Annotated in this window: 99 protein-coding genes and 6 pseudogenes (2 of these 105 cut by a window edge); 59 read left to right on the top strand and 46 right to left on the bottom strand. The window is 41.1% G+C overall.

Annotated elements, in window-relative coordinates:
- The 3 genes from AACU32_RS19695 to AACU32_RS19685 all read right to left on the bottom strand — a co-directional run.
- Nucleotides 1-822 carry the 5' portion of a hypothetical protein gene (locus AACU32_RS19695; RefSeq protein ID WP_096602509.1) on the bottom strand. 117 nt of this gene lie to the left of the window's left edge, so only the first 822 of its 939 coding nucleotides appear in the window; its start codon is at nt 820-822; the stop codon falls past the left edge of the window.
- Nucleotides 823-1,032: 210 nt separating this feature from the next.
- On the bottom strand, nt 1,033-1,167 hold the full coding sequence (locus tag AACU32_RS19690) for a helix-turn-helix transcriptional regulator (protein ID WP_339378694.1): 135 nt from the start codon (nt 1,165-1,167) through the stop codon (nt 1,033-1,035).
- A gap of 430 nt (nt 1,168-1,597) precedes the next feature.
- A complete protein-coding gene (locus tag AACU32_RS19685; protein ID WP_339378693.1) occupies nt 1,598-2,884 on the bottom strand; it encodes a CCA tRNA nucleotidyltransferase in 1,287 nt (428 codons plus the stop codon).
- A gap of 86 nt (nt 2,885-2,970) precedes the next feature.
- Here AACU32_RS19685 and AACU32_RS19680 point away from each other — a divergent pair, with 86 nt between their 5' ends.
- Entirely contained in the window at nt 2,971-3,219 is a 249-nt protein-coding gene (locus tag AACU32_RS19680) for a Ycf34 family protein (RefSeq protein ID WP_096602505.1), read from the top strand.
- A gap of 260 nt (nt 3,220-3,479) precedes the next feature.
- Entirely contained in the window at nt 3,480-4,136 is a 657-nt protein-coding gene (gene tsaB / locus AACU32_RS19675; protein WP_096602503.1) for a tRNA (adenosine(37)-N6)-threonylcarbamoyltransferase complex dimerization subunit type 1 TsaB, read from the top strand.
- A gap of 125 nt (nt 4,137-4,261) precedes the next feature.
- Here the strand turns inward: tsaB and AACU32_RS19670 are convergent, their stop codons facing one another.
- From AACU32_RS19670 to petB, 3 genes are all read right to left on the bottom strand, one after another.
- Nucleotides 4,262-4,699 (bottom strand): ATP-binding protein, encoded by a 438-nt coding sequence (locus AACU32_RS19670; RefSeq protein ID WP_096602501.1) that lies wholly within the window; start codon nt 4,697-4,699, stop codon nt 4,262-4,264.
- 280 nt (nt 4,700-4,979) lie between these two features.
- Nucleotides 4,980-5,462: a cytochrome b6-f complex subunit IV gene (gene petD / locus AACU32_RS19665; RefSeq protein WP_045867443.1), complete on the bottom strand. Its 483-nt coding sequence runs from the start codon at nt 5,460-5,462 to the stop codon at nt 4,980-4,982.
- Nucleotides 5,463-5,685: 223 nt separating this feature from the next.
- On the bottom strand, nt 5,686-6,333 hold the full coding sequence (petB, locus tag AACU32_RS19660; protein ID WP_096602499.1) for a cytochrome b6: 648 nt from the start codon (nt 6,331-6,333) through the stop codon (nt 5,686-5,688).
- A gap of 407 nt (nt 6,334-6,740) precedes the next feature.
- Here petB and ctpA point away from each other — a divergent pair, with 407 nt between their 5' ends.
- Both ctpA and AACU32_RS19650 read left to right on the top strand, forming a co-directional pair.
- A complete protein-coding gene (ctpA, locus tag AACU32_RS19655) occupies nt 6,741-7,997 on the top strand; it encodes a carboxyl-terminal processing protease CtpA (protein ID WP_096602497.1) in 1,257 nt (418 codons plus the stop codon).
- A gap of 466 nt (nt 7,998-8,463) precedes the next feature.
- On the top strand, nt 8,464-8,715 hold the full coding sequence (locus tag AACU32_RS19650) for a hypothetical protein (protein ID WP_096602495.1): 252 nt from the start codon (nt 8,464-8,466) through the stop codon (nt 8,713-8,715).
- Between the two features lie 47 nt (nt 8,716-8,762).
- Here AACU32_RS19650 and AACU32_RS19645 read toward each other — a convergent pair whose 3' ends face one another.
- Nucleotides 8,763-9,473 (bottom strand): MBL fold metallo-hydrolase, encoded by a 711-nt coding sequence (locus AACU32_RS19645; RefSeq protein WP_096602493.1) that lies wholly within the window; start codon nt 9,471-9,473, stop codon nt 8,763-8,765.
- 194 nt (nt 9,474-9,667) lie between these two features.
- Here AACU32_RS19645 and AACU32_RS19640 point away from each other — a divergent pair, with 194 nt between their 5' ends.
- Nucleotides 9,668-11,149: a site-2 protease family protein gene (locus AACU32_RS19640; protein WP_096608081.1), complete on the top strand. Its 1,482-nt coding sequence runs from the start codon at nt 9,668-9,670 to the stop codon at nt 11,147-11,149.
- A 430-nt stretch (nt 11,150-11,579) separates the two neighbouring features.
- Here AACU32_RS19640 and crtO read toward each other — a convergent pair whose 3' ends face one another.
- Together crtO and AACU32_RS19630 are read right to left on the bottom strand one after the other, a co-directional pair.
- A complete protein-coding gene (gene crtO / locus AACU32_RS19635) occupies nt 11,580-13,274 on the bottom strand; it encodes a beta-carotene ketolase CrtO (protein ID WP_096602491.1) in 1,695 nt (564 codons plus the stop codon).
- Between the two features lie 97 nt (nt 13,275-13,371).
- On the bottom strand, nt 13,372-14,133 hold the full coding sequence (locus tag AACU32_RS19630) for an LmeA family phospholipid-binding protein (protein ID WP_096602489.1): 762 nt from the start codon (nt 14,131-14,133) through the stop codon (nt 13,372-13,374).
- 1,177 nt (nt 14,134-15,310) lie between these two features.
- Here AACU32_RS19630 and AACU32_RS19625 point away from each other — a divergent pair.
- The 3 genes from AACU32_RS19625 (at nt 15,311) to AACU32_RS19615 (ending at nt 17,394) form a co-directional block, all read left to right on the top strand.
- The gene (locus AACU32_RS19625; protein WP_096602485.1) at nt 15,311-16,516 is read left to right on the top strand and encodes a hypothetical protein; all 1,206 of its coding nucleotides are present in this window, start codon (nt 15,311-15,313) and stop codon (nt 16,514-16,516) included.
- A 293-nt stretch (nt 16,517-16,809) separates the two neighbouring features.
- Entirely contained in the window at nt 16,810-17,043 is a 234-nt protein-coding gene (locus tag AACU32_RS19620; RefSeq protein WP_096602483.1) for an Arc family DNA-binding protein, read from the top strand.
- Entirely contained in the window at nt 17,044-17,394 is a 351-nt protein-coding gene (locus AACU32_RS19615; RefSeq protein WP_096602481.1) for a type II toxin-antitoxin system PemK/MazF family toxin, read from the top strand.
- 237 nt (nt 17,395-17,631) lie between these two features.
- Here AACU32_RS19615 and AACU32_RS19610 read toward each other — a convergent pair whose 3' ends face one another.
- Nucleotides 17,632-19,005 (bottom strand): cytochrome P450, encoded by a 1,374-nt coding sequence (locus AACU32_RS19610; protein ID WP_096608080.1) that lies wholly within the window; start codon nt 19,003-19,005, stop codon nt 17,632-17,634.
- A 197-nt stretch (nt 19,006-19,202) separates the two neighbouring features.
- On the opposite strand from AACU32_RS19610, the gene AACU32_RS19605 reads away from it, so the two are divergent.
- From AACU32_RS19605 to AACU32_RS19550, 12 genes are all read left to right on the top strand, one after another.
- Nucleotides 19,203-21,416: a hypothetical protein gene (locus AACU32_RS19605; RefSeq protein ID WP_096602479.1), complete on the top strand. Its 2,214-nt coding sequence runs from the start codon at nt 19,203-19,205 to the stop codon at nt 21,414-21,416.
- Between the two features lie 144 nt (nt 21,417-21,560).
- Nucleotides 21,561-22,556, top strand: coding sequence for a GTPase (locus AACU32_RS19600; RefSeq protein ID WP_339378098.1), 996 nt, complete (start codon nt 21,561-21,563; stop codon nt 22,554-22,556).
- Nucleotides 22,557-22,835: 279 nt separating this feature from the next.
- Entirely contained in the window at nt 22,836-23,117 is a 282-nt protein-coding gene (locus AACU32_RS19595) for a type II toxin-antitoxin system ParD family antitoxin (protein ID WP_096602475.1), read from the top strand.
- A gap of 201 nt (nt 23,118-23,318) precedes the next feature.
- On the top strand, nt 23,319-23,537 hold the full coding sequence (locus tag AACU32_RS19590; protein WP_096602473.1) for a hypothetical protein: 219 nt from the start codon (nt 23,319-23,321) through the stop codon (nt 23,535-23,537).
- Nucleotides 23,534-23,794, top strand: coding sequence for a type II toxin-antitoxin system RelE family toxin (locus AACU32_RS19585; RefSeq protein WP_096602471.1), 261 nt, complete (start codon nt 23,534-23,536; stop codon nt 23,792-23,794). The genes AACU32_RS19590 and AACU32_RS19585 overlap by 4 nt, the downstream gene beginning before the upstream one ends.
- Before the next feature lie 60 nt (nt 23,795-23,854).
- The gene (locus AACU32_RS19580) at nt 23,855-24,130 is read left to right on the top strand and encodes a hypothetical protein (RefSeq protein ID WP_096602470.1); all 276 of its coding nucleotides are present in this window, start codon (nt 23,855-23,857) and stop codon (nt 24,128-24,130) included.
- Between the two features lie 58 nt (nt 24,131-24,188).
- The gene (locus AACU32_RS19575) at nt 24,189-24,545 is read left to right on the top strand and encodes a hypothetical protein (RefSeq protein WP_096602468.1); all 357 of its coding nucleotides are present in this window, start codon (nt 24,189-24,191) and stop codon (nt 24,543-24,545) included.
- Nucleotides 24,542-24,943 (top strand): type II toxin-antitoxin system VapC family toxin, encoded by a 402-nt coding sequence (locus tag AACU32_RS19570; protein WP_096602466.1) that lies wholly within the window; start codon nt 24,542-24,544, stop codon nt 24,941-24,943. The genes AACU32_RS19575 and AACU32_RS19570 overlap by 4 nt, the downstream gene beginning before the upstream one ends.
- 296 nt (nt 24,944-25,239) lie before the next feature.
- Nucleotides 25,240-25,632: a hypothetical protein gene (locus tag AACU32_RS19565; RefSeq protein WP_339378097.1), complete on the top strand. Its 393-nt coding sequence runs from the start codon at nt 25,240-25,242 to the stop codon at nt 25,630-25,632.
- Nucleotides 25,633-26,017: 385 nt separating this feature from the next.
- The gene (locus AACU32_RS19560) at nt 26,018-26,611 is read left to right on the top strand and encodes a Uma2 family endonuclease (RefSeq protein ID WP_096602464.1); all 594 of its coding nucleotides are present in this window, start codon (nt 26,018-26,020) and stop codon (nt 26,609-26,611) included.
- Between the two features lie 343 nt (nt 26,612-26,954).
- Nucleotides 26,955-27,545, top strand: coding sequence for a LemA family protein (locus tag AACU32_RS19555; RefSeq protein WP_096602462.1), 591 nt, complete (start codon nt 26,955-26,957; stop codon nt 27,543-27,545).
- A gap of 6 nt (nt 27,546-27,551) precedes the next feature.
- Nucleotides 27,552-29,462 carry a M48 family metallopeptidase gene (locus tag AACU32_RS19550; RefSeq protein ID WP_096602460.1) on the top strand — a complete coding sequence of 637 codons (1,911 nt, stop codon included), beginning with the start codon at nt 27,552-27,554 and terminating at the stop codon, nt 29,460-29,462.
- Nucleotides 29,463-29,673: 211 nt separating this feature from the next.
- Here the strand turns inward: AACU32_RS19550 and AACU32_RS19545 are convergent, their stop codons facing one another.
- Entirely contained in the window at nt 29,674-29,844 is a 171-nt protein-coding gene (locus AACU32_RS19545; protein WP_339378096.1) for a hypothetical protein, read from the bottom strand.
- Nucleotides 29,845-30,763: 919 nt separating this feature from the next.
- On the opposite strand from AACU32_RS19545, the gene AACU32_RS19540 reads away from it, so the two are divergent.
- On the top strand, nt 30,764-31,018 hold the full coding sequence (locus tag AACU32_RS19540) for a hypothetical protein (RefSeq protein ID WP_096602458.1): 255 nt from the start codon (nt 30,764-30,766) through the stop codon (nt 31,016-31,018).
- 3 nt (nt 31,019-31,021) lie between these two features.
- Nucleotides 31,022-32,281: a murein transglycosylase A gene (gene mltA / locus AACU32_RS19535; protein ID WP_096608078.1), complete on the top strand. Its 1,260-nt coding sequence runs from the start codon at nt 31,022-31,024 to the stop codon at nt 32,279-32,281.
- A 66-nt stretch (nt 32,282-32,347) separates the two neighbouring features.
- On the opposite strand, the gene AACU32_RS19530 is transcribed toward mltA, so the two are convergent.
- From AACU32_RS19530 to AACU32_RS19520, 3 genes are all read right to left on the bottom strand, one after another.
- A complete protein-coding gene (locus AACU32_RS19530) occupies nt 32,348-33,217 on the bottom strand; it encodes a DUF5895 domain-containing protein (protein ID WP_096602456.1) in 870 nt (289 codons plus the stop codon).
- A 283-nt stretch (nt 33,218-33,500) separates the two neighbouring features.
- Nucleotides 33,501-33,914 carry an alternative ribosome rescue aminoacyl-tRNA hydrolase ArfB gene (gene arfB, locus AACU32_RS19525; RefSeq protein ID WP_096602454.1) on the bottom strand — a complete coding sequence of 138 codons (414 nt, stop codon included), beginning with the start codon at nt 33,912-33,914 and terminating at the stop codon, nt 33,501-33,503.
- Between the two features lie 93 nt (nt 33,915-34,007).
- A complete protein-coding gene (locus AACU32_RS19520) occupies nt 34,008-34,352 on the bottom strand; it encodes a hypothetical protein (RefSeq protein WP_096602452.1) in 345 nt (114 codons plus the stop codon).
- Between the two features lie 374 nt (nt 34,353-34,726).
- On the opposite strand from AACU32_RS19520, the gene AACU32_RS19515 reads away from it, so the two are divergent.
- Both AACU32_RS19515 and AACU32_RS19510 read left to right on the top strand, forming a co-directional pair.
- On the top strand, nt 34,727-35,158 hold the full coding sequence (locus tag AACU32_RS19515) for a hypothetical protein (RefSeq protein ID WP_096602451.1): 432 nt from the start codon (nt 34,727-34,729) through the stop codon (nt 35,156-35,158).
- Nucleotides 35,159-35,450: 292 nt separating this feature from the next.
- Nucleotides 35,451-36,383, top strand: a complete 933-nt coding sequence (locus AACU32_RS19510; RefSeq protein ID WP_096602449.1) for a hypothetical protein — start codon at nt 35,451-35,453, stop codon at nt 36,381-36,383.
- A 103-nt stretch (nt 36,384-36,486) separates the two neighbouring features.
- On the opposite strand, the gene AACU32_RS19505 is transcribed toward AACU32_RS19510, so the two are convergent.
- From AACU32_RS19505 to AACU32_RS19490, 4 genes are all read right to left on the bottom strand, one after another.
- Nucleotides 36,487-37,986 carry a GUN4 domain-containing protein gene (locus tag AACU32_RS19505; protein WP_339378095.1) on the bottom strand — a complete coding sequence of 500 codons (1,500 nt, stop codon included), beginning with the start codon at nt 37,984-37,986 and terminating at the stop codon, nt 36,487-36,489.
- A gap of 388 nt (nt 37,987-38,374) precedes the next feature.
- Nucleotides 38,375-39,466: a redox-regulated ATPase YchF gene (gene ychF / locus AACU32_RS19500; protein ID WP_096602447.1), complete on the bottom strand. Its 1,092-nt coding sequence runs from the start codon at nt 39,464-39,466 to the stop codon at nt 38,375-38,377.
- A 39-nt stretch (nt 39,467-39,505) separates the two neighbouring features.
- Nucleotides 39,506-39,715, bottom strand: coding sequence for a hypothetical protein (locus tag AACU32_RS19495; RefSeq protein WP_096602446.1), 210 nt, complete (start codon nt 39,713-39,715; stop codon nt 39,506-39,508).
- 311 nt (nt 39,716-40,026) lie between these two features.
- Complete coding sequence (locus AACU32_RS19490) at nt 40,027-41,598, bottom strand: alkaline phosphatase D family protein (protein ID WP_096602444.1); 1,572 nt, start codon at nt 41,596-41,598, stop codon at nt 40,027-40,029.
- Between the two features lie 311 nt (nt 41,599-41,909).
- Between AACU32_RS19490 and AACU32_RS19485 the strand changes: the two genes are divergently transcribed.
- Both AACU32_RS19485 and AACU32_RS19480 read left to right on the top strand, forming a co-directional pair.
- Nucleotides 41,910-43,460: an aminotransferase class I/II-fold pyridoxal phosphate-dependent enzyme gene (locus tag AACU32_RS19485; RefSeq protein ID WP_096608077.1), complete on the top strand. Its 1,551-nt coding sequence runs from the start codon at nt 41,910-41,912 to the stop codon at nt 43,458-43,460.
- Between the two features lie 547 nt (nt 43,461-44,007).
- Nucleotides 44,008-44,883: a sulfurtransferase gene (locus AACU32_RS19480; RefSeq protein WP_096602442.1), complete on the top strand. Its 876-nt coding sequence runs from the start codon at nt 44,008-44,010 to the stop codon at nt 44,881-44,883.
- A 455-nt stretch (nt 44,884-45,338) separates the two neighbouring features.
- Here the strand turns inward: AACU32_RS19480 and AACU32_RS19475 are convergent, their stop codons facing one another.
- The 3 genes from AACU32_RS19475 to AACU32_RS19465 form a co-directional block, all read right to left on the bottom strand.
- Nucleotides 45,339-47,474, bottom strand: coding sequence for a S8 family peptidase (locus AACU32_RS19475; RefSeq protein WP_096602440.1), 2,136 nt, complete (start codon nt 47,472-47,474; stop codon nt 45,339-45,341).
- Nucleotides 47,475-47,897: 423 nt separating this feature from the next.
- Complete coding sequence (locus tag AACU32_RS19470; RefSeq protein WP_339378094.1) at nt 47,898-48,131, bottom strand: hypothetical protein; 234 nt, start codon at nt 48,129-48,131, stop codon at nt 47,898-47,900.
- A gap of 370 nt (nt 48,132-48,501) precedes the next feature.
- Entirely contained in the window at nt 48,502-51,060 is a 2,559-nt protein-coding gene (locus AACU32_RS19465; protein WP_096602436.1) for a CHAT domain-containing protein, read from the bottom strand.
- Between the two features lie 676 nt (nt 51,061-51,736).
- Here AACU32_RS19465 and AACU32_RS19460 point away from each other — a divergent pair.
- The 5 genes from AACU32_RS19460 (at nt 51,737) to AACU32_RS19440 (ending at nt 59,596) form a co-directional block, all read left to right on the top strand.
- A complete protein-coding gene (locus AACU32_RS19460) occupies nt 51,737-53,140 on the top strand; it encodes a hypothetical protein (RefSeq protein ID WP_096602434.1) in 1,404 nt (467 codons plus the stop codon).
- 36 nt (nt 53,141-53,176) lie between these two features.
- On the top strand, nt 53,177-54,532 hold the full coding sequence (locus tag AACU32_RS19455) for a DUF1822 family protein (protein ID WP_096602432.1): 1,356 nt from the start codon (nt 53,177-53,179) through the stop codon (nt 54,530-54,532).
- A gap of 813 nt (nt 54,533-55,345) precedes the next feature.
- Nucleotides 55,346-57,805, top strand: a complete 2,460-nt coding sequence (locus AACU32_RS19450; RefSeq protein WP_096602430.1) for a CHASE2 domain-containing protein — start codon at nt 55,346-55,348, stop codon at nt 57,803-57,805.
- The gene (locus tag AACU32_RS19445) at nt 57,798-58,520 is read left to right on the top strand and encodes a hypothetical protein (protein WP_339378093.1); all 723 of its coding nucleotides are present in this window, start codon (nt 57,798-57,800) and stop codon (nt 58,518-58,520) included. The genes AACU32_RS19450 and AACU32_RS19445 overlap by 8 nt, the downstream gene beginning before the upstream one ends.
- Nucleotides 58,521-59,065: 545 nt before the next feature.
- Nucleotides 59,066-59,596 (top strand): tetratricopeptide repeat protein, encoded by a 531-nt coding sequence (locus tag AACU32_RS19440; protein WP_339378092.1) that lies wholly within the window; start codon nt 59,066-59,068, stop codon nt 59,594-59,596.
- A gap of 92 nt (nt 59,597-59,688) precedes the next feature.
- Here the strand turns inward: AACU32_RS19440 and AACU32_RS19435 are convergent, their stop codons facing one another.
- Nucleotides 59,689-59,985: a hypothetical protein gene (locus AACU32_RS19435; RefSeq protein ID WP_339378091.1), complete on the bottom strand. Its 297-nt coding sequence runs from the start codon at nt 59,983-59,985 to the stop codon at nt 59,689-59,691.
- Nucleotides 59,986-60,337: 352 nt separating this feature from the next.
- Nucleotides 60,338-63,739, bottom strand: coding sequence for a CHAT domain-containing protein (locus tag AACU32_RS19430; RefSeq protein ID WP_096602424.1), 3,402 nt, complete (start codon nt 63,737-63,739; stop codon nt 60,338-60,340).
- A gap of 385 nt (nt 63,740-64,124) precedes the next feature.
- Between AACU32_RS19430 and AACU32_RS19425 the strand changes: the two genes are divergently transcribed.
- Nucleotides 64,125-66,377, top strand: a complete 2,253-nt coding sequence (locus AACU32_RS19425; RefSeq protein ID WP_096602422.1) for a caspase family protein — start codon at nt 64,125-64,127, stop codon at nt 66,375-66,377.
- Nucleotides 66,378-66,462: 85 nt separating this feature from the next.
- On the opposite strand, the gene modA is transcribed toward AACU32_RS19425, so the two are convergent.
- The gene (modA, locus tag AACU32_RS19420; protein ID WP_096602420.1) at nt 66,463-67,257 is read right to left on the bottom strand and encodes a molybdate ABC transporter substrate-binding protein; all 795 of its coding nucleotides are present in this window, start codon (nt 67,255-67,257) and stop codon (nt 66,463-66,465) included.
- Between the two features lie 309 nt (nt 67,258-67,566).
- Between modA and AACU32_RS19415 the strand changes: the two genes are divergently transcribed.
- Nucleotides 67,567-69,372, top strand: coding sequence for an iron uptake porin (locus AACU32_RS19415; RefSeq protein WP_096602418.1), 1,806 nt, complete (start codon nt 67,567-67,569; stop codon nt 69,370-69,372).
- Between the two features lie 501 nt (nt 69,373-69,873).
- Nucleotides 69,874-70,653, top strand: a complete 780-nt coding sequence (locus AACU32_RS19410) for an MGMT family protein (protein ID WP_096602416.1) — start codon at nt 69,874-69,876, stop codon at nt 70,651-70,653.
- Nucleotides 70,654-70,817: 164 nt separating this feature from the next.
- Here AACU32_RS19410 and AACU32_RS19405 read toward each other — a convergent pair whose 3' ends face one another.
- Nucleotides 70,818-71,819 (bottom strand): RpoD/SigA family RNA polymerase sigma factor, encoded by a 1,002-nt coding sequence (locus AACU32_RS19405; RefSeq protein ID WP_096602414.1) that lies wholly within the window; start codon nt 71,817-71,819, stop codon nt 70,818-70,820.
- A gap of 47 nt (nt 71,820-71,866) precedes the next feature.
- Nucleotides 71,867-72,043: pseudogene (locus tag AACU32_RS19400) on the bottom strand (serine protease); the annotation flags it as partial.
- Between the two features lie 122 nt (nt 72,044-72,165).
- On the opposite strand from AACU32_RS19400, the gene AACU32_RS40765 reads away from it, so the two are divergent.
- A complete protein-coding gene (locus AACU32_RS40765) occupies nt 72,166-72,678 on the top strand; it encodes a coiled-coil domain-containing protein (protein ID WP_445223184.1) in 513 nt (170 codons plus the stop codon).
- Between the two features lie 245 nt (nt 72,679-72,923).
- On the opposite strand, the gene AACU32_RS19390 is transcribed toward AACU32_RS40765, so the two are convergent.
- From AACU32_RS19390 to AACU32_RS19380, 3 genes are all read right to left on the bottom strand, one after another.
- Nucleotides 72,924-73,907 (bottom strand): SRPBCC family protein, encoded by a 984-nt coding sequence (locus AACU32_RS19390; RefSeq protein WP_096602410.1) that lies wholly within the window; start codon nt 73,905-73,907, stop codon nt 72,924-72,926.
- Nucleotides 73,908-73,940: 33 nt separating this feature from the next.
- Nucleotides 73,941-74,291 (bottom strand): ArsR/SmtB family transcription factor, encoded by a 351-nt coding sequence (locus AACU32_RS19385; RefSeq protein WP_096602408.1) that lies wholly within the window; start codon nt 74,289-74,291, stop codon nt 73,941-73,943.
- A 258-nt stretch (nt 74,292-74,549) separates the two neighbouring features.
- Nucleotides 74,550-75,050, bottom strand: a complete 501-nt coding sequence (locus tag AACU32_RS19380) for an anthrone oxygenase family protein (RefSeq protein ID WP_096608076.1) — start codon at nt 75,048-75,050, stop codon at nt 74,550-74,552.
- A 403-nt stretch (nt 75,051-75,453) separates the two neighbouring features.
- Between AACU32_RS19380 and AACU32_RS19375 the strand changes: the two genes are divergently transcribed.
- The 6 genes and pseudogenes from AACU32_RS19375 to AACU32_RS19350 all read left to right on the top strand — a co-directional run bounded on the left by AACU32_RS19375 (nt 75,454) and on the right by AACU32_RS19350 (nt 81,715).
- Entirely contained in the window at nt 75,454-76,854 is a 1,401-nt protein-coding gene (locus AACU32_RS19375) for a DEAD/DEAH box helicase (RefSeq protein ID WP_096602406.1), read from the top strand.
- 369 nt (nt 76,855-77,223) lie between these two features.
- Complete coding sequence (locus AACU32_RS19370) at nt 77,224-78,702, top strand: glycoside hydrolase family 2 protein (RefSeq protein ID WP_339378090.1); 1,479 nt, start codon at nt 77,224-77,226, stop codon at nt 78,700-78,702.
- Nucleotides 78,681-79,781, top strand: coding sequence for a galactose-1-phosphate uridylyltransferase (gene galT / locus AACU32_RS19365; protein WP_096602405.1), 1,101 nt, complete (start codon nt 78,681-78,683; stop codon nt 79,779-79,781). The genes AACU32_RS19370 and galT overlap by 22 nt, the downstream gene beginning before the upstream one ends.
- Before the next feature lie 503 nt (nt 79,782-80,284).
- On the top strand, nt 80,285-80,527 hold the full coding sequence (locus tag AACU32_RS19360; protein WP_096602403.1) for a hypothetical protein: 243 nt from the start codon (nt 80,285-80,287) through the stop codon (nt 80,525-80,527).
- Nucleotides 80,528-80,542: 15 nt separating this feature from the next.
- A pseudogene (locus AACU32_RS19355) lies at nt 80,543-80,695 on the top strand (hypothetical protein); the annotation flags it as partial.
- A gap of 72 nt (nt 80,696-80,767) precedes the next feature.
- A pseudogene (locus AACU32_RS19350) lies at nt 80,768-81,715 on the top strand (IS5 family transposase).
- 1 nt (nt 81,716) lies between these two features.
- Here the strand turns inward: AACU32_RS19350 and AACU32_RS19345 are convergent.
- The 3 genes from AACU32_RS19345 to AACU32_RS19335 are packed head-to-tail and all read right to left on the bottom strand — an operon-like array spanning nt 81,717 to nt 84,071.
- A complete protein-coding gene (locus AACU32_RS19345) occupies nt 81,717-81,881 on the bottom strand; it encodes a hypothetical protein (RefSeq protein ID WP_339378089.1) in 165 nt (54 codons plus the stop codon).
- Entirely contained in the window at nt 81,871-82,953 is a 1,083-nt protein-coding gene (gene galK, locus AACU32_RS19340; protein WP_096602401.1) for a galactokinase, read from the bottom strand. The genes AACU32_RS19345 and galK overlap by 11 nt, the downstream gene beginning before the upstream one ends.
- 5 nt (nt 82,954-82,958) lie before the next feature.
- Complete coding sequence (locus tag AACU32_RS19335) at nt 82,959-84,071, bottom strand: M24 family metallopeptidase (RefSeq protein ID WP_096602399.1); 1,113 nt, start codon at nt 84,069-84,071, stop codon at nt 82,959-82,961.
- 351 nt (nt 84,072-84,422) lie between these two features.
- Between AACU32_RS19335 and AACU32_RS19330 the strand changes: the two genes are divergently transcribed.
- Complete coding sequence (locus AACU32_RS19330; RefSeq protein ID WP_339378088.1) at nt 84,423-84,560, top strand: hypothetical protein; 138 nt, start codon at nt 84,423-84,425, stop codon at nt 84,558-84,560.
- Between the two features lie 615 nt (nt 84,561-85,175).
- On the opposite strand, the gene AACU32_RS19325 is transcribed toward AACU32_RS19330, so the two are convergent.
- On the bottom strand, nt 85,176-85,406 hold the full coding sequence (locus tag AACU32_RS19325; protein WP_045870719.1) for an EF-hand domain-containing protein: 231 nt from the start codon (nt 85,404-85,406) through the stop codon (nt 85,176-85,178).
- Nucleotides 85,407-85,478: 72 nt separating this feature from the next.
- Between AACU32_RS19325 and AACU32_RS19320 the strand changes: the two genes are divergently transcribed.
- Nucleotides 85,479-85,772 carry a hypothetical protein gene (locus AACU32_RS19320; RefSeq protein ID WP_339378087.1) on the top strand — a complete coding sequence of 98 codons (294 nt, stop codon included), beginning with the start codon at nt 85,479-85,481 and terminating at the stop codon, nt 85,770-85,772.
- A gap of 183 nt (nt 85,773-85,955) precedes the next feature.
- On the opposite strand, the gene AACU32_RS19315 is transcribed toward AACU32_RS19320, so the two are convergent.
- The gene (locus tag AACU32_RS19315) at nt 85,956-86,087 is read right to left on the bottom strand and encodes a hypothetical protein (protein ID WP_339378740.1); all 132 of its coding nucleotides are present in this window, start codon (nt 86,085-86,087) and stop codon (nt 85,956-85,958) included.
- A 295-nt stretch (nt 86,088-86,382) separates the two neighbouring features.
- Here AACU32_RS19315 and AACU32_RS19310 point away from each other — a divergent pair, with 295 nt between their 5' ends.
- Nucleotides 86,383-89,433: a poly(A) polymerase gene (locus AACU32_RS19310; protein WP_339378086.1), complete on the top strand. Its 3,051-nt coding sequence runs from the start codon at nt 86,383-86,385 to the stop codon at nt 89,431-89,433.
- Between the two features lie 308 nt (nt 89,434-89,741).
- Here AACU32_RS19310 and AACU32_RS19305 read toward each other — a convergent pair whose 3' ends face one another.
- Nucleotides 89,742-89,897 carry a hypothetical protein gene (locus tag AACU32_RS19305; protein ID WP_339378085.1) on the bottom strand — a complete coding sequence of 52 codons (156 nt, stop codon included), beginning with the start codon at nt 89,895-89,897 and terminating at the stop codon, nt 89,742-89,744.
- 623 nt (nt 89,898-90,520) lie between these two features.
- Nucleotides 90,521-90,859 carry a peptidoglycan-binding domain-containing protein gene (locus AACU32_RS19300; protein ID WP_339378084.1) on the bottom strand — a complete coding sequence of 113 codons (339 nt, stop codon included), beginning with the start codon at nt 90,857-90,859 and terminating at the stop codon, nt 90,521-90,523.
- A 205-nt stretch (nt 90,860-91,064) separates the two neighbouring features.
- Between AACU32_RS19300 and AACU32_RS19295 the strand changes: the two are divergent.
- Together AACU32_RS19295 and AACU32_RS19290 are read left to right on the top strand one after the other, a co-directional pair.
- Nucleotides 91,065-92,095, top strand: a pseudogene (locus AACU32_RS19295) (mechanosensitive ion channel family protein).
- Nucleotides 92,095-92,373, top strand: a pseudogene (locus AACU32_RS19290) (DUF2254 family protein); the annotation flags it as partial. The pseudogenes AACU32_RS19295 and AACU32_RS19290, both read left to right, overlap by 1 nt.
- A 482-nt stretch (nt 92,374-92,855) precedes the next feature.
- On the opposite strand, the gene AACU32_RS19285 reads toward AACU32_RS19290, so the two are convergent.
- The 3 genes from AACU32_RS19285 to AACU32_RS19275 form a co-directional block, all read right to left on the bottom strand.
- Nucleotides 92,856-93,947, bottom strand: a complete 1,092-nt coding sequence (locus tag AACU32_RS19285) for an AI-2E family transporter (protein ID WP_096602391.1) — start codon at nt 93,945-93,947, stop codon at nt 92,856-92,858.
- A gap of 89 nt (nt 93,948-94,036) precedes the next feature.
- Nucleotides 94,037-95,839: a response regulator gene (locus AACU32_RS19280; RefSeq protein WP_096602389.1), complete on the bottom strand. Its 1,803-nt coding sequence runs from the start codon at nt 95,837-95,839 to the stop codon at nt 94,037-94,039.
- A 156-nt stretch (nt 95,840-95,995) separates the two neighbouring features.
- The gene (locus tag AACU32_RS19275; protein ID WP_339378083.1) at nt 95,996-96,682 is read right to left on the bottom strand and encodes a DUF4118 domain-containing protein; all 687 of its coding nucleotides are present in this window, start codon (nt 96,680-96,682) and stop codon (nt 95,996-95,998) included.
- Between the two features lie 174 nt (nt 96,683-96,856).
- On the opposite strand from AACU32_RS19275, the gene AACU32_RS19270 reads away from it, so the two are divergent.
- The 11 genes and pseudogenes from AACU32_RS19270 to AACU32_RS19220 all read left to right on the top strand — a co-directional run bounded on the left by AACU32_RS19270 (nt 96,857) and on the right by AACU32_RS19220 (nt 105,148).
- Nucleotides 96,857-97,228, top strand: a complete 372-nt coding sequence (locus tag AACU32_RS19270) for a response regulator (protein ID WP_096602387.1) — start codon at nt 96,857-96,859, stop codon at nt 97,226-97,228.
- A gap of 349 nt (nt 97,229-97,577) precedes the next feature.
- The gene (locus AACU32_RS19265; protein WP_096602386.1) at nt 97,578-98,147 is read left to right on the top strand and encodes a DUF3611 family protein; all 570 of its coding nucleotides are present in this window, start codon (nt 97,578-97,580) and stop codon (nt 98,145-98,147) included.
- Nucleotides 98,148-98,444: 297 nt separating this feature from the next.
- Complete coding sequence (locus AACU32_RS19260) at nt 98,445-99,107, top strand: hypothetical protein (protein ID WP_096602384.1); 663 nt, start codon at nt 98,445-98,447, stop codon at nt 99,105-99,107.
- A gap of 151 nt (nt 99,108-99,258) precedes the next feature.
- A complete protein-coding gene (locus AACU32_RS19255; protein WP_096602382.1) occupies nt 99,259-100,062 on the top strand; it encodes a hypothetical protein in 804 nt (267 codons plus the stop codon).
- Nucleotides 100,063-100,170: 108 nt separating this feature from the next.
- A complete protein-coding gene (locus AACU32_RS19250; protein WP_096602380.1) occupies nt 100,171-101,004 on the top strand; it encodes a hypothetical protein in 834 nt (277 codons plus the stop codon).
- 36 nt (nt 101,005-101,040) lie between these two features.
- Nucleotides 101,041-101,889, top strand: coding sequence for a M48 family metallopeptidase (locus AACU32_RS19245; RefSeq protein WP_096602378.1), 849 nt, complete (start codon nt 101,041-101,043; stop codon nt 101,887-101,889).
- A gap of 40 nt (nt 101,890-101,929) precedes the next feature.
- Nucleotides 101,930-102,445, top strand: a complete 516-nt coding sequence (locus tag AACU32_RS19240; protein WP_096602376.1) for a PRC-barrel domain-containing protein — start codon at nt 101,930-101,932, stop codon at nt 102,443-102,445.
- A 43-nt stretch (nt 102,446-102,488) separates the two neighbouring features.
- On the top strand, nt 102,489-102,881 hold the full coding sequence (locus AACU32_RS19235) for a peptidoglycan-binding domain-containing protein (RefSeq protein ID WP_096602374.1): 393 nt from the start codon (nt 102,489-102,491) through the stop codon (nt 102,879-102,881).
- 132 nt (nt 102,882-103,013) lie between these two features.
- Nucleotides 103,014-103,877, top strand: a complete 864-nt coding sequence (locus tag AACU32_RS19230) for a DUF1206 domain-containing protein (RefSeq protein ID WP_096602372.1) — start codon at nt 103,014-103,016, stop codon at nt 103,875-103,877.
- Between the two features lie 52 nt (nt 103,878-103,929).
- Nucleotides 103,930-104,414: pseudogene (locus AACU32_RS19225) on the top strand (LLM class flavin-dependent oxidoreductase); the annotation flags it as partial.
- An 8-nt stretch (nt 104,415-104,422) separates the two neighbouring features.
- Nucleotides 104,423-105,148, top strand: coding sequence for a hypothetical protein (locus AACU32_RS19220; protein ID WP_096602370.1), 726 nt, complete (start codon nt 104,423-104,425; stop codon nt 105,146-105,148).
- Here the strand turns inward: AACU32_RS19220 and AACU32_RS19215 are convergent.
- Nucleotides 105,145-106,056: an S-layer homology domain-containing protein gene (locus AACU32_RS19215; protein WP_096602368.1), complete on the bottom strand. Its 912-nt coding sequence runs from the start codon at nt 106,054-106,056 to the stop codon at nt 105,145-105,147. The genes AACU32_RS19220 and AACU32_RS19215 overlap by 4 nt on opposite strands.
- Nucleotides 106,057-106,501: 445 nt before the next feature.
- Between AACU32_RS19215 and AACU32_RS19210 the strand changes: the two genes are divergently transcribed.
- A complete protein-coding gene (locus tag AACU32_RS19210; RefSeq protein WP_096602366.1) occupies nt 106,502-107,347 on the top strand; it encodes a DUF2382 domain-containing protein in 846 nt (281 codons plus the stop codon).
- Nucleotides 107,348-107,421: 74 nt separating this feature from the next.
- Here the strand turns inward: AACU32_RS19210 and AACU32_RS19205 are convergent, their stop codons facing one another.
- The 6 genes from AACU32_RS19205 to AACU32_RS19180 all read right to left on the bottom strand — a co-directional run bounded on the left by AACU32_RS19205 (nt 107,422) and on the right by AACU32_RS19180 (nt 114,828).
- Nucleotides 107,422-108,021, bottom strand: coding sequence for an SH3 domain-containing protein (locus AACU32_RS19205; RefSeq protein ID WP_096602364.1), 600 nt, complete (start codon nt 108,019-108,021; stop codon nt 107,422-107,424).
- A 104-nt stretch (nt 108,022-108,125) separates the two neighbouring features.
- Nucleotides 108,126-109,025, bottom strand: coding sequence for a DUF3267 domain-containing protein (locus tag AACU32_RS19200; protein ID WP_096602362.1), 900 nt, complete (start codon nt 109,023-109,025; stop codon nt 108,126-108,128).
- Nucleotides 109,026-109,423: 398 nt separating this feature from the next.
- Nucleotides 109,424-111,184 (bottom strand): alpha/beta hydrolase, encoded by a 1,761-nt coding sequence (locus AACU32_RS19195; RefSeq protein WP_096602360.1) that lies wholly within the window; start codon nt 111,182-111,184, stop codon nt 109,424-109,426.
- A gap of 15 nt (nt 111,185-111,199) precedes the next feature.
- Nucleotides 111,200-111,988, bottom strand: coding sequence for an alpha/beta fold hydrolase (locus AACU32_RS19190; RefSeq protein ID WP_096602359.1), 789 nt, complete (start codon nt 111,986-111,988; stop codon nt 111,200-111,202).
- A gap of 39 nt (nt 111,989-112,027) precedes the next feature.
- On the bottom strand, nt 112,028-113,323 hold the full coding sequence (locus AACU32_RS19185) for a cation:proton antiporter (protein ID WP_096602357.1): 1,296 nt from the start codon (nt 113,321-113,323) through the stop codon (nt 112,028-112,030).
- Between the two features lie 275 nt (nt 113,324-113,598).
- Complete coding sequence (locus AACU32_RS19180; protein ID WP_096602355.1) at nt 113,599-114,828, bottom strand: zinc-dependent alcohol dehydrogenase; 1,230 nt, start codon at nt 114,826-114,828, stop codon at nt 113,599-113,601.
- 408 nt (nt 114,829-115,236) lie between these two features.
- On the opposite strand from AACU32_RS19180, the gene AACU32_RS19175 reads away from it, so the two are divergent.
- Nucleotides 115,237-115,343, top strand: partial view of a DUF2231 domain-containing protein gene (locus AACU32_RS19175; protein ID WP_339378692.1) — the beginning only. Its footprint extends 202 nt past the window's final position; 107 of the gene's 309 nt are visible here — the first part of the coding sequence; its start codon is at nt 115,237-115,239; its stop codon lies off the right edge, out of view.

Raw genomic sequence — 115,343 nt, 5'->3', positions numbered from 1 at the left:
TGGATTAAACTCAATATTTAAATATTTATCAGTGTATTGTATTTTTTCTCCAGGGCGCAATGTATGTATATCACCATTCATTACATACACTATATCTCCAAATGTCTGATTAGCGATGAGTGTGGAAGTTTCCGAGTTATCTGGCTCAAGAATGGAGCGAAGAATTTTGTTGTTTGGACAAGTGTATTCAGTTTTTCTGCGGATATCAGCACACACATTGAGAGGAACCGCTGAGTTAGAACAGACAGTATTTTTAGTTACTGTAGAATCTCTACGTCTAACATCAATTTCTTTAGCAATCACAGATGTGAAGGAGCCGGAATCAATCACTTTGTTATTTTCTTTAATCTCGTATTCAAATTTATTTTCACCAGCTAGAACACTTAAGTAACTACCACGATGGTTTGTTCCAAAAGCCATTTGGGTGCTTTCAGAAGACCTTCCTTTATCGTATTCTCTATCTGTGTATGGATAGGGATTGCTTTCTAAACCTCTAGTGACATTTTTAACAACTACACGTCTTTTAGGAGCCGGAGGAGTTTTACTAGAAGTAAACCAAGCTTTCTTAGAACCTGAGTCTGTACCTGGACATTCACCCTCATACTCAATTTCTTTAATAGAAGCTTTGTTTAGTTCTGGAATTTCTGCAAATTCCCACCCCACTACTACAGGAGATTCTGTTTGTCCGGATAATTGTGCTTGTGAAGATGTTAAAAAAATTGTGACAACTAAAGTGCAGCTAAAAGCTATCAGCAATAAAAATCTAGTCATTTGTGGGATATGATGGCGTAGTTTGTTCCAGAATCGATTGATTTTCAACATAGGAGAATGTGACTTTAATTTAATAATTTAGGTTCTAGTATTGATGCACCTGTAAAAGTTTGTAATTTTTGGATTAGTATGCCACTAAATAGATATTACGCAGTATGTAGTGAAAATTTGAGAAGTCTCGTCTGTATACCTCATCAGACGAAAAACTAAAAAAAGTATTTCTAGTTCCTAAGTAGTTTCTCTAAATTATTAATACACCAGCTACTCTGCACTTTCCAGAAATAATTGGCGCTTGAAATAAATATTTTTCATGTGCTGTTTCACTGTATTGACGCTCATGTAAAGCTTGGAGGCTATTTGTTTGTAGCTATAATTAGTTTGGCGAAGATACCAAATCTCGGTTTCTCTGCATCTGCGTTTACAGTATTTTTCATAGTACTCATACCGAGATTTTCATGAGCTATTTTTTATTTAAAAAAATAAAATTTCTCAAGTCAAAAATGTTTAAATCATTGGCGTTAGATTGAAAATAATATAATATACTACAATATTTTATAAATAAGTATTTCTGCTTATCAACTATAGAAATCTCAGTATTATAGTGTCATGAAATTTGAATTTTCTGGTGTGACAAAACTTCTGAGAACTGTAGATTTGCCAAGAGCGATCGCACAATCTAATAACAGAGAAGATCGCTAACCATCTGACTCAGCCTCGATCGGTAGTACGAGCGCAGACATTCACAACCTTACTCAGTGCGAGTCATAACCACACAGCTAGTTTTACGAAGTCTTTTGAGTCTTCACAATAGCTGGGAAATTCACAACTATTGATTCTCCGATGGGGAATCAAGTAAGCTAGCTGCAAATGCGATCGCCTCTTTTGGTGTGGAGATTTTTCCTTCGGCCTGCGCTATAGCAATTTCTGTGAGAATTTTGCCAATTAATGGCGATGGAGAGAGATTTAATGCTATAATAATCTCCTTCCCACTCACAATTTGAGCGGGATGAGCGACCAGATCATCAGGGTTCAGGTAGCGGCCGATTAAAGGTGCGTAGACGCAGAGCGACTTGTCGCCAGACATCGCCTCTACCAGATTATCACAAGCTAAGGCCAACGCTACAGCAGTACTAAATACAGTGCCTGCTTCCTGAAAGAAAAAATACTGTTCTTTCAAAGTCATATTTGCTAATTTTAGCCTGGGCAACAGTCTTATGGCTGTGGTGACAGCTTGAATTTCAGCACGGCTGTAGGTTAGTTGGATTAGCTCTATTTCCGCAGCTTCGGGATCGGGGTGGACAAGACAAGCAAGTTTGGCGATACCTAAGCGAGTGGTTTTGATGGTATCGCGGATGTAATCTTGCAGTTCCACTCCTAGAGGCTGCCAATTTTTAGCGATGAAAGCAGCTGCTGTATCAACAGCTGCGATTTTTAGAAAGCTTTCACCTGTGGCGTTTTTAAAGAAAGGTGCAAGTACACCATCATCCCAAGCAGTGGCGATCGCCGCAGTACCTTGAGGTATAGCCAATAAATAGCCGATTTCTACCCTAACTCGTTCTGCTGCTACTGTAGTAATATATGCGGACAAAGAACGAATTGTTTGCTGGGTAGTGGGTTCGATAGTAAAACCCAGTTGGGCTGATTGACGATAGCCGCGCAGTAACCGTAAAGGATCGTCTTCTAAGTTAGCTGGTGAGATCATGCGTAAAACGCACTTTTCTAAATCAGCCAAGCCTTGAAGAGGATCGATAATTTCTTGGGTATGAGGATTGTAAGCGATCGCATTAACTGTAAAATCCCGCCTGTGTAAATCAGTTTCTAAACTCTCTCCCTCCTGTTGGGCAATATCAACTGTAGCGTTGGGGAAGACTACACGCGCAATTTGGCGTTGCGGATCGAGTAAAACAAAACCCGCTTGATAATGTTGAGCGATCGCTCGTGCTACCTTAACTGCATCTGTGGGAATAACAAAATCTAAATCTAAATACTCGCGACTTCTACCCAATAGGGCATCCCTGACCGCACCACCTACCATGTATGCTGGTTGCGGCAATAATGCTAGGTCAAAAGGCCAATTTTCCGGAGCTAAGGTAGAAGAAAATATATTTTGCATTGTCACAAAAATCAACCCAGCAACTAGTGAATATCAGTTTGGCTTAAGCTAGATTAACAATAAAGGTTCCTGGAGTTGGTTCTATTATGTGTATTTGCGTGAATTGCCACTATGTAGACCGCTGTTTAACCTATCATGCTGTAGAAACGCAGCACCAACAGCCCCACTTGACTGAAACACCCACTTTTGACCCTAATGAACCTTCCATCAATGTTAACATCCGCACCAAAGGGGAGATCATTGAAATGGAATGGGATGTAGTCGGTTGTCTCAGCTTTAAACAAGAAACTGGTAAGTGGGCGAAGTTGCGTCCCGGCGAATTAGTCCCAACCTGACGAACAAAGGATGAAGGATGAAGGATAAAAGATGTCAACATGGAGCATCTTGCCACAAGCGAGGATGAATTGATAATTGTTACAATCCAGATTGACCCATCCTTTTATAGGTAAGGTAATTTCAGTACGGGCGGGTTCACAAATATCCTCATTGAGCAACGACGATCTGGGTAAACCCGCCCCTACTACTTCATACTTGAGTTGACTTTTAAATACGCTTTTTTCTAAAGTTAGAAAACTTATATATATGTAAATTAATTTTGACTACTGAACTAGAACATCTCGCAGTCACAAAATACGGTTTGGCACTGCACACTACAACTCCTGAATTAGGGTTGGTAATTAATAATTTTGCAGGTGACTCTCGCTCTCAAGTATGGAATTTAGGGCGTGATTTATCCAGCCTGATACATCAATACTTAATTGAATTTATCCAACCACAAACTTGGTCAGATTTGGCATTTTTAGCAGTAGCCAAAGGGCCTGGTGGCTTTACAGGAACGCGGATTGGGGTTGTTCTGGCGCGGACTTTAGGACAACAGTTAGAGATTCCTGTATTCCCGGTTTCTACTTTAGCCGCAGTCGCTTGGACAGAAATCAGCAAAAATCAAACAGCCGATGCGATCGCAATCCAAATGGCGGCTCAAAGAGGTCAAGTTTTTGGTGCGATTTATCAACTTCAGCCTGATGCTTTAGGACTAACAGCTTTATTACCAGACACAGTATTTACACCAGAACTATGGCAGGAAACTTTAGCAAATTGGCAGACAACTTATCAATTAATTGAAGCCAAATCCGGATTAGCTGCGACGGTAACCAGTATTTTGTCACTAGCTCATCTAGATTGGCAACAAGGTAAGCGTCCTCATTGGGCTGAGGCTTTACCGTACTATGGTCAGCATCCGGTAGAGGTGTAAGGGAGTGTGGGAAGTGTGGGGAGTGTGGGGAGTGTGGGGAACAACTGACAACTGACTATTGACTATTGACTATTGACCAATGCCCCATGCCCAATGCCCAATGCCCCATGCCCAATGCCTAATCCCTATTTTTCTGTAGCATATTTAACAATTACCAAACAATTTCTCCCATCTGAACCACGTTCGTAGACAACACGATCGGTCAAGCGTCTGAGTAAAAACCAGCCATACCCTCCTACTTGGAGAGTACCTGGTTTTGGTTCGGCGATCGCATCAGGATTAAAAGGTTGTCCATAATCCCAAATTCTCATTTCCAGTTTGTCAATCCACAGACAAACCTCAATCTCGATCATTGTTTCCGGCGGTAAAGCAGAGTGAGCATGACGAACTGCGTTTGTAAAGCCTTCTGCTAATGCTAAGTTGAGTTTATAGAGTTGGTTTTCTAACCAACCTATTTGAGACAAATTTTGCCGACAAAATTTCTCAAACCATTGTTGCACCTGGTTTAGGAGCTTTAATTCGCTCTTCACCGTCAGATGGTCTCGCTGCACGATGCTAAGCATTGACCTTGACTTGAATATTAGTAAGTGATGAGTAGCTGACAATATATATTTTTGGTATTTGTGGGTGTTTAGATTTTGAAAGAGCTGTGAAATCCAAAACTAAATATCCAAGATGCAACCTATATTATAAAAATTGACGCCTGTAGATTTTTTTCACAAGCACATATTACCAGAATTATGAGCGATCGCTGCTATCTAAGTCAGGCTGATCGTCATCGAAAATCAATTCGGTACATGCTTTTGAAAATTACAGGCGTCAAAGTGCTTTTTGAAGACTAATTTAGAATAGTCCCAAAGTCAAAGATTTATCTAATGGTAAGGCAGCACCAATACCTAACCACAGAGTTACCAGCGTCCCAAACAGGAATACTGTAGTTGCAACGGGACGGCGGAAGGGGTTTTGGAACTTGTTGACACTCTCGATAAAGGGAACGAGGATCAGTCCCAGTGGTACTGAAGCCATCGCTAAAACTCCTAGGAGTTTGTTAGGAAGCGATCGCAAAATTTGGAATACAGGGTACAAGTACCACTCTGGTAAAATTTCCAATGGTGTGGCAAAAGGATTCGCTGGTTCACCGTTCATGGCTGGATCTAGCACTGCTAGCGCCACAATACAAGCGAACGATCCCATGATCACGATGGGAAATACGTACAGTAGGTCATTAGGCCAAGCTGGTTCACCATAGTAGTTATGGCCCATACCTTTAGCCAGTTTGGCTCTGAGAATAGGATCGCTGAGATCGGGTTTTTTCTGTGTTGACATTTTTAAATATGCTCTCCTGCTTAAGTTGAATTAAAGCATTTGTGACAGCCATCAGCCATCAGGCAAAACCTACCTGCGGACAGAAATGCTGTACACGCAGGCGGGTTTCTTCAGCTTTCAGGTTAAGATATCAAGTTTTCGTTGTTCTCATTGTTCATCAGTTTAAAACAAACAACTCGATCTTGAAACTGATTGCTGTTGCCTTTTATAGCTCAGGCGGAAATTACAAAGGACCAGAAATGCCTTGTTTGCGGATCATCAGGAAGTGGAACAGCATGAAAACCGCAATCAACCAGGGCAGAACAAAGGTGTGGGCGCTGTAGTAGCGGGTTAGGGTTGCTTGACCAACACTAGAACCACCACGCAGCAAGTCAGAAATTAGAACCCCAACCACGGGAATTGCTTCTGGAACACCGCTAACGATTTTCACAGCCCAGTAGCCTACTTGATCCCAAGGTAGTGAGTAACCTGTCACGCCAAAAGAAACAGTGATTACAGCTAGGATGACACCACTTACCCAAGTCAATTCGCGGGGCTTTTTGAAACCACCTGTGAGGTATACGCGAAAGACGTGCAAAATCATCATCAACACCATCATGCTGGCAGACCAGCGGTGAATGGAGCGAATCAACCAGCCGAAGTTTACTTCTGTCATGATGTACTGCACTGAGGAGAAAGCTTCAGTAACAGTCGGCTTGTAGTAGAACGTCATGGCAAATCCAGTCGCAAACTGGATGAGAAAGCAAACCAGGGTAATGCCACCCAAGCAGTAGAAAATATTGACGTGGGGAGGAACGTACTTGCTAGTAACATCTTCAGCGAGTGCTTGAATCTCCAAGCGCTCCTCAAACCAGTCGTAAACGTTCGCCATACAATCTCAAGTTCCTAAAAATCAGTTGCGGTTGATAAATCTCCCAATTAGCAATTTTGGGATTTTAGTAAAGAGGAGTTTGGTCTTTCCCCACCCTGCGATGCTGAGGGTGGATGAGGTTGCCGGAATACGTTAAGGATTCAGAGTGATCAGACTTTTAATAAACTTAACACTCTGTAAACATGTTATGTATTGCGTTTTTTGGACAACCCAACAATCCGAATAGTCGTCACATAGTAGATCTTATCGTGTGTTGGGTGGGATGCAAGCTAATCAGCTGACCTAACAACTTGATTAAGAGCTATGCACCACTTCTATAAAAAAAGTAACATAATCGAGAGATAGATTTCATCAAAAACAAAGCAACTGGGCAGTTCTAGGCAATTTGGGTGAAGGTGGAATTCAACATGGGCTTGTTCATCAACAAAAAAGTTTTTCGGCTGGGATTTTCATTGCTAATAGCAGTTGGCTTGGCACTGGGTATACTCATCCAGCCAGCAGCAGCTTTGACCGAGGATCAAAAATTATTATCAGAAGTATGGCGAATTGTCAATCGAACTTATCTAGATGACACATTTAATCATCAAAACTGGGCGACGGTGCGGCAAAAGGCTCTGGAGAAGCCATTGAAAAACCACCAAGCGGCTTATGCCGCAATTCAGGATATGCTCAAAAGCTTGGATGACCCTTTTACCCGCTTTTTAGATCCAGAACAATACCGCAGTTTACAGGTAAATACATCTGGAGAATTGACAGGGGTGGGTTTGCAAATTGCTTTAGACCCCCAGACTGGTAAGTTAGAAGTGGTAGCACCGATCGCAGGTTCACCAGCAGACAAAGCCGGAATTAGACCACGCGATCGCATTATTAAAATTGAAGGTGTCTCCACCGAAAATCTCACCCTAGATGAAGCGGCGGCGAAAATGCGGGGGCCTATTGGCAGTTTGGTGACGCTGTTAATCGAACGGGATGGCGAGGGAGAAACAGAAAAAAGAGTGATGCGCGATCGCATTGCTTTAAACCCCGTAGTTTCCGAATTGCGCATGACTCCCCAAAGTACACCTGTTGGCTACCTCCGCCTGAATCAGTTTAATGCCAATGCCTCAATGGAGGTAGCACACGCCATTAATGATTTAGAAAACAAAGGTGCTGCCGCCTACATTCTGGATTTGCGTAATAATCCTGGTGGGCTATTGCAAGCCGGTATCGAAATTGCCCGCCTGTGGTTAGACTCGGGAACCATAGTTTACACCGTCAATCGCCAGGGAATTCAAGGCAGTTTTGAGGCATTTGGCCCCGCACTCACAAAAGATCCGTTAGTTATTTTAGTCAATCAAGGAACTGCCAGTGCCAGTGAAATTCTCGCCGGCGCACTCCAAGATAACGGTCGTGCCCAACTAGTAGGCGAAACCACCTTTGGCAAAGGCTTAATTCAGTCCTTGTTTGAATTATCAGATGGTTCCGGCTTGGCAGTCACAATTGCTAAGTATGAAACCCCACAACACCGAGATATCAACAAACTAGGTATCAAACCAGACAAAGTTATTCCCCAAGAGGCAATTACCCGTGACCAGATTGGTACCCAAGCAGATCAACAATATCAAGCAGCTGTGGAATTGTTGACGAAAAACTCGGTATTGGTAGGGCTAGGGGCTAGGGGTTAGGGGTAGCCCTGTCAAGGTGACTTGAAAAATCTGTTTTTTCTCTGCGCCCTCTGTCTTGAAAAGTTTCCTACGCCGGGGAACCCGGCTTCGAGGAACTTTTCGCTGCGTCCTCTGCGGTTCAAAAGTATTTTATTGAACCACAGAGGCACAGAGTAAACAGCGAAAAGTCTGATCGCCGGAAGCCGGCGCTCAGAACTTTTCAAGACAGAGATAAGAGGTTACAGAGGAATTGATTGCGAGAGAATTTTTATCCACAGCAGAGTAATGACTGAACTGAAGATAACGAGCCTGAGAGACTATCGGGGGAGGATTGGGACTGGCGAACGGAAACTAGGGATTGGTCAGCCGCAGCGTCAGAGCTTGCTTGCTTTTCTCTCGCTAGAATCAAGGACAAGGATTTAATCGAAATTATCGACACTAAGCGGGGCTTACTTAGATATATTTGTATATTTAGGGACAAAAAACAATGACAGAAGCACAATTAACAGCTACTCAGATCCCCGTAAATGACATCGTAGGTATGCTTACAGCTATCGGTAACAAAGATTATGCTCAGTTTCAAGAGCTAGAGCAAGCTTTTGTTTCCCAACATGGGGAGGAGGTTTGGGACCAAGTTTTTAACTTTCGCGTCCTACCCGCGCTAGACAAGCCTGCTAATCAATGGCTATTAATGCAGTGGATGAGTCACGGTATCAACAGCATCAAAACAGTGGCTTAGGTCAACAGTCAACAGTCAACCGTCAACCGTCAACGGTCAACAGCCCCTCATCCCGATTCTTCAAATTGAGACAGAAGTTGGTAAGCTTGAGCGATCGCACCTTTGCCTCTCAAGAAACCTGTATTTGCACCAGGACAAAGGTATTGCAGAGTTTCTGGTGTAAAGCGTTCTAAGAGGTACTGAAGACTTTTGATTTGTCGCGGCCAGTGAAAGGTTTTGGCTGTGCGTAATGGTACTGGTTCGCCCTGGAGATTGGGTACTAAGTGGCGACCAGAAAACAACACTCCCCCCAAGTGATTATAATATAGGCAAGATGAGCCAGGAGAATGTCCTGGTGTCCAAATTATTTGGGTTGCTGAATCTAAGGTGAGTTCAGAGCCGAAGGTAGTAACAGTTAATCCGGGTAATAAATAAGCTTCTTGCTCTTGAATGACAACCTCGCAACCCAAGGCTGGCTGAATTTCGGCTGTTTTACCAATAGCACCGCGATGAGTGATAAATAGCCAGCGCACACCGCCATGCGATCGCAAAAAATCTAAATTTGTCTCTTCTAAAGCAGGGCAATCAATCAGGATATTGCTTTCATTTCTTACAATAAAATAAGAGGTTCCGCCTAATGTGTCCCGATTTGGTGGAAAAGCATAAATGCTATTAAGCGCGAAGTCCGAGCGCCGGCTTCCGGCGATCGGAACTTCGTAAGAGAGCACAGCCCGTGGTGGCTTAACTGTATGACTTGGCTGTTGGGGTAAGGGGCACATAAGCAAAAACCGAAACTGAGGAGTTGTAATCAATCTGGTTACAGAGTTAAACTTCTTCAGCACCGAAGCTGGAGAGTTAACAACTGCTGTTAACCTTAGTGGAAAAAATTGGGGTTTTTATAGTCTGGCTAGTAGTGAAAGCTGTGGTGCTAACCCTACTAGTAGGACATCGTTTCCAAATTACCGAAGAGCAAATGACATTTTGGTTTCTCCTGTTACTGGGACTGGCTACTTATCTAATGGTGCAGCGTGTCGTCGCTCATAGCACCCAGACACCTGTCTGGTTGTTGTGGCTGGTTTTAATGACACCAGCATTTTTGTTGAGCGCATGGACACTGAGGTATGGCACAAAAGTACAACCGCCACCAGGGCTGATCCTGTGGCCATCAATCATCTGTATTTTGTTATACTGGCTGTTATTTCAATGGGGAAGGCGATCGCCCAAAGATAAACAGACAGAACCATCCGCTATTGTAGAATCACAATCGGCTATCCATCCTACCGCAGAACCAGTGACAGTGCGTCCCATTGAACCAACGGAAGAAACCCAGCTGCGAAATTGCTTTCCCTGGTCTACATACTACATCCAAAATATTGAGTATCGACCCCAGGCGGTGATTTGTCGCGGTCAATTGCGAACTTCACCCACTCAGGCTTACCAGCAAATTAAGTCTAATATCGAAGCACAATTTGGCGATCGCTTTTTACTGATATTTCAAGAAGGAATCAATAGCAAACCGTTCTTTGTGCTTGTTCCCAATACTCAAGGCGGTAAAGCGATTAATTCTAAACCACAAGAACAGTTAACGCGACCAGCTTTAGCACTCTTGCTGTTAGTCGCTACTTTGTTAACTACTACCTGGGTGGGAACATTAATTGCTGATATCGATCCCAAAGCAATACAATCTAACCCTCAACTTTTGCTCCAAGGATTGCCTTATGCTTTAGGATTAATGACTATTTTGGGCATCCATGAACTAGGTCACTATTTGACAGCTAGATACTACAAAATTCGCTCCACTTTGCCCTATTTTATCCCCATACCTTTTTTCTTAGGAACCTTTGGGGCATTTATTCAGATGCGGAGTCCGATTCCTAACCGCAAAGCTTTATTTGATGTGAGTATCGCTGGCCCACTTGCGGGCTTTATTGTGACTTTACCTTTATTAATTTGGGGTTTAGCTCATTCTGAGATAGTTCCTCTGACCGCAAAAACTGGAATGTTAAACCCGGATGCTGTTAATCCTAAATATTCCATCTTGCTAGCAGTGCTTTCAAAATTAGCACTGGGGAATTTATTAACCGCAAAATCAGCTATTGACTTACATCCAGTCGCCATAGCCGGGTTTTTAGGATTAATTGTGACGGCATTAAATTTGATGCCGGTGGGACAATTAGACGGGGGTCATATTGTCCACGCCATCTTTGGACAAAGAACCGCGATCGCCATTGGTCAAATGGCGCGTTTGTTGCTGTTATTACTGTCTTTTATCCAGTCTGAATATTTCGTCTGGGCAATCATCTTATTACTTGTACCATTGGTTGATGAACCTGCGCTCAACGATGTCACAGAACTGGATAATAAACGCGATATTTTGGGTTTATTATCAATGGCTTTATTAGTGATCATTGTACTGCCATTACCCCAGGCGATCGCTAACCTCTTGCAGATTTAAATAGTTTAGTCCATCGCCGGATACCAACCGCTGATTACCCAACTTCTACGAGCAAAAACTATAACTAGATGATTCATTCGTAGACGCACGACTGTAGCACAAACAATTTTAGTCATACCCTCAACTTTTGTGCCATCATGATTCCCCACAAAATGCTCAGACCATTTATCTAAGCGAGGATGAAAAAGGGGTAGGGTTTATCCTCTCCTTATTTTCTTTCTTCGTGTCCTTTGCGCCTTTGCGGTACCCTACCCTGCGGGAACGACTGCGTCGAACGGGAAGCCGCTAGCCTGCGGCAACGCTCCGCGAACGCGTCTACGTTAAAAAAATATTTTTCACAACTCACATAAGATTACTATATTTAACAATTCCCTGTAGAAACGCAAAGATACAAAATATTCCTTCATATCTTTGCGCCTTTCGCTAAAAACTACATAATTCCAAATACCGACTCTACAGTAGACTTAATTGAATCTCTAGCATCCTTCAATGTTTGGGCGATGGGATGTTTTGTTTGTAAAAACACCCTAGCACAATTGCGTCCCGGCATCCCCGAAATTGAACCACCGGGATGTGTTCCCGCACCCGTTAAAAATAGATTATCAATTGGTGTTTTGTAGTTTGCTATTTCTGGTAATGGGCGGAAAAATACCATCTGATCTAGGGACATATCAACGTGGTAATAATTTCCTTTGTAAGCGCCTAATCTTTCTCCCAATTCTGCTGGACTTTCTACACGACGGGCAATTGTTGCATTTTTCACATTAGGTGAATAGGTCGCTAATTTATCAACAACTCTATCTGCAACTTGATTTTTTAATTCATCTGTCCAACCTGTACCTTTCAAACCTGTACCTTCTGCACCTGCTATTTGATAAGGGGCAAAAAATTCAATCCATACAGTATGTTTACCCGGTGGTGCTAAAGTTGGATCTAAAGCACTGGGCATGACTACATACATTGATGGGTCAGAATCAGGAATTTCTCCTAAAGTACATTTACTATGGGCTTGTTCCACATGGGCAACAGAATCGGCAATCAAAATTGAGCCAATTAGATATTCATCTTTATGCGCATGGTAGGGAAAGTGCAGTGGTTCATCCAAAGCTAAATCTATTTTGAGAATCGTTTCATTGTTGTTGACAATGCGTCTGTCTAATCGTTCCCACAAATCTGGATCGACTGCATCAATATCACTTTTATCAGTCATTTGTAAGAATAACCGTTTGGCATCAATATTAGAAATAACACCGTATTTAGCTCGATATTCTTTACCGCCACCGACCCGTACACCTACTGCTTTTTTATCATCTATCAACACCTTTTCCACATGTTGATCTGTGAGAATTACGCCACCTTTACTAGTAACTAAATTCACCAAAGCTTTGACAAGTGCGCCAGTACCACCGCGAGGTCTAGCCATACCCGGATTGTGACGCATTGCCATCATAATTGCACCAATAGCAATGGTTTTTTGTGATGGTGGTGCGCCGAGTTCTGCTGCTAATCTGGCTAGGGGTGCTTTGAGAAATTCTTCATCAAACCACTCGTTAAGTAAATCTTCAGCGCTGGTTAACATGGTGCGGATAAAGTCCAGCGTTTTGTTAGGCGAACCAATGACAGAAACTAAATCTTTGATTTTTGTAATATCGTAGTTGCCTAGGATATCTATAATTGATTTTGGTGGTGCATTAAACATCGGAATCATTGCACCTAATGCCCGTTGCCAATAGTCGGTAAATTCGGCGTATTTTTTCGCATCACGTTGATTGTAACGAGCAATTTCTGCACAAGTTTTTTCTACAGATTTATGCGCTAAAAAATATTTGCCATCAGGATGGGGACAGAAAACTACTGGATCGCATTCCAAATATTCCAAACCGTATTTTTCTAGTTCTAATTCTTCAACAACTGGCCCCAAATGAATAAATTCGTGATCAATAGCACACAAGTTAAATTTAAATCCCGGCGCTTCTTGAGGTAAACATTCTTCCGTGGTAGCTGCGCCACCAGGAACAGAACGCTTTTCTAGTAGCAGAACACTATAGCCAGCTTTCAGTAAATAAGCAGCACAAACTAGACCGTTATGTCCTGCACCAATAATTACAACATCGTATTCTTGCATATTCGGAAATTACAGATGAGTTAGTTTGATATTACAAAGAATGAAAGTAGTTTAACGCACAAATACTAAGTAAAGCTTGAGCCAATTTCCTGATATTTTACTTACTGATAGGCAGATTTTCTGGAGATGGTATTTGTTTGACATGCGCTTCTACTAAAAGGATGAGATTGTCTGATTTGACCTCTATATCTTTGAGGCTTAATTTCATATTTTCCCAGACAAAAGAAGATGATTTCAGCAATTCTTTGATCTGCGGCATTAAGGTTGTAATTAGGGGGATTGAAATTCCCTCTCCCTGAGTACAGTTGAAACTTTCCAATATCAAGGGCTGTGAATGTGTAGGTGGGCAAACCCTTGCAGTAAAACCTAACAGACGGCTTTGTCCCTTTTCTTTGATCAACACTGTGCCGCTAAATTCTATTTTAGCGCTACCTGGGAGCGATACCTGGATTTGTTGCAGCTGTAAACTGACAATTTCATCATCTACATTTAATTTCCAAATTAGTGTCTGGCTTTTAATTAAATCTGAGGAGAGGGCGGAGTTAATATCTACCTCTGTCATGACAATGCGGGCGATCGCATTTACTGGCTCATTCAGTTCTATTTGCCCAAAAATAGCACTTAAAGGATTGACAGCAATGCTATCTGTTTTGACTTTTATTTCTTGTATTCGGATATCTTTTTGCAGCACCAACCCTTTACCACTCAGGGAAACTTCTTCCACTTGTCCCTGGGCTACTTTCAACAAATCTGTTCGCACATCTACATCGATTTTTTCTACTTCATCTAGTCGGTTGGTTATGGTGTTTTCTGCTGCTTGTGATAGTATTTGCTCCTCCAAATTTTGCTGATCTGGCATGAGTTTGTATACTCCTAGTATCCGCTTACCTACTCAATTTAGTCTTTGCAGGCTCAGGATGGTATCTATAGTATGGTATATGCTATTTGGAAGATGAGAAATAATATCTATATTTTATTTAGTTGCGGGTTAATTTTTAGTAATAAAGTATTTTGTTCTGACTAATATCAAGGCTTGATATATCTATCAAATTGTAGAGATTCTGGCTAGCAATGCTTTGATGAAAGCTTAACTTTATCCAAAATTATGGCGATTTTAATTTTAATGCAATATATCAGATAGATGGTAGGGGCACAAGCGGGTAGACCTAGGGCGGGGAGACCCATTGGTGTCAACTTAAGTCAAAACGCTTATTCCACAGGCATTTTACCCCACCCCTCAATCCCCTCCCCGCTTGCGGGGAGGGGAGGTTTTGCGTCAGCAAAGCCGGGGTGGGGTGACGCGGATCTTGATGGGAAGCGAGAAAACGCAAAATCACGTCTTGGCAAGGGTTTCACGTTAAGTTGACACGTATGGGGGAGACCCCGCCCCTACGGGATGGGATGGGGTGCGATGTTTACGACAAGCCGCTTCTCTACGAGACGCTACGCGAACGCATCTACGCATTACTGATGCAATTTAATTGCAGGTTGCTGCATTAATATAACAGCCCGATGTATTAATATAACAGCCCGATGTTTTGGCATAACAGACCGACGTATTAATATAACAGCCCGATGTTATGCCATAACAAGCCGATGTATTCATATAACAGCCTGATGTTATGCCATAACAGACCGAAGTATTAATATAACAGGTCGATGTATTGGCATAACAAGCCGATGTATTAATATAACAGCCCGATGTTTTGGCATAAAAGACCGATGTCATCAAATTGCAAAGAGATGCGTAGACTCGGAGCGGCTTGTCGTTGACATCGCTAAAAACCTGCCCCTGTCGCCGAAGCGCTGCTCACTGAGCGAAGTCGAAGTGAGCAGCTCCTGCCGGGCGATGCATTACTATAACAGCGGGATGCGATCGCGTTACGTGTTTCCCACAAAGCATTAAGTGATGGATTTGATTGTAAATTTAGACTAAGGTCGATAGCGATCGCATTTCCACAAATTGTAAAATTTTTTGGGAAAAAATGCCTGTAAGCAATAATTAGAGCTTTGCCCATCGATGGAGGAAAGGTGAGATGCGCGATCGTACATTTAAGCCTAAGAAAGCAGGGACATCAAGTTTTTCTAATTCGTCCCTTGTCTCACCACATACTCCGACATTGGCAAACGCAGTCCGGGGTTTTGGTTTACCAACAAATAATGTCATCCAAACACAAACCGCAGAATCAATTAATCAGCAACAAGCGCCGTCTGCTGATGAGCAATCCTTGTTATCACCAGCCATTGAGCAACGGTCTTTTGCTTACGATTTTAGTCGCATACCGCTGCATCGTCCCCAAGCAAAGCTGACAATGGGAGAACCAGGAGACAAGTATGAGCAGGAAGCAGATTGGATGGCAAATCAGGTGATGCGGATGGTTGTGCCAGATAAATTGAACACTGCTAGTGTACAGCCTGGACAAGATTCCTTACAGTGCAAAAGCCCTCAACCTGAACAAGACATTAAAGATATCCCAGAAAGAATTGGGAACGGATTTGTGACAAAGGAGCAGCCGTTCATTCAACGTGAAGAAGCTCCTCAGAACACAGAAATATCACAGGAGATCGAACCGCAAGAGGAAGAGCTACCGCATGTTGCTGGTTCTCTTTTGAGTCCACTTTACAATGGTCCACTCACCGTTAAAATCATTGACATATTTGTTTTGCTTCAAAGCCCAGTGTTTTTTGCAACTGGTTCTGTGCTGCTGGATAGCCGTAAAACAGCAGCAGATGAGTATGAGATTGGCTTTGTGCAAAACCTGGTTAATTACGAGAACTTTAAGACCACGCATCGTGATAAGAATGGTAAGATTCACATTAAAGAGAGGTTTTATCATCAAGTTCCAATGCGCGATGGTGAACCGGAGATAGAACCGTGGTATGGACCAGAAACTGTTCAGTCAGTAAATGCCGAGAATGGGGCAACCCGGATGCAAGATAGGCCACAGGTTTGGCCCATAGTTCTGCAGACTTCCAGTGGTAGACAGTTAGTCTCAACTAGCGGTAGCGATTGGTATTGTTCTTGGCTGACGCTGCGGCACAAAGCTTCTAATAAGTTGCAATTTTTGGGATGGGTCTTGTGGCACGTTAACTATGACTGTACATTCAATGTAACGGAGGGATCATGGCAGGCAAATGGAGGAGGAAAAATAGAAGGTCAAGGAAAGGGACAGGGTCCATTTACACCACTTATCAACGGTCCAGTTGTGAATGAGGGAAGCGACTGGACCGTTGATGAATGAAGCAAAAATAAAATTTTGGGAAAAAGCGCGATCACTGTTTTGGTTTTTGGGGAAGCAGGATTGCACTACGAGCTATTGCGATCGCTCATCGTTTGAGTTGAGATGCAATCGCGGTTGAAAAGGCAGGAGGGCGATCGCTGTCATTGTCGAGAGATGCGTAGTTTACCACACTTCGGCAAGGCTCAGTGACCACCGCAGCCATCGCAGTTCTTGTATAGGCGAGATTGTCGCCATCGTCATCTGCTCACCCAATCTTGAGCCATAATGTGAAAAATGGTTCTCATTGCGATTCTATGGATGTTCCCGAAACAATCAGTACCCAAGTGACCTTACCGCTCGACCTATATCAAGCGATCGCTCAACGAGCGCAGGGACACGGAAATTCTGTGAATAGTGAGATTGTCGCACTGCTGATTTCCTTATTAGAAGATTCTGCTGAACTCGCTCAAGAATTTGCCGATTGGGAAGCCGCAAGCGATCAAGATTGGCTGAATCTGGAAGCAGCACTGGCATCTCAGGAGAATTAGATGGCAAAAGGAGACATTCTCCTGGTGAGTCTACCAGCTTCGGATAAGCGAGAAGAAAAGGGTAACCGCCCAGCAATTGCAGTGCAAACTGATATTGCAAATTCTCCCATGCTGATGATCGTTCCAGTTACGTCCTCATTAGGTGCGTTGCGGTTCTCGTTTACCGTAAAAATTGAGCCATCAGAGCAAAATGGTTTGACCTTGCCCTCAGTCGCAATGGTTTTCCAAATGCGGGCAATTGATCGACAGCGAATCATTCGCAAGATTGGTGAACTGGAATCAGAATACCTGGCAAAGGTCGATGCAGAAATTTGGCGAATGTTGAAACCTTCAGAAATCGAGGAATCATGAGGTGCGATCGTCCGTTTGAGTGAGTATGTTTCTAGTACATAAATGCTACAAAACTAGTAAGCGATCGCTCATCGTTTAAGTTGAGGCGCGTAGTTTACCGCCGCAGGCATCGCTATTTGCTCTCAAATACTTTTTAACTATTCTCACCCCACATATAACAAAGGCACAGTATTACTGTGCCCATGCGTAGACGCGAAGCGGCTTGTCGTAGACATCGCCTGCTATAATCGCAAAATATTAGATGCTGGTTGACTCTAACGCCCGCGATCGCAGCTGATGTTGTTGTTTCGCCACTATTTCAATGCTGCGATTTGGCCCTGTGACTAAACCACGGCGTTTTGGGCGAATCTCCAGATTCTCATCTACTAGCGCCAAATCCCAACTAGAGAGAATTTTTGCTAGTATAACTTTCATTTCATACTGGGCAAATGCCATGCCGATACAACGTCTTGCACCACCGCCAAAGGGTAAAAACTCGTAAGGGGAAAATTGACGTTCTAAAAAGCGTTCTGGTTTAAATTGCTGATGTTGTGGGTATAAATCTTCGCGCTGATGGGTAAGATAAATTGAACCAAGTACGACTGTACCGGGTTCTAAGTCATAACCACACAAAGATACAGGTTCTCTGACGACTCGTGGGAAAGTCAGCATTCCTACTGGATAAATCCGCAAAGATTCACAGCAAACAGCGTTGAGATATGGTGATTTAAAAACGCTACTGGGATCTGGATTTTCACCCAAACTATCTAATTCTTGTACTAGTTTTTGCCTAACTGCTGGTAATTTATGAATCCAGTACAAAGCCCATGTTAAAGCTGTGGCTGTGGTTTCATGTCCTGCTGTTAACAGCGTCATTAATTCATCACGCAATTCCTCATCCGTCATCGCTTCACCAGCTTCATCACGCGCCGCCATGAGTAAGCTGAGGATATCTGTGCGCGATGGATCGGGATTATCTCGCCGTTCTTGAATTTCTGCGTTGAGGAGTTGATGAACGCGCTCTTTGCGGCGCAGGAATCTTCCCCAAGAACTGCGGGGGCCTAAATCCATTCTCAAAGCCGGAAAATAAAGTTCAACTACCCTTAAAGGCGAGTTTTCATTTAGCATAACAGCTAAAAGTTCCTCTAATTCTTGGGCGCGTTGCCCTTCGTATAATCCAAATACAGCTTGCATAATCACCCGCATGGTAATGATTTGCATCGCTTCTCTGATATAGAAGGGTTTATCTATCTGCCATTGACTAATTACCTGTTCTGTGACATGGTTAATTACCTGCCCATAGGTGCGCATTCGATCACCGTGAAACGGCGGCATTAATAATTGGCGTTGACGGCGATGAACTTCCCCGCTGACTGTAATTACAGAATTTTTCCCTAGCATCGGTTCAAATACCGTGTTGAAATCGCTAGGCGCTTCAAATTCCTTGGTATCGCTAGTCAACATTTGCTGTAGCGCCTGGGGATTGCTGACAAACACCACTGGCGCATTCAATTGCATGGTAAAAATATCACCATAGCGTTTGGCGCAAGCTTCCATAAAAGGCATGGGTTGAAAAATCCACTGAAGCATTTGAACAAACGCTGAGTATTTAGGGCCATTGGGCAGTTTCATAGGCTTTACCTGTTGCGCTAGTTCTGTTTTGCCAATGCAGCCCACATAAGAAAATTAAATTTTTCTGAATAACTATTGAATCTGCTTATCTTTGTGTTGCGAAAGTGCAATAAACTGTTACAACCCGAAAGTTGTAAAATTTTTGTTAATTTGGACGAGCATCTACAGTTCCTCCTCATCCTTTTAAGGTATTCAGCATGACAGCAACCACCCCTAAAGCATCTTCAGCGGTTCCAAATTTTTGTGAAGGAATTCAATATTTTGGCGAAGCGTTACCAGGTTTTGAAACTCATGGTGCAACTCCGGCGATAGAATCAGACAAAGTAGCGATCGCATCTCCTACAGAACCGAATGCCGTCTATCAAACATTACTTGCTGCCGATGCATTACGTTACCTGACCCTACAAGTTACAGGTAGTAAAGCCTCTGGACACCCTGGTGGATTTGCTAGCCAAGCGGAAGCTTACGCGGCTTTGGTCATGTTAGGGTACAAAAACATTATCACCGAAGTCGGTCACCACGCCCCGGGATTTTATAGTGCGATGTTCCTCGATCGCTCTTTAGAGGATATGGGCATTTTTACAGTCCAACAATTGCGCGATCGCTTTCGTGAAAAGCATGGACTGTTAGGACATCTTTCCGGTTACATACCTGGTATTCTCGCACCAGCGGGGCCTTTGGGACAAGGGCAACACTTCGCCATGTCAGCTGCACTGCTGCATAAAGATAAGCTTTTCCCCTTCACCGTTGGCGATGGTGGACTAGGTGAACCATATATTATGAGTTCAATTGCTCACTTTAACACCGCCTACCCCCATGCCACTAACTTCTTACCAGTGCTGGTGTGGAATGGATACAGCCAAGAACATCACAGTATGGTTTCCCTGAAAACCAACGAACAGATGACAGCATACTGGCATGGTAACGGTTTTGCGGAAGTTGTTTTAGTTGATGCCAAAGAATTTGACGACCAAAACCAAGCCGGCGATTATGTTGATAGTACCGCTTTCTCCTTTGAGCAACGGCTAGCCTTCACCAAAGCTGTACTTGTGGGAGTCGATAAAGCAGCGCGTTCTGCTTTGAGTGGTAAGCTAACAGTCTTCATCATTAAACAACTTAAAGGTGCGGGAGTCCACGCCAGAGGCGCAAAATCTCACAACCTTTATCCTAAAGATACGTTAGATGCTCCTCATATTGTCAGCGCGTTAAAAGAACGTGCTTTATCTGCGTCAGCTTGGGAATTAGTCAGAACCAACGCCGAACGCGCTGGCGGTGGCCCTGCTGCGAAAACAGTGGTGACAGAATTTGAATTACCATTAGCAGACTTAGGCGAATTACCTTTAGAAGAATATGCAGTAGGTGGTGAACCCAAAGTTTCTACAACTGCGATGGGAAGATTGGTGGGAATTGTGGGTAAAAAAGACCCGAATTTCTTAGTAACTAACGCTGATGGTAACGAAGCATCAGGAATTGCCAATATTAACCAAGCATTGAAGATTATTCACCCCACAACCGACGACTTATATAATCAAGCACCAAACGGACAAGTTTACGAACCATTGAGTGAAGATGCTTGTGCTGGTTTAGCTGCTGGTTTATCATTAATGGGTGCAAGAACATTGTGGTGTTCCTACGAATCTTTTGCCATCAACGGCTTACCAATTTGGCAAACCGTAACCCAAGCAATGGCAGAATTACGCCGTCAAACTCCCTCAACAATTACATTATTTACTGCCGGCGCATTAGAGCAAGGACGCAACGGTTGGACACACCAACGTCCAGAAATTGAAGCTTATTTTGCCTCCTTAATGCGAACTGGCAATGTATTCCCATTATTCCCCTCCGATGCTAACAGTATTCAAGCTTGTTATGACTGGGCATTGCAAACAAAAAATAAGGGAATTGTCATTACAGCAAGTAAATCACCGTTACCAATTCGCACAACTTTAGAACAAACTCGTCAAGGTTTACGCGAAGGTGCAGTAGTATTGCATGAAGTTCCTGGTGATAAGCAAGTTGTGTTTGCTGTCATTGGTGATATGACATTAATGCCAGTATTTGAAGCAGCAGCTTTCTTAGAAACTGAAGGTATTAGTGCCAAGATAGTTTCTATTATTAATCCCCGCCGTTTATATCGTCCTAATGATACTGCATGGGATACTTGTTCCGAACCTGATGGTGGTTTCTTAGATGATGCCAAATTTGCCGAATTATTTGATGGCGATGCATTAATTGGTGTTACTGGTGGTGCGCCGGCAATGCTAGAACCAATTATGTTGCGGAGTAATTCTAAGCGCGATACTTTTGCTTGGAAGCGTGGGGAAACTACAGCCAGTGCTGGTGAATTGATGGCGTTTAATGGGTTGACTGCGGAGGCGTTGACGAAAAGAGCGATCGAGTTAGTGCATTAATTTTAGACTTTAATTTTTAACCGCAGATGCACGCAGATGAACGCACAGAGAAGGTGTTATCATGCGTGTATTTGCGGTTATATATTTTTTTATAATTTGTTAGTTTTAAACAACAAATATATAGGCTTAGCTCAGAAAAAGTGTATGAAAAATACTGAAAATAATGAAATTTTAGATAAACTGAAAAGATTATTTTCCTCTGTGAATCTCCAAAAGTATCCATCATTTATAGATGATTTATTTACTTTAATAAAAGAATTGCAAAAAGCACGAAAAGAAAAATTTACATTTCTGATGGTGGGACGGACAGGAGTTGGGAAATCCAGCACGATTAATTCATTATTCGGTGAAAATATCGCACCAGAGGGTAAATATGATCCAACTACTATGGATGTTAAAAGTTATGAACATCAAATTAATAATATTAATTTTACAATAATTGATACTCCTGGACTGTGTGATGATATACCCGAAGAAAAAAATGACCAAAAATATATCAACCTTATAAAAAATAAAGTTAAGCAAATTGATTCATTATGGTTTGTAACTCGCCTTGATGATTCCAGAGTTACTGCTGATGAGATGCAAGGTATTAAAATTATTTCAGAAGCCTTTACGGTAAATGTATGGAATTATGCAGTGATTATATTCACTCGTACAGATAAAGCAGATGACTATTTAGTTGATTTAAAAGAAAGAACTAAGCGTATCAGGAATGAAATCGCAAAGCATACAGGTGATCATATAGCAAATAATATTCCTGTAATTGCAGTAGATAATAAAAGTAAAACTCTCACTAATCCAGATGGTAAGAGATGGTTAGAAGAGCTTTATAGCAAAGTTTTTAAAAGAATGTCTGAGCGAAGTGCTGTTCCCTTTTTTTTGGCAACTTCTCAAAGAATAACAAGTAACAATAATTATAATTATAATAAATCAGATAAAAATAATGAAGAATTTAGTTTTAATGAAGAGCAGAAGACAAGCATAAAAAATAAACTATTTAGTGCTATTCCTATTTTAGAAAAAATAGGTGGTGCAATTGGTTCTTTCTTTGGTGGGTCATTAGGGAAACCATTAGGTGAATCAATAGGAGGTTTAGTAGGTCATGGTATAGACATAATTTTTTCTCTATTCTTTTAATTTTAATATCTCTCCCAACATCCTCAGAGGCGTAGGTTGGGTTGAGGAACGAAACCCAACATCTCAAAACTTTGTCTACAAGAGAGTGCTTGATTATAAGTAGCGTCACTGTCCAAATTGTAGCCATCATAAATCATTCGTGAACAACAAGATCCCCGACTTCTTCAAGAAGTCGGGGATCTGAGACTTTATCATGGCTGATTCCGTCTTCTGTTGCCATGACATAAAATGGCAAAAACTGCCATAATGTAGAAAAACAGATTTAAAAACTAAACTATTGTGAAAAGTATCAATATTTCCTTACCTGACACCATGCGAGCTTATATAGAAAAACAGGTAGCTCAAGGTGGTTACAGCAGTGTCAGCGAGTATTTTCGTGAATTAGTGCGACCAGACCAAAAACAGAGAGCTAAAGAACGTCTTGAAACAATGCTTCTGGAAGGATTAAACTCTGGAGATGCAACAGAAATGACAGCTACAGATTGGGAAGATATTCGTCAAACAATCCGGGAAAGAATTAACAAACGTCAAGGAAAATTTTTCTATGATGGTTGCAATTAAAAAAACCTCAAGTCATCCAGTAATTAATGCTCTAGCGCCTTACGATTGCTTCGCTCCATTCACAATGACATAGTTATAAATTTTACATTTAACTACTTACCTTTAACTTCTCATCAATATTTACCTATAGGTTAATAACTGTTCGCCAATGATTACGCATAGACTAAAATTGGTAAATAAGCCTTTTTTGAAATTACCACTATGCAAGTTAACGATCTCACTATTGATGAATTTAAAGCCCTGATTCGAGAAACTGTTAGAGAAACCATAGAAGAACTTCTAGTAGATCCAGATACAAATCAAACAGTCAAGGAAAATTTTAAACAAGAACTTTTAGCAATTCAGCAGCGTAGAGAAGCTGGTTCTAGAGGTATTCCCGCAGCAGAGGTTATGCAAAGACTGGGTTTAGGGAACGGATGAATTACTTAGTTGAGTATGAACCGGAAGCCCTAGCTGACCTAGAAAAGTTGACAAAGGCTGTCTGTGAAAGAATTGTTAACAAGATTAATTGGCTGGCGGAAAATTTCGACCAGATTACACCGCAACCTCTTACGGCTGACTTATCTGGTTTTTATAAGCTGAGAATTGGAGATTATAGAGTTATTTACGAGTTTGACCCTGACAAAAAAACTATTTTTATTGATCGAGTTGGACATCGTAGAGAAATTTACAACTGAATTGTTAGTGTATTTTGAGTCAAATATTAAAATATTGAGTTCAAAAGCTAAATATTTTCTATGGAAAACTCCCAACCTACATCTGAGAAGCTTTTAAATCTTCTGAAAGTAGGAGGCTTAGATGCTTTAATTGTCAAAATCGTTCATCAGGTGCTTCAACAAGAGACACAAAAGCTACAACAAGAGGATTTATCAAATAAACCCACACAAGCAAACTATCTACCACAAGCTTTTTTAGAAACCTTCGGAAACTGGGCAGACACACGCACAGCAGAAGAAATTATTGATGATATATATTCAAGTCGAAGTGTAAGCGATCGCAATTATTTATTCTGAAATATTCCCTTGATATTGGCACAATATAATATATGTAAAGTCACGCAAGGATGAAAGCATGAGTGATATTAACGGTATGGTTCATTTTAACTTAGATTTATCACCAGAACTTAATCAAATATTAGAAGAACTGGCAACAAAGATTGGCACAAGTAAAAGTGATGTCCTACGTCAGGCTATAACTTTGATGCAAGTCATGGTTACAGCTAAAGAGGAAACCAAAAAATTAGGAATCCCAGAAGCAAATCAACTAATAGCGAATGAAATCATTTTTTCATCTGAGCAACCAAAACCACACCCACTAGATACCTTTATGGAAAGGCTTGGCCCTTGGGAAGATGAAAGAACTGCTGAGGAAATAGTCAAAGAGATTTATGATAGCCGTACTATTTCTAAGAATGACATTAGTCTATGACTTATTTACTTGATACCGATACTTGTATTTATTGGATTAAAGATATTAATTCAGTCAGAACTAAAGTTAGTGAAATAGGATGGGAGCAAATTTCTATTTGCAGTATCACTGTTGCTGAGTTGTATTTTGGTGCTTATAATTCTCAACGAGTGGTGGAAAATTTAGCTCGTGCAGAAGACTTTATTCAAAATTTACCCGTTGTACCTTTAACTACTCCTGCTCTCAAAAAGTTTGGAGAATTAAAAGCAGAACTCCGCAGACGAGGACAACCAATTGCTGAGTTTGACTTACTAATTGCTAGTGTTGCACTTACAGGAAATTATATTTTAGTGACTAACAATACTCGTCATTACAGTCGAATTATCGGACTACAACTCGAAAACTGGACTTTGCCATAAAAACATCGAAATATTCATTAAATTATGCGATCGCCTGACTGTGCATTGTAATAATATTAGTGCATTACACTCTATTAAAGCACCCTACAAATTCCCGCAAAAATCCTCTAAAACTCTCTTCCTCTGCGTCCTCTGCGTCCTTGGCGGTTCATTAAAAAATTTATCTCACGCAAAGACGCAAAGGCGCAAAGAAAAGTTACAAAGTTTGATTTGTGTAATTGCGACTTCATTTGTTCAGCATTAAATTCTACTAAAATCAAAGCTGAAACGATATGCTCGAAAAACTTTAACAAACCATGTCGGCTAAAAAACTAGAAACTTTAATCAAAAAAGCTGTAAAAAAGGCGCTTAAAAAAGAAATAGGTAACCTAACTAAGGAGAATCTACGGATTGTCTCAAATCAGACTAATCAGTCATTAGACAAATTTGTGGAAACTTTTGGTACATGGGAAGACAAAAGCGATACAGAAGAAATTATTGATGATATATATTCAACTCGTTATGTCAGTTTACCTGCAAAAGAAGATGCAGAACTTGAGCGAAAGTTGCGCGAACTCAAGTTTAAACAGGAACTGAGAAAAGATTGGATATTATTTCTTTTAAAGGATGTAATAGTATATTCTGCAACTGTGATTTTTATTTTTACTGTCGCTGGTTTTTATCTAGTTACTATGATTTATAGGTATTAAGTTACGTATTATAGCATTTATCGATTGAGTGAGCTACAAGAACCCCACCCCCAACCCCCTCCCTGCAAGCGAGGAGGGGGCTATGAGGGACATCCAATTTTTTAAATACCCAATAAATTTGTAGTGCGAGCGTCTCGGAAGCTAATGTTAAAAAGCGAGCAAGATGCTCGCACTACGGAATATGGGTAATTTATTTTTTGTAATTCCCTGATATACCTCATGTGATTAGGAAACGCTATATATCGAGTGTTCAGCGTTATAATTATGATAGGTAATCAATCATGAAATATTATCTCTGTATGAAATTAAAATATCAAGGTCGCCATTAAGGATTATGTTCTCGTTGCAGTAAGGTATGGCAATCTATAGATAAAACCAATAAACTATGACTCCACAAATCTTAGATAAATTTACCACGCTCCCAGAACAGCGGTTTTTGTTACCTGGCTATTACACTTGGGAAGAATTTGAGAAGATTGAAGCGTTAACAGCAGATGCTCCAGGTTTACGGATAATTTATCTTGATGGGTGTATAGAATTTATGACTCTTGGTGAAAAACATGAAATGCTTAAAACCATTATTGGTTTTTTACTAGAATTTTATTTGTGTGAAATGGGTATAAATTTTATCCCTGTTGGTAGTTCCACCCGTCGAGCAAAAGAAAAAAGTGCTTCCTTTGAACCTGATGAGTCTTATTATATAGGTGAGAAGAAAGAGCATCCTGATTTAGCTATTGAAGTTAATATTACCAGTGGCAGTATAGATAAACTAGAAAAATACAAGAGATTTAAAATTACTGAAGTCTGGTTTTGGGAAAATAATCAGTTATCTTTATATGGACTAAATAATGATAACTATGAACCAATTACTCAAAGTACTTTACTACCCGAATTAGATATAAATTTATTAGTACGTTGTGTTTTAATGTCTTCAATTATTGAAGCGAGAACAGAGTTTCTCAAAGGAATTCGGCAGTAGTTTAGCCATCCTCAAATCTCTGTGTTCTCTGTGCCTCTGTGGTTAGATAAATTACTTTTTAACCGCTCCAGACGCAGAGGGCGCAGAGAGGGAAAACAGATTTTCTGGGAGATAATGCGATCGCCTTTACCATCGTCATCGCACTCAATTCAGTCTTATATACAACATTTATCTCAGTAAATATTCGTAATTAGTTTTACAGGCGACGAACCAAACTTGCGGAAAGTAGACTCTTGTGTATATCCAGAAAAAGTTGACTGGGTAACTCTGCAAATAAGTACCATGCTTGCTTGTCAGGGTGTTGAATTTCTCAAAAATGCAAGTTTGATGGAACTTTAGAAATATGATCGGGCTTTTAATATTTTTGGTTGCTGTAGTTGCCACTGTTGTTTTAGTTATCACTAGTAGCTACAACGATTTAGTTAAGTTTCGCAATCGCTACAAGAATGCTTACGCCCAAATTGATGTGCAGTTACAGCGTCGCTATGACTTAATTCCCAATTTGGTGGAAACTGCTAAAGGTTATATGAAACACGAGCGAGAAACCTTAGAAGCGGTGATTGCGGCGCGGAATTCTGCGGTTAATGCTAGTAGTCGTGCTGTACAAAATCCTGGCGATCCGCAAGCGATGCAGCAGTTGGGTAATGCGGAGGCGGCGTTGAGTGGTGCGTTAAGTCGCTTGATGGTACTTTCGGAAGCTTACCCGGAACTGAAAGCAGATAGCGCCATGACTCAGGTGATGGAGGAATTATCTTCTACAGAAAACCGGATTGCGTTTGCACGTCAGGCTTTTAATGATGCTGTGACACTCTACAACACTAAAAGCGAATCTTTCCCCAGCAATTTAATAGCGCGTAGTTTTAACTTTACTAATGCCCAATTGCTGCAAGAAGCTACACCAGAAATGAAAACTGCTCCCCGCGTGTCTTTTTAGGTGTCTATGAATTTCTTTGAACATCAGGATCAAGCACGCCAAAACACGCAACAGTTAATCGGGTTATTTGCTGCATCGATCGCCGTGATGATTGTGGCAATTTATATTGTCAGTTTATTTGTGTTTCGCATGGCTCCCCGGATTTGGTGGCATCCGGGATTATTTCTCTCGGTAGCTGCTGTGACGATGATTGCGATCGCTCTTGGAAGTACCTATAAAATCTTCTGTCTCCGCCAAGGAGGTAGTGTCATTGCTCAGGAGTTGGGGGGAAGACTCCTGATACCAGAAATGGCAGATGAACAAGGGCGACAACTATTAAATATTGTCGAAGAAATGGCGATCGCTTCTGGTATTTCTGTCCCCGCAGTCTATCTTTTGGAATCAGAATCAGGTATCAATGCCTTTGCTGCGGGGTTTTCACCTAATGATGCGGTGATTGGCGTTACCCGTGGCAGTTTGCAATGTCTTACCCGAGATGAATTACAAGGAGTGATCGGACATGAATTCAGTCACATTCTCAATGGAGATATGGGGCTGAATTTGCGTTTAATTGGACTGTTGCACGGAATTTTGTTCATTTACATGGCTGGGGACTTGTTGTGGAGTTGGCGCGTTCGCGGTGAAGACAAAGGTTTACCGCTGTGGGCGTTTGGTTTAGCATTAATGGCGATTGGCGGTATTGGATTATTCTGCGGACGCTTAATTAAAGCTGCTGTCTCGCGTCAACGAGAATTTCTGGCTGATGCTTCCGCAGTACAATTTACTCGCAACCCTGATGGGATGACTGGAGTACTGCAAAAACTGCAAAAGATGGATTCACGCTTGATTGCACCGGGAGCAGAAGCCGCCAGCCATATGTTCTTTGGTAATGCTCTTAAGCTTTCTTTTTGGGGAGATATGTTTGCTACCCACCCACCGCTGACAGAACGTATCCGCCGAATTGGGGGTTTAAATGCGAGTGATTTAGCAGCAATGCCCTCTCCCATGCGCCATCATACTCATTCCCCAGATGGGCTAACAATGGGTTTTGCTGGTGGTGGAAATACTACAGCCATTACCCCAGAACAGGTAGTTAACCAAGTAGGGAGCGTTGCGCCTGAGCATTTCGCCCATGCTCAAGCCTTGTTAGCCCAGTTACCAGAAAGCCTACGTTTGGGGGTAAGGGAACAGCAAAGTGCAAATGCGATCGCTTTTGCATTAGCTTTAGATCCAGAAAATCCCGAAGTTCAAGCACGCCAAATAGCTTGGTTAAAGGAAGTTCAGCCCCCTGAGTTGGTAGAGAAAACCCTGGAATTTAGCAGCGAAATTAGCCAATTAGATCCCAGCCTGCGTTTACCCCTGGTAGATTTAACAGTACCCACATTGCGGCAAACTTCCGCCAAAGAATGCCAAATGTTGTGTAAATGCGTCCAAGGATTAATTAAAGCTAGGGGAAGTTTATCATTGTGGCATTTTGTGTTGCAGTTAGTACTGTGGCACAGACTCGAACCTTGTATAAATCCCACGTCACCGACAACCGTAGAATTCACATCTATAGATCAGATTTGGTCAGATAGCATATTAGTACTGTCAGCATTAGCACGCGTCGGACAAACTCAACCCGATGAAATCGCCTATGCATTTCGTTCTGGCGTTTTTCGCCTTCCCGGAGCCGGACAACAAGAAACACCAGATACACCAGTTGCTTCTAGCTTTACCGATCTAAAGAAAAGTATCGATCGCCTGCGCCTTGCTAGTCCCAAACTCAAGCAAGCTGTTGTTGATGCGTGCGCCCACACTGTACTACTAGATAATAAAGTTACGTCATCAGAGGCAGATTTGCTCAGAGCGATCGCTCTAACACTAGACTGTCCCATACCTCCATTTTTAAATTCCCAACGCGGCTTTCCCAAAGCAAAACAGTCTTCTGCAAAGTGAAGAATACATGTAGAGACTTTATATGTAAAGTCTCTACATGGTTTTGGGTTTGACGCTTGTTCATCGGTGAGACTTTAAGATAAAGTAAGTTTCGTCAATCAGTTAAAATACTTTTACAATTAAAAAAGAGAGCTTCTGATACTGCGAATATCGTTAGCTCCCAAAAAATCAATACACTTGATGTAAAGCTCTGTTGTAAATCAGCAGAGCTTTACTTTTTATCATCCTTATCATCGTGATGTGTAGCTAGAGTAGCTAATACTTGTACCGTACCAGGAATAATCATTCTTGATTCATCCTGAAGATTTGGCGTAAATAAAGCCACAATGCTAGCTAATAAAACCATTGTTACTACAAACAAAGCGTAATTGATTCTGTTCATTTTTTTTAATATTCACTACAAAACAATACTAACGATTCCTGGTATTAAAAAGAAATTTTTATGAGGAAAATACCAAGCTTTTACATTATCTTAAAATTAAAGAAAAATTGCTTTACGCTTTCTTCACATATTTTATATAATACACTATGGATAAAAATATTTTCATCGATAAAACGCTGTAAAGGCTAATATATAAGTACTATTGACGACGTGAGTACATATAAAGATATAGATTAGTAAATATTTTAGATTTGTTTTCAATAACAAAAATAGATGTTTTTGAAAAATTTTGCAAAATTAGATATATGTATGAGTACTTTCAAAAAAGACGGTAAGTTGTAAACTGGTTTACAACTTAATTTTAAAAAGTCACTTTTTAAAATTGTCAAAAAGCATAGAAGATTCACTCGTAAGAGAATGATTCACAAAATTACATATTTGTCAAGATGCGTGGGAAAAATTTTCCTTAGTTCAAGCCACATCCCTTGATAGGTGAGGTAAGCCGAGGCATAATTTCATACTTCACTTGCCTCTTGAATTTTGACTACCTTAACGAAAGGATGTGCAATTCCAATGGGTAATACCATTTCACAAAAAATATGATGTGGATGTAGGTTGGGTTGAGGAACGAAACCCAACACTCCAAAGACTTGTAATTGTTGGGTTTCACTCCGTTCAACCCAACCTACGCATCTGAGCGAAGCCGAAGTATGCCCCCCCCTGCCTCTTCCTGGGAACCGTATCCGGGTAAGCTACCGTCATAGGCGAAAGTACAAATCATATATTGTGGAGTGGTGAGTGATGAGTTATCAACTTAAAACTCTCCAAAATATCTGTAATGCTACCGTATAGTTCCCCTTCTCATTCTGGTATATGGTGGTTAACAATGGGTTGAATGTGTTTTAAATAATTCAACTTTATGCCTAGAACACCGAATGAATACGCAGTATACCTTCTACTAGAAGGTGGTCACCGGGAAGAAGTACGTTTTACCACTTTTCAAGAATTTCAAAAGTGGTATAGTGGCGCGCTTATGCCTAAGTGTGATTCTAATGAATTGATCAACGTACCGATCAAGAATATTCAGCAAGAGTACTTAGTAGTACGCCCAGCTCGAATTATTGCCATCCGGGTAGAACCGATTTTTAGCTCTAGTGTTGAAAGATACGATTAAATGATGAGAAAAACCCTTGCCTTGTGTTCCTTAAGTCTAGGACTTGCCTTTGTAAATACACTCTGGTCAGCTGTTGCTCAGGTTCCTGATATTCCACCGCCAGGAGAGACTACTCCTCAGGCGATACCTATACCAGTACCACCAATCACCCCTGAGGTACAGCCACCACTCAAACCGATTGACTTAGGAAGCGATTGTCAGCCTAGCTCTGCTTGTTTGGGTTGGGATGAGCAAATTTGGGGTAGTAGGGGTAAACGCGGCGATCGCCAAGCGCTGTTAAAAGCAATTGATAACAGCTTAACTTATCTAGAAAAAGATAAGGCGATCGCTCTTTATCAAGAATATCCAATTAAAGAATTTAGGCTGGCTCGGGTACGTCGTAGCTTATTCCGCTTTCGTGAGTTAGTTCTCACATCTAAGTCGCCCGCAGAACTGCAAGCTGCTGTCCAGCGAGAGTTTACCTTGTACCAATCTGTAGGCAATGATGGCAAGGGTACTGTTAAATTTACTTCTTACTATGAGCCTATTTATCAAGCCAGTCGTGTCAGGACTGCGGAATATAAGTATCCCCTTTATCGCCTACCACCGGACTTTGATAAATGGGCTAAACCCCATCCCAAGCGGATTGACTTAGAAGGACAAGACGGTTTACTGGGAAATAAAAGCCAGTTGCACGGTTTAGAAATGTTATGGTTCCGCGATCGCCTTGACGCATACATGATCCATATCCAAGGTTCTGCGCAAATTCAGTTAACTGATGGTAAAAAAACCTCTGTGGGTTATGCCGGTGGAACTGATTACCCTTGGACAAGTATTGGCAAAGAACTCTCTAAAGATGGCAAATTGCCCCTTCAAGGATTAACCCTACCCCGCTTAGTCCAGTATTTCCATCAAAATCCCCAGGAATTAAGTAATTATCTGCCACGCTGGGAGCGGTTTGTTTTCTTCAAGGAAACAACCGGTAGACCAGCTACGGGTAGTATTAATGTACCCGTTACACCAGAGCGTTCGATTGCTACTGATAAATCTCTCATGCCTCCTGGTGCTTTAGCCTTGATTTCTACCTCTATTCCTTATCCTAATCAAGCAGGTAAATTAGAGTATCGTAAAGTGAGTCGCTTTGTCCTGGATCAAGACACAGGTAGCGCCATCACAGGCCCAGGTCGGGTAGATTATTTTATGGGCACCGGCAAATTAGCAGGCGATCGCGCTGGTATTACAGGCGGTAACGGTTCCTTATATTATTTACTACTCAAAGAATAGTAATTAAGGATGAAGAGTAAAGGATAAAAGCTGAAATTTCATCCTTCATACTTCATCCTTCATCCTTCAATAGGGTGGATAACCAAAATCATCCTCATCAGCGTAAATATAAGAACTAGAAACTCCCGCCATTTCCATCTTCGGTGTTTCTATTTTCACAGCTTCCTTACCAAACTCTTTATAATCTTCAAAATTCTTACAAATTATTGTAGACTCAGGCGAATCGGAAGCTATGAGATATTGTGTTAATGTGGACACTGTTGGATGTTTAAAATCTACAGTAGAAGCTACCAATACTGTATTTGGTTCAATGCCTCTTTCTTCACATTCAATGATGGGAGAAAAAATCCCGTGAGCATGGAACAAAGGGCCTTTTGGCGTAATAGGTTGCTTTCTGTATCCGGCATAAGCTCTTTCTAATTCAGCAACAAAACCACTCACCACTTTACCTTGCTGATATTCGCAATAGGTTTTACTGAAACTTGCCCCTGCTGCACCATTGAGAGTTAATTGTAATGGTGTATCATGTAAGAATTTTTTATCTTCTCCGACTATAAAAATTAAATAGCGAGTAAAAGTTTTAAATTTAAGTTTATCTGCTAGAAACGCATCGTAATTTTCTTTTAATGTACCTAGTTTTAGCCCAGTTTCTCTATCTTTGACAGACAATGGGCCTCGCCGCACTATGACTAAATTGGGAGTTGTCGTGATAAATACACTTTCCACTCCAGAGCTAAATTCATGCTCTACCTGTTGCCAATTATCATCTGGTTGAAAGCCTACGGCTTGGGCGTTATCAAGCTTAATTGCCAAACCGTAAGATTGGATACCATCAGTGCCATACCGAGGATTAATCATCTGACACCAGGGGATGACTTGAGAAGGCGGTGCGTTAAATTTCTCGTCCTCAAAGTCGAACTTAGCAGATGCTTTCATCGTTTTCGGCTATCAAAGTAATTTGCTAGACAAGTGTATCAGTTGTCAATGGTCATTTGTCATTTGTCATTTGTCAATAGTCAGTAGGCATGGGGCATTGGGCATTGGGCATTGGAAATTGCTATTTTTTCTTTGTCCTCCTTGTCCTCCTTGTCCTCCTTGTCCTCCTTGTCCTCCTTGTCCTCCTTGTCCCCCTTGTCCACCTTGTCCCTATTTTATCCCATAGTAATACTTTTGTACCATGTATTGAATCTTCCCCCAGAACCAAAGGGGCGATCGCATTTTAATCAATGATCTGGCTTCTGGTGGATTTAATCTGTCCGCGCTTAGTTTTACTGTCAAGGCGTTTTTTTTGAGAGCTGCGAGTGGGTTTGGTAGGTTTACGTTTTCTCTTGAGTACGACTGCGCTTTTAATCAGTTCTTTGAGTCGTTCGTTAGCCTCCTCCCGGTTCTGCTCCTGGCTGCGATGTTCTTGAGCCTTGATGACAATTACTCCCTCTTGGGTAATGCGTTTGTCGTTGAGCTTCAAAAGCTGCTCTTTATAGAAAGCAGGTAATGATGAGGCTTCAATGTCAAAGCGTAAGTGGATGGCGGTGGAAACCTTGTTGACGTTTTGACCACCTGCTCCTTGTGAGCGAATCGCGCTAATTTCGATTTCGCTATCGGGGATGATGATTTTTTGAGAAATTTGCAGCATACCTTATATAGAGTGCTATTAATGCGATCGCCATTCATGGCCTCTAGGAAAATTTCCCTAAAAAATAGGTGGACTCCCCGATAGCCTTTTGTTTTAAGCTGTTTCATCCATCAACTTAAATCCCCAAATTTTCAGAACTGCGATCGCTATTTCCCTATCTACACCTTCATAAGCCTCCCATTCAGATGGGTGATCTTTAGGATGTCCGTCGCCTACATTACCTGCAATTTTGATCACGGGAACACCCACCATGCGATCGCGCTCCATCCCTTTTGGGAGAGCTAGTTGGACTTTGCGACCTACGAACTTCGATGTACTTGTATTAGCTACAGATTCACGGATTAAACAGATATCGCCAGTAATCCCCCAAGTCGTTTGGTAGACGTGGAGAAACGATATATATGTTTCTGGTTTGATGGTTCTTTTGAAAACTTTCACTATCTGTAATCCTTATTTCATCCTTCTTGGTTCAAGAATTTCATGCAAACACTACCTCTATTTTAAATATCCTCGTTTAGTTTTCGTTATAACTCTAACTTTAACTGCCAGCGATTGCACCCCCATAACTTATCATCTGGCAAATACTGATTATTGCCAAACCAAAAATTAAGAATTAAGATCCGATTTCAACGAATCTAGAGCCTACCACTTTAGTTTAGTGATTGCAGCAGGGAATCAACCCTACTTTCTGCAATTACCTAATTTTGGGAAGTATACAACATCTGAGTAGCAATAAAGTTATTTTTTATAATTTTTTCGCTCTTTCCCGGAGAAAGCATTACAATTATAGGATTAATTAGGAGATAGGGATCATGGGTGAATCAAAACGTAGAAAACAGCACGATTCAAACTACGGTAAAGTGAAAAATCCTGTCAAAAAGCTCATGAAAATTTTTTGCCCGGTTTTTGAGGATTACGATAATTTGCAGAATCGAGATGATGATGATATATCTTTGATGATAGCTAAGGAAGGGTACAAAGAAACGGGCTTGCGAGGAATAATTTTAAAAGGATATCTAGCTGAACATTTAGTCAAAGATTATCCGCCTGAAGCTGAATTAATCGCAGGTTTCAAACAACACGGAAATATTTATGTTACTTCCACATTAGCTTTAAGTTATTTAGAAAATTCTTTGAATAAAGAGGAAAATCTGAGAAATTTTGATACCTACAACCCATTAAATGAATTTATCCGGATTGAAAGCGACCCAGAAGAGTACCAAATAAAATTGGTAACAGTCTGACAAACCCCTGAGATAGTAGCTGGTATTTAACCGTGTAGAGGAATCATATTTGATTTTTGTGCAGTTAGGTATACCTTGATTCTGTTAATGATATTCTTCCACCCCTGAACAAAGCCATATTCACGTCTCTCAAGAGTTTCAGCAATAGAATAGAGAATATTAATTATTTTGTCAATGCGATCGCCTTTTTTTCTCCTCGCTGCGGAAAGTTGTTTTGCTAAGATGGCGCGTTCGCTTAGATTTGATATGATGGGTCATCGTTTATCCCACTCTTTCTTATCGATGCTCATTTATGCGTCTGTCAGCATTACTAAATCTACCTCAGTTTCTCAAGTTAATCATCAGTCTCATAGTTTTAGGAACGCTGTTATTCCTCTGTCAGCGAGTTTGGGCGCAAGATTGGCTACCTGTTCGAGGTGGTATTTCTTTTGGTATTAGTGGGATAGCGCTGATTGAGCAAAAAAGCAATTCTCTAGATTTTCTTATTGTCCATGACAATAAAAAACCATTACAAGGTCGTTTAGCAATTCTTAATCTTTCTGGTAAGAATCAACCTGAATATTTTGCACTGAACTGGATAGGTAACGCAGAATTACCGTCAGATTTAGAAGCTTTAACATCTATTCCTGGGACAAAAAATAATTCTTTTATCGCTTTAAGTAGTTCGGGAAAAGCTTATTCTATTCAATTAGAGACTGACAAGAAAAATATCTCACTCATCAAAGAGTTTAAATTACCAGCAATTCCTCAAGAAAGTAATTTTGAGGCATTTTCCCTACAAGATATAGATGGTAAATTAGTTGCTGTTTGGGCGCATCGAGGCGAAGCAGAAGCACCAGCAGTTATATATTGGGGATTGCTGGATTTGACGAAATATCAAATTATGCTCACAGGTTCCGCTAATTTAAAAGTCCCATTTCCATCGGGTAATGTTCGCCATATTTCTGATATGAAAATCGACCCTACGGGGGTTGTGTTTATTAGCGCCGCCAGCGACCCTGGAGATAATGGGCCATTTCAATCTGCTTTATATGTTGCTGGTTCTTTGGGATATCGTAATCACAAAATAGTCTTCAAGCAAAATGCGCAACTTGTACCACTTTACCGTAAAAATTACCACAAAATTGAAGCGATAGAACTTGTCCCAGGTGCAGAGGGTGGTGTAATTGTTGCGACTGATGATGAAAATTTTGGTTCGGCTGTGTATATGGTGGGTGGGGATTGATTTCTTGCACGAATATTTGAAAACAAAAATTTTCCCACACACACAAACACCCAAATATTTATACCATCGTAGGGGCGGGGTTTCCCCAGCCTTGACGACTAAATCAGTATCGCGGCAAAAAACGTTTGAGTCTGTGTGAAATTTCTCCAGGATTACGATAACCTAAACCCAGTACCCTAATTGTATATGGGAGATGTCCTTCTGGAGCATCAAGACTAAATATAGCCTCTTCGTATTTACGCCATTCACTATTTACAAGATTTACCAGCCAACCAACGCGATCGCCAAAGCGTTTATAATCTTCTTTAGAATCTTGCCATATTTGCTTTTGAACACTAAAACCAAATTTCCCATCACTATATTTTATCCAAAGGTTATTAATGATTCGCAAGTCATGGCGCGGGAATTTCTTAATATCTCCATCATCTAACCAATTTTCTTCCTCTCGCTCAGATATTCTCAACATATAGGTAGAAGTTTCTTTATCAGCTTCTTGCCATTTATTTTCTGCTAATAAATCTCGCAATTTGCTGTAGTTTATACCTGAAGTAGGAGATACAAGGGTTAATTCAGCTTCTAGTTGAGAAAATTGCGATTGCAAATTGGATAAAGATGCCAAAATTACCTTTTGTGAATCACTCTCATCATGGGTGGGATATTGTTTATTTTGCAACAATTGAGATAATTGTCGCTTAAGTTCTGCTAATTCTTCAATAATCTGCAATGTCAAAAATTTCTGTGGCTGCTGAGGCTCTAACAGATAATTTTCTGTATGAGCATAATTTTCCATCGTATTACTCCAGAACTCACAAAGTAAACCATACCTGAGCCAGTCTTCCATAGCTCGTCTTTTCAAGACTGGAGATTTTTTGACTAAAGCAGCCATCCTCGCTGCATTTAGTTGAAGTTGTCCATAAATATTTATAACTTCATCAATTGAAGTATTTTCATTCAACTTGCTTAGTTCATAGCACTCAGTTAATTGATAAAGCTCAACGTCAGACAGCATCGCACCTGGTTTCAGCCCTATATTTAACCTCTGTCTACATTTATCAAGAGGATTTGGTAGAGCATGAGCCAAATGCTTTTTTAATTCATTGCTGATTAATTCTAGCTTTCCATCTATATCTTCGTTGATTTTATCTATTAAGTAATTAGTATCTTGAAATAACTTTTCCTCTAAAATATTAACTTGCTCAAAAATAATTTGAGTTATTTCTTCAGTTTGACTCAATGCTCTCATTACCGTCAAAGAAATTTGATTTATTCTATTTTCTAAATAAGCATCAACTTCACCAACTGTCTGTCTTACATCCCTGATAGCAGATTCACGGATTTCATTAATTTCTTGAAGATTCTTCTGAATTTTTTGCTCAGCATTATTTATCAGAGTTTCAATATCAGCTATAAACTGAGCTTCTAATTTCTCAGTTTGTTGTATTCGTTTTTTAGCTATATAGTCTATTTTGTCAGCCAAGGGGTAAACTTGTTTATCAAACAAGTCGTTTATTTCTTTACTACTTGATTTCACAAAATCCCGTGAAACCTTCTTTGCTGAACGTTCTAATTTTTTAACGAAACCACCAAAAATCCATCCCAGCATTTGGCAGGATTCCTTCAGTGCTTATTCAAGGGTATACAGTTTCAAAAATAACACTACTAAAAAGATGTGTCGAGCCTGAAGAAATTTTTAAATAATTAAGTACAATTTCGGTTGCGATTGACAGCCACTATTACCAAATTTACCTGCTGATATCAATTCAAATAATGTTGGCGACACTTCAATGATTCGTAAGGGCACAACAATGTTGTGCCCCTACCCATCTATTGTATTATTTTTCATCTTAACAGGAGGCGGAGCCTCATAGATATACGCTCCCACGCAGAGCATGGGAGCGAGGTAACGCAGAGCATGGGAGCAAAGCGAGGTAAGCGATTGTTTTTAATTACGAATTACGAATTACGAATTACGAATTAGTAATTATTTCTCCCTAAACGTTAAATCGGAATAACATCACATCGCCTTCTTTGACAATATATTCTTTCCCTTCACTTCTGACTAAGCCTTTTTCCTTTGCAGCATTCATCGAACCAGTTGTGACTAAATCATCATAAGCAACGGTTTCAGCGCGAATAAATCCCCGTTCAAAATCGGAGTGAATTACACCTGCGGCTTGGGGTGCAGACATTCCGGCGTTAATTGTCCAAGCGCGGGTTTCTTTAGGGCCACTGGTGAAATATGTCCGCAAGCCTAACAAAGCGTAAGTAGCACGAATTAACGATTTTAAACCGCCTTCTTTTACACCCAATGATTCTAGAAAATCAGCTTTATCTGCTTCTGGTAATTCTACAAGTTCAGCTTCTACTTGGGCGGAAACTATGACAACTTGAGCATTTTCTCCTGATGCAATTTGCCGTACTTTCTCAACAAAATCATTACCTGTTGCTAAGTCATCCTCAGAGACATTGGCGGCGTATATAATCGGTTTATTTGTCAGCAGTCCTAGTCCTTTAATTATCTCGGCTTCTTCTTCAGTTAAACTTACTTGTCTCACTGATTTACCTTCATTTAAAGCCGCCGATAATTTTTCCAGAACTGTGACTTCAAATTGTGCATCTTTACTAGTCCGTGCTTGTTTGCGGGTGCGGTCGATGCGGCGGTCAATTTGTGCTAAATCTGATAAACCAAGTTCTAAATTAATGATTTCAATATCTCGTGCTGGGTCAACAGAACCAGCGACGTGAATAATATCATCATTTTCAAAACATCGCACCACATGAACAATTGCATCTACTTCCCGGATGTGGGAGAGAAATTGATTTCCTAATCCCTCACCTTGACTCGCACCTTTGACTAAACCAGCAATATCCACAAACTCAACCCGCGCTGGGATGATTTGTGCTGAACCGGCAATGTTTGATAGCACATTTAAGCGCTCATCTGGTACTGCGACAACGCCGACATTCGGTTCAATGGTGCAAAATGGGAAGTTAGCTGCTTCGGCTTTGGCGTTAGCAACTACAGCATTAAATAAAGTAGATTTTCCGACGTTGGGTAGTCCGACAATTCCGGCTCGTAGCATTTTAGGTTTTAGATGTTGGCTTACATTACCAAGGATAATTTAAACAGGTTCGGGAATTGTTTGGGGTATTGTTCCGGGAACTGTTTGGGGAATCGGTGCGGGTACTGTTTGGGGAATCGGTTCAGGTACTGGTTCAGGGATGGGTTGGGGAATGTTGGGGCTTGGTGTGGGTTCAGGACTGGGTAGGGGATTTGGCCCTGGTGTGGGAATTTGTGGATCGGGTATGGAAATGGCTGTAGGTTTAATCATGGAAAGTCTCAATTAATTTATGCGACTTTTCCACGCTAGAGGAGAAGTTAAGTTAGTGACATCTTCCTAAATGGTCATTTGTCATTGGGCATTGGGCATTGGGCATTGGGCATTGCTTTGTAGAAGTTTAATTATTTTAGCGAATGCGATCGCATCACCAACTACGCTCAATTTTTCCATCCCCGTGAGGGGTAAGAGATTTAAAACCCAATGAACATTGTTGTGCCCTAAGCTAACGCCCCGTCAAATATTTAAGGTGCGTTGTCGCCTAGCGCAACGCACCCTTGTATATTGAAATAAGTGGTGGAGATTTACACCCGTTGTGCGCCTGGTTGACCGTTTTGCACGACAAACGAAGCTAGGGTGTTAATAGAAGCATTAGGGTTAATAATAGTTGATACAGCGCGATAATCGCTCTGCCAGAGTTTTGGGGTGAGTTTGCAACGGACATAGCCGCGAAAAGCACCATCAAAGAATTTTGTGTGGGGATTGTCTTTCAACGCTGCTTGAACTGGGGCGATAAACCCGGTTGGGAAGTCAGAGGAAATGGAAGTTCCGACAAACTCTGTACCAACTGTTGTTGAGGCTGGGTTGTTAAAGTCTGCTTTCAGGTCGTGTACCCAACTAGAATGGATATCCCCTGTAATTACCACAGGGTTAGCAGGTCGGCGTTGTTGCAGAAAGTTCAGCAATCGATTTCTTGCAGCTACGTAACCATCCCACTGATCCATGTTGAATACTCCCATTTCAGGGCGACCATCAAAATCATATTCAGCTAGCATAGTCTGTTGAGCAATCACATTCCAACGCGATCGCGATTTATCTAATCCCCGAAATAGCCACTGCTCTTGTTCTTTTCCTGTCATGGTAGCATTGGCATCGAAAGCTTCAACGCAACGGGGTTTGAGTCCGTCATTACAAGGTTGGTCGGTACGATACTGGCGGGTATCTAACACATTAAACTCAGCTAAATTACCGAAGGTGAACCGCCGATAAAGCTGCATATTTGACTTGTTGGGTAAGGAAGACTGACGCAAAGGCATATGTTCGTAGTATGCTTGGTAAGCATTGGCTCGCCGCATGACAAATGCCTCTTTGCTTTGATTCTCTTCCGGTATCAGGTTGGCGTAGTTGTTTTCAACTTCATGATCGTCCCAAGTTACTATCCAAGGAAAGGCAGCATGAGCCGCTTGCAAATTTCGATCTGTCTTGTATAAAGCGTGACGGTTGCGGTAGTCAGCTAGAGAGAAGATTTCCGAACTGTTATGTTGGCGTGGTTTTCCCAATTCTGGGCCGTATTCGTAAATGTAGTCACCAAGATGAACTACCAAATCAAGTTCTTCTTCTGCTAGATGTTGATAGGCTGTGTAATAGCCGTTTTGCCAATCTTGGCAGGAAACAAAGCCGAAGTTAAGTTGTTTGAGAGAACAATGGAGTGCGCTAGCTGTGCGAGTCCGCCCAATTGGACTAAGTTCATTTCCTACTCTAAACTGATACCAGTACCAACGCTCAGGTTCTAAGCCACGGACATCAACGTGTACTGAGTGTGCTAGTTCTGGAGTTGCTAAGGCTTTGCCTTTTTGCACAACTTTTTTCATATTTTCGTCAAGGGCAACCTCCCACCGCACTACAATATTTTCTAATGGCATTCCCCCACCATATAGGGGATTGGGAGCTAGTCGAGTCCATAAAACAACACTATCCGGTAAAGGATCGCCAGAAGCGACACCAAGGCTAAAGGGATAGTCGGAAAATTTAGGCTTTGCGATCGCTGGACGCCATTGGCTAGTCACCGCTAACCCTGTTAAGAATCCTGCACCTAGCAAAAAACTCCGCCGTCTGCAATGATAGTCTAACAGGTGATCGCTATCTATAAAATCCATATTCACTCCTCGTTGAAAGTGTCTCTGTTTTTACAACCGAAACTACCAACCCACAATCAAGCGAGGTTTAAGAGCGTGTTAATTTTGGCGGGAAAATTCAGCGAAATTTCTGTTTGACATTTAAAAAATTCATCCACACACCAAAGAAAAGCTTTCGGGATAAGGGACTTGCATGAAAATAAAGTACCAGTAAACCGACAATAGCTGTAATACCAAATTGGGATATGTAGTATTGTTTGAAAATCTTAGAACAGCCTTGTGTTCAGGGTTTTCAATCTAAAATCCAAAATCTAAAATCCAAAATTGGTATGATGCTCAATCAAAATCAAACGCCATTAATCGCCGCCTTAAAAGCCTGTGCAACAAATCCCCACGCGCCTTTTTACACCCCAGGACATAAGCGCGGCGAGGGAATTGCGCAACCTTTGGCTGATTTACTGGGTAAAGCGGTGTTTGGCGCTGATTTAACTGAGTTGGGAAATTTAGATAATTTGTTTGCACCCCAAGGGGTAATTCTCCAAGCGCAACAATTAGCAGCTGAAGCCTTTGGCGCGAAACAAACATGGTTTTTGGTGAATGGTTCTACCTGTGGAATCGAAGCAGCTATTCTCGCAACCTGTGGCACAGGGGATAAAATTATTCTGCCACGAAATGTCCATTCATCGGCGATCGCCGGTTTAATTCTCTCCGGTGCTATACCAATTTTTATTCATCCTGAATATGACGCAGGTTTAGATATTGCCCACAGTATTACACCAGGGGCTGTCCAATCTGCGCTGCAACAGCATCCTGATGCCAAAGCAGTGTTGGTAGTTTACCCCACATATTACGGTGTTTGTGGAGATTTAAAAGCGATCGCCCAAATCACCCATCAATATAATATCCCTTTACTGGTGGATGAAGCCCACGGCGCACACTTTGCTTTTCATCCCCAATTACCTACCCCAGCTTTAGCCGCAGGTGCAGATTTAACTGTCCAATCCAGCCACAAAACTCTGGCTGCAATGACCCAAGCTTCCATGTTACATCTGCAAGGAAACAGAATTGATATTGACCGTGTAAATAAAGCTTTGCAATTAGTCCAGTCTACCAGCCCCAGTTATCTACTCTTAGCTTCCCTCGATGCAGCCCGTCAGCAAATGGCGCTGTCTGGTAAACAGCTAATGTCCCGTACTTTGGAATTAGCAAAGTTAGCGAGAACCAAAATTAGCCAAATTCCCCGATTATCAATTTTATCACCTCCCCTCTCTGCTTGCTCTGAGGGGCTGGGGGTGAGGTCTTCTGGCTTTGTCGCTTTGGATCAAACCCGCCTGACTGTCACTGTTTCCGGCTTAGGTTTAACCGGATTTGCGGCGGAGGAAATTTTAGATGAAAAACTAGGGGTGACGGCGGAATTCGCATCAGAGCAACATCTCACATTTATTATTAGTCTCGGCAACACCCAAGCTGATATTGAAAAATTAATTCAAGGTTTGACTACCTTAGCTGAGATTACCCCACCCCCTACCCCCTCCCCGCAAGCGAGGAGGGGGGGAAGTGAAGCAAGAGAATTTTCTTTGGCAGGGAGGAGGGGGTTATTTTTATGGGATGATGTTTTTATGGTGGGTAATTCTGTGCAAATTTCTCCCCGCGAAGCTTTTTTCAGGACTACAGAAACTTTACCACTAGAAGAAACGAGCGATCGCGTCTGTGCAGAAATCGTTTGTCCCTATCCCCCAGGCATACCGATATTAATGCCGGGAGAGTTAATTACCAAAACTGCGATCGCATACTTGCGACAAATCCAAGCCACAGGTGGATTTATTACTGGCTGTCAAGATTTAAGTCTCTCTAGTCTCAAAGTTTTGAAATCATCTCTGTGATATCATGTCCGGTTAATTAGTTATGATTCCCATTATCTAATCATTGGTTCTTGCGTACTTAACGTGGTTTGGCCGTTTCAGGATTTAAGCATCAGCTGAAATAGCCAAAAAATGACCAAATACAAAATACCTATCCTTGAAAACCCCTAATATGATGTCCGCCTAATTACCCATAATAAAAACCTCTCCGCGTCCCGGTGTCTCCGTGTCCCCGCGTCAATCCTAATACCAATTCAAATAATGTTTGCGACACATCAATATATTCTAGAGGGCACTACCATCTGTCGCATTCTTTTTTCAAATTGGTATAACTATGGGTGTTTAACCGGACATGATATAAATCCCCTTCTCGCTTGCGGGGAGGGGAGACAAAGCGACGCTTTGTCGGGGTGGGGTTCTTCGGCTTTGGTAAGTAATTACCTGGACATGATATGACAAAAGTTCACCTATAACATTTAACATTCATACTTCTGTGATTTCGCTTCCCAAACGCAAATCGGCAACAGGGCGATAATGCTGCATGGTAAGATAACAGAAGCATGAAAGCGTGAATACAAAACTCCTCATCTCTCCTCAAGAAATCACGTCTCTGTTAGCAGAAAAGTCATCACAGACTGTGATTATCGATACGCGCCCGCCAGCAGATTATGCTATTTCTCATATTCCGCAAGCTATAAATATCAGAGAATTTTTCACTTATCTTTTAGAAAATTCTGACCCAGCAGGATTAAAGAAATTGCATGAGTATTTTACAGAAATTCTCAGCCAGGTAGGAATATCAGGTGCAGAATCCTTAATTGTGTATGAAGATAGTTTCAATCAAGGTTATGGTCAATCTTGTCGAGCAGCTTTCTTGCTGAAATATTTGGGTTGCACTCAGGTATCTATTTTACACGGCGGATATAGAGCATGGCTCAAAGCAGGATTACCGACTACCAATGAAGTCCCATTATCTCAAAGCAGCATCTTTAAATTGCATCCCAACTCTGATATAATCGTGACTACCGCCGAGATGTTGCAAGCGATTAACAATCCGGAAATAATTAAATTAGATGTACGCGATCGCGATGAATGGCTTGGGTTGAGTTCTTCCCCCTACGCTCCTGATTTTTGTCCTCGCAAAGGTAGAATCCCTAACGCTGTTTGGTTAGAATGGCATCGTCTGATGACATCAGACGCAGAAATCCCCATGTTTCGCTCCAAAGCCGAAATCTTAGAAATTTGTCAATCTGTAGGAATTACTGCCGATTCTATCGTGTACATTTACTGTTTTAAAGGTTCCAGGGCGGCGAATACCCTGATTGCACTGCAAATAGCGGGAATTTCTGCGAGAAATTACTTTGGCTCTTGGAATGAATGGTCTAGTGACTTTTCCCTACCGATTGATAATAGAGTCATGAATTACCTACACCAGGACGGATGAAAAAGAGGCGCTTAGACTAGCGGCTAGTATTTTTTACTTAGTACACAGCACTTTTTCAAGTCAGGTCAACATAATTAGGGAATTCCAAAAAATAAATTATTCCGTTAAAGTCGTTGACGGTTGACGGTTGACGGTTGACGGTTGACGGTTGACTGTGAACAATAGCAATGGAATATTTTTTACTTGGAAGTCCCTTAAATGTAAAATATCATTGCACCCCACCCCTTAATCCCCTCCTCGCTTGCGGGGAGGGGGGACAAAGCACAGCTTTGTCGGGGTGGGGTTCTTCGGATTTAGTAAGTAATCAAGCGGACATAATATAATTTAGTTATGATTCTCATAGTCACTGCACCTAACCCCTTAATCCCCTCCTCGCTTGCGGGGAGGGGGGACAAAGCACAGCTTTGTCGGAGTGGGGTTCTTCGGATTTAGTAAGTAATCAAACGGACATGATATTACCGCTTCACTTGCGCCACAGCCGCCTCAGCATTAATCAACCCACTACCAAAATAATACTGTTCTGGTGTCACAGGTTTAGCCTTACCAAACACCCCAGAAGGACGCACATATGGAAAATCCACCGCAGAACCAAATCCCACATCTGCTTGCAAGCGGTAGCGATTGATATCACCTTTACTCAGCGTCAAACCATTATAACTCGCCGTAGATTTGAGAATTTTCACAATTCCATCTCGATTTAATCGCCGTTCTCCATCTTCCCCTTTCATCAGCGCTACCACACCCGACACCACCGGCGCAGAGAAGGAAGTACCCTGAACTTGTACATATTTACCCAAGGGATCTAAAGCCACACCCCAAGCATAATCTGGCACATTCATCCCCTGCCAAAAACCTTCCAGGAAAGTCCCGCCAGTTGTCAGAATCCCCCCACTGGAAGCATTTGTTAAATCTCCACCAGGGGCGACAACTTCCAAACCACCACCGTAGCTGCTGTAAGCGGTGCGATTTCCGACAACGTTTGTCGCCCCCACTGAGACAACTCCGGGAATCGCCGCCGGGAAACTCACACCATCTAAATTCTCATTGCCAGCGGAAGCCACAATTACCAGCTTGGGGTTATTATCCAGAACATCAAAAATTTGCTCGGTTAATCCTTCATCTGGGAGTAAGCTACCCAAACTCATATTAATCACATCTGCACCACGGGCGTTAGAGTAACCGATAGCTTCAATCAAGGATACCGAATCAATTTTACCGCCCAAGCCAAATACCCGCACCGGGAGAATTTTGGCATTAGGCGCAACACCCAACACGCCTGATTTATCTTCAGAATTAGCCGCTATCACACCAGCACTCCAAGTACCATGAAATTCGGCAGCAATTTCATTACGAATATAATTCTTGATGTAAAGTACAATTTGACTAGAGGAAGCGTTAGGAAATTTCTGCTTTAATGCTTCAGCAAGACTGGCATATTTCTTAAGTAATTCCGCAGATGAAAGTACAAAGGTGTTTTGAAAATGTGCTTTTACAGTTGCAAGTTCATCAGCATCAAGGCGCGTATCTGCATCACCTTCTCGCTCGCTAGAAAAATCCCAACCATATTGTTCATTGGGTAATTTGTCAGGACTATTTCCAGAATTGTAGAGACTCTTCGCTAAATCTGCATGATCCCATTGAATCACACTATCAATGACTGCCACAACCACATCTCGTCCGCCGTTGCTGTTTTTCCAAGCTTCCGTAGCGTGGATATCTGTACGGGGTAGAAATTGACCACGCCTGGGTGTACTGTTGAGATGCCATTGTAAGGGAAGTAAAGATGTAGTGCGGGGTGTATCTTTAGGTTGAGGTAAAGTAGCGAGTAAACTTTGCAGATTTGCTTTGGCGTTGGGGGTTTCGGTTAATGAATTCGTCGCCAGAGTTTTATAAGATGTAGACTGGATAAAATTCGGAGTGGCTGATTGAATACCCGCCATATCCGTTAATTGATTGGCGACAGATAAAACTGCTGTACCAGAAATTGATTTAGGACGTACTAAATAATGATTTTTGCTAAAACGCAGCTGTCTGACAACTTCTAGATTATTTCGGACTAAAATTAATTGTTTTTGACTATCGGAAAGTCCTGGTTCAAAATTGACGACAATTTCATTTGGTAGCACAATCGTTTGTTGCTTTTCCCCTGACTGACTATCTCCAGTAATGCGAGTCAATACAGGTAAAGTTTCTTGGACATAAGGCCGCTTTTGGATTAGCTGTTGTAAATTGGTAACAGAATCACGGGTAGAAGCTGGTAGTTTGACTAAAGCAAAGTTAGCACCCAAAGGATTGACTTCTACATTTAAACCAGTACTTTGACCAATATCTCTAACTCCGGAGCTACCAAATCGTAAATCCTCTTGTAATTGCTGAAACAGCGCTTTTCCCCTTGTCCTGACTGGTTTAAAAGCCACAGCTACCGTATCTTGACGCACAGACAAAGGAATTTTTTGACCATAGAAAGTATAATAAAGCTCATCATTTTTCTGTACTTGTGCGGTAACTTGCCGTTGCAGCGGTAGAATAGCAACGCTACCAATACCCAGAAGATAGCTGGTAAGCACAACGCTAGAGATTAAACGTTTCACAAAGATTTCTCCAATTTTTGGTGTTGGAGATACTTATCTCTGAAGGGTGAGGGGGTATGCACTCAGAAAAACATCTTCAAATTTCCAACGCAGCTAAAACTAAAATCCGCAACTCTGTTATACCGTTTCACTTTAATCATGATACAAATATGCTGGTAGGGGCATGGCATTGCCCATACGTGTCAACTTAACGTGAAACCCTTACCAAGACATGATTTTCAACTCACTCGCTTACCATCATGATCCGCGTCACCCCACCCCGGCTTTGCTGACGCAAAACCTCCCCTCCCCGCAAGCGGGGAGGGGATTGAGGGGTGGGGTAAAATGCCCGTGGAATAAGCGTTTTGACTTAAGTTGACACCAATGGGCAATGCCGTGCCCCCACGCGAAATCTATATGTATCAGGGTTTGGGTAAAATGGTATTACTCGCTGTAGCGCCGCATCATTTGAGTTCGCAGAAATAGTAATTGGGTTTCCCAATATAGTAATTGCTTACACCAATATAGCTTTTGGGTTTGCCAATATAGCTTTTGGGTTTGCCAATATAGCTTTTGGGTTTCCCAATGTAGTAATTGCGATCGCCGAAATAGCAATTGAGTTCGCCGAAATAGCAATTGAGTTCGCCGAAATAGCAAATGTAGTATCAAAAATGGCAATTGTATTATCAAAAATGGCAATTGTAGTATCCGAAATAGCTTTTGAGTTCGCAATTGCTATAAATGCTTATATTTTTATGCAATTACTTAAGCAAAACTTATAAACGCGAACATCATTGCCACAGATATTTGTAGGGGCACAACAATGTTGTGCCCTCAACCTGTTGTCTAGCTTTGGCGAGTATTCCGAATCACGAATTATATAAGGAATGCAAACGTAATAACCTGCTATTTTAATGAAATTGGGAATAATGTTGGCAACAGATAAATCATTCGGAGGGCACAGCAATGTTCCCTACCCATTTGTCACATTCTTTTTTAAAATTGGGATAATTTTGCAATCTCTTAATTACGAATTACGAATTACAAACTATCTTTCCCCAATCAGCGTAAACGCAGCCCAATCGCCGGGGGAAGGAAACTTCTCCTTCGTCTTCAACATCGCCTGACGCAACGCCAACGCCTTATCGGGCTGAGTTTGCAAACTCCGATAAAACTCCACCATTAAATATTGTGTCGGTTCATCCGGTACTTGCCACAACGACACCAACACACTCGGAACCCCCGCCAAAATCAAAGAACGCGACAACCCAATCACCCCATCACCCGAAAGTTTCCCTTTCCCCGTTTCACAAGCACTGAGAACTACTAATTGAGCATTGATTTTTAAATCTAAAATTTCCTCAGCCTTGAGTAAACCATCATCATTAAGAGATGGTGCAAAAGCAATCCAGCTACCCAAACCCCGGTTATCATCCGCCCAACCGTGAGTAGCTAAATGAATCACATCGACTGTTGATAAACGTTGCAAGATATTGGCTTTCGTCGCATCTTTACCCACAATCGCCTGAGTTTTTAACATCTTAGCAATAGTTTTTGCTTCAAGTTCAGCACCTGGTAGTGAACTTAACTGTGTTGCAGCTTTACCCGGTTCCGTAGACACTAAAGGCATGGTAGGATTACCGACAATTAAGGCATTATGATAATTAGTTTGTCTCCCTGCGCCTAATTGATGAGTAAAATCTAACACCTGAATCGCTGGAGCAGTCAGAATGGTATGTTTTTCAATTAAGTACTTACCTTGCTCATCACGCAAGGCTGGGAAGGGTGCAAGAAATAAAGAACTTTGGGGAATGAAAATAACTCTATCATTAGGATTTTTTGGTAACAAATCAGCGATATCTTTAATTAAAATGTCATGCAGTTTTTGTAATGGCTTTTGAACTTTCGCAGCATCAGGATTTACTTGGGCGATAATACCACCGCGCCCCCTACCAGCACCAATGTTTATACGACTATTGCTAACTAATTCATTTAAAGTGGTATTATCTTTTTGCCATAGGGTTTTCAGGTCAACTTTGCGGAATGTGACTTCACCTGTAGGTTTGACAACCCAAATATAGAGGTCTGATTCTTTCCATTGTTGTCTACCAGCAACTTTGAAATCATCACCAATAATTGAATATTGTACAAGAGTGGCATTTTGCTGTTTGGCGATTTGTTGAATTTCGGCAATTGTCGGTGGTTCGGATGATTTATTTGCCTGTTTATTATTAGTAGATACACGAGATGCTAACAACTCAATAAACGCCCTAGCACGACCGCGTTCGGCAATTTCTAAAGCAGCATCAGTTTTATTTTGGGCGATGAGGACTTTTTGTAAAATTCTGTAGGTGCTGCTTTGGGTGTCAAAAAGTGAGACTTTATTAGTATCAACTAACTTTTTACCTCGCAGAGATTCTTGAACCTTAATTCCTTCATACAAAGTTGTCTCTGCGGCGCTGAGATTACCTTGTTTGTAGAAAGCAAGTCCTAGATTGTTTAAAGACTGTCCCTCCCCTAGTCTATCTTTAATTTCCCGGGCGATCGCTAATCTCTGCTGCTGGTACTCTATCGCTTTTGGGTAGTCTCCCAACTGTAAGTAGGCAAGACCGAGACTACCCAGGGACTGTCCCTCCCCTAGTCTATCTTTAATTTCTTTGGCGATCGCTAAGAACTGCTGGTGGTACTCAATCGCTTTTGGGTAGTCTCCCAATGCATCGTAAGCAAGACCGAGATTACCCAGGGACTGTCCCTCGCCTAGTCTATCTTTAATTTCACGGGCGATCGCTAATCTCTGCTGCTGGTACTCAATCGCTTTTGGGTAGTCTCCCAATGCATCGTAAGCAAGACCGAGATTACCCAGGGACTGTCCCTCGCCTAGTCTATCTTTAATTTCACGGGCGATCGCTAATCTCTGCTGCTGGTACTCAATCGCTTTTGGGTAGTCTCCCAATGCATCGTAAGCAAGACCGAGATTACCCAGCGCCTGTCCCTCGCCTAGTCTATCTTTAATTTCTTTGGCGATCGCTAATGTCTGCTGGTGGTACTCAATCGCTTTTGGGTAGTCTCCCAATGCATAGTAAGCATTACCGAGATTACCCAGCGCCTGTCCCTCGCCTAGTCTATCTTTAATTTCTTTGGCGATCGCTAATCTCTGCTGCTGGTACTCTATCGCTTTTGGGTAGTCTCCCAATGCATGGTAAGCAATACCGAGATTACCCAGCGCCGTACCCTCGCCTAGTCTATCTTTAATTTCTTTGGCGATCGCTAAGAACTGCTGGTGGTAATCAATCGCTTTTGGGTAGTCTCCCAATGCATCGTAAGCAAGACCGAGATTACCCAGCGCCGCACCTTCGCCTTGACGGTTTTTGATTTCTCGATAAATAATCAGTGCTTGTTGCCACGATCGCAATGCTGCTTCAAATTGACTGGTATCAAACTGCTGACTACCTTGGTTAAACAGTCTATCAGCTTCGGCTTTCCGCGCTTGTGGTGTTTGCGCCAGTACTTGTAACTCTCCTGGCGATTCTGGGCTGAAAGTTATCGGTGTGGAAGCTGTGGCGATAACTAGGGCGAGGAAACTTAGAGCAATTTTGTGAAAACGCATGAGGAATTATGAATTATGAATTATGAATTATGAAGTTAAGAGTGGATGGGGCTTAAGTAATTAAGTTATGCTTTTTGGCTGAGTAAAAATGCTAAAGATTTGATAAATTTGGCTAAGTTTTGGCATAAATTAACCACAATACCAGCGTTATTTAATTGTCATTGCGAATGGAGCGAAGCGGAATGTAGGCGAAGCCTTCCCGAAGGGTAGCAATCGCAGGGGCTGGGATTGCTTCGCTTTGCTCGCAATGACTGTTAGCAAGCCGGTTATTTGATGGCTTACTTTTATATAACTCCCAGCAGGGTGGGGGGTATGCAACTTTCAACGTCAAGCCCAAACTTTAGGGACTTCCAACTAAAAAACATAAAATTTTTCTTGTGGGGTGGACATCTTGTCCGCCCAAGACCAAAGGCGATCGGGCGGGCGAGACGCCCACCCCACAAGATTGAATAATTTATTTTGGGAAATTCTTTACAGAAAACTCATATCTCTAGCCGCCCAAAAAACTGCATATCCCCAACGCGCCCAGAGTTAAGAATCAATAACGGCTCGAATCCAGGGGAGCGCTGAGCGAAGTCGAAGCGCGAGCAGGGGGGAGGAATAGTAGTGTTGAGTTCAAAAATTGGGATAATTTATGTTTTGGAGTTCACTAATAATTAAACAGACATAATTAATAATGAGCAAGTTAAAATACTGGACACTAGTCACACTCGATGGCACAGGCGATCGCAAAATCAAAGAACTGGAAAATGCCAAATCCTTTTTTGCTGCTACTTTTGCAGACTTAACAAATATAGATGAAGTTGCAGACACAGCAATCCAGCAGCGATTACTGGAATTATCTCGCCATCCTCACCCAGAGCAAAGTTTATTAGCTCAACGCTGTTTACTCTGTTTTATCTCCTGGCTAATTGAACAGGCTTGTTTAAACCTCGCCCGACAATTTGGGGATTTTCACGGATTTACTGAACGGGATTTATTCGCTTATGTTCTTGATGACGATGGTAGTTTACAACCATCAACAGGCTATCAATCCTTTGCTAGAGAAATTTTACAAACATTTGACCCCGAAAAAAGCCTTTTGACTACATGGACAAGCCGGAAGTTCAAACAGCACGATGAACTGGAAACCTTTCTTTTAGAGTGTGGATTGTATCTTGTCAGAGATTGGGCAATTTTAAATGATACCCAACCGAAACAATTACCCAAAATCTTAGGTGAATTTCATTACCTCACACCACCAGAAATTGACCAAGCCCAAAAATTACTCGTAGCTTATCACAAAATATATCGTGCTGAACGCTGGCAACAACTAGCTAAAGGAAGCAGAGGAAAATGCCAACCACCGACAACTCAACAATTAGAGCAAATGGCTAAATTTTTCGAGCATAAAACCATATATCGCTTATCTCCAGAAAATGTGCTACGACAATTACAAAAGTTAGCCGACAAGCTCCGACAGTATCGCATTCATGTCAGAGGGGGTTTTTTACCTACGGAATCTTTAGATTTAAATTTAAAGGAAAATTATGCCTATATTGATCAACTGGCTGCTCCTAATCCGGGAAATATGCTCGCAGATATTGATGATGAACAAGCATTTTTAAAATTATATAAACAACAAATTTTGACTTGTTTAGATTCCGCCTTAGATGAGGTGACAAAATCCCGTGTAAACAAGCTGCAAAAGAAAGATTTAGACCAAGCAAATAAATTTCTCCTAGCACTACAATTATTTCATTGTCAGAGATTATCAATGAGTGCGATCGCCAAACAATTAGGCTTAGATGCTCAATATCAAGTAACCCGGTTATTGAAACTCAAAGAATTCCGCGCCGATGTCCAACATCAGACATTAGCAAAGTTACGGGAAGCCGTGAAACAACTAGCAAAAGAATACTCCACACCTGAGCGTTTAGCCAACTTAGATCAGCAAATTATCGATGCACTCAATGAACAAATTACCAATCTAATCAACCAAGCAGAAATTGAAGCCGTCAGTATGCAAAATACTGTCCCCATGAGTAATTTCTCTCAAAGACTTTGCCAAAAATTAAATAATAATTCTCTCAACTCTTAACCCTTGACTCTAGACTATTGACATTTGACAAAAACTATGAATACTTTACCCGTGTCATTTGAATTTGAACGCTTACCGACTGAAACCATTAGCCTTGATGCTGAAGCAATTAATCAATCCATAGAACTTAGTCGCCACATCCCCGATGATGGGCGACAATGGCAAACCTACTTGAATGCTTTGGCGTTATTCGTCTTGAAAAAATGGCTGGGAGAACGTGATGATAACCTCACAGTTAATTGGGAAGAATCTACAATCAGTAAACCTGCTTTAGCCAATGTCATTCCTCATGTTGCTAATTTCCAAGTTGGTAATTTTAAACTTTGCCTAATTACCAATGGTACTTCCTGGAACGAACACATATCTTTATCTAGAATAGTCGTAAATATTCCCGAATTCGTTCCTCATTTTTACGTATTTGTGGAAGTTTTAGAATCAGAAGAATGTGGGGTAGTCAGGGGATTTATCTCTTATCCCCAATTAATGGAAAATATCGAGACTTTACAGACAATATCTACCCAACCAGATTGGAGTTATGAAATACCTTTAAATTGGTTTGACAACGACCCAAACCGCTTATTGTTGTATTTACGCGCTTTACAGCCAGACTCTATCACCTTACCAAATATACCAGATAATCGCCAGCAAACATTAGCGGCGATGGAAGGCGAATTAGTTACATTACTCCGACAATTACAAGCACCGGAAATAGAACTTTGGGAAATTTTAAATTGGCAACAGGGAAGTGCAGTTTTAACTTCTCCAGAATTAGTTGATTGGATATATAAACTACAAATCAGTAGTTTAAATCTAGAAAATCCCCCTTTAGAAACATCTTTATCACCAGCATCTATCAGGGATTTAATTAAATTAATTACCCAACCAGCAATCAATGTAGGACGCTGGTTATGGGATGAATTAGATGAAATTGGAGAATCATTAGCTTGGACATTATTACCAAGATTAGCGCCTCTGAGAGAAATGCGCAGTCCAGCCGAGGAATTAGAGGCGATCGCATCCCAATTGCAAACACAAGGTTTAGAAATACCTTTAGTAGCCAGGAGTGGATATCAGAATTTTCTCTTAGCCGGAATTCCTTTAAGATTGTATGCAGTTGCATGGAATTCCTCGACAGTCAGCGAGCCAAATTTATGGAGCTTGCTATTAATTTTAGGTGCTACTTCCCCAAATACTCTCCCGGAAAATTTCAAGTTTCGCGTCAGCGATAAAACAGGGATTTTGACAGAACAGAGTGTTAATCCCCAACAGCGCGATTCCTATTTATATACTTGTTTAGTTGGTAATTGGGATGAGAAATTTATTGTAACTGCAAGTTTAGGTGATGATGTAGAGGTGACATTACCGCCGTTTGCCTTTGACATTACAAGTTGACACTCCTTGGTAGTCATTTTTAAGGAGATATTGAAAGCGATCGCGACTACACCCAGAGCAAAAGTGCGATCGCCTGATAAGCAATAATACAGCGTAGGGGCACGGCAGCGAAAGCCTTTAACTCAGACGGATATAGCGCTTCTGGTGTTAGATGCAATACAAAATTATATCGTCGCGTGTAGGGGCACGGCACTGCCGTGGCCCTACTTTGTGTATTGGACTCAAGCGATAACCGCTATATCTTATTGATGCCGTGCCCTTACCATCCACATACAACCTATTTTCTGCAATTCTGGTAATTTGCAGGACAACTTCACGAAATCTTCAGCATTCTGACGCAGGAAAATACTCGACAATATCTCTAACCGCCAAAACTGCATACCCCCTCTTGGCTGAGAAGTAAGAGTAATTACACAGATGCTGAAGGACTAACAAATGCGCCAAAAGCTAGATTTCGGTAAAAACCGCAAAAATCATTTATCAATATCGTTTTATCGGACTGCGTTGACATCAGTCAGTGAGGTGGAGTGATGTCGAGTCAAATAGAAGGATGAATTTTCAAAAGTAAAGATTGATTTGAAATATAGCATTTCCTAATCACATGAGCTATATCATAGCCCCCTCCTCGCTTGCGGCGAGGGGGCTGGGGGTTAGGTTTCGCTATCTTCTTTTCCACATGACGTGAAAAGTCAGACATCATAGCCCCCTCCTCGCTTGCGGGGAGGGGGTTGGGGGTGGGGTGATTGTACCTCACTAAACAGAGAAACGCTATAAGGACTGAAGTCCTGACTACAAACTAATGATAAATCAGCTATGACTAATTTTTATTTAAAAATTCAAAAAGTTGAACAAACCTGCTTATTTGAATTGTCCTGGGGGCAGCATCAGCAAATGACGGCTGAAATTACTTACCCAGTAAATATCATCACCTCCCATGAACAATGGCAGAGAATTTATATTAATTTTTATAGAAACAAATTGCGGGGTAAAGTTGTCAACAAAGGCGTGATTATGCCGCCTCCTGTAGATTGGCAAGCTCAATTAGTGCAAGCAGAAGCTAAACTTTTATATGAGTTTCATCAATGGTTACGCAGTGAAAGATTATATGACATCCGGGCGAAAATTAGTAAGCAAGCTGTAGAAAATTACAAACATGAATTAAAAGGTAACGCTGCCAGCAACATTAATATTTTTATTAGTTGTAACTCTCCCGAATTAGAACATTTACCTTGGGAAGCATGGGAAATCAGCACCGAATTGACATCTGGTAAACTGCGGATTGTGCGTCAACCCCTGAATATTCTGCAAGCAGTGACAAATTTTCCGAGAAAAGGTTTGAGAAAAGCGAAAATTTTAGCTATTTTTGGTGATGATACTGGCTTAAGCTTTGCAGACGAATCCCGTGCTATATCATCACTCAAAAAACTCGCCAATTTTGAAGTTAAAGTACTTCGTTGGGAACAAGATAAAAATATTAATAATTGGAAAAATGAAATAATTAACGCCCTGACTACTCAAAGCTGGGATATGCTGTTTTTCGCTGGACACAGTAATGAAAGTACTTTCACTGGTGGTCAGATATCAATTGCGCCTAATGTTAATATTTCTTTAAGTGAAATCGAAAAGCCCTTAACTACTGCCATTAATAATGGTTTAAAATTCGCTATATTTAACTCTTGTGATGGTTTAAGTATTGCTAATAAATTGATTGATTTAGGCTTAAGTCAAGTTGCAATTATGCGCGAAAAGATACACAATCGCGTAGCTGGAGAGTTTTTTGTTCAATTTTTAAATGCACTGAAAGAATATAAAGATGTTCACGAAGCATTATTAACAGCTAGCGATTATCTCAAAGTAGAAAAAAATCTTACCTATCCTAGTGCTTACCTTGTTCCTGTTTTATTTCGTCATCCTCATGCAGAATTATTTTGTTTACAACCGTTTGGTATTCAACATCAAATTAAAAAATGGTTACCAACACGCTATGAAACTTTGGCGTTAGGAACATTAGTTATTTTCAGTTTTCTCTCTCCTGTACAAGAAACTGTACTCGACTTGCAAACTGGTATGCAAGCAGTTTATCGCGATGTGACTCAACAAGTACCAAAAGACAAAACCCCACCAGTTATATTAATTCATATTGATGAAAATTCATTGAATGCAGTTAAAACGAAAGCTGATAAATTTAATCCTCTCGATCGGAGTTATTTTGCTAGATTAATTGATAAATTGACAATAGATAATGCCAAGGTTATCGGTATAGATTATCTCTTTGATAGGGTGACAGAAGAAGATAGTATTTTAGAAAAATCAGTAGTAAATTCCATCAATAAAAATGGGACGTGGTTTATCTTTGGCTCGATATTGAATAATGATAATCTAGAGCAAGCTGTAAATAATAGCGTTGCGAATCTTCATCAAACTCAGCAAGGTTATGTTGATCACCTTTCTGGTCATTTGTCATTAGTAAATACAAATAAAGATTGTATCCAAAGCTGTCCATTTACTTACTTGATGACATTGGTATCTTGGATAAATCAAGAAAATTTATCTGAAAATCTGCCCCAGCCCCAATCTTTGAGAAATAATGATTTACGTACCGATGTAATTAAATATCTTGGTGAAGCGCCAGCAAATTCATCTTTGAGTAAAAAAGTCCACAAGTTACGTCTGTCAAAGCTAAGTAGCTTTTCTGAATATTTTGGACAAACTTGGTTATATCCAATTATTGATTATTCCCTACCACCTAATCAAGTTTATCAAGTAGTTAATGCAGGTAATTATTTACAGAACAATACAACTCTCAATCAAGAAAATTTAAAACAGCAAGTTGTCTTAATTGGTGCTGCTGGATATAAAGATTCCGGATTATCAAACGATCATAGCGATATTTTTCCCCTACCACTGGGGGTAGCTTATTGGCGGAGGCAATATCCTACAAGTGGGTTACTACGAGATTTCACCGGGGTAGAAATCAATGCTTACATGATGCAAAACCTCATGAAACAACACCTGATTATCCCCATTCCTGATTTGTGGATCATGGGAATTGCAGTATTTTTTGGTAAAGGGACACAATTATTTCTGTTGCAACGTCAGCAGAGTAAACGCAGTAGTCGTTTATTAATCGCTTTACTCGCAGGTGGTACTGTAATCTATGGATTGATATCCATGCAAATGTATATATCGCTAAATCTTTTAGTACCTTTGTTTTTACCATCTGCTACTTTCTGGTTTTATATTTTATCGGTATTGAGGACGAAAGATGCTTAATAAAATGACTGGAATTCGCTTGTTGATGTTGGCTGGTTTAGCATCAGTTTCCGTTATTCCTGCTTTGTTAATTGCTCCAGAAATCACAATCGGGCAAACTAGAATCGAGAGAGCATCCTTAACAGGTATGATTGATTGGTTACTAAAAAGGAAAAAAGAACGGCCAATTTCCCGCGATCCCCTACAGGGTTTATGTCTGATTACTCCTAATGGGAAAATTTATAGTACTAATCCCATGTTTTTATGGCAAGGTAATTTAAAGGAAATTGCTGTGTCAAAAGCACGCAGTCAGAAAAATTTTTGGAATCAAGAAATTAAGAGTCCAGAAACTTTGGCAATTTATCAAGGCGAACAAGCATTACAACCAGGGCGAAGCTATGATTGGAAGGGATTTATGGGCGATAATCCTACTATATTTGCCAAGTTTCAAGTGATGAATGGACAAGAACGTCAGAAAATCACTGATGAACTGAAGGCTTTAGAAAAGCGATTGCAAACCCAAGGTGCAGATGAAAAAACAATTGCTCTAGAAAAAGCCGATTTTTTTGCTAAACATGAGTTATGGTCTGATGTATTACAGCAAGTATATTCTGTTCCTAATCTCTCAAAGGATTTATCGCCGCATACAACAGATTTGTTAAAGAAGATATGTGAGACAGAACAGAATCAGCCCCAGGTTGTAAAAAAATCAGCGATGCATTCGTTGAAGCCCTGAATAATATCGCATTTTCTAATCACATGAGCTATATCGTAGCCCCCTCCTCGCTTGCGGGGAGGGGGTTGGGGGTGGGGTGACTGTACCTCACTAAACAGAGAAACTTTTTCTCGCTTCCCATCAAGATTCGCGTCACCCCACCCCGGCTTTGCTGACGCAAAACCTCCCCTCCCCTTGCCAAGGGGAGGGGATTGAGGGTTGGGGTAAAACGCTTGTGGGATAAGCCTTTTAACTTAAGTTGACACCAATGCAGTGAACCCGCCCCTACTGCTTGTGAGAAATGCGGGTGTAGTGTCCCGAATTTTTGCATACCCCCTGAGTCGCCAGAGATATAGATAAACAAGAAATTAAAATTGCTTCATTTGTGAAAACTGCATACCCCCTACTGGGCTGAGAAGTATATATCCATAAGATAACCAAAGTTAGCGGTTATGCATAGGTAACAAAGCCGAGATGACGGTGTATCTACCATCATTTTCTACGAAGTGCTAATTTCTCATCCATACTCAACGCTCTTTGTCATGCATTTTATTGGAGAACTACAAATGAAAGGATTTAAAGTTTTAGCTTCAGGAATGATTTTATTCGGTTTAATGGTTTGCGCTCCTAAAGCTAATGCTGAAAAGTTACCCAGCATTGAATTTAAACCCCAGGCAGAAAAGTTGCAAATTGAATCTAATTTTACTCAATCGTCAACTGATAATAATAACTTCAAATCCTCTTTAGAAGCAGGATTTGCATTGTTGGAAAAAGATGATTATCAGGGAGCTATTCAGGCTTTTAACCAATCAATCCAAATAGAGCCTAATAATCCCTATGCCTATCTGGGTAGAGGTGTTGCCTATTTTAACTTAAAGCAATATCAGGAAGCTAAAGCAGATTTTGACCAAACTATTAAGCTGGATACTAATATTGGTTATGCTTATTTGTTCCGAGGCGTTTCTAATTATGCTTTGGGAAGTAAGCAACTGGCTATTTCGGATTTACAAACAGCAGCCAATATTTTCCAAAAAGCCGGTGAACAGGAATTAGCTCAAAAGTCTCTTGATACTCTCGAACAGATACGGAATGCGTAATTTGTCAGTTGTTAGTTGTCAGTTGTCAGCTGAAAATTGAATATCAAAGTCAGAACCCCGCTTTGTTAACGGGGTTCTGATTTTTTAATTGGTTATTGGATTAAAATCTGACGGATTAAAATACTCATGACTTCCTCTGGGTTGGCGGTTGGTAGTAATGGACTCCAGTCTCCTGTGCTAGCGTAACCTATGACTTGTAGATGGTGAATTGTACTGATGACGACTTTAGGAGAAGCAATGAGTAAATGTTTTATCGGTTCTCTTTTAGGCGATGGATTTGCAGCAGGTTGATTTACTGGGGGTGTATTTAAGTTTTCGCCGCCTAGGTATTGGTGTAAATCTGATAGGGCGAAATTTGGATTTTCTACAAAATTTTCTACTTGTGCCATGATTGTATTTGTCTCCCATAATGGGGGTTTACAGAAAGGCGATCGCAGTTTCTTGGCAGAGGGCGATCGCCTTTCTTATTAAGAATTGTAAAGTATAGTTTTATACTTGTAAAATAGGTTAAAGCAAAATATTTTCCCGAAAAAAAAATCATGCGATCGCAGATTAGGCGCACAAAAAAATTGGCGTTGCTGAATCGGAGTATGAATTTAAATTTTTGGCACAATCAAATAACGACTCTTTGCGACGGACAGTTTGCTCAAGTCGGGAAACCCGCCCACGCAACTGTCCTCGGCTTTGCGTGAGACTTATTCATACTTCAATCAGCAACGCCCAAAAACTGCGATCGAAAACTTATCGCCATTCACCCAAAAACGTAAACGCCGCCCAATAATTAGGATTACGCCATTTCTCTTGTTGCCACATTTTCAACTGCGCTGCCCGTAAAGCCTGATTCGCTGGCTTGCCTTGCTGCCACATTTGCTTGTAAAATTCCTGCATAAACTCAGCCGTCCCTTCATCACTGACTTGCCACAAGGACACAACCAATCTTTCTCCACCTGCATACATTAATCCTCTTGTCAAGCCTACCAAGCCTTCGCCTTGAATTTCCTTACCTAATCCAGTTTCGCAAGCACTCAGAACAATTAAATCTGCCGGATAATCGAGGTTAAACAAGTCTGCTAACCGCAGATATCCGCGAATGTCTTTACCTTGTTCGTTTACCAGAGACAGCACAATACCTGATAACTCTGGGTTAGCATCATTAACAAAACCGTGGGTAGCAAAGTGTAAAATCCGGAATTGATTGAGATTGCTGCTGGTAGCCCAATTATAGTTAGCTGCAAAATCAAAGACTTCCACCCCTTTCGAGTCTGGTACGAGTTTAAAAATTGTCTGTGCTTCTGTGCGTGTACCAAAAAGACGCGGCCAACCTTGGCGATTCAGGATATCAGCAGAACGCTTGAGGGCAGAGCGTTCTAGCTCTAAATCGATGTCATCTTGCTGCTGGAGTTGTTTATTTTTGGCGGTGGTAACTCGCTCATCGGTAGCGCTGTATACTGGGTCGGCGAGGATAGCTAAGGCTTTGGGTGCGGGTTGACGATTGGCGAGTTGCTGGCGTTGAATGGCAATGGTAGATGCAGAAGGAAGACTGACAATTTCGTGATTAATAAATAGCGGTTGGTAGTCAAATTTATTCACAGGTGAATTTTTACCTGGACAGCTACTAATACCACCACCCACACAGTCAGGATTTTTTTGTTTTTCTCGGGAAACACTCACCTGTATTCCCAATAGTTTATCTTTTTCCCCTTGACCTTGTGTAGAACTGGGTTGAGAATTTAAATCAGCCACCGCCGCAAAGGGGATATATTGCAAAGCACCATCGGCGACAATTACTAAGCGTTTTGTCCCCAATTTATCTTTCACCGGTGCGAGAATCAGTTGACTGAGTTCCTTTGCGGCGACATCAATCCGGCGAATTTTGATACCAGCGCAAGGATGTTCTTTATTAGTTGCAGAAGGCGGTTTAGAACTGTTTTGGCTAATCAGGCAGAATAAATTAATCGCGCTTTTCTCTATCTCTTGTTTTTTGGGAAGTTCGTAAGTATCGAGAGAATTGGGAGAAACCACCCATAAAAAGCTGCGTTCCTCATCCAAGGAATATTGTAACAGCAGGGTATCTTTATCGAGTTGTTGCTGAATTTGCGATAAATTCAGGGGTTGGGGATACTTCAGGTTAGCGTATTGTGGGCTAGTTTCGCGGATTTTGGTTTCCAGTTCTTTTTGTTGGCGGAGGAGTTCATCAATTTCTGTTTGTAATTTCTCGGCGTTGGCTTTATATATGGGGTCTTTAATTTTATCGCTGTTAACTATTTCAAACCGTACTTTTTCTTTACCATCAATTAAAGCTTGTATGCGGCTTTCTTCGGCTAAGAGTTGGGGGTTTGCACCTTTGCGGATATTGGCGCGGGCTTCGGTTAACAGTTCTACAAGTCCCCTAGCGCGGGATGCTTCGCTGGTGTTGAGGGCTAATGCGTCGTATCTTTTTGATGGTTCTTTTTTGTGCAGTTCCATCAACAGATCGATTTTGAATTTGTAATAATGTTGGACTGTGGCGAAATAGGTGCTTTGCAGGTCTTTGTTAGTATATGTTTTGCGTAAATCTTCGATAATTTGGATAGCGCTGTCGATTTGTGTAAGTGCAGCTTGCAGATTACCTGCTTTGCGTTCTAAGTCAGCAAGATTCCCTAGAGTAGTCGCCTCCCCTTCCTTATACCCCACCTCCTTAGTCAAAGGCAAAGCTTGGTTGAAGAATTTGAGTGCCTGCTGCTGGTCTCCTAATGAGTAGTAGACAATGGCAATATTGTTGAGGGTATTCGCCTCCCCTTCCTTATACCCCACCTCCTTAGTCAAAGGCAAAGCTTGGTTGAAGAATTTGAGTGCCTGCTGCTGGTCTCCTAATGAGTTGTAGACATTGCCAATATTGTTGAGGGTTCTCGCCTCCTGTGCCTTATCCCCCACCTGCTGACTCAAAGGCAAAGAAGAGTTGAAGAATTTGAGTGCTTGCTGCTTGTCTCCTAATGAGTAGTAGACTAAACCAATATTGTTGAGGGTAGTCGCCTCTCCTGCCTTATCCCCCACCTCCTTCCTCAAAGGCAAAGAAGAGTTGTAGAATTTGAAAGCTTGCTGCTGGTCTCCTAATGAGTCGTAGACACTGCCAATATTGTTGAGGGTAGTCGCCTCCTGTGCCTTATCCCCCACCTGCTGACTCAAAGGCAAAGAAGAGTTGAAGAATTTGAGTGCTTGCTGCTTGTCTCCTAATGAGTAGTAGACTAAACCAATATTGTTGAGGGTTCTCGCCTCCTGTGCCTTATCCCCCACCTGCTGACTCAAAGGCAAAGAAGAGTTGTAGAATTTGAGAGCCTGCTGCTTGTCTCCTAATGAGTCGTAGACTAAGCCAATATTGTTGAGGGTAACCGCCTCCCCTGCTTTATCCCCCACCTGCTTCATCAAAGGCAAAGAAGAGTTGTAGAATTTGAGAGCCTGCTGCTTGTCTCCTAATGAGTCGTAGACTAAGCCAATATTGTTGAGGGTTCTCGCCTCCCCTGCCTTATTCCCCACCTGCTTCATCAAAGGCAAAGAAGAGTTGTAGAATTTGAGAGCCTGCTGCTTGTCTCCTAATGAGTAGTAGACACCACCAATATTGTTGAGGGTTCTCGCCTCTCCTGCCTTATCCCCCACCTCCTTACTCAAAGGCAGAGCTTCGTTGTAAAATTTGAGAGCCTGCTGCTGGTCTCCTAATGAGTAGTAGACTAAGCCAATATTGTTGAGGGTAGTCGCTTCTCCTGCCTTATCCCCTACTTCCTTCATCAAAGGCAAAGAAGAGTTGTAGAATTTGAGAGCCTCTTGCTTGTCTCCTAAATCTTCGTAAATTCTACCAATACCAAGGAGTGTGAAAGCTTGCCATTGCTTATCTCCAACTTGATGCCACAGTTTTAGCGCTTCTTGCCATTTAACAAGAGCCTGTCTCAACGATTCTGCTGTTCCTTGCTTAAATAATTGCAATCCTTCCTGCCTTAACTTTTCCGCTTCCGCACGAGTCGCATCTTGGCTGGTTGTCGCTGGCTGCTGGGCAATTTTTAACTTATAACTCCCTACACTGGCAACTGTTGACTCGGATAATAACAGCAGGGAGCAAAATAAAACCACAGCGCGAGAAGCCAACACAGGGAGTTTCTTCTGCTTCGTCATGAGCGTATATACTGATTTTTTATCTACAAATCAATATATTTCTCGGCGGTGTCGGGGTATGCAGTTTTATGGAAACTTTAAATTGAATTGTGAGAGTTACGTAGTAAATTAGCTTTCATCTGGTGGGGTGCGTTAGGACTAAACCTGGATTTGTCACAAATTTTGCAATCGTAGGGGCGGGTTAAGCCAAATAGTCGTGAATAATTCAGATCATATCTGTGAACCCGCCCCTACTGCTTGTGAGAAATGCGGGATTTGTCTCCCTTGTCTCCCTTGTCCCCCTTCCCTGTTGACACACCCGAAATTTATTCACCAAGTTGCATACCCCCCCATACCCCTAGAAGTATAAATAACCAGCAAATCTCAAATCTCAAATTTAAAACCTATGACTCAAATCAAACGCCGTCAATTTCTGCAATTTGCTGGTTCCACATTGGCGAGTATTGGTTTCAGCCAGTTAGATATCATGCAGCAGGGTGATAAATACGCCAAAGTCCTGGCGCAAAATGCACCCCGCAAGCTGGCGCTACTGGTGGGAATTAATGAATATCAAAATGGTATTCAGCAACTTAGAGGTTGCACTTATGATGTGCAGTTACAAAAAGAATTGCTAACTCACCGCTTTGGTTTTAACACTCAAGATATTGTTACACTCACCGACGCCCAAGCTACGCGCCAAAATATCTTGACAGCCTTTGAACAACACCTCATCGACCAAGCTAAACCAGGGGATATTGTAGTATTTCACTTTTCTGGACATGGTTCACGAGTAGTTGATCCAGACAAAGACGAAAAAGATGGACTCAACAGCACACTGGTTCCCGTTGACGCTAGCTTACCTCCAGGATATCCCGATCGCGGTGGCGTAGTCAAAGACATCATGGGACACACTCTGTTTTTACTCATGTATGCATTAAAAACAGAAAATGTCACCGTTGTTTTAGATTGCTGTCATTCTGGTGGCGCAAAACGGGGAAATTTTCTGGTGCGTACCCGTCCGGGAGGCGCAAATTTGCAAGCTATGGAGGCAGAATTTGAGTATCAGCGCCAATGGTTACAAAAGTTGAATTTGTCACCACAACAGTATAAGACACTGCGTCAAAAAATAGCTAAAGGAGTTGTCCTGGCTTCAGCAAAACGTGACCAATTTGCCGTTGATGCAGCTTTTAGTGGTTTTTCAGCCGGAGCATTTACTTATGCTTTGACTTATTATTTATGGCAAAAGCCAGGGAATCAATCTGTCAACAAAGTATTTGCTGATGTGAGTCGTACTACTAAAAATTTGGCATATCAAAATTCGGGAATTCAATACCCAGAATTAGAAGTCAACGTTAAAGGAAATCCTAACCCACCGCTTTACTTTACTCCTTTTATCACATCCTACGCCGATGCAATTGTGACTCAAACTCAAGGCGACCAAGTAGAATTGTGGTTAGGTGGTGTAGATCCCCAATCCTTAGAAGCATTTAACAAAGATAATGCAGCTTTTAGCGTTGTTGATAACAACGGCATAGAACGCGGATTAATTAATTTAGAATCTCGACAAGGTTTAGTTGCCAAAGGTAGAATTAACGCAAATTCAAAAGTCAGCACCCAATTACCAGCGGGCACAATTTTACAAGAACGTCTGCGGGGTATTCCTACGGATATAACTTTACAAATTGGGCTAGATGACTCATTTGATAGTAAAACTACTGCCCAAGCCACACAAGCTTTAAAAGCGCTCAACCGGATTACACCCTTACCTTTGGGACAACAAGAAGTACAATATATCTTTGCTAGGATGACCGAAGAAAGATATCAGCAATTACAAAAATTTCACACCCCAAATCTTCAGCTTGTAGGCAGTTTAGGTTTATTTTTACCATCACTAGACCAAATAATTCCTAAATCTTTCGGCGAGGCTAATGAATCTATCCCGGCGGCAGTAGAGCGATTAAAATCTAAATTAAAATCATTATTAGCAGCGCGCATTGTCAAGAAAATGGTAGGCAATACCAATACATCACGCCTGAAAGTTAACGCTTCTATGATTATCGCTAATAACAAAACAATTGTGAGTGAAACTTTTACAGTACGTGGGCGGCAAAATCCTCAACAATCCGCAAATGCTGCTAACAGTGAAGATGGTATAATTGCCCAATTACCTGTAAATACGCAAATAGCTTTTCAAGTTGAAAATCAAGAAACTGTACCTCTTTACGTCAGCATTTTAGTAATTGATGCCCAAGGGGAAATGGCAGTGATTTTTCCTGATAATCAGCTTGTTTCTGCTTCAGAAGATGCAGTCATGATCGCCGCAGGTGAAAAGCGAGTGATTCCCGAAAATGATGAGATGACACTCACCATTAGCGAACCATTAGGAATTACCGAAGCACTAATTATTGCTAGTACATCCCCATTAACAGAGTCACTCCAAGCACTAGAAAAAATTGCCAAAAGAGGAGACACCACCAAACGTGGGCCATTCGGTGCAACTGATGAGTTTTTGGAGATAACAAATAAATTACTCTTAGATTTAGATAATGCTACACGTAGGGGAACAAACGGTGAAAGTCAGCAGTTACCTGCGGGAGTGCGCGGCGTTGATGTCAAGAAACTGGCGGCGATGTCGATTACATTAGAAGTAGTTGGCTGAAGAAAGAAGAGTGCGATCGCACGATCAGCGCAAATCAAAAATTTCTTTTGGTATAATGCGATCGCATTTGATCGTACCTTCATTATTAAGGCAAAAGAAAGCCGTATTTTTTGAGTACCGCTTTAGCTTGACTGCTCGAGAGAAATTTGGCAAATTCCTTAGCTGCATCAGCATTTTTGCTGCTTTTGAGGACTGCGAATGGATAAACAATCGCAGAATGGTATTTTTCGTCAGCTGCCACCACAATTTTTACTTTATCTGAAATTTTGGCATCAGTGATGTAAACTAAACCTGCATCAGCGTTGCCACTTTCTACAGCTGCCAATACTTGACGTACATTGTTAGCGTAGACCAATTTTGACTTGATCTGTGGCAAAAGTTTCAGCTTCTGAAGTACTTGTTCACCGTATTGTCCTGCGGGTACGCTTCTGGGTTCACCAATGGCAATTTTCTTAATGTTGGAGTCTTTAAGGTTGTAGAAACTGGTGATGCCCACAACATTTTTAGGTACAATCAACACCAGACGGTTCTTTGCCAGGATAGAACGAGTTCCTCCTAGCAAAAGTCCTTTTTCGTCTAACGCATCTACCTGCTTTTTCCCAGCGGAAATAAAGATATCTGCGGGCGCACCTTGCTCAATCTGTTGTTGCAAAGCACCTGAAGCCCCAAAATTGTAATTAATGTTGGTATTTGCTTGACTTTGTTGGTAAAGAGGCTTTATCTCTTCTAGGGCTTCTTTCAAACTGGCAGCAGCAGACACCAGCAGGGTAGCCTGTGACTGTGCTAGTACCGGTGAGGGAGCAACGGTTGGTAAATTAATGGCTACTAGTAAGCTAGCAACTGCTGTACCAATTAAGCTAAGAATTCGTCTTCTGTGCATAGAAAAAACTGCAAGCCAAAGATTTTTTTATAAATTAGTTTTGGTATTGTAAGTTCTTGGTATTCGGAAAATTTGTAACTAACGCTACATTTATACCAAATATTTTGGTATAAAATATTTACCAACTAAGTCGGTTAAGAGGTTGAAGTATCAGTGAAATGTTTGGTCTTTTTGTAGCAATATAGATTCAAAATTTGGTAGTAGCAGCGTAATTAGTTCTAACAATATGTAATTCTTGCTAATTTATACCAACATAATTGGAATAAAGACCAACATAGTTGGTTTAAGTATATTTGAGGTGTGAGGGTAATGTCCAGTTTTGTACGCTCTTCATTGTTACTACTGCTAGCTAGTATGATGACAGCTAAAGCTGCATCAGCAAATCCAGTGGTAGGAGATAGCCAACGAAATCAGTCACAGACAGAACTATCCCAACAAAGCCAGCAGGTTCCAGATGAGGCGCAAGCAACTTCGGCGATGGATCAGGTGACATCTGTATCGCAACTTTCTGATGTGCAACCGACAGATTGGGCTTTTGCTGCTTTACAGTCTTTGGTTGAGCGCTATGGTTGTATTGCGGGATATCCAGATAGTAGCTTTCGCGGAAATCGGGCGCTGACTCGCTATGAATTTGCAGCGGGTTTAAATGCTTGTTTGAATAGAGTCAACGAACTGATTGCAACGGGTACAGCCGACTTAGTGACTAAGCAAGACCTAGAAACCTTGCAAAAATTGCAACAAGAGTTTGCTGATGGACTGGTGGAACTCAGGGGAAGGTTGGACGGCTTAGAAGGTCGGACTGCAACCTTAGAGAGTCAACAATTTTCTGCTACTACCAAGTTGAATGCAGAGATAATTTTCAGTCTTGGAAGTGTGTTTGGTGGCGATCGCGCATTAAACTCAGATGTATGGAACGAGATTAATGTTAGACCCGCAGGCGCAACCAGAGAAAATTTTACCAACAATCAGTATACAGCATCAGGAGGACGGAGGCTGCAAGATAGAGCGATATTTAGCGATCGCGTCCGACTCAACCTGATTACTAGCTTCACTGGTAAAGACCAATTATTTACCCGTTTAGAAGCCAACAACACCAATGCTTTTAGTGGTGCTGTCACAGGTACAAACATGACACGCACATCTTGGGACACTACCAATAATGCTGATAACAGTGTTCAGATGGGCAAGTTATATTATCGCTTTCCCATCGGTGAGCAACTCAACGTGATTGTTGATGCCATTGGTGGGGAGTTTTACGACAACTTCAATACCTTTAACCCGTTCTTGTCTTCAACTCCCATTGGTTCTTTGTCTCGCTTTGGGCGTTTCTCTGAGATTTACCGCGCCAGTAATACCTCCTCCGCCAGTAATACAGGTTCCGGTGTGAGTGCTGTTTTCAAGTTAAGTGACACAATCACCTTATCTGGAGGCTATTTGGCGCGCAGAGGTAGCGATCCGAATTCTGGTAAAGGCCTATTTGATGGGAGTTATGGCGCTTTAGCACAATTAGCCTTTCAGCCAAACAAAGACTTTACCTTAGGTTTGACTTATGCTCACTCCTACCTCAGAGGTGCTAACAATGATGGTGATGTGGTAGTTTCGGGTTCCTATGGTAGTGCATTTGCAAATAATCCTTTTAACTCTACTGCTACTACTCCGGTAAACACGACAACCAATCACTATGGTTTAGCAGCCAACTATCGTTTCAGTCCCCAATTTACCCTTGCCGGTTGGGTGGGATATACTCAGGCGATCGCCGAAAATAGTTCTGGTGCTAATGTTAATCGCGGCGATCAAGCAGATATTTGGAACTGGGCTGTGACTCTAGCCTTCCCCGACCTTGGTAAAAAGGGTAATTTAGGCGGTATTATCTTTGGACAACCACCGAAGGTAACTGGTAATGACTTTGGAAATAATATCGTTACCGCCACAAATCTTGTCCCAGACAGGCGTATAGACACTGATACCTCTTTCCATTTCGAGGCTTTATATCGGTATCAAGTTAATAGTAATCTTTCAATTACACCAGGATTGATTGTGATATTAAATCCAGAGCATAACAGCAATAACGACACCATCTATACAGGCGTTATTCGGACTACATTCAGGTTCTAATGATTCACTTTTTCGCCCACAATTCTACTCGGTTTTAAACCTTCGCTGTTTCAATAAAATTTAAAAAGCCCTGTGATAAATTCAGGGCTTTGGTTTATCTAACGTTTATTAAATGCTAGCCTTAAATGTTTTGCCAGCGCTGTTTATAGTATCTATTATGGCTCAATCGCTTGCTTAAAGATAGGGGGAATCTACCCATTTTCTACCTAATTTTGCTTAGGTAACTCCTTAATAAAGTCTTTAGATTTGCACTACTTAGGCTCAAACCCTTATTCAACAACCCTTTTACCCCACCCCTCAATCCCCTCCCCTTGCTAAGGGGAGGGGAGGTTTTGCGTCAGCAACGCCGGGGTGGGGCGGGGCGGATCTTGATGGTAGGTGATTTAATTCACGTATCAGTCTTGATAAGGGTTTCACGTTAAGTTGACACATATGGGTTTCCCCTGCCTTTGCGACCATTCATGACATACAATCATTAATTGAAACTGTATTAATTATTAAATGTCTATTGCACAGGGTTCGATTTTACATCTTTTTATAAAACCAAAGCATGGTTCAGAAATGAGAGAAGTTGAGTCAATCAACTTAAAAATAGGTCATGGTATAGAAGGAGATATTAATGCTGACCCCATCAGTCCCAGGCAAATTTTAGTTGTTAGGCATGAAGATATTATAGACCTGGCAATTCCACCAGGAGAATTACGAGAAAATATTGTCATAGCCGGGGTTGAATCTGAAAATTTTACCCCTGGCGCTCTCATAAGTTGTGATAGTGGTGCTGCTATTCGTTTAACCTTTCATTGTGAACCCTGTAAGCGCATAGCCAATTTAGTTGCTTCTTTAAAAACTATTCAAAGGAAAAGAGGAATTTTAGGTGTAATTATCAATTCAGGTCAACTTAGTGTTGGGAATAATGTTCAGATTCAGACTGAGAAATTAAGAGCATTATCGGAAAAACCTTATGAACGCTTTCTAGATTTTCTAGTCAAAGTACCATCAGGGAAAGTAGTAACATACAAACAGATAATTAAAGTAATTGGCGTAGATAACAGCTATCTTCGAGCTATTCCTACATATCTTAAAAAAACATCTGCTGATGATTATCCCATCCACAGAATCTTAGATTCTCAAGGCTATTTAATCAGATATGCTCCCAATCAAATCAATAAATTATCCTCCGAACATGTGGAAATTTTCAACAACCCAGATTTATCTACTCAGACAAATAGATATTTTGTAGATGTTGAGAAATATTTATATCACCCTGAAAGTTTATATTGAAACTCAATACCAAAGGTAATCTGAATTTACCAAGTTTGTTTAATTGGGTATTCAGTGACGACTGAACCTGTTAATTATTGGTTTAAGTAGGGTAGCACAGTTGCGTTCCCCTACCATAAAAAAGATTCTGAATGAGTTAGTCATAGCAAACAGAAACTTCAACATTAACTAGCCAGGTAACTACTAATTTCTTCCTTATTTTGTCTGAGGATTTTCAGAGCTTTTTGCTCTATTTGTCTTACCCGTTCTCTACTCAAACTAAGGCGCTGACCTACTTCTGCTAAAGAAAGTGCATGACCATCTATCAAACCAAAGCGGAGAATTAATACTTCTCGTTGTGGGGGAGATAATTTTTCTAACAGCTTTTGCAGGTCTTGTTGTAGAGATTTTTCTACAACATAGTCTTCAGGTTTAAGTCCAGAATCTTCCAAAACATCTTGTAATTCTGATTCTTGCTCTGAACCAATTTTTGCTTCAAGAGACATAGGTTTACGGGTCAGATGTAAATGCTCTCTTACCTCCTTAGGTGTTAAACATAAGGCTGTGGCAATTTCATTAGTAGTAGGAGTACGACCTAATTTTTGGGATAATTCCCGTTGTACACGCTTAATTTTATTCAATTTTTCTACCACATGAATTGGTAGGCGAATAGTGCGACTTTTTTGGGCGATCGCGCGTGTGATTCCTTGACGAATCCACCAGTAAGCATAGGTGGAAAACTTATAACCCAGATTCGGATCGAATTTTTCTATACCTCTTTCTAGAGCTAAATTGCCTTCTTGAATTAAATCTAATAGCTCCATATTTCTTTGTTGATATTTCTTGGCTATGGCTACGACTAATCGCAGATTGGCAGCCAGCATTTTTTCCTTAGCTTTTTTGCCTAGATTTAATTGTTGTTGCAGTGTATCAATACTTAAATTGAGATAATCTGCCCATTCTTGCAACATTGGCTCCTGCTCACATTGCCCAGCTAATTCCTTCTTAGCAGTGAGTAAATTCATCATCTGCTGTACTTGACGGGCGTAAATTATTTCTTCTTCATTGGTTAATAAAGGTACACGACCTATTTGTTGGAGATAATTCCGCATGTTATCAGTAAATTGGGGTGAGGCTTTTTGGCTTTTATGAGTTTCTTTTGTCAGCGAAGTTAAATGATTGATCATAATTGAATTCTCCGAACTTAGGTTTAGCAAAATTTTTCCAGATGATTGGCACTAATCATGCCGTGGGTTACTTTATCATCTAAAGCAAGAGGATTACCATTAGTGACCATCGCCCATGCTCCTGGTTCCAACCCCTCAGAATTGCCTAATCCCACTGTTGGCAAGTGATTCGCCGGAATTTTCACCACCGCAACATTTATCACCGCATCATCACCCGTAACCTTAACGTGAGTTCAATGGTAGTATCTCAGAGCTAGGAAGAAGGGGGAAAAGGAAAAAGGTTAAAGGGTAAGGGAACGCAAGAATCAGCCTTTTCCCCTTCCCCTTTCCCCTTGCTGAAGGCTTATTGAAGCCGTCTGTCGAACTCACGTTAACCTTACCTTTGAAATTACGTCCATCTTTGAGCATCACACTCACCGTATCAACACGGTTAACTACATGGGCATTAGTCAGGATTTCGCGATTAGAATCAATAATGAAGCGAGAACCTATACCCGGTTCGATTTCTGGCGACGGCACTTTTGGTAACTCGTTCACGGAGTTATTAGCCTCATTAACCAAGCAAAAAGCCTCATTCACGGAGTTATTAGCTTCATTAACCAAGCAAAAAGCCTCATTCACGGAGTTATTAGTCTCATTAACCAAGCAAAAAGCCTCATTCACGGAGTTATTAGCTTCATTAACCAAGCAAAAAGCCTCATTCACGGAGTTATTAGCCTCATTAACCAAGCAAAAAGCCTCATTCACGGAGTTATTAGCTTCATTAACCAAGCAAAAAGCCTCATTCACGGAGTTATTAGCTTCATTAACAAGTAAATTTTGCACAAGCTTCCACACTACAGCAAGGTTAATTTTTTAAAATCATACGTTCGCGCTCTTCTTTGCGCCTCTGCGCCTTTGCGTGAGATACAGCAGATTGCAAGTTGGTGAGGTACAAATAATTGTAAGGGCACCGATTGTGTTAATTTATGAAATGATGAATATAGTGATTTTGGGGTTGCTGAGTAGAAACAAGACTTACGCACAAATGAGACCACGCCCTTAAGGGCGTGGTCTTAAATGGGTATTTAAAAAATTGGATGTCCCCTATCCTTTGTAGGAGTGTTATGCCATTGATTGGAGGAGTGCTTCGAGACGGTTGAGAGTCTCGCCCAGTCCCTCTTCCATGCCAGATTGGAGATGTCCATCCCGCTGCTCTTTTGACTGGTGTTGGATGTAAATATGCAACGTTGTTTTTCCGTCAATTTCCGTCAGGGTTAGCGTATTCAAGTGGTCGCTATTGGCGACTGGTTCATAGATTTCGGTACTAACCAATCGTTCTGGGGGCACAATTTCCCGGTATTCTCCTGAAAATGCGTGTTCAGTGCTGTTTTTGTAATCTTGCAAGACATAACGCCAATTACCACCCACACGCAAGTCGATTTCGCAAACGGTCATTGTCATACTGCTACAAACCCCAAACCAGCGCTTAACGTGTTCGGGTTGAGTCCATGCCTCAAAGACAAGTCTGCGCGGGGCATTAAAAACGCGAGTCACGAGGATTTCCCGATCTGATGGCAATGTGACTGCAAAACCATTCTGTTGCTGTTGAACTTGCTTTGCTAGGAATTCATCAAGGCAATCGAAGCTAGAATTCCACCCAGCAACAACGCCCATCTCTTCATGCTTGCGGCGATCGCTTTCAGATGCGTGAAGAATCTGGAGAGTCAGTTTAGTCTTACCGTTCACATCCTCAAAAATAGCTGTCGTCACAATACCCTGTGGCAAATCGGCGTTGATAACTTGCTCAAAGCCTTCGTCAAATTCATCGCTAGCGACAATTCTTTCTGGAGGCACGATTTCGTGGAACACACCTTTGACGGGGTACTCCGTGCCATCTGGACTAATCATGACATAGCGCCATTGACCGCCCGGACGGAAATCCATTTCTGTCACATGAGTTGTGAAGCCTTTTGGCCCCCACCATTGGGCGATGTGTTTTGGCTCTGTCCATGCCTTAAATACAAGTTCTCGCGGTGCGTTGAAGACACGAGTAATGATAATTTCGCGTTCTGACTGAGGGGAAGTTGAGTCATTTTGTTTCAACATCTTGTATCTCCTTAAGAATGGAAGGATCTCAGCTTATGGTTCGCGATCGCGTTTCTTTTCCTCTGCAAGCAATTGTTGTAGATACTCGTCTAGACGATCCAAATTCTGTTGCCAGAATTGGCGATATTGTTCAATCCAATCTGCTGCATCCTTGAGTGGTTCTGCCTCTAGTCGGCAGGGTCGCCACTGAGCTTCTCGACCCCTTGTGATCAATCCCGCACGCTCCAGCACCTTGAGATGTTTGGAAATGGCAGGCAGACTCATCTCAAAGGGTTGGGCTAGTTCAGTTACTGATGCTTCTCCCTTAGCGAGATGAGCCAGGATTGCCCGCCGGGTAGGATCGGCAAGGGCGGCAAAGGTGACGCTCAATTGATCGGTGGACATTTAGATTGGAAGTATTTAACCGCGCAGTTAATTAACTACTAGGTTAAATGTACTAGTCTTGAATGTCAAGAGTTAATTGTTGACATCCACCCCATCCCTAAAGTCCGGGGATTCTAATTTTTTACCTGATTAGGTTTCCTGTTTCTGCGACTGAGCTTACTTGGGGGAATTTCCCCACCCACGCAGAGGTCGATGTCTCCAGAGGCGCTTTACGCCAACGTCAAAGACGAACAGAACTTTGTAACAGAGGACAAATGACTAATTTACTGTTTGCTTACAGAGCGCGATCGTCAGCAATGCAGCTGCCCCAAACGCGGCTATTGTGCGAACATGGTTCCAGAGCGTCCAGTTGATCAGATATCTAGCCCATAGATTTGCACCCTCAGTACTATCTGGTTTGGCGATCGCTAGGGCATCATTTAGCGGCACATTAAAGGCTATAGTCACCAGAATCGTGCCCACCAGATAAAGCAAGCTACCACCCAAAAAATAGACCGCACCAGGTTGATGCAATTTTGACAGCGAGGCGATCGCCAGAAACAGGCAAGCCAAAGCCGTACCAAACAGCGCCACCATAAACCACGGATTGATAGCTGTGATATTGATCGATTGCATAGCGATAATTGCTTCTCTCGGCTCAAGTCGAGCAAGTGCGCTCATGACAAAAGTCGAGAAGGCGAAGAAGACTCCCGCCACCAATCCGCAGCCCAAGGCAGTTAAAAGTTTTAATGCAAAAGGCAAATGCTCAACAGTCGTCATAAACCCTCCTACAAACAAATGCATTCCCTTGAGTTTAGGACTTATGCATTGACAGGAAAAACCAAATATGGGGTATGGATTTCCGGCATTTAACCATGATTTGTTGACACTTTTTAGGCGATCGCTTTTCTATTTTAGATGCAAACTTTTTGAGCTAGGGCAATCACTTCTCCAACAGGAATTAAACTTAATTTTGCGGTTGATAAAACTTGCGGACAGTTGCTCAAGCGAAATTAAAGTCTCTGCAAAATCACTACACAACCAACTACACTCTGCTAAAATGCAGAACTGCGGCATTCGCTTTCAGTCTTGGCGTTTACTGCTCATCTATGCCTTAAAACCATCCGTCCGCCTCAAACTGATGCCGCCACTGGCGACAGGCCGATGTTAACTCTGGAGTTTTATGTCTTTTTCTACTCTCGGCTTGTCCAATGAAATTATCCGTGCTGTCACCGAGCTAGGCTACACTAAACCCACGCCTATCCAGATGCAGGCGATTCCTGTGGTATTGTCTGGTGGTGATTTGCTAGCTGGTGCCCAAACCGGGACTGGAAAAACTGCCAGCTTCACCCTGCCGCTTCTGCATCGGTTGTCGTCCGATAATAGCGTTAAAACCACATCTAATGGATGCTCACCAATTCGGGCGCTGATTCTTACCCCAACTCGTGAACTCGCTGCACAGGTATCCGACAGCGTGGTTGAGTATGGCAAGTACCTAAAACTGAATTCAATGGTAATGTACGGCGGGGTCAGCTTTAGTCAGCAAAAACGGCGTTTGAACAGCCGCGTGGATATTCTAGTTGCGACCCCAGGAAGGCTCTTAGACCATGTGCAGCAGGGCACGGTGAACTTATCGCAGATTGAGGTGTTAGTGCTGGATGAAGCAGACCGGATGCTAGATATGGGCTTTATTCGTGATATTCGCCGCATTATCTCACTCCTGCCCAAACAGCGACAGAATTTACTATTTTTTGCCACCTTCTCCGACAAAATCAAAGACCTCGCCACAGGGCTGCTCAATCACCCGAAGATCATCGAGGTGGCACGCCGCAACGTTACCGCTGATACAGTGGCACAGAAAGTTTACAAGGTAGACCGGGACATGAAGCGCCCATTACTTGCTCAGCTGATTAGGCAAAACAATTGGTACCAGGTCTTAGTGTTCACCCGCACTAAGTATGGTGCTGACCGTCTGGTGAAGCAGTTGGGTCAAGAGCGCATTCAAGCACTAGCTATCCACGGTAACAAGAGCCAGTCGGCACGTACCCACGCGCTGGCAAAATTCAAAAACGGTAGCCTACAGGTATTGGTGGCAACCGACATTGCAGCTCGTGGTCTCGACATTAGCGAACTGCCTCATGTGGTCAATTTCGATTTACCCAATGTACCGGAGGATTACGTTCATCGTATTGGTCGCACTGGCCGTGCTGGCGCTACAGGTGAAGCCATATCGCTGGTGTGCGTCGATGAATACTCGTTGTTGTCAGATATCGAAAAACTAATTCAAAAGCGCTTACCTGTTGAAGTGGTCACTGGCTTTGCAGCCAACTCCCACACCCAGCCCGAAGCAATCCCAAGTACATCCAAACATCAACCCAGAACTGGAAGTAACCAGCGTCCAGCTCGCTCTCCTGCTAAACCGTTATCAAAGACAAAGGCTAAAAAATCGGCAGCGCCAACCGTGGCTGGTGGTAAAAAGTCTGGTAGTCGTTCCGGAGCATCGCGCCGTAAGGCTTTGAGGTTAAGCAAAATTGACGCTCCCCAAGCTGAAGGTACGGGGAATCTTAAGACATTGCTGCCTTAGTTAGGGTCGAGGGGAACATTACTGTTCATGGGTGTTAACTTAACGATAAACCCTTATGAAGACGTGATTTTGAATTAAATCACTTACCAATCAAGATCCGCGTCACCCCACCCCAGTTTTGTCTAAAGCCAAAACTTACCCTCCCCGCAAGCGGGGAGGGTAATGAGAGGTGGGGTAAAATGCCTGTGGAATAAGCGTCTGACCTTAAGTTTACACCAATGATTACTATTCCACCCCTCCCATCCGACTTTTCGTCATGACAATGCCGATATGAAGTAAACCCAGACTTCGCAGGCGAAACTCTGGTGCTGGGTAGAGCTACCAAACTCAGGCGGCTATTTTCCCTAAAAGTGTCTGTCGCACAAAGGTTTGCCAGAAGAAAGTTTAAACAATATTATTAGTGTGGACATTACTGCTGCCTTAAATGACAGTGGTACGACCAAAGTCACAGTCTGGGCGCAAGACGATCCGCAAGACCTCGCCAAGCCTCGTGGAAAGCAGGATTGGCAATTGGAACCCCACAGTATTTGGTATCCTCGCACCAGCGGAATTTGGCAGACAGTCTGGGTGGAACCTGTGGGGGTGACTTATATAGATCACATCCGCTGGACTCCTGACTTTGAACGCTGGGAAATTGGTTGTTATGCAGCGCTCGCAGGTAATGCTCCGGCTGCGGGTGTGCAAATGAAGATGAAGTTGACAGTGGGCGATCGCGTACTTGCCAATGATATCTATGAAGTATTCAATGGCGAGATTAACCGCCGCATTTCCCTGTCCGATCCAGGTATCGACGACTACCGTAACGAACTGTTATGGAGTCCGGAAAAACCGACAATCATCAATGCTGTGGTTGAGTTGTACCATAACGGACAATTGCTAGATAAAGTAATATCTTACACAGCAATGCGGACTGTGAGCATCCAGCGCGATCGCTTTATGCTCAACGGTCGTCCCTACTATTTGCGCTTGGTTCTTGACCAAGGCTACTGGCCCGATAGCCTAATGACTGCGCCTGACGATCTGGCTTTACGGCGAGATGTGGAACTGGCAAAAGCAATGGGTTTCAACGGAGTCCGCAAGCACCAAAAAATTGAAGACCCCCGCTTTTTATATTGGGCAGATGTGCTGGGATTGTTAGTATGGGAGGAGATGCCTAGCGCTTATCGCTTCTCTGTCAAAGCAGTGGAACGCATGACCCATGAGTGGACGGAAGTTATCAAGCGTGATGCCAATCACCCCTGTATTGTGGCTTGGGTGCCATTTAATGAGTCTTGGGGAGTGCCAAATCTAGTTGAGACACAGGCTCACCGGAACTATGTTTTGGCGATGTATCACTTAACCAAGACCCTTGACCCAACTCGCCCAGTGATTGGTAATGATGGTTGGGAAAGTACAGATACTGACATTCTCGCCATCCATGACTACGACACCAATCCCCAGCATTTAGCTCATCGCTATGGCCCAGAAGTGAAGCTATCAGATTTATTTAACCGTCAGCGTCCAGGAGGACGTATCCTCACCCTGGATAATTATCCTCATCAGGGACAGCCCGTCATGTTGACCGAGTTCGGCGGGATAGCATACGCGCCAGAAGATCAGCCTGATGCTAACAAAGCCTGGGGATACGAGCGTTGCTGGAATCTCTCGGAATTAGAAATCAAATACACTGCTTTGCTGGAAAGTGTGAATAACATCGATATGTTCAGCGGTTTTTGTTACACACAATTCACCGATACCTTCCAAGAAGCTAACGGGTTGTTGTACAGCGATCGCACACCGAAGATTCCACTGGAGACGATACGCGCTGCCACCCTTTCTGGAGGATTATGTACTCCCACAAGTTGTTAAAGCCAGATGGCCGCCAGCTGACTTTATATAGTCGATACCCGATTCCTGATGACATAAAGGCGACTAGTCCCAGTAATGAGCCAGTGCAAGCAAATCCCCACCTGCGCTGGCACCCCTTACGGGGGGAATGGGTAGCTTACGCCAGTCACCGTCAAGGGCGGACTTTCATGCCGCCCCCAGAATATAACCCCCTCGCACCCACCAGCAACAGAGAGTTTCCCACAGAACTACCGCCAGGGAAATATGACATAGCTGTGTTTGATAACCGCTTTCCTTCTATGACAGTAGCGGCACACAATCCACCAGCTAGTATTGTGGAAACTTTACCTGCTAATGGTGCGTGTGAGGTTGTGGTGTTTACCCAAGATCCTCATGCTTCCCTCAGTTCCCTAGAATTAGCTCACCTAGAATTGCTCCTGCAAGTGTGGGGCGATCGCACCCACGAACTCGGCGCAAATCCCCAAATTCAGTATGTACTGCCCTTTGAAAATAAAGGTGTAGAGGTAGGCGTAACTTTACACCATCCCCACGGGCAAATTTATGCTTATCCTTTTGTACCTCCCGTTCCCGCAAGGATGTTGGAGATGCAGCGGCAATTTTATCAGGAAAATCAGCGGGGTTTGCTAGCGGATTTAATTCAAAAAGAGATAGCTGACAACCAACGAATTATTTATCAGGATGAAGAGGCGATCTCCTTCGTCCCCGTATGTGCGCGATACCCCTACGAAGTTTGGCTTGCGCCCATACAACCAGTACCCACATTTTATGATTTGAGTGCAAAGCAACGTCAGGGACTAGCCAGGGCATTAAAAACCGTTACTCTCAAATATGACGGTTTGTGGAATCGCCCATTTCCCTACCTCATGGCTTGGTTTGGTGCGCCAACAGACGGTAAACCCAATCCAGAAGCCCATTTACACGCCCAGTTTTATCCACCCTATCGTACCAGCGACAAGCTGAAATACTTAGCAGGAACCGAACTTGCAGCCGGGATGTTTGCTAATGATGCTTTACCAGAAGAAAAAGCCAAAGAGTTACAGGCGATCGCTGTAAATATCGAAATGCCCATTTCCGTATAACAATTATTCTGTAAAACCGTAGATGGAAGCAGATAATTTTGCGAATTTATCATCTGTATCCATCTGTTTTATGAATAAAAACTGAGCATTTATCAAGAAAGCCAGTCCCGACGAAACTAGTTTCATCTGGACTGGCTCTTGCCTTCTTCAATTTCTAATAAAATGGCTGAGATCAAAGTTTTTGGTAAGTCCCCTTAAAAAATCCTTTTACCCTTTTTCATAAATAAATTTAGTTGCTCTGTCCCTTACTTAATATTTTTTACCTTCTGCCGTCTGCCTCCTGCCCTCTGACTTTCTTCGGTCATAATTTTAGTTGATTTTCTTGCAATATTAATAGAAGAAAATTAGAGAAGTGTATTCGCAATTACAAATTAATTTAACATCGTGTAAGCCTTTTAGGAGAGCTACACATTAATCTAAGGTAGCTCTCAAGAACGATGTAACCATTAGCTAATATTTGAAACTATGAAAGCACAAAACTTATAAAGACATAAAAAAAACCAATGAAATCCCAAGAGACTCAAAACGCAAAAACTGAGAATAATCTTCCCCCGGTAAAGGAAACACCTGACCATCTGTATCCCCAAGAATCTATGAAACCTGAGCCTGTAACTCAAATACAAAAAGAGAATGTAATTACCAGTCAAGACTTACCGGATTCACGAGTTCGCTATGGTTTTACTCTGGTTATATTGGCAAGTTTCTTATTTGTTGCCGCGATTTACTACGGAATTATTAATCCTTAAGTAACTCACCTAACTAACTCTGCTCAGTTAATTAACGGTTACAACCCCTATGGCACAAGTAATTTGTCTGTTTGGGCTTGGATGTTCCTCTTTGGATACCTAGTTTGGGCAACCGGTTTCATGTTCCTGATTAGCTGGCGTGGGTACTGGCAAGAGTTAATTGAAACGGCGTTGTTGCACGAATAGGGAGAATGGTAAATTTGATCTATCACCTGTTTCCTTTTCACTCCTAGTTTGAAGATGAAGACTAAAGCCAAAGCCAACTACCGAGTTCGCAATTGGAAAGAGTACGATGCAGCGCTCAAGCAACGAGGCAGTCTGAGTTTCTGGGTGAGTGAGGAAGTAATTGAACAATGGCTTAACCAACAGAAGACAGGACGTAAGGGAGCCTCCAATTATTACAGTGATGTGGCGATCGCTACGATGGGAACCATACAATCCATATTTCACTTAGCAGGAAGGCAAGCGGAAGGATTTTTGGAATCATTGTTTACCCTAATGGGAATTGAGTTAAAAGTGCCAGATCACTCCACCTGATCCCGTCGTTTAAGCAAGTTGTCGGTAGAACTGCCGATAGTTCCAAAAGAAAAGGCTGTTCATGTCGTCGTGGATTCAACTGGGGTAAAAGTCTATGGCGAAGGAGAGTGGAAAGTCCGTACTCATGGGTCTGCTAAACGACGGACATGGCGCAAGTTGCATCTAGGAGTTGATGAGGGAACTGGTGAGATTTTGGCTGCAGTAGTTACTACTAATGATGTTGCTGATTGTGAGGTATTAACCGACTTGTTGGAGCAGATTGAGCATCCTATAGATCAACTATCTGGTGATGGCGGCTATGACACATTTGACTGTTACGACGCGATCGCCTCGCGGGGTGCTAAAGCAACTATTCCGCCTCGCTCCAATGCTAAGATTCAGCAACATGGTAACTGTAAAGCACCTCCTCATCCCAGAGATGAAAATCTCCGAGCATGTCGTCAAGTTGGACGCAAGCAATGGAAACAAGAAAGCGGGTATCATCGACGTTCGCTGTCTGAAACGGCTATGTTTCGTCTCAAAATCATTTTTGGGGGCAAGTTAAGACGACGCTTTTTTGACAATCAAGCTGTTGAATTATTCTTGCAATGTGCTGCCCTTAATCGCATGATCCAGTTGGGCAAACCCGATAGCTACAAACTTGAACATTAAATTACACCTCTATCAAGTCAAGGTGTGTCTTTTTTTGTTTCATGCAACAAAGCCGCATTTCCGTAGAACGTGGATCGTCTTCAGGGGTGATAAAATGACCCATGAACCATCCCCAACGATTAACACCTTCAACGCCTGCGTTTCCATAAACAACTTTAGGCTGCATCACTTAACTCCAAGGAAGGAACCAAAATTTGTCCGTTATAACCTGCTTGCTTGTATTGTTCAAGAACATGAGTTGCAATACTTCTAGCTTCACCAACCGCAACCAAAGCGACACTTGCACCGCCAAAACCAGCACCTGTCAATCTTGCACCAAATACTCCCGGAGTTTTTTGCAACAGTTCTACTAAAATATCCAGCGCCGGTACGGAGACTTCATAATCATCTCGCAAACTGGCGTGGGATGCGTTCATCAATTCACCAAAGCGCACAGATGATACTCCCTGCAATACTTCCAAGACGCGGTTATTTTCTGTAACCACATGACGGGCGCGACGGTGTAGAGGTTCAGGTAGTTTTTCTGTTACTTCAACATCAGTAATATCTCGTAGTGCTTTAACTCCTAGCGATCGCGCCGCGTCTTCACACTCAGCCCGTCGCTGGTTATAGCCACTACTTGCAAGGGTACGGGGTACACCGCTATCAATAACCAAAATCTCTGCTTTCTCAGGCAAAGGCATTACGCGACGTTCTAAAGTCCGAGTATCTAAAAACAAGATATGTTCAGTATCAGCCAAGCTAGAAGCCATTTGATCCATAATGCCGCACTGCACGCCAGCATAATGAATTTCTGCTTGCTGGGCGAATTGGGCGATTTCAACATCATCTATGGGAAGGTTCAGAAGTTGGCGTACTGCTCGAAGTGTTGCTACTTCTAAAGCTGCGCTACTAGACAAACCCGAACCCATAGGAACCGATGATTTAACGTACACACAAAGCGATGGTATTGTGTATCCTGCTGTTTGTAAAACCTGAATACAGCCAAAAATATAACTGGCAAATCCAGACGGGGTATGATTGATATCTAAAATGCTGACTTGCTCGTTGAGATTTTCCGAGTAAAAGTGATGCTGGCTATCGCTACTCAAACCTAGCTGTACCTTCGTGGATTGAGGAATCGCAGTTGGCAGAACGAAGCCATCGTTATAGTCAGTATGTTCGCCTAGTAAATTCACTCTTCCTGGCGCACTGGCTTGAGTTTCCGGTGGTTTACCGAATATTTGTTGAAAATCCATAATTTTTAATTGTACAAAGGTACAGGGCGTAACCTTCCTTCTACCTCAACATTAGGAAAATTGGCATCAAAAGTCAGATTTTCTAACTTTCCATCCTGGAGAATTACAAAAGTATCTTCAACTTTTGCCCCTGGTAAACTGGGATTCCAAGCAACAGCAATGCCTTCTGCCAAAGTATCAGTCGTAGTTGGATTGGCGACGATTTCTCGCGCTAAATATCCAGTTGTTCCTCCCTGGTGATGTTCGCGGATGGCATGGGGAAATCCATGTTGTTCATAAGCCTGAGCTAGGGCGTGATAAGCTGTGTCGAGTGTGGTTCCGGGTTGGCACAAATTCAAAACTACTGCTTCTATTTCGCGCACATGACGATGCAATTCGGCCTGCTCGCCTGAAAGCTCACCAAAACAAACAAATCGAGTCAGATTTGCATACAAACCGTAACCTCTAGCGCAAAACACCAACATCGCTTGCCTTCCAATCTGTTCTCTAGTGGGGGTAGCATGACGGTATAGCGGTAAACGCCTTTCACCTGCTACCAGTGTCAGCGCTGGATGCAACCCTTTTGCCCATAATGCCTCTGCACCCGCACCCGCTAATTGATATTCTGTCCAAGTTGGCTTGGCGGCTTTGAGTACCTCTGTCATTGCAAGGCTAGCTTTTTGCCCAACTTGGCGATATCGCTCTAATTCACTTGACATCATTACCCGTTTATGATTTTGTAGACTTGGGGGTAACGGCTGTTCTAAATTAAAGATGGGGCGTTCGCGCTTCGCGTTGTCGCAGACATCGCTAGTTGTTATTCCTCCACCAGTCACATCACGAACAAAAGACTCACGGACAGCAGCATCAGCCCAAGGGTTGATATGCACCTGAAAATTAGCAGGCAGTTCTTCATCCTGAAGACGCTGCGCTTCAATTTCATCCGTCAATATCCAAGCATCTTCAGTAGTTACTAATACTTCTGCTACGCCAGTTTCAGCAGTCAGCAGCACGGTATTAGAAGCGCCAGCCGTTGCCCAAGCAAACCAGTCTGTACCACGCAAACGCACACCTTGCACTTTGGTTTTGCGCAAGGTTTGCCTGATTAACTCTAGCTTTTGGGAAACTTCCTCGTTCATACAAAACTTAGTTACCACATCTGAATACAGATAATTATGAGATTCATCTGTGTTTATATGCGTATGTCTGTGGTTTGAAAAAATGTGGGTATAGTATTATATTGAGTTTGGCATTTCAATTTTGGCGTTGCTGAATCCTGTCTGTTCGCTGATTTTGAATAGACCAAAATATCAACGGCGAGCTAGCCCCTATAGTAAGCTATTCTGCTTTTAAGTTACACAATCCATCGTCAGATCTGTTAACCGTTGACAGTCAACAGTTAACAGCCCTTATTAGTATTTATGCAATTTAGACGCGCATTAGCTTAATATTTTACACCCAATCAACGTTGGTGATTTAGTTTTTGAGAATTGCGATCGCCAGTTGTATTTGAGATAATTTGTTTTGCGATCGCCATGCAGTTGAGCTTTTATGACTTTAAGCCAGACCTGGAATTTTTTGGCGATCGCATTCTCCCACTAATGAAACAGGCAAGTCTCAGGTTATAAAGATTAATCAACATTTGTAGGTTCACCCAATATATGATTTGAATTGGATAAATAAATTATCAAATTTTTATGCTGTCTATTAATCTTTTCTCTAGCATTACTTCAATGGAAAAACATATTGCTTTTAGCTAATATGTATGCGATCATAATTTTCTAATACCATTAAATTTACTCGTTTAGGGTAGTTAAATTTACTTACAATTTAGCTATCATCTTATTTTCTTGAAATTCAATTTAAACTTAATTCATGGATATGGAAGATAGAAAAAATATTGCTATCTTCTGTATGGTTTATAATTAAAAGCTGTCGCAACTCTTACTAAATAAAATAATTTGTTTAATATCAAATCAGAACTCAGCTATTAAGTTTTTAAATATTGTACAAAACTTCCTAATTAAAATTCTGATATTTCCCTATCCCCCAATCGTAAAATTAACCCCACTTAAGTGATGAGGGGCGATCGCTTGTTGCTTCTTCCCTTCCACAATCGCAAAAAGCCAGCCTTTCCCCTCCAGGGTTATCCATTGGAGCTAGCGAGCCACCAATGACCTAGAAATTGCAAATCCCTCAAAGCGTGGGCTAGAGAGGGATTTTGGGTATTGGGTTTTTAACTGCTAAGTTAAATTACTTGCTTTCTTAACTACTTCCTTTAACTCTTCAAAGGAGATACTACCGTCTTTATCTCCATGCATAGCTAGCAATTCCTGGGGGCTACTGACACCTGTTTCAGCCGAGATGATTGCACTTAAACCAGGGCTTAAAAAAAGCTCATTAATGGAGATTTTGCCATCTTGATCAATATCCAAGGTATTAAAAAGAGATTGAAGTTCTTGCTCAGTTGCCATAAGTTTTTATTTGAATTAGTCTTTAAATTTAATATCTCAAAATTAAATAAACTTATATCCTCAGACGTAAAAATGGGTATCGCTGGGGCTGAGATCAGCAATACCGCCGTAACTGGAAGCGCAGCTTCAACTTTAGGTCGTCGGAATATCATATTTGAAGCACCAAATGATGAGTATCGCCAAGAACTGATCAAGCAGTCCCAATTACTGACTCGTCTGGGATTAATCAAACAACAGCCAAATTGGGATAACGCAATTGATACAACGTTGGCTAAAGCGATCGCGCTGATGAAAGGGTTGTGCATCCGACTGGGCACAACTGGTAGTGCTAATGCGCGATCGGCAACGTTATTCAACAAAGGCTGATTATGTTCCTGCAACAGCAGATAATCTTCTTGTGTACCATCTTCCATACGGGTATAGGTGGCAACATATCTTTTGGTAGATGAGTCTGACATCAATTTAGTCCTGATCTGATGGATTCGCGATCGCGAATTTCCTTTCATCATTTAAGCGCAATTATCTGAGTCATAAATAAGCGTCAGTCTTCTATGGGCGATTTCCAACGGGATATTGATGTCCTAAGATGGGATGGGGAGTAATGATGGTGTACTGCTCCTTGAGTTCTAAGCAGAGTTCTTCTACTTGACGGCTAGAGATGGGATCCAGAGAAGAGTACAACGAGCCTGGGAGATGGGAGCAAAACGAGTCTGGGTGCATACTTACAGTTTGGATGGATCTCATGCACTGGTAAACTACCAAGCACGAGGATTTAAAAGGCATTGCCCCAACTTGTGAAGTATAATGTATTATAAAAGTAATACATTGGTCAAATTACGGTAAAAGCATATGTAGTCCCTCGTCTCAATCAAATTCGGTTCAAGTGGCGAATGTTAACTTACTTATTCGTGTGATTTCGTCACGCAATTGTTTGATTACAGAAAAAGGGAAGATGTCAAAATCAGACAAGAAAAAAATGGCAACCAGTCGCGAGGTTTACCACCGCATTATCTGGGATGTGCGTCTTGATAGCAGCGCTTTTGTTGTCGGTTATCAAGAACGTCTTTCATCTACAGGAATGCGAGAAAAACCTCTGGCACAATGGGCGACAGATGGGGATATTCCTTGGCATCGCATCCGCTATATCCGTTGTGGAGATATGGTTGTTTGGGATCGAGAACAACATTTAGATTTAATTTCCTCTGGAGAATTACCTGCGGCGGCTTGGAAAAGCGAGACTAGAGAAAATATCGGGGAGAAAGTTGTCACTGTATTAGATAGCACAGCGATATTCACTCCGCGACCCATTTATAAATACCATATCCAAGGTTGGCAACTAGATACACAAAAAGCTGCATCTGTCAATTTAGAAACTTTGGAGATCGCTAGTTTTAACGTGCTTTGTGACCTCTACGAGAAAGAGAAAATCGCAACTGAAAAAAGATTACCAGCAATTATAGAGCAGTTACGTCAATGTAACGCCGATATTATAGCTATTCAAGAAGCGACCCCAGCTTTAGCAGAGTTACTTTTATCACAAACTTGGGTACGGAATTATTACATCTCCGAATCCAGCACAGCCGAAACAGTGCGACCATTAGGTAATTTATTATTGTCGCGTCTGCCTTTTACACTCGTTGAGCATCAATTTTCTGGACACAAGCGGGTATTAGTAGGGAGTTGTGAAATTAATGGTCAATTATTGCACATTGCAGTCGTGCATTTAACCAGCGATTACGCACAAAATGCCCTAGAAAAACGCCAGCATCAGTTAGCTACCATAGTTGCATATCTGCAAAAGCTACCAGGAAATAGCTTGATAGCTGGTGATTTCAATACCCGAGGTAACGAACAACAAGAGATATTAATGGGTGCTGGATATGTCGATATCTGGCAACAACTACATCCAGATGCCGCAGGTTATACATTTGACCCGCAACGCAACTCCTTAGCCGCGTTGATGAGTTTAAAGGGAATACCAGTAAGGCTCGATCGCATTTTACTAAGAAGTCCAAATCATGATTGGCAAGCGCAGTCAATTGACTTGTTCGCTTGTGAACCGATAGCTCTTACAGAAGGGAAAATTTATCCATCTGATCATTTTGGTTTGCGTGCAGTTCTTAAATTTGCGAAGTCTTTTCCAGCTTCCGCATTAAGTACAGTCCGCCCAGTTTATCAAAGTGCTGTAGTTGTGATTCCGCCAGACAATGTTTTACCTGCTATCCAAGCCATCCGTCAGCGTTATGATGCCAGAGTTGAGCGTTGGATGGCTCATATTAATTTACTCTACGGTTTTCTGCCAGAATCTTATTTTGCCGAGGCGGTAGAAATTATTGCGCCTGCACTTGCTCAACTACAACCATTTCAAATTACATTAACCGACTTCCAAACATTTACACACCGCAAAAGTTCTACAGCTTGGTTGCGTCCTGTTGTCCAGCCAGAAAACGCATTGCATGAGTTACAAACAGTACTTCAAAATCTGTTTCCCCAATGTAACGAACAAAGCAGCAAAACAAAAGCAGGTTTTACACCTCACCTCAGTGTCGGACAATTCCCCAGTCCGGAAGCAGCCTTGGCTGAGTTACCGCAATGGTATCCAGTGAGTTTTAGAGTTGACTCTATCGCCTTAATTAGCCGTCGAGGTGATGAGCCGTTTGCGGTGAAACATATTGTGTATTTGGGAGGAGGGGAAAACGGGGAACAAGGAGAGAAGTCTCTTGCGAGGCTTCCTCCGATCAGAACTTCGGAGAGACAAGGAGAGAAGTCTCTTGCGAGGCTTCCTCCGATCAGAACTTCGGAGGGACAGGGGGGAATTGAGTCGGCGGATCGTTCGGAATTGGGGGAGTTAGTTAAGCAACTGGAACCTGAACTAACTCCAGAACAGCAATTACAGCGTGACACAGTGTTAGAAGTGGTGACTCAAGCTTGTGCAGAATGTTTGGGTTTTCAACCATCACTACATTTATTAGGTTCGGCGCGTCTTGGCGTACAAAGTCCCGACAGCGATTTGGATGCTGTGTGTCTGATTCCGACTTATTTATCTGGGGAAGCGTTTCTAGTTAGCGTCCAGCAACGGTTGCAAGGATTGTGCCACACTCAACTAGTATTAGATGCACGAGTACCAGTACTGCGCCTGCAATTAGAAGGAATATCCTTAGATTTACTTTACGCAAGGGCAGAAAACTACCAATTGGCGAGGAAAACTCCGCAAAACCTTGACCCCATTAGCTTAAAAGCTATTATCGGTTGTTGGGAAGCAGATTTAATGGAAGAGGTAGTTGGTAAATATGTATCGCTAGACACCTTCCGGCAGCTATTGCGAGCAGTACGCGCCTGGGCTAAAGCCAGAGATATTTACAGCAATGCTTGGGGTTTCCTGGGTGGTTTTTCCTGGGCTTTGCTTTGCGCTTTTTTTTGTACATTTTACAAAGAATCAGAAGCGAGCATAGAGAAATTACTGGCTAATTTTTTCCAACTTTTGCACCATCATGATTGGCAACAGGCGATTGTACTTACAGATGTAGGTAGACAATATCAGGTACAATCACCAAGAGACTGGCTACCTGTAGTCACATCAATAGAACCATGTCACAATAGTGCTCGTAATGTCACCCGTTCTACCGCACAGATAGTGCAAAATGAATTTGCTAGGGGCGCAACACTGACTGGGCGAATTTTAGCTGGACAGGACAAGTGGACAGCTTTATTTAAGCCAATTGAGTTACACCAAGAAACAGAAACATTCTTGATATTAAAGGTGGGTAATCAAGATGCTCGTGAGCTAGAAAAATGCTGCGGTATTTTAGAAGGTTACATCATTAGTTTAATTATTCAGCTTGAGCAACTAGGTATCTTTGTACGACCTTGGACAGGTATTCAAAAAATGCAGAATACGGCGCGTTTAGTATTGGGTTTGCATCTTTATGCTGATTGTCAAAGCACTACCGTAGAACAGTTGGCGAGAGATTTTTTGTTGCAGTTAAATTTTCAAAATAGTAGTTTTGAGGTGGTGCTTTCAAACTAAATTTCTTGCCAAAGATTTAAATCACTTAGTTTAAGCACAAGTTATCAACTTCCTCAATGATTTCTAAGGGATTTACTTCTTGTTCTGACTCAATTTCATGATATTGGTCTTGGTCAACAAACAATACGTCTAGATCAGAAACTAGTGCCTGTAAATCTCTATGTGCTTTTCAAATAGAGGCATCTAAAATTCCTGGTTCAAAAGGCTTGAAATCCTTTTCCTGTAGAGATTTGAGCTAAATGGAGAATAGGAGACTCGAACCCCTGACCTCTGCGGTGCGATTAAAGAGACAAAACCTCTACAAACCTTTACAGTATTAAGTTATAGCTAATCTCAATAACAGATATATAATCATTATCTAGCTTTTGCCACTTTACAGGCGATCGCAAAAGATAATATTTTGGTCTGCTCTCAACTTTAGAGCCTATATCCCCAATAATCAAAGTCAGAGAAAGATTAAGCATTAATGCTTAGAAAAAAGGAGTTATCTGAGGATGTAGGACATAATTTAACTACATCTACAAATTATGATATGGGCTAATTAAGCGATGCTTTCTCTTTCAGAGACGCTACCGCGAACGGCAAAGCTTCTGGTGCGTTGGTGGAGCCAACGCTAACGCACTACCAACTTGAGTTTACCTTGGGAAGGTGACATTAACCTTAATTTTTCAATGCTTTCAGGCTTGCTCACAATCTTTACACCCATTTTACACCCAACCAAATATTTGGGGTCAGTCTAAGTCCAAGGTCTATCTTCGAGTACTGTGGACAAATTTTTGAGATTTGCCTTATGCACAGGCAATGAAATAATCTGGCTTTTTTGCTATGGCGGTCGCTATTACCGCCATATGATTGTTATGAGAATGGTGCGATCGCTACTGTTCAGACTAACTTACAGTATCTAGGATGGTACTCGAATGGTACTAAGTTAAGACACAGCCCTTGCCGTGACTGCTTCCCAGCCTCCAGGCTAGGAACTAATTCTGAGAGCCTCCGCCTCCAAAGGCTTGATCAGAGGCAGAGCCTCTCGAAATACATTCCCAGCCTACAGGCTGGAAACGAGGTGAAACAAGACTTTCGACTTATCTTAGTGCCATTCGATGGTACTCCAAGTATTTCGACCAACAATGCCATCATTTTGTAAATTGGCATAATGTTGCTGGAATGCTTCTACAGATGCAGCAGTTGCAGAACCATATATGCCATCAACTGCACCCGTATAATACCCTTGCTGTTTCAAAAATGCTTGGATATCCTTAACAGCTGAAATTGAGCGTGCTGGTTCGATTCTCAGAAATCGTGGGGTTCGTGATTGGAAAACACATAACATCTCTAATGCTCCCGATCGCACTCCTTCTAGAGCCGATGAGATGTATGGCGATCGCCTAAGAACTGTAGATACTCCCACTACCAGCAATGATTCCACAGTAGAAATTGTTGATAAGCGTCAACAGATGCATTAATTTCAGCGCAATTTTGCATAGCGATCGCAAATGCATTGATGAGAAAAGTTTATTGATATCCACCAGCAATAAAGCATAATCTATTGCTGGTAGTTTCTTTAAAATTTTTGGCTAGTTACAGCCAGCGTAAGCACTAAATCAGAAAAATACACCCATTATTTTATTAACATGAATGCAGAAATAACCGTAGTTTGGAAGCAAATTCAAGGCATGATCAATGGATTTATTACACTGCTTCGTAATATGGTGTTGGCATTAATTGTCTTTGTCATCTTCTTTATCATAGCTAGGGCAATTAAGCGACTGGTCAAACGAGTAACACGTAACCGTCGTCAAGCTCGTAATTTAGGACTGGTACTAGGACGTTTAGCACAGGGTACAACAATTTTAGTAGGACTTTTTATAGCTCTATCAATTGTGATACCGACATTTAGAGCAGGCGATTTAGTGCAACTTTTAGGAATCAGTGGGGTAGCAATTGGTTTTGCTTTCCGTGATATTTTGCAGAACTTTTTAGCAGGAATTTTAATTTTACTCACTGAACCTTTTCAAATTAATGACCAAATAGTCTTTAAAAATTTTGAAGGAACTGTAGAAAATATTGAGACACGCGCCACCACAATCAGAACCTATGATGGTCGGCGGATTGTGATTCCTAACTCTGAATTGTTCACTAATTCTGTGACTGTAAATACTGCCTTTGACAGTCGCCGCTTAGAGTATGATGTGGGTATTGGTTATGGTGATGATATTGACCGAGCCAAGCAATTAATTCTCGAAGCAATGCAGAGTGTCGATGAGGTGTTGTCAGATCCTGCGCCTGATGTATTGGTCATGGAATTAGCTGAAAGTACTGTGAATATCCGCGCCCGTTGGTGGATTAAACCACCACGAAGAGCAGACGATCTGACTTCACGCGATCGCGTCTTAACTGCAATCAAGAAAACCCTCACTGCCAATGGCATAGATCTACCTTTCCCAACCCAACAAATTTTATTTCATGACCAGACCGAAGAAACAGATGGCGATGTCTGGCGACAAGCCGCTCCGCGTCTACGCTCCCGTCAGCGTGAAGGTTGGCCGGCTGGTATCGGGAAGTACCAAAACCTCGCCGCATCAGCGATTCTCTTAGGTTCCTGGCGCAAAAACGTTCCTCTAATGATGGGAATGGCAAAATAGATTCTCAATTTGAAGAATAATAAGAAACGTTAAGTTAAGCAAGCTTTGGGATCAGCTCCACTCCAGTTACTGGTTTATTCCCGCAGTGATGGCGGTGGCAGCTACAGCTTTGGCATTCATTATGCTAAGTCTTGACCGCTCTGGCAATGCAGATATTAATTACTGGTGGATTTATACTGGTGGTGCCGACGGAGCGCGATCGCTACTTGAAGCTGTTGCAGGTTCGATGGTGAGTGTTGCTGCTACAGCCTTTTCAATTACAATCGTCGCCCTTCAGCTGGCTGCGTCCAATTTTGGTATTGCCATCGGTGCTGTATGGGAGGTTATAGAATGGTCGGCTGGCAAAATTTTGAGTACTGAAGTAATTGGCAGCTTAGATGACACCATCATCGATTTAATTATGGACTCTTTAGGGGCTGGTTTAGCAGCTTTAATTAGTCTTTGGGCATTACAATAATGGACAAATACTCATACAACATCTGAGTATTCAATTACTCATAGAGGTAGGTAATATGTCAACTGAAGGTTGAAGTCTAAAATTACCTGAATTATCAAGCGTAAAGTCGAAGGTATTAAATATGAATAGACGAGCAAATAAACAAAAATCACTAGTCTGCAAACTTGTTTTTCTGAAGGGAGTTACCCATCTAAAATCCAAAATTTTAAACTTAAAATTGTATTAGCTCCTGTTACCTTTTCCAGGAATAACGGCAGGATTATTGAGCATTTGTACTGGAAATTTATCTAGAGATATTAGCAAGGTTTAGGATAAAAGCTCAGTTACTTAACTACTGAATTAGCTTGCTTATTTTCTGTAATTACAGGTTGTGGTTCTTGATTATCTTTCTTATGTTCCTGCCAATTATTGAGTATATCTTTTACTAGAACTTCTTTGATCCAAGTTTGCAGAACAATTACCAATGGTACAGCCAGAAACACACCTAAAAAGCCAAAAAAGTTACCACAAATTACTACTGCTACCAAAGTAACTGCTGGCAATAGATCGGCCTGACTTTTCATGATAAACGGTAGTATAACTAGGCTTTCAAACTGCTGGATACCAAAGTATAAAGCTACTACAGCAGCAGTTTTCCAAGGCGCTACACTCAAAGCTAAAAGTGCAGGTGGAATTACACTCAATGTTGGGCCTAGGTTGGGAATAAACTCTAGCAATCCAGCCAAAGCAGCGTTTACTAGTGGTAATGGTATTCCTAAAATTAATAGGCCAACATAGCTCAATGTGGCAATAAGTAACATAGTCAAAAGTGTGCCTTTGATCCAGCCAGTTAAAGACGCTGCACATTTGTCAAGAATCTGATCGATCCGCCGACGATAGAAAGCAGGAAATAAAAGTATAAATCCTTGACGATAAGGCGCTGGATTAACTAAGAGCATGATAGTGAGGGCAACAAAAAGCAATAATCCTAAAGCAATGCTCAAAGACCTACTAATCAATGAAAAGAAGTTATTAATTAGTTGATTTAACCAAGATTGTAAACTTTGAGTTATATATCTCAACCCTTGGATATTTTCTAGCATTTGGTCAGGAATAACATTTAGTAACCAGTTATTCCACGATCGCAACCGTTCTAATGCCATCGGCATAATATCACTAAATTGTTGCAATTGCTCTACAAGACGCGGCACAATCAGGGCAAAGAAACCAACTAAAATAAGCAGCACAAGCACAACTGAGATAGTAACGGCGATCCCTCGTTTAATGCGAAATCTTTGGAAAAAAATCGCGAGTTGATTGAGAATTGTCGCTAAAACTATGGCTGCAAATATCACTAACAGGATTTGCCGAATTTGCCACAAAATGTAAAGAGATATCACAATAGCGAGAAAGCCGATTAATTGTCCCAACCCCACAATACACCCCCAGATTTGCTGTTATTTTTAGCATTTTTGTCTATCTATGTAATTTTAAATAGCTACTAAAATAATGATATTAAATCTACCTAAGGTTGAGTTCGTTTTAAATGGTAAAAAATGCGATTGATAAGTTTTGCACCTAGGATAGGCTTACTCAAACAATCATCAGCGCCAACTGCAAATAACTGCTCAACAATATTTACATCTAAACTATCAATAAGACACAACACTGGTAATGAGTTAAAGTTGGGTTCATTGCGTACTACCTGACAAATGTCGATGCCATTAATATCGGGTATATCTACATCTAAAATCAATAAATCAGGAGAAAATTCTAAGAAAATATCCCAAAAGCGTCGTGAATCATTCAAGGTATTTAATTTTAGTCCCCAAGGTGCCAAATGTTTTTGTATATCAGTGAAGACTTTTGGTTCATCATCAACAACCATGATTCTTTTACCAGTAATCTGATTTGGTTGTATGACTTGAGTAATAGCCTGTAAAATTTGCTGGGGTGGCAGAGATTTCTGTAAAAAAGAGCGTCCGCCAGCACGCGCTACTTCGAGACGCTCAAGAAAATTATTCTTGTCTGTAATTACTAATGTAGGTATTGCAGGCGATCGCCTAGACAACTCTTTTATGAAATTTAAGCTATTTTGAGTGCGTTCGCTAACATTCAAGTCAAGTAAAATTGCATTGGGGTTTGAAGATGCGATCGCATCACCTAAAGCAGCAAGATGATTCACTATCTTCACTTCCATTCCCTCAGTTGCAGCTTCTTTAACTAAAGGTTCTACTACTTCTGTATCCTTGCTAACTATCAATAGCAGATTTTGACGAGGTTCACTATTTATTAGCTCAACAGAAGTTTTATCTAACTCCTGTTGTAACTGCATCACGAGTTTATCTAAGCGTAAACATTGCGATAATGAGATAAATGCTTTACCTTCAAGTAAATTTTCTATTTCCTCAGCTAATTGTGAACCCTCAATAAAGCCAAAACTTCCCAAAGAACCAACTAGCTTATGAGCTTCTTGCTCTGCTTGCTGAAGCAGTTGAGCGTCAAGAGTACTTTTTCTGCAAGTATTGGCTACTTGCTCTAATACAGCAATGCGGGAGCCAACTTTAGCTTTGAATGCCTCCCGCGCCTGAGCAACTGCTGTTAACAAAGTTTGCTGCTGCTCTTGTGTTGCTTCTTGCTCGATTTCCTGGCATAAAGGTTTTAAGCGATAACCCATACCATAAACTGTTTCAATAAAGTCATAGTTAGTACCTGCGGCTTTGAGTTTTTGCCGCAGACTTTTAATATGAGACTTAATAGTATTTGCTGCTGGTGGATCTTCTTCCGCACCCCAAAGTAAGTCTACAATTGTACTCCGACTATATACGCGCTGGCTGTTACGTAAAAAAAGTTCTAAAATACTAAATTCTTTCGCGGTTAAATGTAGAGTTTGGCTATCATAAGTTACTTCAAAACTACTCGGATCTAGACGCAAACTTCCCCATTCTAAAACTGGAGGTAAAGAAGAATTTCCCCGACGAAGTAAAGCGCGAATGCGAGCTGATAACTCTTGAAAATCGAAAGGTTTGACGACGTAATCATCTGCTCCTGCATCTAAACCCATAACTTTATCAGTCTTGGTATCTTTTGCAGTTAACAGAAGAATCAGCATTTGATAGCCTTGTTGCCGTAATTGTTGACAAAGGCTAATACCATCTAGCTTGGGCAGAACGATATCGAGCAAAATCAAATCATAGTTACACACATTCACAAATTCCCAAGCCTCTTGCCCATCAGCAGCAATATCAACTACGTAATGTTGTTTAGTAAGAACTGCTGCAACAGCTTGAGCCAGGGAACTATCGTCTTCAACTATGAGAATTCTCATTCAAATATTTTGCCAATAACAATCTCCACAGATAGATTATGTCTATTTTTACGCGCTTAAACATCTATCAAAGGCAAGGAGAAATGCTGAATATTTTTGTAAATGGTAGCCTGAGTGTAAATGTTGCCCCCGATCTAATTCCCTAGCTCTATACTGTTAGAATCCAGTAAAGTTGTAACCAACTCCTAGCATCAGCCCCACATCCGTTTCATCTAAAAATGCGGCATTCACTCCTGCTGTTGCCGTAAAGTTAGTATTTAAAGGCACATCTACACCACCAGTTAAAAGTAAACCAACGTCTGGATCATCACTAGTTTCAATTGCTACGCCAGCTCCAACATCTAAAATACGTTCTGCTCCAATGTTCCAACTGGTAAAGTTACCATTTGGATCTAGCATGAAAATTGCATAATTAGTTACTCCTTCTACTAGTAACCGATAACGTTCTTCGCTTTGGCGCAAGCTATATTCACTTTGACGTAGACGCTCGTAATTTTGCTGAGCTTGCGATCGCGCTTGGCGCAGTGCAGAGTTGAGTGAGCTAATCAACAATCCTACTAACACAAACTGAACCAACCCCACTACCTTAAACCCACTGACAGCCAGAGAATCAAAAGGGGGTAAGAGAAAGTAGGCGCAGACTATAGCAGACAAAAAAGTTGCTACCAATCCGGGATTGAAGCCACCATACCAGGAACTCACCGTGACAGCAGCTAAAAACAATGGGTAAATAGAATTCAATCTGTGTAGCTGCCATAAAAGCAGTGTCAGCAGTAAAGCCAGTAGAACGCTTAAGCAGACAATGCTATAGCTTTGTAGTTGCGATCGCCTCAATCTCCACATTGCTTATTAACTCTAAATTATGCCCTGATGTTGATGTTGGTTCTACACGAGTTTTCCACTTTCAAGTTTTACCTTTGAAAATCAATCTTAAGAGTATGGTAATTATAAATCGTGGATCTTAGGAATTAAAGTAGTCAGAAATAATAATTTTCCACAGCAACTAAAATAAGAACGATGGATACTAAAAAAATTTTAGTTATAGATGATGAAGAAGACATCCGCCAATTGATTCAGACTTGTCTAGAAATAATGGGTGGTTGGAATGTGTTGACAGCTACTTCAGGTAGTCAAGGATTACTTTTAGCTCAGTCATCTCGACCAGATGCCATACTTTTGGACTTAATGATGCCTGATATGGATGGTTTGACAACTTTTCAGAAACTGCAAGCTAATCAACTAACTAAAGATATACCCGTAATTTTATTAACAGCTAGAGGGCGTACATTTGACCAGCGTTTATTTGTTCAAATGGGTATTAGAGGCATCATCAGTAAACCATTTAATCCTCAGAAACTAGCTATTCAAGTAGCAGCAGCTTTGAAATAAATACATAATCAATCAGAAATATTATTGACTATTTAGCTATTGTTAGCCCGAAATCATGACTAATCTTGCCATAAATTCATGGCTTATTTGCGTAGCGAATAATCTATCTATAGTTGGAGCAAGGTCTTTCTCAAGTAGTAATTTAAGCAAAATATATATATTCTCCACTAGTTTTCCACTTTTAATCTTTAATTTATAAATAGTTAATTTTTGGTTTTAGTTTTAATTTAACTGTAAATTAATAGGATATGCTTTACTATAAAATTTGCAAGATTAAGCAATTAAAATCTGCAACATTTTTTAAAGAGTTCCCCTGAACTATTGATGAAATAACTAGTCTGAGGCGTAAATGTTAAATAATTTAAAATCCTTTTCCAATCCACCCAGCAAACAAGAATTTGCAGTTACTTTTCGGTTAGTAAGCCGAATTAGTTTTTGGGTACAGTTATTGCTAGGATTAATTTCAGCTATTGCTGTGTCATTGGCTTACTTTAGCCGGAACATTACTACTCAGACAAACAATGCAGGTATAGGATTTGGCATATTTTTAGCTATTGTTGGTATTTTATTGCTGTGCTTTCGGATATATTGGGCTTTCCGTTACAGGAAATTAGCGAAATTGTTACAAACACAAAATCCTCAAAACCATCCCAGAAAGGAAGACATAATTAAAAATTTATGGATTGGATTTATCGTGAGTTTGGTAGGGCTATTAATAGCGTTTATTGCTTCTGAAGAAACAGTTGCCATTATATTAGGAAAAGCCTTATCCCAACCTCAAGGTGTGGCAATTTACCAACCAGAAAACTTGATTCGTTCACTAGATATTTTTGTCATGTTAGCAAATGTAAATATGATTGGCGCTCACTTTTTTGGTGGAGTTACTTCTCTGGGTCTCCTCTATTGGTTAGAAGATTAACGAAGTGCAGTATTCGTTTTATGCATCTAGCTACTACTATTGGCATACTAGTTCTAATACTTAAGTTATATTCTCTAAATCAACTCGAATTCTCCTCGATTTCTCCACTATTAGGATTTAGTCTCAAAATACAGTCTGTTTTCATGTCTCCTCTTTTGGTTGAGCAGCTCAATCTTATCTAGATTAAATTGGGAATATTAAGATAATTTCCTAAATGATAGTTACACTTTGGCTCTAGTGACAAGTATGAAAATTTTCCAACAAACAGTTAAAAAATAAAATTATCAGGAGGTATTTATGTACAATTTAAATCATTTTAATTTGCAGAAAATTGGATTAACAGGAACAGCTTTTGGCAGTTTAATAATCAGTCTGTCTACAATGACTTTATCAGCAGTAGCACAACAACAAACTCCTAAAGTTAATCCTTGTCCCAGTATTTTCTACGAAGAACCACACCGCGATCGCGTTATGGTTCCCGCCGGATGTCCGCCGAATGCTGCAACTTTAAGAATGCAACAGCAAAGACAAACATTAGGTCAACCAACTATTATAGTTGTTCCTATTCGTCCAGGTGTCAGACCTATACAACCACCGATTCCAGAAAATCGCCAAAGTGCGATGTCTGGCGACAAGCCACTTCGTGTCTACGCAACTGTGAGACCAACAGCAGGTACAGTGAATGTGAAATTGAAAAATAACACTAATGCTGGTATTTCTTTTCAAGCCATTGGTTATACAGAACCTCGCTATATTACAGGTGGACAAGAGTTTGTTCTCCAAGACTTACCAACACCCGTCAGCATTACTTTGGTACGTCAAGATGGTGGACTACTAAAAGTTATGCCTATGTCTACCTCTCAAGGTACACTTGCAGTCTCCTTAGATGAAACGACTAATTTTAATAATGACCAAGGTGTCTTAAGAATTCAAAGAGATGGTCAAGTCTTTTTGAATTAATAGAATTTTCCTCACTAATTTGGAAAGTACCAAAAGTATCAGGTTCCTTTGATAACTCACCGCTAGAACTTTAGTAACAACGTGAGTATCTCTGAATAATCATTCATCAAATGAGCCTGATATTGTAGTTAACTTAAATGGAGATTTGAAAATGTTGAACTTTCTTCAAACTAACTTGAGTTCCAAAGCAGCTATTGCTTTAGCACTCTCCACAGCGTTGCTGGGAGCTTGTACTAACAACTTAGAGCGCGAGGCCGCAGTACCAGAAAATAATGTTACTACAGAAGAAGTTGCAGACAATACAAACCAACTCATCGGTAAAACTGTAACGGTTAGAAGTACACCTATCAGAAAACTAGGCCCTTCAACATTTACAGTTAGCGATAAACAATTTTTTGGCACTGAACCAATAATAGTAGTTAACGCTTCAGGTCAAGTTTTTAATTTACCTACTGATCCAAACACGCCTATTCAAGTGACAGGTCAAGTTAATAAATTTGTCATTGCAGATATTAATCGCAATTACAACTTGGGTTTAGATCCAAACTTGTATAAAGAGTATGAGACTCAACCTGCGATTATCGCTCAATCAATTGCACTGGCTCCTAAACCAGGTGAAATTACCACAAATCCCAATCTATACTACGGCAAGAACTTGGCAGTAACAGGTGAAGTAGAAGATATTAGAAATGCCAATTCGTTCACCTTAGATGAAGACAAGTTATTTGGTGGACAGGACTTATTAGTAATCCGCGCTGGTACTCCCAAAGGAACTGTGAATGAAGGCGAAAAAGTTGTAGTCACGGGTGTATTGCGTCCATTTGTTGTTGCTGAATTGGAACGGGATTATGACCTAAACTGGAATTTGACTTTGCAGAAGCAACTGGAAGCAGAATACAGCAATAAACCTGTGTTAGTTGCTAATGAAGTTTATCCTTCAGCAATTCCGCAATAGAAAATAGAAAAGAAGAAACATAACACAGGGTGTTGAGTGTGGACAAAAATTAGGCTTTTCACAACAATCAAAACTTGAATAACCGTAGATAGAGACAGCTTTTTTACCATGAATAGCCTCAAGACCAAGCAAAATAAAAGCAATGACAACTCCCAAAGGAGAAGTGTATTAGAATGGCTTGGTCATGTGTCAGTATTAATTTTCCTGCTAGGACTGGCTTTGCTAGTTAGAGGAGGTAGCTTTTTTAATTCAGAAGCAACTGTCACTAACACATCTAATAAATCTGAAATTGCTAATAATACAGACGAATTTATTGGTAAATCTGTGACTATTAGAAGCAAAGCAATTCAGAAAATTGGTTTAAGTTCCTTCACTGTCAAGGATGCACGATTCTTTAACGACGAACCTATTGTAGTTGTCAATGCTTCAGGTGTGCCTTTTGATCTACCAGTTGATCAAAACATAGAAGTTCAAGTTACTGGTCAGGTTCGCAATTTAGCAATTGACAACATTGAGCAAGAGTTTAATCTAAACCTAAAGGATGAATATTACAAAGAGTACGTTAATAAACCTGCAATTATTGCTCAATATCTGGCGCTCTCACCCGAACCCGCTCAAATAATTCAAAGTCCTGAAAAATACAATGGTCGTAAGGTTACAGTAACGGGAAACGTGGCAAATATCCGCAGTTCGATTTTATTAACATTAGATGAAAATCAATTGTTTGGTGGAGAAGATTTACTAGTGTTATTAACAACACCACCGAAAGTAGCAATAAATCAAGGTCAGACAGTATCAGTAATCGGTGAATTGCGTCGTTTTGTTGCTGCTGAAATTGAGCGAGACTACAACTTTACTTGGAGTCTTGAGGCGAAACAAGAGTTAGATACTGAGTATGGCAATAGGCCTGTTTTAGTTGCTGAAACTGTGTATCCTTCTTAAAAATTCTAAGTATCTTCATTAACTGGCATCAGCTTTATGTCACGTTTTTCCTCTTCCATTGATTTTAATATCTCTCGTCGCTGCTCGTATTTATTGCTGTCAGGAGTAGTGGCGGTTGGTATTGGTGTAGCTTCACCCCAAAAAGCTGAGGCAATTTCGCTGTTTGACCTCTTGCGTCAAGGAGTCCAAATCTATCAGTTATCTAATATTTCCGATGCCGAAGAAGTCCAGCTAGGTAAGGAGATTAATCAGCAATTAGTTAGTAGTGAAATCAAGCTTTATCGCAATCCAGAGATTAATCGCTACGTTAATCAAATTGGTCAATGGTTGGCAGCAAATAGTACTCGTCCTAATATTCCCTATAAATTTCAAGTAGTTCAGGATAGTAATGTGAATGCCTTTGCCACAATGGGAGGCTATGTTTATGTCACTACCGGCTTGCTACAAGCCGCAGATAATGAAGCGCAATTAGCCAGCGTGATCGCGCACGAAGTTGGTCATATTGCTAGCCGCCATGCTATAGAACAGATGCAACAAACAGCAATCGCTCGTGGTTTGGCTAGTGCAACTGGTTTAGATCGCAGTACCGCAGTTCAGATTGGTGTAGATTTGGCACTACAACGTCCCAATAGCCGGCAAGACGAGTTTGAAGCCGATCAAAGGGGATTAAGAACTTTAGGACGTGCGGGTTATGCTCAGTCTGCCATGATTGCATTTATGCAAAAGCTACTCAATCAGCCAACTCTGCCCACATTTTTGAGTACCCACCCAGCAACAACTGACCGTATTACTGCTTTAAGAAGAGAACTTGCTAGTCAACAAACTAATTTGAGTGGTGGTTTAAATAATTCTATATATCGAGAAAAGATTCAACCATTAAGTTAATTATTAATCAATTTATATATATTTTATTGGAATAAAAAACATGGCTTTGTACAAACTTGATGAATACAACCCCAACTACGCTCAAGAAATTTTTGGTGGTAATGACATCAAGAATTTTGATGTTTACGCCGATGATGAAAAAGTAGGTTCGGTGGAAAACATTCTAGTTGATGAAGATGACGGTCGGTTCCGGTATTTCATCATTGATACAGGCTTTTGGGTTTTTGGTAAAAAAGTGCTGCTTCCTGTAGGTTTAGCTCGTTTGAACTATGAGAAGCAACATTTATTTGTATCTGGGCTAACCAAAGAGCAAGTAGAAAATCTCCCGGAATTTAGCGAAGGTTTAGCAATTGATCATGATTACGAAGAGCGAGTTAGAGGAGTTTATCGCCCTTTAGTACCTTTAGCAATGCCGGGTATGTTCGGCATGATTGGCGCTCCTGCTCCCTACAATTACACAATGGAGCCTTACTTTTATGAACTAACCGATCCCTACTTCAGAACCTATGAAGAAAACATGAGAGACAGAAAGAATTTAAATGGAAAAAGAATATGAAACAATCTGTTGATTGTAGTTCATCCTGGAGGAATATAAGTGTATGAATACTCAATTTATTAGCTCAAAAATTTTTCGATTTGGCTTGATTTATGCATTATTTATCGGGATGCTACCCTTCAATTTTGCACCTGCTCAAGCACAAGTAAATAGTAATGGCTCAATTGTCGGTAGGCTTTCTAGATACAATCCCGTGAATGCTCCGTTTCTTAGGGTTGGATCTCGTGGACAGGCGGTAACAGATGTGCAAGGTGTTCTGCAAAATTTAGGATTTTATCAAGGCGCAATTGACGGTATTTATGGTCTGAGAACCGCTAGGGCTGTAACAGCATTTCAGCGATCGCAAAGATTGGTGGGTGATGGTAGAGTAGGTGCGCTAACGTGGCAAGCATTACGCAATAGCACTAATGCAGCACCTCTACCTGGCCCCTTTTAACAGGCTTAATTTCCGCGTTATCTTTTTTGATTCTGGGTATGAAAAAAAAATACCCTAATTTCCAGATTATTAACAGAATCAATTTTGAGTAAGGCTCAAAATATTTAGTCTTAACTCAACCTGAATAACAATATGGCACTACGCGATCCACTTCCGGAAAACATTAAACAGCCAGTTAGACAAGTAGCTGCTTATCTTTGGGTTGAGCGATTAGCAAGATTAGGCTATGGGGCAAAAGGTTTAGTTTATTTTATCGTGGGTTTACTAGCAGCACAGGCAGCATTTGGTTCTGGTGGTAAAACTACAGATACTAGCGGTGCGCTAGAGACGATTGTCACCCAACCTTGCGGTAAATTTATACTGAGTATCGTTACCCTTGGGTTGATTAGTTATGCACTTTGGCGTTTTGTGCAAACTATTCTCGACCCCGAACATTCCGGTGAAACAATGAGTGCTAAACGAATTGCCAAGCGTCTAGGCTATGCTTTTAGTGCGATCGCTTACTTGAGTTTAGCTGTAACATCTATAAAACTAATTATTGGTATAAGTAGCAGCGATAGCGATTCCGTCGAAGATTGGACGATATATTTTCTCAATCAACCTTTTGGCAGATGGTTAGTTTTGCTTTTAGGTTTAACTGTAATTATTGTTGGGATTGCTTTCCTTTATCAAGCATACACAGGCAAATTTCGTCGTTATTTTAAACTTGCTCAAATGAGTCTGACTGAGGAAATTTGGGCAGTACGTCTAGGTAGATTTGGAATTGCTGCCCGTGGTATTGTTTTTGCGATCATCGGCATTTTTATGATGTTAGCAGCCATTCAATTAGATGGTACTCAAGCTAGAGGATTAGGTGGTGCATTGTCAGCTTTAGCAATGCAACCTTTTGGCCCCTGGATCTTAGGTGTGGTGGCTTTAGGTTTGATTGCTTATGGTATGTATTCCATAATCGAGGCTCGCTATCGAAATCTTACTAAAGATATAAATTTGCGTTAACTATTTAAATCATCAAGTTTACCCTTATGGCAAAGATTGGATATCACGCTTCCCACGAACAATACTTTTAATTATTAGCGCTGCTATTACCGTTGAAACCGCAGAGTGGCTAGGAAGTTGGGCAGATGGATTGATTACCATTTCCCGACCACCAGAGAAGTTAAAAAAAGTTGTCGATGCTTTCCGTAGAGGCAGAGGTGAAGGTAAGCCAATGATCTTAAAAGTCCAGCTTTCTTACGATCGCAATCAAGAAATCGCACTCCAAAAAGCACATCAGCAATGGCGCAATAACATCTTTAAGAATATCTTGATGACAGAACTCATAACTCCTCAACAGTTTGATGCAGCTGGGGAATTTGTCCAATCCCAAGAGTTATATGAGCACGTTCGCATTTCCCCAGATCCTCAACAACATATTGAATGGTTGCACAAAGATATGGAATTAGGGTTTGATGAATTGATTCTGCACAACGTTAATCGGGAACAAAAACAATTTATTGACTTTTTGGTGAGAAAGTCATTCCCACTTTGGTTTAAGAATCAAGATGTACACAGCAATATGTGCGATCGCCCTAGCTATCGTACATTTATTTTCCGGTAAACTACGATTCCTCGACTATACACCACGTAGTCGCTGGCTGTCTTTTGGTAGTGGGGTATCTGTCGCTTATGTTTTTGTTCATATCTTGCCAGAACTGAGTAAAGCTCAACAAACTCTCCAAAATAGTTTAGATACTGGGTTCGCTTTTTTAGAACATCATGTTTATTTGGTAGCACTTGCAGGTTTAGCAGTATTTTATGGCTTAGAGCGATTTGCTAAAAAGTCACGTCAACGTAATCAAAAAACAGGTAAAGGGGATGTAACTTCCTCAGAGGTTTTTTGGATACACATCGCTTCTTTTGCTGTTTATAACGCCTTAATTGGCTACCTATTAGTACACCGAGAAGAATCAGGTATCAAGAGTTTATTGTTCTTTTCTTTCGCAATGGCGCTGCATTTTGTAGTTAATGATAATGGTTTGCGCGAAAATCACAAACAAGTTTACGATCGCTTGGGACGATGGTTATTAGCAGCAGCGATCGTTGTTGGTTGGGTAATTGGTACTGTTACAGAAATTCATCAAGCAGCCATTGCAGTTCTCTTCGGCTTTTTAGCTGGAGGTGTTGTACTGAATGTACTCAAAGAAGAACTACCAGAAGAACGAGAAAGTCGATTTTGGGCTTTTGCTGTCGGTACAATCAGCTATGCAATTCTTTTGTTAGCGTTTTAATTGTTAGCTTCTTGCGGATTATTACTGCTCAATTCACTGGGACGAACAATATAGTTAGCAGCCTGTATATTGCTAGGTAATGGTTCAAGTCTTCCTTGATTAACCAATGCTTGGTAGATAAAAGCTGCGATCGCCCCACGAGAAGCTGGTTGAGTAGGATTGAGAACTTGAGGATTGGGATGATTGACAACTATAGCTGCTTTCGTTGCTTCTGCTACTTCATCAACCGCATACTGAGGAATCTTTTGAGCATCTGTATAATAATTACTAACTAAAGTAGAAGCCGGAACTGGCGGGGAAGAAGCAGCAGCAGTTTTATATACGGCTTGAGCATTCATCAGTGGCTGCATTAAATTAGTCATTCCTATAGGAAATAACAACTGTTTCCTAGCAGGTTGAGGGTTATTTGGTTGAGTTGCAACTGGCGTTGTCAAATTTAAGTTTTGCGCCAAAGCAACTAATGCTTCCACCCTGGAAACTGGCTGTCTAGGGCGAAAATATCCTCCCGGAAAACCATGCATAAATCCCATTTCATAAGCTTCTTCAATCGCTGGTGCTGCCCAATTGCCAGTAGGAACATCTTTATAAACACTACCACTGGCTATTTTTCGCTCTTGATTTTGGTTGAACGCTTGACGAATAATTGCCGCAAATTCATCGCGATCGACAGACTCATTGGGTCTATAAGTGCCATCTGGATATCCGGTAATAATGTTGCGTTCTGCTAACCTTTCAATGAATGGTTGTGCCCAGTGATTTTTGGTGTCGGGAAAGTTAGCTTCTGAATTTTGAGCCACGGCTGCTTGCGGATTTGCAAAAATCATAGGTTCTACAACACAGGTTAAAGCTATCAATCCTAAAAAAAGTGAAGTTGTAGTTATTGATGATTTATTAATACAGTCAGACATAATAATTCTCCTAATTACTGGGAATCTTTTTATCTCTAAGCTTAACCTCCCTCATCTCTATTTTTTTCTACCTCTTGGTATATTCAAGTATAAGAAAATTGATTATAAAGAATGTGAAATTATATATTCAGTATTATCAATCAAAAATAAATTGATTTCTCCACTAGTTTTCCACTTTTATGTTCTAAACTATGAAACTATAAAAATCACATCACAATTGTGAGATTTGCTCTAAATTTTTGTTGAAGATTGTCCCCACAGCTTTTATCGGAGATGACCTCCGATAAAACTTTTCTTATGCCCTATATTGAGCGCCAATCATAATCATCTGAGAAATATAATATTAATCAGGATTGATGATTTAAGGTGCGTAGCCTATACAGGTTTAAGTAGGTACTGCCTACAATCCTTATCTATCAAAATTTTGAACTCTGAGGCAAATAATATGGCACTCGTAAAGCTTGAAGATTTTTATCCCAACTACCAAGAGGATTCCTTTGAATTAGATGACATCAAAAAATTTGATGTTTATGCTAACCGTAATGAAAGAGTAGGCTCATTATCAGATATTTTAGTTGATGAGCAAACAGGTAACTTCCGCTATTTTGTTGTAGATACAGGTTTCTGGGTTTTTGGTAAAAAGGTTTTGTTACCTGTTGGGTTAGCTGACATTCATTACACGGAAAAGCACATTTATGCCAAAGGCTTAACCAAGGAGCAAGTAGAAAATCTGCCTAATTTTGATGATTTAGAAAAGGTTGATTACGACTATGAGGAGAGAGTCCGTGGCGTGTATCGAGGTTCTCTTACCACTTCTGATATAACACAGCCTGCCATGTACGATCGCAGCACTTACAACTACGAGCAAGAACCTTCACTTTACAACATTGATAACCATGATAAACAAAGTCTGAAACTTTACGAAGAACGTTTAGTAGCCAACAAAAAACGCCGCAAAGCTGGTGAAGTAAAAATTGGCAAACACGTACAAACAGAAACGGCTCGTGTAGCCGTCCCCGTAGAAAAAGAGCGTGTGATAATTGAGCGTGTAAATCCTACAGATACAAAACCAAGCAATCCTCAAAACGCCTTCCACGATGGTGAAGTTGCTCGTATAGAAATTTACGAAGAAACGCCAAATATTTCCAAAGAAGCTGTTTTAAGCGAGGAAGTCCGAGTTAATAAGGTTGTAGATACCGATACAGTAGAGGCTAGTGAGACAGTTAGGCGCGAAGAATTAGATATAGATAGCGAAGGTCTTCCAGTTGTGGAAAAGGGCAATAAGCAATAAATAGGGAAGATTTATAATTTTGAGCGATCGCAAGCAACGCTAAGCGATCGCTTTATTCTTACCTTAAACCTTCTTTACAATCGATTATATTCATAACCTTGGATACTAAAACCTTTTTCCTGCAAAGAAATACGACCATTATTGCTGTCACCAATGATCAATTCAGCTTCACCTGATTGAGTTTGAGTCAAAGGAATAAATCGCACTTGATAGACATTGTTATCTTTAAGTGCAATGTAGCTAATCCAGGGTTGGTAATTATCGCTTTTGGGGATTCGCACCGCAGTAGTACGCAGTAAGTCTGTGCTATCTGTTGCTTTTACATAGACATTCATATACGGCTGTTCCCCACCATAAACACGTACTTGTCGGCTTTGGGTTTCAAAAAACAGCCGCGTATCTGATTCTGATGGATTGGGATTTGGCACAATATTAATCACATCTTCACGTACCCAACCAATATCATTAGTACCATCCGCATACCGGATACGATACCAAGAATATCTATCACCAGAAGGCTGATTTTTCTCCAGAATACTGACACGAGTACCAGCGGGTTTTGTGAGTTTAACATTGCTGTTCAGCGAGGGGCCAGAACGAATATTAATTTGCAAATTCTGGTTATTGGGGTTATTAGTTTTAAGAATCCCAATTTGTTGAGTTCCAGTAATCATCAAGTATCTCCTTGCAATTGATATGTAAAAATTGAAAAAATATAATTATTTATTTTATGTATGCAAAATCTATTTTTCTAGCTAATCCTAATCTAAAATTCAAGTCATTGACTATGTTTTTTAAACATATTAGCTATAAATCCTAGGAAAAAGAAGGTCAAAATCAGTATTATAAGAGATATCCAGTTAAACCCAAGACTAAATCCTTGAGTAGTATTTTGCCAACGCAAAATCCAGAAATAATTATTGCCAATAATAAACGAAGGTACTTCTAAGATTTTCAATAGTGGTATCAGCAAAAAACTAGAAATTAAAAGCAGACACAAAGCCATTAAGGTCAGATTTAACAAGTATTTAACAACTGAACGAGGTCTACTTTTATCAGTTTGATCAAAAGGAAGCTCTCGACAAGTCACATTAGCAGGTGCATAAATTGCCACACCTTCTTCCCTATCTTCAACTCGAATTGATTGTGGACAACGTAATAATTGCACCGCCATCCAAATATCGCCAATTGCACCTCCTGTATTGAATGCAATTACCCAAATTAACCAAGGTGCTTGGGGAAAAATTGCTAGTAGTAGTAAACCAATAATATCAATCACTATTAATGGTGCTAGACCAATTACAATAAAACTATTGCGGCGGAAGAAATTACCAGGTGAAGTTGCATAAGCTAAAGGTAATAAATATTTAACTTTCAATCCATAACGTGGCGAACCACCAAAGGCAGCGAATGCAATTCCATGCACGAATTCATGAATAATAATAGTTCCAAAAGTAATCACAAATAAAACCACAAAGGGGATAATTCCTCGCCAAGGTTCACCTTCAGAACTTTCTACATTAAAAATCAGCGTTTCTCCGTGAATAATAGCGTAATACCAACTTGCACCTGCTGCTGCTAGTATTAACAGTAATGAACCTAAGGTAGTCCAAATTAGTGATATTTCTGGAGTAAGCTCAAATACGTAAATTGGCTGATGGCGATTTGTCAGATTCATAAATCATTACTCTTTGCTACCCTTATTTTCCAGACTAATCATTTCCCGTGTTTCTTTCCTCACTCTCTGGGTTTATATTAACGAGTTATTTTGATGTAAATTTTATGTAATTTACTCAAACATCAAAATTGGTCTGTAAGGTTAAAAATTAAAAAAAAGATTGTTGCAAGTAAAAATTACAAATAATAAATATTTGGCGTTGCTGAATTAAGGGATGAAATTGCACGTATTGAAATTTAAAACTTCTTATCCTTTTTGCGCCTCTGGGTGTTAGCGTTTGCGTTGGCGTAGCCTCTCGTAGAGAAAAGGGGCGTAGCCCGATGAATAATCCCGCATTTATGCAACACCAAATATTTTATTTGTAAAACTGCAAATTCTCTGTGGAAAGTACAACATTTTTATTTAAAAGCTTGTTGTAGTTGTTGATTATTCAGAGATTTAATTAAACTCAAAGGTAGTGGTTTCTGACTAATAGTTTTAGTATAATCTGCGCTGAGGTAAGAAAGATAGCTTGGCTGTTGGGCAGCATAAGTTTTGAAAAAAGGAACGCTTAAAGCTTCAACATAGCTACGTGCTAATGCAGGACTAGAACCAATTACTTGTGTAGGAACCGGAACAACTGCATTTGATGATTCTGCAATAGTTGAAAAGTGCGTACCGCCATTTATTAGCGCTAAATACTTATTGGGAGTAGTTAACCAAGTGAATGGTTTAATCTGTTCTGGTAAAGCTGGAGCTACTGTATCATTACTGCCAGATACAATCATCACCGGAATTTTAATTTGGCTAAGACTGTCTTGCCCAAAAATCTGGCTATCAACAGGATTAATGGCAATAATCGCCTTCACTCTCGAGTCAGATAAATTATATTGAGCCTGTGGTAAACCTATAGCCAAGCACTGAAAAAATAACGAAATATTTAATGTATCTTCTGGGGCTGGACAGTCTTTTTCTAGTTGTGAAAAATTAATCTTTGCACCCGCCAATGCTAAAGCTGTATAACCACCGTATGATTGTCCAACTACACCAACCTGGTCTAAATTTAAATGTCCTCTAAATGCTGGGTTAGATTGTGATAAACGAGTGAGTTCATCTAGTAAATATTTCACATCTAAAGGTCGGTCAACAAATTCTCTAGGGTTAGTAACTCTATCTGCTGTACCTGATAATAATGCTTGCAACTGCTGAGAATTGCTACCAGGATGTTCGGGAACAGCAACCACAAAACCATAGGAAGCGAGATGTTCAGCTAAATATGCAAAACTGTTTCTGTCAGAACCTAACCCATGCGAAATTACAATTATTGGGCAAGGTTTTTGAGTTTTTGGTAAATAAATATCAGCAGGAAAAGTCCGACTACGTGATACATCATTGAGCGTAATAGTCTGCTTTTGCCAAGTAAAACTTCCTGGTTGTCTTAGGTTTATTAATGGTGCAACCTTATTTGTAGAAACAGTAGTTGCTTGTTGTTGAGATTGTTGGTTAATTAATGCTACCGCCTCCTGGGTTTGATTTACCAAATCCTGTAATGTATCTGCAATTTCCAAACTCCGTGCCAAATTAATAGAAATTGATGGAGCAGGAAATTTTTCTAGCACATCTAAAAGGGTAAAATCTTTTGGCTCTGTGGCTGCTGCTAAAATTAGTGCTGCACGAATTGCATAGAAACCTGATAAATGAGATTCTGTCTGAATAACTTTTCCTAAATTTGTTAACAGTCGCTCACCAATTGGCGTATAAAGAAACTGAGAAATTTCTGTGGCATTTAAAGAAATTGGAGTTACTAAGACTTTTCGTAATCGAGTTAGTTGCTTTTTATTTATAGAATTCGTATATGTAGCTAAATCCTCATCCACCTTACCTGTTTTAGCATAGGTATCAAGTGATTTAATTGGAATAGATTCTTCTAAAAGACCGTAAGAAAAATTTAGGCGCTCTGCACCTAAAGCCGGACGAACAGTTATTGTAGGCAAGATACTAATGCCAAAGGTGGCTAAAGCTAATTGTATACAAAGTGCTTTTTTTTCTACAAAATTACTATTTTTTATCTGCTTAACACCTTTTATTGCAGCAAAATATTTTCTGGTATTGCGTATACGGAAATATTTAGTAATTCTCGTTGGAACTGTATCAAAATTTAGCAATGGTGACTTCTTCATATTTATGAATTGGTATTACAAAATAAAATTTTCAGAAATTAAAATTTCGTAAAGATTAACATCGTCTTCTAGCAAACAGGCATGACCACTATCAGGTAAAATCTTGATTTGATGATTAGGAAAAATCTTAGCTAAATGTTGTGCTTCTTCTACTGAAGGTAAAAGCCGATCAGATTTACTAGCAATTATTAAGACAGGTTGAGTAGTTTGAGATATTTTTCGCTTGTCAACATCAAATTGTCTCATCAAAGTTAAACGCTGATTAGCTGTTGATTGAGGTGCAGAACGGGTTGATTTTAGAAGGGCTTCTTTAGCAGTAGATGAAATTTTACTTAAATGAGCCAGAAAAGGCAAAGCTATAAAAGATGAGAACTTATAAAAGAATTCTGGTGTCAACGGAAATAAAAGTGAACCTATAATTAACCAAGGTACACGAGAAAAAGAAGAAGCAGAATTAATTAAAATAACTCTTGTAAATAGTTGCGGAAATTTCTCTAAAACTTTTAGCGCCAAGCAACCCCCAAATGATTCGCCACAAAGGTAAACAGATGAACGTGGTGCTTTTTCTAGTTCTAGCTGAGTTAAAGCAGCTACTTGTTGTGTCATTTCATCCCAACCTTTTAAATCATCCGGTGGAATTACAAAACAACGTACATCAAAAGCAGTATCTAAACCTGCTGTTTGAATATACATCAATTCTTTTCCCGTCTCATCCATCCCTGGTAGAAATACAAATAAGGGGTAGCTAGGATTAGATGGTTGAGTATTTATAAAATAAGAATGACTGCGAACTTTAGATAGCATATTAGATTAATATCGATGATAGTTATGAAAGAATTTGAATTAAGAATCAACTAATTTAGCAACAGTACTATTTTTGTCGTCAACTATTTGTGTATTGATATAATCATTGGTTGATTGTAAACACTTTTGATCGGGTGGACTAGTTAAACTTAAATTAAGCAGGCTGGCAGCCCAACCAGCTGTCAGCCCTTGGAAAAAGACTGTCATCATAATTGTCAAAAATACTAAAGCTTTAATCGAATCACCGCCATTAATACCGTGTTTTGCAAGTGAAACTGCAAACAAAGAAGCTAAGGAAGCAGCTACAATTCCACGAGGAGCAACCCAACATAAAAATAATTGCTGTTGCCAAGTGTAACCTTGATTCCAAGTAGATATCAAAACATCAACAGGACGCACTATCAACATCAAGACTAAAACCGTCAGCACACTACCCCAACCCAAAGCGAAAACACTTGCAATTGATAAATCTGCTGCTAATAAAATAAACAATACTGAATTAGATAAAATGCTCAACTGTTCATTAAAGCGACGCAGCAAAGGCTCTGAAGATAGGTGACTAGCTCTTAAAACTATTCCCATAACTACAGCAACCACTAAACCAGATTCACCCTGCAACACCTGCGCTAAACTAAATAAACCCCAAACACTAGCTAAAACAACTAGATTTTTTAGCTCTCGCAAGAGGAATTTATCTTGCTTGAGAAGTTGAGATAGTAACCAGCCTCCGCTGATACCAATTGCTCCACCGATACCCAAACGCAAAACCAAACCTTTAATTAAGATTAGGGGTTGCACACTTCCACTCTGGACAAAGTGCAGCACAATTACAGACAAAATTGCACCAATTGGATCAATAAAAACGCCTTCTCCTTCTAAAAGTGTTGCAACTTGTTTTTCAACACCAATTTGTTTGAGTAGAGGATTAATCACTGTTGGGCCTGTGACGACTACTAAAGAAGCATAAAGAAAAGCAATTGTCCAAGGAAATTCACTAAGCCAGTGTGCAGCTATTCCAGCCCCCAATAAAGTAATTAACACTCCCAAAGTAACAAGATTGCGAAGACTAGTAGAAACTGCTTTTAATTCTCCTAGTTGTAAATTTAAACCACCTTCAAATAAAATCAGCGCCACTGACAGCGAAACTACAACTTCTAACCCTACACCTAACAAAGATGGATCTAAGAAAGCTAAACCATCTCGCCCTAGAAGAATCCCAAATAAAAGTAGTAAGACAATGCTAGGAATTTGAAAATAACCAGCAAAAACTTGAGCAGCAATACCAGCCACAACCGTTACACTGATCAAAATAGTAATCTGCAAGGATTCTTCCATAAGAAAAACTTCAAATTTTGCTGTACAACCTCCTATGCTCAAAAGCAAAAACTATCAGCAAGTTGGGTAACTTGTTGATGTAAAATTTTCGGTTCATAACACAGTTTTGATAAAAACTTTGTAAGAATTCAGCACCCAGGAGCGGAGCCGGAGACGCTCCGCCTCCGGTCAGAAGTCAGAATTTAGAAGTAATTTAGTAGATGAGTAAATTGATTCATCAAAATTATTTAACCCTTCTGACTCCTGAATTCTGACTCCTGAATTCTGACAAAACTCTAAACATTAGCTAAAGCTTTTCCTGGTACTAATTCTACCTTCACCCAGCCTGGTTGCCGTTTGTCAAATGCCTTGTATGCATCAAGAACTGACATTAGCGGTTCAATTTGAGTTAAGACTTTTGTGGGGTCTACTGTGCCATTACGAACCAAATCTACCAAAGTAGGAATATACTTGCGGTGATTACAATTACCCATGTTTATAGTCAGATTTTTGTTCATCGCCATGCCAATAGGGAAGAAATTGTGGCTTGGTGGATAAACTCCAATAATTGAGAGTGTACCAGCTTTGGCTAATGCTTGAACTGCCCACTCTAATACTTGAGAAGGAGCATTACCAGGATGCCAATTGCCATTTTGCGGATTAGTTTTAGGGGCAATTTGTTGTAACTGCTGCTGAAATTGTTTTGCTTCTTGTCGGGCTTTTACAGCTGCTGGGCCACTATCAGGAGCATTCGCATCTACACCAACTGCATCGATCGCTCGATCCACCCCTATTCCCCCAGTCAGTTCGCGGATCGCCTCAATCGGATCTTCGGCATTATAATCGATGACTTCTGCGCCTAAATCACGCGCCATTTCCAATCGTGAGGGAATTGTATCCACTGCAATGATGCGTCCTGCACCAAACAGCTTGGCGCTGACGATCGCAAACTGCCCAACGGGGCCACAACCAAATATAGCTACTGTATCTCCTGGTGTAATCTCTGCAATATCGGCTCCAAAGTATGCCGTAGGGAAGATGTCAGACAACAGAATTGCTTGGTCGTCTGTAACCTCTTTTGGTAGTTTGACTAACCCTGCATTGGCGTAAGGAATCCGAGCATATTCAGCTTGCAATCCATCAAAGGGGCCAGCGGCTTCTGGGCCTCCGAAAAAGGCTGTGCCAGCATTATGTCCGTGGGGATTAGCGTTATCACATTGAGCGTGATACCCTGTACGGCAGTAAGAGCAGTAGCCACAGGCAATTGTTGAGGGAACGACGACGCGATCGCCTACCTTAAGATTCCTGACATTAGAACCAATCTCTTCAACAATACCGACCCCTTCATGTCCGAGAATAGTACCGGGTTTCATCCCTGTGAATGTTCCCCGAATCATGTGTAAATCTGTGCCACAAATTGCACTGGCAGTCAATCTAATTATCGCGTCTGTTGGGTCTTTAATTTTTGGCTCTGGTACGTTATCTAATCTAATATCTCCAATGCTGTGAAAAACTACAGCTTTCATGACAAATGCTCCTATATTTATGAGGTTTACATTTCAAAACAAAACTCTGTGCGGTAATTTTATCTCCTACAAAAAAGAGAAAATCTTTATGTAATTTAGTCATGACTACTTATAACAAAATTAAACTTTATGTAGTTAAATCCAAAATAAGATTAAGTTTACTTTAGCCTACAAGACATACACACTCAGACACTATAGTATCGATATTGCTATAGTTTCTTATCGTCCTTTAGAAAGATATAAACTGTGGAGAGTGTGGATAGTAAGTGACTTGCAAAAATAATTTAATGATGGTGCTTGGCGTGATGGATTTTCCAGAGAAATTTAACAAAACCGAACTAGACAATTTTACACAATATATCTCTATCTCAAGAAATATTTTCTTACCAATTCAACATCTACATTTAAATAGAGGGGAAACTATACATAATTAATGTCACTGTCTTTACGGGAATGCAAGCCGAACATACAGTTAAAGTGAGTGGAGAAGCCAAAGAAATTTTAGAGAATCACGA

This window comes from Calothrix sp. NIES-2100 (assembly GCF_963875285.1).
Classification (GTDB): Bacteria; Cyanobacteriota; Cyanobacteriia; order Cyanobacteriales; family Nostocaceae; genus Aulosira.
The sequence above is the reverse complement of the archived record's forward strand: the minus strand, read 5'-3'. Positions and strand labels throughout refer to the sequence as shown.

Bases quoted from the DNA above. Each gene is read 5' to 3' on its own strand.
- AACU32_RS19230 (WP_096602372.1), top strand. From the start codon at position 103,014: ATGGCACTACGCGATCCACTTCCGGAAAACATTAAACAGCCAGTTAGA.
- AACU32_RS19440 (WP_339378092.1), top strand. From the start codon at position 59,066: ATGAAAGGATTTAAAGTTTTAGCTTCAGGAATGATTTTATTCGGTTTA.
- AACU32_RS19375 (WP_096602406.1), top strand. From the start codon at position 75,454: ATGTCTTTTTCTACTCTCGGCTTGTCCAATGAAATTATCCGTGCTGTC.
- AACU32_RS19250 (WP_096602380.1), top strand. From the start codon at position 100,171: ATGAATAGCCTCAAGACCAAGCAAAATAAAAGCAATGACAACTCCCAA.
- AACU32_RS19605 (WP_096602479.1), top strand. From the start codon at position 19,203: ATGACAGCAACCACCCCTAAAGCATCTTCAGCGGTTCCAAATTTTTGT.
- AACU32_RS19670 (WP_096602501.1), bottom strand. From the start codon at position 4,699: ATGCTTAGCATCGTGCAGCGAGACCATCTGACGGTGAAGAGCGAATTA.
- AACU32_RS19380 (WP_096608076.1), bottom strand. From the start codon at position 75,050: ATGACGACTGTTGAGCATTTGCCTTTTGCATTAAAACTTTTAACTGCC.
- AACU32_RS19305 (WP_339378085.1), bottom strand. From the start codon at position 89,897: ATGCTTAATCTTTCTCTGACTTTGATTATTGGGGATATAGGCTCTAAA.
- AACU32_RS19360 (WP_096602403.1), top strand. From the start codon at position 80,285: ATGAAATCCCAAGAGACTCAAAACGCAAAAACTGAGAATAATCTTCCC.
- AACU32_RS19220 (WP_096602370.1), top strand. From the start codon at position 104,423: ATGTACACAGCAATATGTGCGATCGCCCTAGCTATCGTACATTTATTT.
- AACU32_RS19600 (WP_339378098.1), top strand. From the start codon at position 21,561: ATGAAAAATACTGAAAATAATGAAATTTTAGATAAACTGAAAAGATTA.
- AACU32_RS19430 (WP_096602424.1), bottom strand. From the start codon at position 63,739: ATGACGAAGCAGAAGAAACTCCCTGTGTTGGCTTCTCGCGCTGTGGTT.
- AACU32_RS19280 (WP_096602389.1), bottom strand. From the start codon at position 95,839: ATGAGAATTCTCATAGTTGAAGACGATAGTTCCCTGGCTCAAGCTGTT.
- AACU32_RS19265 (WP_096602386.1), top strand. From the start codon at position 97,578: ATGTTAAATAATTTAAAATCCTTTTCCAATCCACCCAGCAAACAAGAA.
- AACU32_RS19180 (WP_096602355.1), bottom strand. From the start codon at position 114,828: ATGAAAGCTGTAGTTTTTCACAGCATTGGAGATATTAGATTAGATAAC.
- AACU32_RS19405 (WP_096602414.1), bottom strand. From the start codon at position 71,819: ATGATCAATCATTTAACTTCGCTGACAAAAGAAACTCATAAAAGCCAA.
- AACU32_RS19530 (WP_096602456.1), bottom strand. From the start codon at position 33,217: ATGAAAGCATCTGCTAAGTTCGACTTTGAGGACGAGAAATTTAACGCA.
- AACU32_RS19445 (WP_339378093.1), top strand. From the start codon at position 57,798: ATGCTTAATAAAATGACTGGAATTCGCTTGTTGATGTTGGCTGGTTTA.
- AACU32_RS19490 (WP_096602444.1), bottom strand. From the start codon at position 41,598: ATGGATTTTATAGATAGCGATCACCTGTTAGACTATCATTGCAGACGG.
- AACU32_RS19310 (WP_339378086.1), top strand. From the start codon at position 86,383: ATGGCAACCAGTCGCGAGGTTTACCACCGCATTATCTGGGATGTGCGT.
- galT (WP_096602405.1), top strand. From the start codon at position 78,681: ATGTACTCCCACAAGTTGTTAAAGCCAGATGGCCGCCAGCTGACTTTA.
- AACU32_RS19245 (WP_096602378.1), top strand. From the start codon at position 101,041: ATGTCACGTTTTTCCTCTTCCATTGATTTTAATATCTCTCGTCGCTGC.
- AACU32_RS19590 (WP_096602473.1), top strand. From the start codon at position 23,319: ATGCAAGTTAACGATCTCACTATTGATGAATTTAAAGCCCTGATTCGA.
- AACU32_RS19685 (WP_339378693.1), bottom strand. From the start codon at position 2,884: ATGCAAAATATATTTTCTTCTACCTTAGCTCCGGAAAATTGGCCTTTT.
- AACU32_RS19195 (WP_096602360.1), bottom strand. From the start codon at position 111,184: ATGAAGAAGTCACCATTGCTAAATTTTGATACAGTTCCAACGAGAATT.
- AACU32_RS19240 (WP_096602376.1), top strand. From the start codon at position 101,930: ATGGCTTTGTACAAACTTGATGAATACAACCCCAACTACGCTCAAGAA.
- modA (WP_096602420.1), bottom strand. From the start codon at position 67,257: ATGCACAGAAGACGAATTCTTAGCTTAATTGGTACAGCAGTTGCTAGC.
- AACU32_RS19540 (WP_096602458.1), top strand. From the start codon at position 30,764: ATGCCTAGAACACCGAATGAATACGCAGTATACCTTCTACTAGAAGGT.
- AACU32_RS19620 (WP_096602483.1), top strand. From the start codon at position 16,810: ATGGATGTTCCCGAAACAATCAGTACCCAAGTGACCTTACCGCTCGAC.
- AACU32_RS19425 (WP_096602422.1), top strand. From the start codon at position 64,125: ATGACTCAAATCAAACGCCGTCAATTTCTGCAATTTGCTGGTTCCACA.
- AACU32_RS19575 (WP_096602468.1), top strand. From the start codon at position 24,189: ATGAGTGATATTAACGGTATGGTTCATTTTAACTTAGATTTATCACCA.
- petB (WP_096602499.1), bottom strand. From the start codon at position 6,333: ATGGCGAACGTTTACGACTGGTTTGAGGAGCGCTTGGAGATTCAAGCA.
- AACU32_RS19390 (WP_096602410.1), bottom strand. From the start codon at position 73,907: ATGTTGAAACAAAATGACTCAACTTCCCCTCAGTCAGAACGCGAAATT.
- AACU32_RS19680 (WP_096602505.1), top strand. From the start codon at position 2,971: ATGTGTATTTGCGTGAATTGCCACTATGTAGACCGCTGTTTAACCTAT.
- galK (WP_096602401.1), bottom strand. From the start codon at position 82,953: ATGGATTTTCAACAAATATTCGGTAAACCACCGGAAACTCAAGCCAGT.
- AACU32_RS19560 (WP_096602464.1), top strand. From the start codon at position 26,018: ATGACTCCACAAATCTTAGATAAATTTACCACGCTCCCAGAACAGCGG.
- AACU32_RS19270 (WP_096602387.1), top strand. From the start codon at position 96,857: ATGGATACTAAAAAAATTTTAGTTATAGATGATGAAGAAGACATCCGC.
- AACU32_RS19415 (WP_096602418.1), top strand. From the start codon at position 67,567: ATGTCCAGTTTTGTACGCTCTTCATTGTTACTACTGCTAGCTAGTATG.
- AACU32_RS19205 (WP_096602364.1), bottom strand. From the start codon at position 108,021: ATGATTACTGGAACTCAACAAATTGGGATTCTTAAAACTAATAACCCC.
- ctpA (WP_096602497.1), top strand. From the start codon at position 6,741: ATGGGCTTGTTCATCAACAAAAAAGTTTTTCGGCTGGGATTTTCATTG.
- ychF (WP_096602447.1), bottom strand. From the start codon at position 39,466: ATGCTACGAGCCGGAATTGTCGGACTACCCAACGTCGGAAAATCTACT.
- AACU32_RS19550 (WP_096602460.1), top strand. From the start codon at position 27,552: ATGAATTTCTTTGAACATCAGGATCAAGCACGCCAAAACACGCAACAG.
- AACU32_RS19345 (WP_339378089.1), bottom strand. From the start codon at position 81,881: ATGCAGCCTAAAGTTGTTTATGGAAACGCAGGCGTTGAAGGTGTTAAT.
- AACU32_RS19495 (WP_096602446.1), bottom strand. From the start codon at position 39,715: ATGATTAAACCTACAGCCATTTCCATACCCGATCCACAAATTCCCACA.
- AACU32_RS19190 (WP_096602359.1), bottom strand. From the start codon at position 111,988: ATGCTATCTAAAGTTCGCAGTCATTCTTATTTTATAAATACTCAACCA.
- AACU32_RS19185 (WP_096602357.1), bottom strand. From the start codon at position 113,323: ATGGAAGAATCCTTGCAGATTACTATTTTGATCAGTGTAACGGTTGTG.
- petD (WP_045867443.1), bottom strand. From the start codon at position 5,462: ATGTCAACACAGAAAAAACCCGATCTCAGCGATCCTATTCTCAGAGCC.
- AACU32_RS19555 (WP_096602462.1), top strand. From the start codon at position 26,955: ATGATCGGGCTTTTAATATTTTTGGTTGCTGTAGTTGCCACTGTTGTT.
- AACU32_RS19235 (WP_096602374.1), top strand. From the start codon at position 102,489: ATGAATACTCAATTTATTAGCTCAAAAATTTTTCGATTTGGCTTGATT.
- AACU32_RS19570 (WP_096602466.1), top strand. From the start codon at position 24,542: ATGACTTATTTACTTGATACCGATACTTGTATTTATTGGATTAAAGAT.
- AACU32_RS19325 (WP_045870719.1), bottom strand. From the start codon at position 85,406: ATGGCAACTGAGCAAGAACTTCAATCTCTTTTTAATACCTTGGATATT.
- AACU32_RS19255 (WP_096602382.1), top strand. From the start codon at position 99,259: ATGTTGAACTTTCTTCAAACTAACTTGAGTTCCAAAGCAGCTATTGCT.
- AACU32_RS19410 (WP_096602416.1), top strand. From the start codon at position 69,874: ATGTCTATTGCACAGGGTTCGATTTTACATCTTTTTATAAAACCAAAG.
- AACU32_RS19615 (WP_096602481.1), top strand. From the start codon at position 17,044: ATGGCAAAAGGAGACATTCTCCTGGTGAGTCTACCAGCTTCGGATAAG.
- AACU32_RS19625 (WP_096602485.1), top strand. From the start codon at position 15,311: ATGCGCGATCGTACATTTAAGCCTAAGAAAGCAGGGACATCAAGTTTT.
- AACU32_RS19585 (WP_096602471.1), top strand. From the start codon at position 23,534: ATGAATTACTTAGTTGAGTATGAACCGGAAGCCCTAGCTGACCTAGAA.
- AACU32_RS19510 (WP_096602449.1), top strand. From the start codon at position 35,451: ATGCGTCTGTCAGCATTACTAAATCTACCTCAGTTTCTCAAGTTAATC.
- AACU32_RS19335 (WP_096602399.1), bottom strand. From the start codon at position 84,071: ATGAACGAGGAAGTTTCCCAAAAGCTAGAGTTAATCAGGCAAACCTTG.
- AACU32_RS19435 (WP_339378091.1), bottom strand. From the start codon at position 59,985: ATGGCACAAGTAGAAAATTTTGTAGAAAATCCAAATTTCGCCCTATCA.
- AACU32_RS19645 (WP_096602493.1), bottom strand. From the start codon at position 9,473: ATGTGCCCCTTACCCCAACAGCCAAGTCATACAGTTAAGCCACCACGG.
- AACU32_RS19215 (WP_096602368.1), bottom strand. From the start codon at position 106,056: ATGTCTGACTGTATTAATAAATCATCAATAACTACAACTTCACTTTTT.
- AACU32_RS19630 (WP_096602489.1), bottom strand. From the start codon at position 14,133: ATGCCAGATCAGCAAAATTTGGAGGAGCAAATACTATCACAAGCAGCA.
- AACU32_RS19450 (WP_096602430.1), top strand. From the start codon at position 55,346: ATGACTAATTTTTATTTAAAAATTCAAAAAGTTGAACAAACCTGCTTA.
- AACU32_RS19320 (WP_339378087.1), top strand. From the start codon at position 85,479: ATGGGTATCGCTGGGGCTGAGATCAGCAATACCGCCGTAACTGGAAGC.
- AACU32_RS19580 (WP_096602470.1), top strand. From the start codon at position 23,855: ATGGAAAACTCCCAACCTACATCTGAGAAGCTTTTAAATCTTCTGAAA.
- crtO (WP_096602491.1), bottom strand. From the start codon at position 13,274: ATGCAAGAATACGATGTTGTAATTATTGGTGCAGGACATAACGGTCTA.
- AACU32_RS19455 (WP_096602432.1), top strand. From the start codon at position 53,177: ATGAATACTTTACCCGTGTCATTTGAATTTGAACGCTTACCGACTGAA.
- AACU32_RS19465 (WP_096602436.1), bottom strand. From the start codon at position 51,060: ATGCGTTTTCACAAAATTGCTCTAAGTTTCCTCGCCCTAGTTATCGCC.
- AACU32_RS19485 (WP_096608077.1), top strand. From the start codon at position 41,910: ATGCTCAATCAAAATCAAACGCCATTAATCGCCGCCTTAAAAGCCTGT.
- AACU32_RS19650 (WP_096602495.1), top strand. From the start codon at position 8,464: ATGACAGAAGCACAATTAACAGCTACTCAGATCCCCGTAAATGACATC.
- mltA (WP_096608078.1), top strand. From the start codon at position 31,022: ATGAGAAAAACCCTTGCCTTGTGTTCCTTAAGTCTAGGACTTGCCTTT.
- AACU32_RS19505 (WP_339378095.1), bottom strand. From the start codon at position 37,986: ATGCTGGGATGGATTTTTGGTGGTTTCGTTAAAAAATTAGAACGTTCA.
- AACU32_RS19200 (WP_096602362.1), bottom strand. From the start codon at position 109,025: ATGAATCTGACAAATCGCCATCAGCCAATTTACGTATTTGAGCTTACT.
- AACU32_RS19210 (WP_096602366.1), top strand. From the start codon at position 106,502: ATGGCACTCGTAAAGCTTGAAGATTTTTATCCCAACTACCAAGAGGAT.
- AACU32_RS19565 (WP_339378097.1), top strand. From the start codon at position 25,240: ATGTCGGCTAAAAAACTAGAAACTTTAATCAAAAAAGCTGTAAAAAAG.
- AACU32_RS19640 (WP_096608081.1), top strand. From the start codon at position 9,668: ATGACATTTTGGTTTCTCCTGTTACTGGGACTGGCTACTTATCTAATG.
- AACU32_RS19610 (WP_096608080.1), bottom strand. From the start codon at position 19,005: ATGAAACTGCCCAATGGCCCTAAATACTCAGCGTTTGTTCAAATGCTT.
- arfB (WP_096602454.1), bottom strand. From the start codon at position 33,914: ATGCTGCAAATTTCTCAAAAAATCATCATCCCCGATAGCGAAATCGAA.
- AACU32_RS19385 (WP_096602408.1), bottom strand. From the start codon at position 74,291: ATGTCCACCGATCAATTGAGCGTCACCTTTGCCGCCCTTGCCGATCCT.
- AACU32_RS19515 (WP_096602451.1), top strand. From the start codon at position 34,727: ATGGGTGAATCAAAACGTAGAAAACAGCACGATTCAAACTACGGTAAA.
- AACU32_RS19260 (WP_096602384.1), top strand. From the start codon at position 98,445: ATGTACAATTTAAATCATTTTAATTTGCAGAAAATTGGATTAACAGGA.
- AACU32_RS19275 (WP_339378083.1), bottom strand. From the start codon at position 96,682: ATGTGGAGATTGAGGCGATCGCAACTACAAAGCTATAGCATTGTCTGC.
- AACU32_RS19545 (WP_339378096.1), bottom strand. From the start codon at position 29,844: ATGAACAGAATCAATTACGCTTTGTTTGTAGTAACAATGGTTTTATTA.
- AACU32_RS19460 (WP_096602434.1), top strand. From the start codon at position 51,737: ATGAGCAAGTTAAAATACTGGACACTAGTCACACTCGATGGCACAGGC.